The sequence below is a fragment of the Homoserinimonas sp. OAct 916 genome (assembly GCF_003260275.1).
Taxonomy (GTDB): Bacteria; Actinomycetota; Actinomycetes; order Actinomycetales; family Microbacteriaceae; genus OACT-916.
The window spans coordinates 115,344-230,686 of the sequence record NZ_QJHB01000004.1 but is presented as its reverse complement, the minus strand read 5'-3'; the positions used below and the strand labels follow the sequence as shown (position 1 = coordinate 230,686).

Annotated in this window: 103 protein-coding genes and 7 pseudogenes (2 of these 110 cut by a window edge); 84 read left to right on the top strand and 26 right to left on the bottom strand. The window is 64.0% G+C overall.

Annotated elements, in window-relative coordinates; all coding sequences use genetic code 11:
* From DL891_RS06255 to DL891_RS06190, 14 genes and pseudogenes are all read left to right on the top strand, one after another.
* A protein-coding gene (locus DL891_RS06255; protein ID WP_111719565.1) for a MaoC family dehydratase crosses the window boundary here: on the top strand, window positions 1-423 show its 3' portion. The gene continues 102 nt to the left of window position 1, outside the view; 423 of the gene's 525 nt are visible here — the last part of the coding sequence; the start codon falls outside the window, past its left edge; its stop codon occupies window positions 421-423.
* Between the two features lie 4 nt (window positions 424-427).
* The gene (locus DL891_RS06250; protein WP_111719564.1) at window positions 428-1,462 is read left to right on the top strand and encodes an LLM class flavin-dependent oxidoreductase; all 1,035 of its coding nucleotides are present in this window, start codon (window positions 428-430) and stop codon (window positions 1,460-1,462) included.
* Window positions 1,459-2,712 carry a CaiB/BaiF CoA-transferase family protein gene (locus tag DL891_RS06245; RefSeq protein ID WP_111719563.1) on the top strand — a complete coding sequence of 418 codons (1,254 nt, stop codon included), beginning with the start codon at window positions 1,459-1,461 and terminating at the stop codon, window positions 2,710-2,712. Before DL891_RS06250 ends, DL891_RS06245 begins: the two co-directional genes overlap by 4 nt.
* On the top strand, window positions 2,709-4,073 hold the full coding sequence (locus DL891_RS06240; RefSeq protein WP_111719562.1) for an MmgE/PrpD family protein: 1,365 nt from the start codon (window positions 2,709-2,711) through the stop codon (window positions 4,071-4,073). The genes DL891_RS06245 and DL891_RS06240 overlap by 4 nt, the downstream gene beginning before the upstream one ends.
* Window positions 4,074-4,084: 11 nt before the next feature.
* A complete protein-coding gene (locus DL891_RS06235; RefSeq protein WP_111719561.1) occupies window positions 4,085-5,299 on the top strand; it encodes a RidA family protein in 1,215 nt (404 codons plus the stop codon).
* On the top strand, window positions 5,296-5,796 hold the full coding sequence (locus DL891_RS06230; protein WP_111719560.1) for a MaoC family dehydratase N-terminal domain-containing protein: 501 nt from the start codon (window positions 5,296-5,298) through the stop codon (window positions 5,794-5,796). Before DL891_RS06235 ends, DL891_RS06230 begins: the two co-directional genes overlap by 4 nt.
* Before the next feature lie 20 nt (window positions 5,797-5,816).
* Window positions 5,817-6,224: a MaoC/PaaZ C-terminal domain-containing protein gene (locus DL891_RS06225; protein ID WP_111719650.1), complete on the top strand. Its 408-nt coding sequence runs from the start codon at window positions 5,817-5,819 to the stop codon at window positions 6,222-6,224.
* The gene (locus DL891_RS06220) at window positions 6,221-7,369 is read left to right on the top strand and encodes an acetyl-CoA acetyltransferase (RefSeq protein ID WP_111719559.1); all 1,149 of its coding nucleotides are present in this window, start codon (window positions 6,221-6,223) and stop codon (window positions 7,367-7,369) included. The genes DL891_RS06225 and DL891_RS06220 overlap by 4 nt, the downstream gene beginning before the upstream one ends.
* Window positions 7,366-7,752 carry a Zn-ribbon domain-containing OB-fold protein gene (locus DL891_RS06215; protein ID WP_111719558.1) on the top strand — a complete coding sequence of 129 codons (387 nt, stop codon included), beginning with the start codon at window positions 7,366-7,368 and terminating at the stop codon, window positions 7,750-7,752. The genes DL891_RS06220 and DL891_RS06215 overlap by 4 nt, the downstream gene beginning before the upstream one ends.
* A 39-nt stretch (window positions 7,753-7,791) precedes the next feature.
* Complete coding sequence (locus tag DL891_RS06210) at window positions 7,792-8,952, top strand: acyl-CoA dehydrogenase family protein (RefSeq protein ID WP_111719557.1); 1,161 nt, start codon at window positions 7,792-7,794, stop codon at window positions 8,950-8,952.
* Complete coding sequence (locus tag DL891_RS06205; protein ID WP_111719556.1) at window positions 8,949-9,812, top strand: CoA ester lyase; 864 nt, start codon at window positions 8,949-8,951, stop codon at window positions 9,810-9,812. Before DL891_RS06210 ends, DL891_RS06205 begins: the two co-directional genes overlap by 4 nt.
* Window positions 9,812-10,411 (top strand): hypothetical protein, encoded by a 600-nt coding sequence (locus DL891_RS06200; protein WP_111719555.1) that lies wholly within the window; start codon window positions 9,812-9,814, stop codon window positions 10,409-10,411. Before DL891_RS06205 ends, DL891_RS06200 begins: the two co-directional genes overlap by 1 nt.
* On the top strand, window positions 10,411-11,169 hold the full coding sequence (locus tag DL891_RS06195; protein WP_111719554.1) for an acyl-CoA thioesterase II: 759 nt from the start codon (window positions 10,411-10,413) through the stop codon (window positions 11,167-11,169). Before DL891_RS06200 ends, DL891_RS06195 begins: the two co-directional genes overlap by 1 nt.
* Window positions 11,170-11,277: 108 nt before the next feature.
* A pseudogene (locus DL891_RS06190) lies at window positions 11,278-12,251 on the top strand (IS481 family transposase).
* 29 nt (window positions 12,252-12,280) lie between these two features.
* Here the strand turns inward: DL891_RS06190 and DL891_RS06185 are convergent.
* Together DL891_RS06185 and DL891_RS06180 are read right to left on the bottom strand one after the other, a co-directional pair.
* Window positions 12,281-13,183, bottom strand: a pseudogene (locus tag DL891_RS06185) (IS982 family transposase).
* Between the two features lie 114 nt (window positions 13,184-13,297).
* Window positions 13,298-13,585: pseudogene (locus DL891_RS06180) on the bottom strand (IS1380 family transposase); the annotation flags it as partial.
* A 414-nt stretch (window positions 13,586-13,999) separates the two neighbouring features.
* Here DL891_RS06180 and DL891_RS17695 point away from each other — a divergent pair.
* The 21 genes and pseudogenes from DL891_RS17695 (at window position 14,000) to DL891_RS06070 (ending at window position 33,636) form a co-directional block, all read left to right on the top strand.
* Window positions 14,000-14,293: pseudogene (locus DL891_RS17695) on the top strand (transposase).
* 38 nt (window positions 14,294-14,331) lie between these two features.
* Window positions 14,332-14,643, top strand: a complete 312-nt coding sequence (locus DL891_RS17690; RefSeq protein ID WP_255563078.1) for a transposase — start codon at window positions 14,332-14,334, stop codon at window positions 14,641-14,643.
* A gap of 258 nt (window positions 14,644-14,901) precedes the next feature.
* Window positions 14,902-15,909, top strand: a complete 1,008-nt coding sequence (locus DL891_RS06160; RefSeq protein WP_111719550.1) for a transposase — start codon at window positions 14,902-14,904, stop codon at window positions 15,907-15,909.
* Between the two features lie 183 nt (window positions 15,910-16,092).
* A complete protein-coding gene (locus DL891_RS06155) occupies window positions 16,093-16,887 on the top strand; it encodes a FadR/GntR family transcriptional regulator (protein ID WP_198668792.1) in 795 nt (264 codons plus the stop codon).
* 78 nt (window positions 16,888-16,965) lie between these two features.
* A pseudogene (locus DL891_RS06150) lies at window positions 16,966-17,360 on the top strand (IS30 family transposase); the annotation flags it as partial.
* A gap of 20 nt (window positions 17,361-17,380) precedes the next feature.
* Window positions 17,381-17,533 (top strand): hypothetical protein, encoded by a 153-nt coding sequence (locus tag DL891_RS17065; protein ID WP_157962417.1) that lies wholly within the window; start codon window positions 17,381-17,383, stop codon window positions 17,531-17,533.
* A 426-nt stretch (window positions 17,534-17,959) separates the two neighbouring features.
* Entirely contained in the window at window positions 17,960-19,579 is a 1,620-nt protein-coding gene (locus tag DL891_RS06145) for an ABC transporter substrate-binding protein (protein ID WP_111719548.1), read from the top strand.
* Between the two features lie 6 nt (window positions 19,580-19,585).
* Entirely contained in the window at window positions 19,586-20,674 is a 1,089-nt protein-coding gene (locus DL891_RS06140) for an ABC transporter permease (RefSeq protein ID WP_255563077.1), read from the top strand.
* Entirely contained in the window at window positions 20,671-21,528 is an 858-nt protein-coding gene (locus tag DL891_RS06135) for an ABC transporter permease (RefSeq protein WP_111719546.1), read from the top strand. Before DL891_RS06140 ends, DL891_RS06135 begins: the two co-directional genes overlap by 4 nt.
* On the top strand, window positions 21,525-22,481 hold the full coding sequence (locus tag DL891_RS06130) for an ABC transporter ATP-binding protein (RefSeq protein ID WP_198668790.1): 957 nt from the start codon (window positions 21,525-21,527) through the stop codon (window positions 22,479-22,481). The genes DL891_RS06135 and DL891_RS06130 overlap by 4 nt, the downstream gene beginning before the upstream one ends.
* Before the next feature lie 65 nt (window positions 22,482-22,546).
* Window positions 22,547-23,431, top strand: a complete 885-nt coding sequence (locus DL891_RS17780; RefSeq protein WP_368665619.1) for an oligopeptide/dipeptide ABC transporter ATP-binding protein — start codon at window positions 22,547-22,549, stop codon at window positions 23,429-23,431.
* 101 nt (window positions 23,432-23,532) lie between these two features.
* Complete coding sequence (locus DL891_RS06120; protein ID WP_111719543.1) at window positions 23,533-24,993, top strand: amidase; 1,461 nt, start codon at window positions 23,533-23,535, stop codon at window positions 24,991-24,993.
* 75 nt (window positions 24,994-25,068) lie between these two features.
* Window positions 25,069-25,632 (top strand): hypothetical protein, encoded by a 564-nt coding sequence (locus DL891_RS06115; protein WP_157962415.1) that lies wholly within the window; start codon window positions 25,069-25,071, stop codon window positions 25,630-25,632.
* Between the two features lie 9 nt (window positions 25,633-25,641).
* The gene (locus DL891_RS06110; protein ID WP_157962414.1) at window positions 25,642-26,640 is read left to right on the top strand and encodes an LLM class flavin-dependent oxidoreductase; all 999 of its coding nucleotides are present in this window, start codon (window positions 25,642-25,644) and stop codon (window positions 26,638-26,640) included.
* Between the two features lie 10 nt (window positions 26,641-26,650).
* Window positions 26,651-27,835 carry a M20 family metallopeptidase gene (locus tag DL891_RS06105; protein WP_111719540.1) on the top strand — a complete coding sequence of 395 codons (1,185 nt, stop codon included), beginning with the start codon at window positions 26,651-26,653 and terminating at the stop codon, window positions 27,833-27,835.
* Window positions 27,836-28,280: 445 nt separating this feature from the next.
* Complete coding sequence (locus tag DL891_RS06095; protein ID WP_157962413.1) at window positions 28,281-29,189, top strand: DUF1028 domain-containing protein; 909 nt, start codon at window positions 28,281-28,283, stop codon at window positions 29,187-29,189.
* Between the two features lie 357 nt (window positions 29,190-29,546).
* Window positions 29,547-29,753, top strand: a pseudogene (locus DL891_RS06090) (IS21 family transposase); the annotation flags it as partial.
* Complete coding sequence (locus tag DL891_RS06085) at window positions 29,750-30,499, top strand: ATP-binding protein (protein WP_111719537.1); 750 nt, start codon at window positions 29,750-29,752, stop codon at window positions 30,497-30,499. The pseudogene DL891_RS06090 and the gene DL891_RS06085, both read left to right, overlap by 4 nt.
* Window positions 30,500-30,966: 467 nt before the next feature.
* Window positions 30,967-31,821, top strand: a complete 855-nt coding sequence (locus tag DL891_RS06080; protein ID WP_111719536.1) for an aspartate/glutamate racemase family protein — start codon at window positions 30,967-30,969, stop codon at window positions 31,819-31,821.
* The gene (locus tag DL891_RS06075; RefSeq protein ID WP_111719535.1) at window positions 31,808-32,959 is read left to right on the top strand and encodes an acyl-CoA dehydrogenase family protein; all 1,152 of its coding nucleotides are present in this window, start codon (window positions 31,808-31,810) and stop codon (window positions 32,957-32,959) included. The genes DL891_RS06080 and DL891_RS06075 overlap by 14 nt, the downstream gene beginning before the upstream one ends.
* On the top strand, window positions 32,959-33,636 hold the full coding sequence (locus DL891_RS06070; RefSeq protein ID WP_111719534.1) for an enoyl-CoA hydratase/isomerase family protein: 678 nt from the start codon (window positions 32,959-32,961) through the stop codon (window positions 33,634-33,636). Before DL891_RS06075 ends, DL891_RS06070 begins: the two co-directional genes overlap by 1 nt.
* Before the next feature lie 37 nt (window positions 33,637-33,673).
* Here DL891_RS06070 and DL891_RS06065 read toward each other — a convergent pair whose 3' ends face one another.
* The 3 genes from DL891_RS06065 to DL891_RS06055 are packed head-to-tail and all read right to left on the bottom strand — an operon-like array spanning window position 33,674 to window position 36,934.
* Complete coding sequence (locus DL891_RS06065; protein ID WP_111719533.1) at window positions 33,674-34,843, bottom strand: MFS transporter; 1,170 nt, start codon at window positions 34,841-34,843, stop codon at window positions 33,674-33,676.
* Between the two features lie 2 nt (window positions 34,844-34,845).
* Window positions 34,846-35,766: a hypothetical protein gene (locus DL891_RS06060; RefSeq protein ID WP_111719532.1), complete on the bottom strand. Its 921-nt coding sequence runs from the start codon at window positions 35,764-35,766 to the stop codon at window positions 34,846-34,848.
* Window position 35,767: 1 nt separating this feature from the next.
* Window positions 35,768-36,934 (bottom strand): acyl-CoA dehydrogenase family protein, encoded by a 1,167-nt coding sequence (locus DL891_RS06055; protein ID WP_111719531.1) that lies wholly within the window; start codon window positions 36,932-36,934, stop codon window positions 35,768-35,770.
* 261 nt (window positions 36,935-37,195) lie between these two features.
* Here DL891_RS06055 and DL891_RS06050 point away from each other — a divergent pair, with 261 nt between their 5' ends.
* The 11 genes from DL891_RS06050 (at window position 37,196) to DL891_RS06005 (ending at window position 48,468) form a co-directional block, all read left to right on the top strand.
* Entirely contained in the window at window positions 37,196-38,815 is a 1,620-nt protein-coding gene (locus tag DL891_RS06050) for an ABC transporter substrate-binding protein (protein ID WP_157962412.1), read from the top strand.
* A gap of 2 nt (window positions 38,816-38,817) precedes the next feature.
* Window positions 38,818-39,891 carry an ABC transporter permease gene (locus DL891_RS06045; protein WP_157962411.1) on the top strand — a complete coding sequence of 358 codons (1,074 nt, stop codon included), beginning with the start codon at window positions 38,818-38,820 and terminating at the stop codon, window positions 39,889-39,891.
* Window positions 39,884-40,732, top strand: a complete 849-nt coding sequence (locus DL891_RS06040) for an ABC transporter permease (RefSeq protein WP_198668788.1) — start codon at window positions 39,884-39,886, stop codon at window positions 40,730-40,732. Before DL891_RS06045 ends, DL891_RS06040 begins: the two co-directional genes overlap by 8 nt.
* The gene (locus DL891_RS06035) at window positions 40,729-41,550 is read left to right on the top strand and encodes an ABC transporter ATP-binding protein (RefSeq protein WP_111719528.1); all 822 of its coding nucleotides are present in this window, start codon (window positions 40,729-40,731) and stop codon (window positions 41,548-41,550) included. Before DL891_RS06040 ends, DL891_RS06035 begins: the two co-directional genes overlap by 4 nt.
* The gene (locus DL891_RS06030; RefSeq protein ID WP_111719527.1) at window positions 41,537-42,379 is read left to right on the top strand and encodes an ATP-binding cassette domain-containing protein; all 843 of its coding nucleotides are present in this window, start codon (window positions 41,537-41,539) and stop codon (window positions 42,377-42,379) included. Before DL891_RS06035 ends, DL891_RS06030 begins: the two co-directional genes overlap by 14 nt.
* A gap of 35 nt (window positions 42,380-42,414) precedes the next feature.
* Entirely contained in the window at window positions 42,415-43,248 is an 834-nt protein-coding gene (locus DL891_RS17060; protein ID WP_157962410.1) for a hypothetical protein, read from the top strand.
* Complete coding sequence (locus tag DL891_RS06025; protein WP_157962409.1) at window positions 43,245-44,042, top strand: alpha/beta fold hydrolase; 798 nt, start codon at window positions 43,245-43,247, stop codon at window positions 44,040-44,042. The genes DL891_RS17060 and DL891_RS06025 overlap by 4 nt, the downstream gene beginning before the upstream one ends.
* Window positions 44,043-44,135: 93 nt before the next feature.
* Window positions 44,136-44,561 (top strand): hypothetical protein, encoded by a 426-nt coding sequence (locus DL891_RS06020; RefSeq protein WP_157962408.1) that lies wholly within the window; start codon window positions 44,136-44,138, stop codon window positions 44,559-44,561.
* Complete coding sequence (locus DL891_RS06015) at window positions 44,558-46,108, top strand: class I adenylate-forming enzyme family protein (protein WP_198668787.1); 1,551 nt, start codon at window positions 44,558-44,560, stop codon at window positions 46,106-46,108. The genes DL891_RS06020 and DL891_RS06015 overlap by 4 nt, the downstream gene beginning before the upstream one ends.
* 145 nt (window positions 46,109-46,253) lie before the next feature.
* On the top strand, window positions 46,254-47,054 hold the full coding sequence (locus tag DL891_RS06010; protein WP_157962407.1) for a FadR/GntR family transcriptional regulator: 801 nt from the start codon (window positions 46,254-46,256) through the stop codon (window positions 47,052-47,054).
* A gap of 226 nt (window positions 47,055-47,280) precedes the next feature.
* Window positions 47,281-48,468 (top strand): thiolase family protein, encoded by a 1,188-nt coding sequence (locus DL891_RS06005; protein WP_111719523.1) that lies wholly within the window; start codon window positions 47,281-47,283, stop codon window positions 48,466-48,468.
* Window positions 48,469-48,506: 38 nt separating this feature from the next.
* Here DL891_RS06005 and DL891_RS06000 read toward each other — a convergent pair whose 3' ends face one another.
* Entirely contained in the window at window positions 48,507-49,619 is a 1,113-nt protein-coding gene (locus DL891_RS06000) for a PLP-dependent cysteine synthase family protein (protein WP_111719522.1), read from the bottom strand.
* A gap of 152 nt (window positions 49,620-49,771) precedes the next feature.
* Entirely contained in the window at window positions 49,772-50,704 is a 933-nt protein-coding gene (locus DL891_RS05995; protein WP_111719521.1) for a LysR family transcriptional regulator, read from the bottom strand.
* Between the two features lie 334 nt (window positions 50,705-51,038).
* Between DL891_RS05995 and DL891_RS05990 the strand changes: the two genes are divergently transcribed.
* From DL891_RS05990 to DL891_RS05985, 3 genes are read left to right on the top strand one after another with little or no spacing between them, the layout of a single operon-like run.
* Window positions 51,039-52,211 carry a CaiB/BaiF CoA-transferase family protein gene (locus tag DL891_RS05990; protein ID WP_111719520.1) on the top strand — a complete coding sequence of 391 codons (1,173 nt, stop codon included), beginning with the start codon at window positions 51,039-51,041 and terminating at the stop codon, window positions 52,209-52,211.
* A gap of 5 nt (window positions 52,212-52,216) precedes the next feature.
* A complete protein-coding gene (locus DL891_RS17055) occupies window positions 52,217-52,369 on the top strand; it encodes a hypothetical protein (protein ID WP_157962406.1) in 153 nt (50 codons plus the stop codon).
* A 5-nt stretch (window positions 52,370-52,374) separates the two neighbouring features.
* Window positions 52,375-52,557: a PLDc N-terminal domain-containing protein gene (locus tag DL891_RS05985; RefSeq protein ID WP_111719519.1), complete on the top strand. Its 183-nt coding sequence runs from the start codon at window positions 52,375-52,377 to the stop codon at window positions 52,555-52,557.
* Window positions 52,558-52,764: 207 nt separating this feature from the next.
* Here the strand turns inward: DL891_RS05985 and DL891_RS05980 are convergent, their stop codons facing one another.
* Complete coding sequence (locus tag DL891_RS05980) at window positions 52,765-53,643, bottom strand: bile acid:sodium symporter family protein (protein ID WP_111719518.1); 879 nt, start codon at window positions 53,641-53,643, stop codon at window positions 52,765-52,767.
* A gap of 48 nt (window positions 53,644-53,691) precedes the next feature.
* Between DL891_RS05980 and DL891_RS05975 the strand changes: the two genes are divergently transcribed.
* The 4 genes from DL891_RS05975 (at window position 53,692) to DL891_RS05960 (ending at window position 57,627) form a co-directional block, all read left to right on the top strand.
* Complete coding sequence (locus tag DL891_RS05975) at window positions 53,692-54,108, top strand: VOC family protein (RefSeq protein ID WP_111719517.1); 417 nt, start codon at window positions 53,692-53,694, stop codon at window positions 54,106-54,108.
* 87 nt (window positions 54,109-54,195) lie between these two features.
* Window positions 54,196-54,429: a hypothetical protein gene (locus tag DL891_RS05970; protein ID WP_157962405.1), complete on the top strand. Its 234-nt coding sequence runs from the start codon at window positions 54,196-54,198 to the stop codon at window positions 54,427-54,429.
* Between the two features lie 178 nt (window positions 54,430-54,607).
* Window positions 54,608-56,263: an amidohydrolase gene (locus DL891_RS05965; protein WP_232819029.1), complete on the top strand. Its 1,656-nt coding sequence runs from the start codon at window positions 54,608-54,610 to the stop codon at window positions 56,261-56,263.
* A complete protein-coding gene (locus DL891_RS05960) occupies window positions 56,260-57,627 on the top strand; it encodes an APC family permease (protein WP_111719515.1) in 1,368 nt (455 codons plus the stop codon). The genes DL891_RS05965 and DL891_RS05960 overlap by 4 nt, the downstream gene beginning before the upstream one ends.
* Window positions 57,628-57,839: 212 nt before the next feature.
* Here the strand turns inward: DL891_RS05960 and DL891_RS05955 are convergent, their stop codons facing one another.
* A complete protein-coding gene (locus tag DL891_RS05955) occupies window positions 57,840-58,796 on the bottom strand; it encodes a nucleoside hydrolase (protein ID WP_111719514.1) in 957 nt (318 codons plus the stop codon).
* Window positions 58,797-59,396: 600 nt separating this feature from the next.
* Between DL891_RS05955 and DL891_RS05945 the strand changes: the two genes are divergently transcribed.
* From DL891_RS05945 to DL891_RS17300, 5 genes are all read left to right on the top strand, one after another.
* Complete coding sequence (locus DL891_RS05945) at window positions 59,397-59,843, top strand: MaoC family dehydratase N-terminal domain-containing protein (protein ID WP_111719512.1); 447 nt, start codon at window positions 59,397-59,399, stop codon at window positions 59,841-59,843.
* Window positions 59,840-60,259 carry a MaoC family dehydratase gene (locus DL891_RS05940; RefSeq protein WP_111719511.1) on the top strand — a complete coding sequence of 140 codons (420 nt, stop codon included), beginning with the start codon at window positions 59,840-59,842 and terminating at the stop codon, window positions 60,257-60,259. Before DL891_RS05945 ends, DL891_RS05940 begins: the two co-directional genes overlap by 4 nt.
* A 31-nt stretch (window positions 60,260-60,290) precedes the next feature.
* A complete protein-coding gene (locus tag DL891_RS05935; protein ID WP_111719510.1) occupies window positions 60,291-61,556 on the top strand; it encodes a UDP-N-acetylmuramate dehydrogenase in 1,266 nt (421 codons plus the stop codon).
* Between the two features lie 416 nt (window positions 61,557-61,972).
* On the top strand, window positions 61,973-62,518 hold the full coding sequence (locus tag DL891_RS05930; protein WP_111719509.1) for a HEAT repeat domain-containing protein: 546 nt from the start codon (window positions 61,973-61,975) through the stop codon (window positions 62,516-62,518).
* Between the two features lie 304 nt (window positions 62,519-62,822).
* On the top strand, window positions 62,823-62,960 hold the full coding sequence (locus DL891_RS17300) for a hypothetical protein (RefSeq protein WP_198668786.1): 138 nt from the start codon (window positions 62,823-62,825) through the stop codon (window positions 62,958-62,960).
* Between the two features lie 266 nt (window positions 62,961-63,226).
* Here the strand turns inward: DL891_RS17300 and DL891_RS05925 are convergent, their stop codons facing one another.
* Both DL891_RS05925 and DL891_RS05920 read right to left on the bottom strand, forming a co-directional pair.
* Window positions 63,227-64,948: a long-chain-fatty-acid--CoA ligase gene (locus DL891_RS05925; protein ID WP_111719508.1), complete on the bottom strand. Its 1,722-nt coding sequence runs from the start codon at window positions 64,946-64,948 to the stop codon at window positions 63,227-63,229.
* Window positions 64,949-65,036: 88 nt separating this feature from the next.
* The gene (locus DL891_RS05920; protein WP_111719646.1) at window positions 65,037-65,804 is read right to left on the bottom strand and encodes a DNA-formamidopyrimidine glycosylase family protein; all 768 of its coding nucleotides are present in this window, start codon (window positions 65,802-65,804) and stop codon (window positions 65,037-65,039) included.
* A gap of 74 nt (window positions 65,805-65,878) precedes the next feature.
* On the opposite strand from DL891_RS05920, the gene DL891_RS05915 reads away from it, so the two are divergent.
* Window positions 65,879-66,433, top strand: coding sequence for a YbaK/EbsC family protein (locus DL891_RS05915; protein WP_111719507.1), 555 nt, complete (start codon window positions 65,879-65,881; stop codon window positions 66,431-66,433).
* A gap of 365 nt (window positions 66,434-66,798) precedes the next feature.
* On the opposite strand, the gene DL891_RS05910 is transcribed toward DL891_RS05915, so the two are convergent.
* The 3 genes from DL891_RS05910 to DL891_RS05900 all read right to left on the bottom strand — a co-directional run bounded on the left by DL891_RS05910 (window position 66,799) and on the right by DL891_RS05900 (window position 73,883).
* Window positions 66,799-71,832 (bottom strand): DEAD/DEAH box helicase, encoded by a 5,034-nt coding sequence (locus DL891_RS05910; RefSeq protein ID WP_111719506.1) that lies wholly within the window; start codon window positions 71,830-71,832, stop codon window positions 66,799-66,801.
* A 172-nt stretch (window positions 71,833-72,004) separates the two neighbouring features.
* Window positions 72,005-73,126, bottom strand: coding sequence for a hypothetical protein (locus DL891_RS05905; protein ID WP_111719505.1), 1,122 nt, complete (start codon window positions 73,124-73,126; stop codon window positions 72,005-72,007).
* Between the two features lie 112 nt (window positions 73,127-73,238).
* The gene (locus tag DL891_RS05900; protein ID WP_111719504.1) at window positions 73,239-73,883 is read right to left on the bottom strand and encodes an alpha/beta hydrolase; all 645 of its coding nucleotides are present in this window, start codon (window positions 73,881-73,883) and stop codon (window positions 73,239-73,241) included.
* 222 nt (window positions 73,884-74,105) lie between these two features.
* Between DL891_RS05900 and DL891_RS05895 the strand changes: the two genes are divergently transcribed.
* Entirely contained in the window at window positions 74,106-74,648 is a 543-nt protein-coding gene (locus tag DL891_RS05895) for an NUDIX hydrolase family protein (RefSeq protein WP_111719503.1), read from the top strand.
* 165 nt (window positions 74,649-74,813) lie between these two features.
* Here the strand turns inward: DL891_RS05895 and DL891_RS05890 are convergent, their stop codons facing one another.
* Entirely contained in the window at window positions 74,814-75,308 is a 495-nt protein-coding gene (locus DL891_RS05890; protein WP_111719502.1) for a GNAT family N-acetyltransferase, read from the bottom strand.
* A gap of 92 nt (window positions 75,309-75,400) precedes the next feature.
* The gene (locus DL891_RS05885) at window positions 75,401-76,921 is read right to left on the bottom strand and encodes a DEAD/DEAH box helicase (protein WP_111719501.1); all 1,521 of its coding nucleotides are present in this window, start codon (window positions 76,919-76,921) and stop codon (window positions 75,401-75,403) included.
* Window positions 76,922-77,360: 439 nt separating this feature from the next.
* On the opposite strand from DL891_RS05885, the gene DL891_RS05880 reads away from it, so the two are divergent.
* Window positions 77,361-78,113, top strand: coding sequence for an aquaporin (locus DL891_RS05880; RefSeq protein ID WP_111719500.1), 753 nt, complete (start codon window positions 77,361-77,363; stop codon window positions 78,111-78,113).
* Between the two features lie 50 nt (window positions 78,114-78,163).
* On the opposite strand, the gene DL891_RS05875 is transcribed toward DL891_RS05880, so the two are convergent.
* Window positions 78,164-78,670, bottom strand: a complete 507-nt coding sequence (locus DL891_RS05875; protein WP_111719499.1) for a hypothetical protein — start codon at window positions 78,668-78,670, stop codon at window positions 78,164-78,166.
* Between the two features lie 97 nt (window positions 78,671-78,767).
* Between DL891_RS05875 and DL891_RS05870 the strand changes: the two genes are divergently transcribed.
* The 3 genes from DL891_RS05870 (at window position 78,768) to DL891_RS05860 (ending at window position 82,416) form a co-directional block, all read left to right on the top strand.
* A complete protein-coding gene (locus DL891_RS05870) occupies window positions 78,768-79,388 on the top strand; it encodes a 2-phosphosulfolactate phosphatase (protein ID WP_111719498.1) in 621 nt (206 codons plus the stop codon).
* A 60-nt stretch (window positions 79,389-79,448) separates the two neighbouring features.
* Window positions 79,449-79,751, top strand: coding sequence for a DUF427 domain-containing protein (locus tag DL891_RS05865; protein ID WP_111719497.1), 303 nt, complete (start codon window positions 79,449-79,451; stop codon window positions 79,749-79,751).
* Window positions 79,752-80,067: 316 nt separating this feature from the next.
* Entirely contained in the window at window positions 80,068-82,416 is a 2,349-nt protein-coding gene (locus DL891_RS05860) for an FdhF/YdeP family oxidoreductase (protein ID WP_111719496.1), read from the top strand.
* Window positions 82,417-82,493: 77 nt separating this feature from the next.
* Here DL891_RS05860 and DL891_RS17775 read toward each other — a convergent pair.
* Window positions 82,494-82,643, bottom strand: a pseudogene (locus DL891_RS17775) (DUF6457 domain-containing protein); the annotation flags it as partial.
* Between the two features lie 121 nt (window positions 82,644-82,764).
* Between DL891_RS17775 and DL891_RS05855 the strand changes: the two are divergent.
* The 6 genes from DL891_RS05855 (at window position 82,765) to DL891_RS05830 (ending at window position 91,139) form a co-directional block, all read left to right on the top strand.
* Complete coding sequence (locus DL891_RS05855; RefSeq protein ID WP_111719495.1) at window positions 82,765-84,537, top strand: ABC transporter substrate-binding protein; 1,773 nt, start codon at window positions 82,765-82,767, stop codon at window positions 84,535-84,537.
* Window positions 84,538-84,623: 86 nt separating this feature from the next.
* The gene (locus DL891_RS17715; RefSeq protein ID WP_111719494.1) at window positions 84,624-86,525 is read left to right on the top strand and encodes an ABC transporter ATP-binding protein; all 1,902 of its coding nucleotides are present in this window, start codon (window positions 84,624-84,626) and stop codon (window positions 86,523-86,525) included.
* Entirely contained in the window at window positions 86,522-87,469 is a 948-nt protein-coding gene (locus DL891_RS05845; protein ID WP_111719493.1) for an ABC transporter permease, read from the top strand. The genes DL891_RS17715 and DL891_RS05845 overlap by 4 nt, the downstream gene beginning before the upstream one ends.
* A 1-nt stretch (window position 87,470) precedes the next feature.
* The gene (locus DL891_RS05840; RefSeq protein ID WP_111719492.1) at window positions 87,471-88,433 is read left to right on the top strand and encodes an ABC transporter permease; all 963 of its coding nucleotides are present in this window, start codon (window positions 87,471-87,473) and stop codon (window positions 88,431-88,433) included.
* 18 nt (window positions 88,434-88,451) lie between these two features.
* Window positions 88,452-89,684, top strand: a complete 1,233-nt coding sequence (locus DL891_RS05835; RefSeq protein WP_232819028.1) for an amidohydrolase family protein — start codon at window positions 88,452-88,454, stop codon at window positions 89,682-89,684.
* An 87-nt stretch (window positions 89,685-89,771) separates the two neighbouring features.
* Window positions 89,772-91,139 carry an alpha/beta fold hydrolase gene (locus tag DL891_RS05830; protein WP_368665618.1) on the top strand — a complete coding sequence of 456 codons (1,368 nt, stop codon included), beginning with the start codon at window positions 89,772-89,774 and terminating at the stop codon, window positions 91,137-91,139.
* A 116-nt stretch (window positions 91,140-91,255) separates the two neighbouring features.
* Here the strand turns inward: DL891_RS05830 and DL891_RS05825 are convergent, their stop codons facing one another.
* Window positions 91,256-92,797, bottom strand: coding sequence for a M17 family metallopeptidase (locus DL891_RS05825; protein ID WP_111719489.1), 1,542 nt, complete (start codon window positions 92,795-92,797; stop codon window positions 91,256-91,258).
* Window positions 92,798-93,136: 339 nt separating this feature from the next.
* Between DL891_RS05825 and DL891_RS05820 the strand changes: the two genes are divergently transcribed.
* Window positions 93,137-94,105: an FKBP-type peptidyl-prolyl cis-trans isomerase gene (locus DL891_RS05820; protein WP_111719488.1), complete on the top strand. Its 969-nt coding sequence runs from the start codon at window positions 93,137-93,139 to the stop codon at window positions 94,103-94,105.
* 145 nt (window positions 94,106-94,250) lie between these two features.
* On the opposite strand, the gene DL891_RS05815 is transcribed toward DL891_RS05820, so the two are convergent.
* The gene (locus DL891_RS05815) at window positions 94,251-94,895 is read right to left on the bottom strand and encodes a pentapeptide repeat-containing protein (protein ID WP_111719487.1); all 645 of its coding nucleotides are present in this window, start codon (window positions 94,893-94,895) and stop codon (window positions 94,251-94,253) included.
* A gap of 273 nt (window positions 94,896-95,168) precedes the next feature.
* Here DL891_RS05815 and nadE point away from each other — a divergent pair, with 273 nt between their 5' ends.
* Window positions 95,169-96,155 (top strand): ammonia-dependent NAD(+) synthetase, encoded by a 987-nt coding sequence (gene nadE, locus DL891_RS05810; RefSeq protein ID WP_111719486.1) that lies wholly within the window; start codon window positions 95,169-95,171, stop codon window positions 96,153-96,155.
* A 133-nt stretch (window positions 96,156-96,288) separates the two neighbouring features.
* Here the strand turns inward: nadE and DL891_RS05805 are convergent, their stop codons facing one another.
* The 4 genes from DL891_RS05805 to DL891_RS05790 all read right to left on the bottom strand — a co-directional run bounded on the left by DL891_RS05805 (window position 96,289) and on the right by DL891_RS05790 (window position 99,615).
* Window positions 96,289-97,254 carry an ornithine cyclodeaminase family protein gene (locus DL891_RS05805; RefSeq protein ID WP_111719485.1) on the bottom strand — a complete coding sequence of 322 codons (966 nt, stop codon included), beginning with the start codon at window positions 97,252-97,254 and terminating at the stop codon, window positions 96,289-96,291.
* On the bottom strand, window positions 97,251-98,288 hold the full coding sequence (locus DL891_RS05800; protein WP_111719484.1) for a proline racemase family protein: 1,038 nt from the start codon (window positions 98,286-98,288) through the stop codon (window positions 97,251-97,253). The genes DL891_RS05805 and DL891_RS05800 overlap by 4 nt, the downstream gene beginning before the upstream one ends.
* A 164-nt stretch (window positions 98,289-98,452) precedes the next feature.
* Window positions 98,453-98,950, bottom strand: coding sequence for a SprT-like domain-containing protein (locus tag DL891_RS05795; protein ID WP_111719645.1), 498 nt, complete (start codon window positions 98,948-98,950; stop codon window positions 98,453-98,455).
* Window positions 98,951-99,177: 227 nt separating this feature from the next.
* Entirely contained in the window at window positions 99,178-99,615 is a 438-nt protein-coding gene (locus DL891_RS05790; RefSeq protein WP_232819027.1) for a hypothetical protein, read from the bottom strand.
* A gap of 370 nt (window positions 99,616-99,985) precedes the next feature.
* Here DL891_RS05790 and DL891_RS05785 point away from each other — a divergent pair, with 370 nt between their 5' ends.
* The 12 genes from DL891_RS05785 (at window position 99,986) to DL891_RS05730 (ending at window position 113,341) form a co-directional block, all read left to right on the top strand.
* Window positions 99,986-100,657 carry a GntR family transcriptional regulator gene (locus tag DL891_RS05785; protein ID WP_111719482.1) on the top strand — a complete coding sequence of 224 codons (672 nt, stop codon included), beginning with the start codon at window positions 99,986-99,988 and terminating at the stop codon, window positions 100,655-100,657.
* 153 nt (window positions 100,658-100,810) lie between these two features.
* Window positions 100,811-102,016 (top strand): branched-chain amino acid ABC transporter substrate-binding protein, encoded by a 1,206-nt coding sequence (locus DL891_RS05780; protein ID WP_111719481.1) that lies wholly within the window; start codon window positions 100,811-100,813, stop codon window positions 102,014-102,016.
* A 67-nt stretch (window positions 102,017-102,083) separates the two neighbouring features.
* The gene (locus DL891_RS05775; protein WP_111719480.1) at window positions 102,084-102,977 is read left to right on the top strand and encodes a branched-chain amino acid ABC transporter permease; all 894 of its coding nucleotides are present in this window, start codon (window positions 102,084-102,086) and stop codon (window positions 102,975-102,977) included.
* A 5-nt stretch (window positions 102,978-102,982) separates the two neighbouring features.
* Window positions 102,983-104,140 (top strand): branched-chain amino acid ABC transporter permease, encoded by a 1,158-nt coding sequence (locus DL891_RS05770; protein WP_111719479.1) that lies wholly within the window; start codon window positions 102,983-102,985, stop codon window positions 104,138-104,140.
* Window positions 104,137-105,006, top strand: a complete 870-nt coding sequence (locus tag DL891_RS05765; RefSeq protein ID WP_111719478.1) for an ABC transporter ATP-binding protein — start codon at window positions 104,137-104,139, stop codon at window positions 105,004-105,006. The genes DL891_RS05770 and DL891_RS05765 overlap by 4 nt, the downstream gene beginning before the upstream one ends.
* Window positions 105,006-105,716 (top strand): ABC transporter ATP-binding protein, encoded by a 711-nt coding sequence (locus DL891_RS05760; RefSeq protein WP_111719477.1) that lies wholly within the window; start codon window positions 105,006-105,008, stop codon window positions 105,714-105,716. Before DL891_RS05765 ends, DL891_RS05760 begins: the two co-directional genes overlap by 1 nt.
* A 559-nt stretch (window positions 105,717-106,275) precedes the next feature.
* On the top strand, window positions 106,276-107,538 hold the full coding sequence (locus DL891_RS05755) for an FAD-binding oxidoreductase (RefSeq protein ID WP_111719476.1): 1,263 nt from the start codon (window positions 106,276-106,278) through the stop codon (window positions 107,536-107,538).
* Entirely contained in the window at window positions 107,535-107,966 is a 432-nt protein-coding gene (locus DL891_RS05750) for a (2Fe-2S)-binding protein (protein WP_111719475.1), read from the top strand. Before DL891_RS05755 ends, DL891_RS05750 begins: the two co-directional genes overlap by 4 nt.
* The gene (locus tag DL891_RS05745) at window positions 107,959-109,566 is read left to right on the top strand and encodes an FAD-dependent oxidoreductase (protein WP_111719644.1); all 1,608 of its coding nucleotides are present in this window, start codon (window positions 107,959-107,961) and stop codon (window positions 109,564-109,566) included. The genes DL891_RS05750 and DL891_RS05745 overlap by 8 nt, the downstream gene beginning before the upstream one ends.
* Window positions 109,567-109,634: 68 nt before the next feature.
* Complete coding sequence (locus DL891_RS05740) at window positions 109,635-110,567, top strand: dihydrodipicolinate synthase family protein (RefSeq protein WP_111719474.1); 933 nt, start codon at window positions 109,635-109,637, stop codon at window positions 110,565-110,567.
* Window positions 110,568-110,736: 169 nt separating this feature from the next.
* Window positions 110,737-111,738 carry a proline racemase family protein gene (locus DL891_RS05735; RefSeq protein WP_111719473.1) on the top strand — a complete coding sequence of 334 codons (1,002 nt, stop codon included), beginning with the start codon at window positions 110,737-110,739 and terminating at the stop codon, window positions 111,736-111,738.
* 85 nt (window positions 111,739-111,823) lie between these two features.
* Window positions 111,824-113,341 (top strand): aldehyde dehydrogenase (NADP(+)), encoded by a 1,518-nt coding sequence (locus DL891_RS05730; RefSeq protein ID WP_111719472.1) that lies wholly within the window; start codon window positions 111,824-111,826, stop codon window positions 113,339-113,341.
* Between the two features lie 127 nt (window positions 113,342-113,468).
* Here DL891_RS05730 and DL891_RS05725 read toward each other — a convergent pair whose 3' ends face one another.
* Together DL891_RS05725 and DL891_RS05720 are read right to left on the bottom strand one after the other, a co-directional pair.
* Window positions 113,469-114,737, bottom strand: a complete 1,269-nt coding sequence (locus DL891_RS05725; RefSeq protein ID WP_232819026.1) for a sorbosone dehydrogenase family protein — start codon at window positions 114,735-114,737, stop codon at window positions 113,469-113,471.
* Window positions 114,738-114,827: 90 nt separating this feature from the next.
* Window positions 114,828-115,343, bottom strand: the final stretch of a protein-coding gene (locus tag DL891_RS05720) for an APC family permease (protein ID WP_111719471.1). The gene runs 1,179 nt beyond the window's last position; the window shows 516 of its 1,695 coding nt (coding positions 1,180-1,695); its start codon lies beyond the right edge, outside the window; the stop codon is at window positions 114,828-114,830.

Genomic DNA, 115,343 nt, shown 5'->3' with positions numbered 1-115,343 from the left:
ACGTGGTTCTCCCTCTTGACAATGAACACCAACCAGATGCATTTCAACGCAGAATATGCCAAGAAATCCGAGTTCGGCCAGCCGCTGGTCGTCTCGACCCTGACGGTGGCAATCGCTGTGGGCCAGAGTGTCACTGACCTTACGCAGAACGCGTTCGCAAATCTGGGGTGGGACGACATCAAGATGACCCACCCGGTGTTTGCCGGGGACACCTTGTTCAGCGAGTCGATCGTGCTTGAGAAGCGTGAGTCCGGAAGTCGCCCCCACGCCGGCATCGTCACCGTCCGCACTCGCACGCTGAACCAGACCGGTGACGAGGTCTGCTCGTTCAAACGTATTTTTTACGTCTACAAGCGTGGAGCAGAACAGCTCGAAGGCATTTTTCCCGAGGGCAGGCAGCCGCTCGGCCTGGGCGGCGAGTAGCCAGATGAGGATCACCTTCCAGCCTTGGGGTGAGTCGATGGCCGAACTGCTCGACGTGAGCCGTCGGGCTGAGGCAGCGGGGGCCGAGACTCTGTGGGTCCAAGAGCTCCACCGCAGCGCGACCGTCACTGCGGCCGCTGTAGCAGGAGCGACCACGACGGCCAAGGTGGCCACGGGCATCGCGCTTGGCTTCACCCGTAGCCCCATGATCCTGGCGCTCGAGGCGCTCGACATTGACGAGATCTCGGACGGCCGTTTCATCCTTGGTGTCGGTTCGGGCGTCCGGCGCCTCAACGAACAATGGCACAACGCGAGCTGGGGGAAGCCCGTGGCCCATATGCGCGAGACCGTGCGCAACGTGCGCCATTTCTGGTCCAGGGCGGCCGATGGCAGCCCCATCGACCTCGACGGCGACTTCGAACCGATGCGCATTCGCGGCTACGAGCGCGCACTCAACCAGATCCGATCCGATATTCCGATCTACCTCGCCGCCATGGGTCCGATCATGACTCAGCTCGCCGGCGAGATCGGCGATGGCTGGATCAGTCACGAGCTCTGCTCGCCGGCATTCCTGGCGGACCGGGTCCTGCCCGAGCTCGAAGCTGGCGTCCAGAAGGTCGAAGGCAAATCACTCGCCGACGTCGACGTGGTGGTCTCCGCCTGCTGCGGAGTTCACGAGGACATCACGACCGCGCGACGCTACGTCGCGGGCACCGTGGGCTTTTATGCAAGCGTGCGCAGCTACGCCGACTTCTTCGACTTTCACGGACTGGCTGAAGAACAAGAGCGGGTCATCGATGCATTCCGGCAGGGACGCGGCGCAGACTACCTTGCGAACGAGGTATCGGACTCGATGGTCGATGTGCTCACGATGGCTGGCACTCGTGACCAGGTCGCCGAGCGCATCACCGCATACAACGGGCTGGCCGACGCGGTCAAGCTGAGCGCCCCGACACACGGCATGACCCCAGCTGAGATACGTGCTGCGCAGGATGAGCTCATTACCATGATCGCTGAAATCAGGGAGAGTATTACATGAAACCCCTCGAGGATGTACGCATCATCGCAGTAGAACAGTACGGTGCGGGGCCCTTTGGGTCGGTTCACCTCGCCGACCTCGGCGCCGAGGTCATCAAGATCGAAGATCCACGATTCGGCGGTGACGTCGGACGGTACGTTCCCCCCTATTTCGAAGGCGAGGACTCACTCTTCTTCGAGACGTTCAACCGCAACAAGAAGAGCCTCTCCCTGGATCTCTCGACCGAATCCGGCAGAGAGGTCTTTGAGGAGCTCGTCAAGACCGCCGATGTGGTCTACTCCAACCTCCGCGGTGATGTGCCGGCCAAGATGCGCATCAAATATGACGATCTGAAGCACCTCAATCCTGCGATCGTGTGTGTCTCGCTCTCCGGCTTCGGAATGACCGGTCCGCGTCAGAGCGAACCGGGCTATGACTACATCCTGCAGGGCCTCAGTGGCTGGATGGACCTCACCGGCGAGCCTGATGGCCCGCCCACCAAGTCTGGACTTTCGATGGTCGACTATTCCGGTGGGCTGGTGGCGGCGATCTCGTTGCTCAGCGGACTCCACGCCGCACGTCGTGACGGTGTGGGTATGGACTGCGACGTGAGTCTGTATGACACCGCAATCGCCATGCTGACCTACCCGGCGACCTGGCACTTGAACGCGGGATTCACCCCGGTTCGCACGAGGCACTCGGCCCATCCCTCGCTCGTGCCGTTCCAGGCCTTCATGGCAAGCGACGGCTGGATTGTGGTGGGTTGCGCGAAGGAGAAATTCTGGCAACGGCTCGCACCCTTGGTCGGCCGGCCAGAGTGGGCTCTCGAGGAGTCCCCCTACGGGAACTTCTCCGGCCGCCAGCAGAACAGCAAGGAGCTGCTCGCCGAGCTGGAAGAGATTTTCACGACCAAGACGGTCGATGAGTGGCTGAGCATACTGTACCCAGCGTCGATTCCGTGTGGCCCTATCAACGATGTGGGGGCGGCTCTGGAGGAGGACCACACCCGGGCCCGCAACCTCATTGTTGAGACTGAGCACCCTCACTTCGGTACTCTCAAGCAGGTGGCCTCACCCGTGCGCGTGGGCAATGACATTCCTGAGTACCGGCGTGCACCGAGACGAAACGAGGATTTCGACTATGTTCTCAGTGACGTCGCCGGATTCGACAGGGAAACGATCGAGAGGTTGACGGCGCAGGGAGCGTTCGGAATTCCGGTTGACAGCGAGATGCCACGTGGTGGCGCCAAGGCGGAAGCAGCGACACGATGATTGCGCGCGACCTGGCAACGTGGGGGCTCGGTGTGACCACAATGCCCGAGCCCGTGCGTGAGGCCGCCGTGCGTCACCTGCTCGACGGCATCGGCAACTCGATTGCAGGGTTCCGGTCGGGCTCGGCAGACCCGGCCATCCACGTCGCCCGCGGCCTGGGGGGTCCACCGGAGTCCACGATCCTGGGCACCTCGGCGCGAGTGTCGGCGCCGGCCGCGGCTTTGGCGAACGGAACCCTGGTGCACGCGCTTGACTTTGACGACACCCATGCGGGCGGGCTGGTTCACGCCACGGCGGTCGTGCTCCCCGCGGCCTTCGCGGTTGGGGAGCAGGTCGGTGCTTCCGGCGAGGAGATCCTCCTGGCGGCGATCGTCGGCTACGAAGCGGTGTGCCGAATCGCCGCAGCCGCCCCGCACGGCTTCCACTCTCGCGGACTTCACGCGACCATGGTCGCCGGGGTATTCTCTTCAGCTCTCATCGCCTCGCGCCTGTGCGGACTCGACGTCGAGCAGACCACGAATGCACTCGGGATTGCCGGCAGTCAGGCTGGGGGTCTCCTCGCCTTCCTGGCCACCGGCGCGTCGACCAAGCAGCTGCACCCGGGTTTCGCCTCACAGTCTGGCATCATCGCCGCCCGCCTCGCCTCAGCGGGAGCCACCGGCCCGGAGACGGTTTTTGACGGGCCTCACGGAGTTTTTGATGCTCTCGCGAGCGGGGCCACCAATCCCGAGAGCATCGTCGACGCTCTGGGAGAGCGGTGGGAAACCACACGGATCGGCATCAAACCGTACCCGGCCTGCCAGCTCTCTCACGCAACGCTTGATGCACTAAAGGCTGCCCGACGCCAGGTGAATTTTGCCCCGGAGGATGTCGAATTCGTCACCGCACGGGTACACCCGGACTCGGCGTCGGTAGTGTGTGACACCAGCCGCGATCTGACCCGTCCGGCGAGCCCGTATGCGGCGAAGTTCTCGCTTCCGTGGAGCGCGGCCGCCATCATCGTCGATCAGGATATGACGTTGGCGACATTCGAACCTGCAAGCATTTCTCGCCCGCAGGTTGCCGAAATCGCCGCGCGCATATCGATCGAGCTCGCCCCCTCTGCGAACGTCGCTGCAGACGCACGCGGCGAGGTGCTGGTGGGACTGCGCGACGGGCGGCGAATTGTGGGCTCTGTTGAACGCAGCGCCGGGGGACCAGACAACCCGTTGAGCGACGCGGAGCTCCACGCCAAGTTCACCGGCAACGTCGGCGACGACAGCGCCCGCATCATCGCCGCGATCGAGGCCCTCGAAGATCAACCCACTCTCCACAACATCATGACCGTCGTCGCCAAGACAACGGTTGAAGACAGCAAATAAAGAGGACGACTATGGCTCTGCAAGCGATCACCACACCCAAATTCACTTGGTTCCCCTACGAAGGCTTCACCTTCAGCCTGGGCCTCACGGAAGGCGAAAGCGCGTGGACCTCGGGGCACACCAGCGCTGCCTTTGATGAGACCGTCGGCAAGATGACGGTTACAGGCACGATGGAACAGCAAGCGCGCATCGCCTACACCAAGGTCCTCACAATCCTTGAAGGTGCTGGCTTCGGGCCGGAAGACGTCGTGCGCATCACCGAGAACGTCACGGTGTCAGGGATCGGGGACTATGAGGCCGCGGTCGCTGTCCGCAAGGAACTCTTCGGCGGGCATGAGCCAGTCGTGTCGACGATCATCGTCGAGCGGCTCGTGCGTCGCACGGCTTTCCTGGAGGTCGAACTCATGGCCAAGAAGGGGGGCGGCCGTGAACTGATGGTCGCAAGTGAGTCGCGGGAGGCAGGCACCTGGCAGCGCTCGGCCGTCAAGGAAGGCACCGACGGGGCGGTTTACCTCCCCACTGTGGTCCCCATCGATGCGGATGGCAACGTCGTATTCGCCGGTGATTTTGTCAGCCAGTATGCCTACTGCCTCGACAAGGCGGACGACCTCCTGCAGCGCGCCGGAATGTCGATCGATCAGGCCGTCACGACCTATGACTACTCGACCCCTGCGACGCGCGACGTCTACAAGGGCACTCACCGCGTGCGTAAAGAGCGTCTGGGCGGAGCCGGTGTGTACCCCGGGGCCGGTGGAATTCTGATGAGCCGACTCCACCACCCCGAGTCATTGATCGCCATCGACGTCACGGCGTCCCGGCACCCGCTCGAGTTGGTCAACCCGGGTTGGTCGCGCTACGACACGCTGACCTACGCGCCGGGGATCAAAGCGGGTCGCACGCTGTACATGTCTGGATTCGCCTCGCTCGACATGAAGACCCAGGAGGTGCTCTATCCGGGCGACATGGCGGCCCAGGCCGAGGTGACCTATGGGTCGATCATCGAGCTGCTCACCCACGCCGGTCTGGGCGCCGAGAACCTGCTGTGGACCACCGAGTACTGCGTGGAGTCGGCTCTCCCGGTCTACCGCGAGGTGGCGCCGGTGCGGGAACGGATGCTGAAGGCACCGTGGCCGGCCTCGACCGGCGGCATCTGCAAGGCACTGCTTCGCCCCGAGTTCATGCTCGAAGTGCTCCCGATGGCCCTCTACCCGGAGGACAAGGCATGAGCTTGATCACCGACGAGGTCCGGGCCCTTCTGGGCACTACGAAGGTGTACACCGCTCCCGAGGAGCTCGGTGGTGCCGCCGGACGCTACTTCGGTCTCGCGATCGGCGACAACAACCCGCTGTACTCCGATCCCGAGTACGCGCGTTCCCAGGGCCTGCAGGGCGTCACCGCACCCCTGACCCTCGTGTGCGAGACCAACCAGTACGCGAACCTGCCGATTGCCGCCGACGGCTACGCCGGCCACGTGTGGGAGATCGAGATCCCCGGTACCCGCAAGGTGCGGGGCGGCAACTGGTACACCTTCCACCGGCGGATCAGGCCCGAGGACGTCATAACCGCGACCTGGGAGATCACTGATCTCGCCGAGAAGAAGACCAGCACGGGCGCAGACATGCTCGTCGTCACCTCGGCCGCGACCTACACCAATCAGCATGGTGAAGAGTTGGCCGAAAACAAGGAGACCATAATTTTCGTCCAGTCGGGAGTTGCCAAGTGACCTTTCAGGTGGGAGATTCGATGCCGGTCCTTGAGCGCACCATCAACCTCGTTGACATGGTGGCGTATGCAGGAGCGACCTGGGATTGGTACAGACTCCACTACGATCCCGAGGTCGTGGCGGAGAACGGACTGCCCGGCCCGGTAGTTGACGGTCAAGTATTCGGCGCGTTGCTCGTGGAGCAGATCCAGGACTGGCTCGGTCCGCAGTCGTTCACGCACAAGCTCGACTTCACCTTCCGAAACCTGGTGTTCGCCGGTGAAACGGTACGTTGCGAAGGCACGATCACCGAGGTTGGCGACGAGTATCTGGTGCTTGAGCAGCGGGTGGTTGTTGTGGGCGAGGACGGTTCAGAAGGTCGCACCGTTGCCGCACCGGCCCATGCCACTGTGCTCCTCGGCAGCGCAGATGGCCCGGGTGCACGATGACTGCGCGCGTGGCCATCGTCGGGGCGGCCGAATCTGATCTCGGTGTGACCGGCAAGTCAATCCTCACCCTGCAGTCACAGGCGGTGACGCGAGCGCTGGCCGATGCCGGGCTCACCCTCGCTGACGTCGATGGCATCGCCACGACCGGTATCTCTCGCTTTTCGGCAACCCAGCTCGCCGACTATTTTGCGATTCAGCCGACCTGGACCGACTCGACCTTCGCGGGCGGGTCAGCCTACGAGATGATGGTCGCTCGCGCGGCCCAAGCCATTCAGGCCGGTCAAGCGACGACGATCGTCATCAGCTTCGCCTCAAACCAGCGTTCAGCGAAATCGCGCAGGCTTGGCGGCGTGCACGAGCCGCACATCCCCGAGGCCCAGTTTGAAGAGCCGTACGACATGCTCTTCCCGGTTTCGTATTATGCGATGGCTGCCCAGCAGTACCTCCACAAGTTCGGCGGAACCCGCGAACAGCTCGCGGAGATCGCTGTCGCCGCCCGCGAGTGGGCGTTGCTGAACCCGAAGGCGTTCCGCTATGGGAAGGGCCCGATCACGGCGGAGGACGTCGTGACCTCGGCAATGATCTCGAGCCCGTTGACCGTGGCCGACTGTTGTCTGGTCACCGACGGGGGCGGCGCAGTGGTGCTCACCTCGCTCGAGCGGGCGCGCGACCTCCCCCGCAAACCCGTGGAGATTCTGGGATACGGCGAGCGGACGACCAACACGTCTTTCACCGCGGTGGATGACCTCACCGCTCCGGGTGCCATCGGATCGGGTCGGGACGCTTTCGCGCGCGCGGGCATAACTCCTGCCGATGTCGACGTTCTGCAGGTCTACGACTCCTTCACCATCACCGCTGCGCTGAGCGTCGAAGCGCTGGGTTTCTGCGGTCGTGGCGAAGTTCTTGGCTTCATCGCAGATGGCCGCATCCGGCCCGGCGGAGCATTACCGCTCAACACCTCCGGTGGTGGCCTGTCCTATTGCCACCCGGGACAGTACGGCATCCTGCTGCTGGTCGAGGCGGTCCGTCAACTACGGGGCGAATCCGGAGACCGGCAGGTCGAGGGCGCCAGCACCGCTGTGGCCCACGGCACCGGTGGCATCCTGTCCACCCACGCGACAGTTGTACTAGGAGTTGACCGATGAGCCTTCCTGAAGTTCCCCCCGCTGATGACGTGACCACCGGATGGTGGGACGCCACGCGTGAACACCGGCTGATGGTGCAGGAGTGCACGCAGTGCGGGCACCTTCAGCACCCGCCCCGCGCAGTGTGCACAGCCTGCTCATCAATGGATCACCTGGAACTTCGCGAGACTGCGGGTACCGGCGAGGTCGATGCCTGCACCGTGATCCACCGGGCACCACGGCCAGACGTCGACGTCCCCTACACGGTGGCCCGCGTGCGCCTCACCGAAGGGCCGCTCATCCTCACCCGTCTTGTTGACGGCGACCAATGGGCAATTGGCGACCAGGTGAATGTCGGCTGGACCGACCTGCCCGATGGCCGTGCCCTTCCCGTTTTCCACTGAACCGACGGCCGTGACCGTCCTCTTCGAAAGGTATTACCAATGGATTTCAAGCTGAACGAGGAACAGGGCGAGTTTCGTGCACTGTTGCGACGGTTCGTCGACCGAGAGATCATCCCGGTCGCACGCGAGTGGGAACAGTCGGACCGCTACCCGACCGAGATCGTCAAGGGTATGGCCGATATGGGTCTGTTCGGTATCACCGTTCCTGAAGAATACGGCGGCCTCGACCTGGATCCGGTTGCCTTTGCGCTCGTATTCGAGGAGATCGCGCGTGGTTGGATGGGGATTGCCGGCATTCTGGGCAGCCATTCGTTGTCATGCCGACTCCTCGCCATGCACGGCACCACCGAACAGAAGGAAAAGTACCTGCCAGACCTGGCCACGGGCAAGCGGCGAACAGGCATCGGGCTGACCGAGCCCGACGCGGGCACCGATCTGCAGGGCATCCGCACGACCGCCCGTCTCGACGGTGATCACTACGTCGTCAACGGTTCCAAGATCTGGATCACCAATGCCCGGTACGCTGACCCGCTGCCGGTGCTCGTGAAAACTGACCCGAGTGCGTCGCCAGCCCACACCGGAATGAGTGTCCTTCTGATCGAAGCGGACACCCCCGGTTACGAAGTGACCAAGGACATCCCGAAGCTTGGCTACAAGGGAACCGAGTCGTCCGAGATCCAGCTCGACAACGTTCGCGTTCACAAGGATCAGCTCCTGGGCGGGGTCGAGGGCACAGGCATGAAGCAAGTGCTCTCGGCGCTCGAGTGGGGACGGGTGAACATCGCCGCGCGTTCCGTGGGCATCGCCCAGCGTGCGTACGATGAGGCCCTCTCCTATTCGCAGCAGCGCCACGCCTTTGGAAAGCCGATCTCCGACTTTCAGGCCATTCAGATGAAACTGGGTCAGCTTGCCACCCAAGTCCAGGCGGCTCGACTGATGGCGTATTGGTCAGCAGATGCCGTTCGTGACGGGCGGGCTGACGGTGCGACGGGGATGGCCAAGATCTTCTGCTCCGAGGTGGCGCTGGAGGCAGCAATCGACTCCCTCAAAGTGCACGGTGGTTACGGGTACTCGACGGAGTTCGAGGTCGAACGACTGTATCGTGACGCAATCCTCATGAGCATCGGTGAGGGGACGAACGACGTCTTGCGCACGGTCGTGGCGAAGTCACTGATCAAGGGCGAGACGGTCGTCGGATGAGCGGGGTCAGTCTGCCGCGATCGTACCTCTACGTTCCGGGCAACGCCCCTGAGAAGCTCAGCAAGGCGTTGACCCGGGGAGCGGACGCCCTGATCCTCGACCTCGAGGATGCGGTGCCGATGACGGAGAAGGACAACGCGCGCTCGACGGTGGTGCGCTGGCTGCGGGAGCAGCCCGCCGACCTGGCGACCGAGCTCTGGGTTCGCATCAACCCGGGCCCACTCCTCCTCACCGACGCCGGCGCACTGGCGAATATCCCGACGCTCACGGGCCTGGTGATCGCAAAGTGTGAGGGCCCCGGCGATGTTTCCGCGGTGGCCGACCTGCTGACAGCGCGGGGAGACATCGGCACTCTACTGATGCCGCTGATTGAGACGGCCCGCGCAGTTCTCGCAGCGCCCGCTATTGCGGAGGGCCCGCGGGTGCACCAGCTCCAGATCGGCGAGGTCGACTTGGGCGCTGACACCGGTATTGAGCCCGGCGCAGACGAGGCAGAGCTCGGCGGAATCCGCTCGATGATCGTGCTCGCGAGTGCGGCCGCGCAGATCAATCCGCCCCTTGGCCCGGTCTCGCGGCTCACTTCGGATCCTGAGTCATTGTTGGCCTCGACTGAACGCGTGCGTCGTCAGGGTTTTGTGGGCCGCGCCTGCATCCACCCGGCCCAGATCCCCGTGGTGCACGACGTGTTCACACCGACCGAGGAGGAAATCGCCGAAGCAGAGTCGGTGCTCGAGGTATTTGCCGAGGCCGAAGCCGAGGGCAGCGGGGTTGTGCTGGACTCCGCCGGACGCCTCATCGACCTCGCGGTACTGCGGGGCGCGCGCAAGACCCTCGCACTCGCGGACAGGCCCAGGCGCTGATGGCCCGGGCCAGATACGTGGACCTGTCGGTGGAGCCTGAGACGTGGCGAGACGTGCCGATGCCGGGAGCCAATCGCTCACTGTCCCTTGTGCCGCTTGCGTCTGCCGGTGCAACCTTCACAATCATGGGGCGATTCCCCCGCGGGTTCGAGAGAACCACACCTGGTGGTTATTTCGCGGCGGAGGAGTTTATCGTTCTTGACGGATACCTTGAGATCGAAGGTGTCCGCTACGTGCCCGGAGACCTCGTTTTCATTCCCGCGTACTATTTGCGGACGCAGATGCGAGCGCCGGAAGGCTGTCGTGTGCTCGCCTGGTTCGGTGGGCCGGCGATTTTCAGGACCGTGGACGAGCTCGGTGCGTGTGCGGTGTCTGAAGGGATCGTGTCCGTGCCCATCGGCGCCTCTGCGGGTCGGGACTTCCTCGTGACATCCGAAGCGCGGTGGTCGGCTCACCCCCGGGGGGACGAGGAGATTCTTGTCCAAGGCTCCGACGTGATCGGCCGCGAGTTGTCGCAGTGGCACCATATCGACGGCGAGGGGGGTGCCGCCAGGGTCTCCAGCGCGTTCGTGCACCGCGTCCCCGTGGAATCCGCCTGATGTTCCCGGCGGTGTGGCACGGATATGACGGCATCTACGGCGGATACGTTCTTGCTCGTGTGATTGAGTCGGTCCAGGTGGTCGACGGGTTCATTCCGCTCAGTGTCAGTATCCAGTTCACCGGTGCGGTGCGCGATGTCACGGGCCGGTGGCGGGTCGAGGTTCTCCATGAGGGAGTCTCCACCGCCGCGGTCAACGTGGAACTCGTGCAGGGCCACTCGCGGCTGACCGCCTTTGGAAAGCTCGGGCGCGGAATGACTGAACGGGTTCTCGATTTCCCGGTGGATATCGGGCACTTGCCTGATCCGATGTCGCTGGCACGATACAACTTCGCCTATGGCGAGATGAGATACGAGTCCTTCCTCGATCACCGCCTGATCCCGGCCGCCGACGACGTTCGTCGCCAGCGGACCGAGGCATGGATCCGTTTCGACGAGACGAGCCAGCAGGCCCCGGAGCTGGGCCAGTACGGCCTTGCCGCGATCTTTCTCGATGCACAGCCGCCCGGCATGTTCTACCGCGAGGAGCGGCCGGCGTTCGTGCCCACGATTGATTTCACGATCCATTTCGCGCCCGGTGTCCGCTTTGATCGTCACGCGTGGCACTTCGTCACCCAGAGCACGATGTGGGCAACGCGAGAGTTCTGCGTCGAGGAGTCCAGACTCTATGACCGTCACGGTGTTTTCATCGCACAGGTGCGTCAGACGCGCCGGGTTGTGTGGGCGAACAGCGATTCAGGCCAAGAAGGTGACCGCTAGGTGTTCTTCCCACGGAGGTTGTGTGCAGCGGCGTGTGATGTGACATGAGGTGAGGACCTCCGGTATCGATATGGGCTACCACACTCATCTCAATCCACGGAGGTCCTCGTGTCATACGTTACCCACGCCCGCGCCGCCCTGAATCCATCTGGTCGTTTGAAGATCGCCCAGCTGGTCCTCAACGAGGGTTGGGCGCAGGCGCGCGTCGCTGAGCGCTTCCAAGTGGCCCCGGGCACAGTCTCCAAATGGGTTGCCCGATACCGGGCCGAGGGCGAGGCGGGGCTGCAGGACCGGTCCTCGCGTCCGCGGCACTCGCCGAACCGGATGGCCCGGCGGACCGAGCGACGCATCGTCGCCCTGCGGGTGACCCGGCGGTGGGGTCCGCACCGGATCGCCTACCACCTGCACCTTCCGCAGTCGACGGTGTCGTAGGTCCTCAAACGATACGGGGTGCCGTTGTTGGGGCACATTGATTTGAACACCGGGGTGCGGATCCGCAAACCTAAACCGGTGCGTTACGAACGCTCTAACCCGGGCGATCTTGTGCATGTGGATGTGAAGAAGCTCGGCCGCATCCCCGACGGTGGTGGCCACTGCACCCTGGGGCGGGCGAAGGGACGTAAGAATCGTTCACGGGTCGGATACGCCTCCCTGCACTCGGCGATCGATGACCACTCCCGCATCGCCTACTCCGAGATCCTGGAAAACGAGAAGATAGAGACCGCCGCCGGGTTCTGGGAACGCGCCAACGCGTTCTGCGCCGACCTGGGCATCACCGTCACCCGGGTGATGACCGACAACGGGTCCTGCAACCGTTCGAAGCTGTTCAATGGCACCCTCGGCGAGCAGGTCAGCCACAAATACACCCGACACTACCGGCCGCAAACCAACGGGAAGACGAGCGCTTCCACCGCAAACTCGCGTCCGAGTAGGCCTACGCCCACCACTAGGACTCAGAGACCGTTCGCGCGGCCGCATACAAGGAATGGATCCATCACTACAATCATCACAGACCCTATACCGGCATCGGAAGCAAGTCACCCATCGAACGTGTCCATAACGTCAATGGGAAGAACACCTAGGTCCTCTTCGTGGTCTAGATGATTTATTCCTAGTGGTCGTAGGCGATGAGTGAGCGTTTGCTGGGTGCGTCGATGAGCCAGTTGTGCCAGATTCCGGCGGCGAGGGCGAGGAGTTTCGCGCCGACTCAGGCGTAAACTCCGGCTAGTGTTCTGCCGTCGTGGCGTTCGAGGCCGAGTTGTCCTTTGAGGGTGTCGAACAAGGACTCGATCCATTGGCGGATGCCGCCGAGCTTTCCGAATCTCGGTTTCTCGTCTTTGCGGTCGGGCCGGATCAAGGTGGCGCCAAGTTCCTCACTGATGAATCGCTCGAGGTCCTTCCCGGCGAAGCCCTTGTCGCCGAGGATGGCCTGCCCGTCCGGGACGAGATGGTGGCCTTGTTCGAGCATCGCTTGGGTGACTTCGCGTTCACCGATCTTCGGGTTCGCCAGCGCCCAGAGGACGGGCATGCCCTCGGGTGTGCTGATCAGGTAGAGCGGGAAACCCCAGAAAAACCGGGAGTGCGAGGCGCAATACCCGTAGCCTGCGTCGCCGGCCAGGTCGGAGCGTTTCACCGTTTCCCGTGACATTCCCGCGGGTACCGGGGTCGAGTCGACCAGGCGCAGCAGTTCATGCCAGGACGGGGTGTCTCGGGCGCGTTCGGTGATCACGGCTGAGATCAGGGTGCCTGCGGCGCGGACGCGCTTGTTGTATCCGGGCTGGTGGGGCATGCCCGGGAACATGTCCTTCAGGTGGGTGTGGGCGTAACGGACCCATCTGGTTTCCGAGTCGAACTGCAGCAGGTGCTGGGCCACGACCAGGCAGAGCAATTCTGCGTCGGTCAAGACCGGTCGGCGGCTCGGCCGGCCGGCTCGAGACAGACTGAGGCGTTGGAGGATGCGGTCGTCGAGGAAGACATAAAGTGTGGTCAGGAGGGTGTTGAGTTCATTGTTCACACCAAGGGTTTTACACCCTCCGTCAGACTTTAGAAGCCACCGCGCCCACGAAGCCAGTAGGAATTACTCATCTATGGCGTGGTCATCGATCCCTGCCACGATCGGGGTCGCCTTCGCGACATTGATCAACCATCTGGAGGCGACCGCGTCGAGTTGGCGGACGTGGCCGAAGTTGAACGCGCGCAGGAACGATCCTGGCATTGACGGTGCATACGCGCCGTCGAAGAGTTTCTTCATCCCACCGTGACGCAATAACGCCACGTCGTCGATGGATTCGGCGCCAGCGAGCACTCCCGCGACCAGCGCGGTGACTTTCAAGCCCGCGTTCGCGCCGAGGTATCCGGGCAAGGTCAGCCACCGGTTGGCGAGCTCGGCATGGCCCGTTCGAGCCGCCAACGCCATCGCCGGGACGAGCCCGGCGGCTGACACGAGATTCGTGTCATCGAAGGTTGCTGACAGTGCAGTAGATCAATGGAAAACTTGCATCTACGAGGTGCCTCTCGAGTCGGTAGAAATGAACCCTAATTAGTTTCAATTTTTCCTGATTCGGAAGGCATTCTCTGTTTACCGCGCCGTCAACTTCCGAGCCTCACCGGTGGATCGAGGAATAGAGCCTGAATCCGCAGAAGAGCCGAGAGTACGAGGCCCGTCGCCGGCCAGATCGGAGCGTTTCACGGTCTCCCGGGCCATTCCCGCGGGTACCGGGGTCGAGTCGACAAGGGGAAATAATTCAAGGTGTCTAGGATCTGCGCCGGCTTGGACTCCGGGGTCGCCCCGTTCCCGGCCCGCACCCTCGGCGTCCGCCACTAGCCGTCTGTGTTCCTCGACGTGAACTATTGCAAAGCGAGGCTCGGGCACCGTATCGTGTCCCAGGCGATCGTCGTCGCGGTCGGTGTTGCCTCCGACCGGCGCCGGGAAGTGCTTGGTTTCGATATGGGGGACAGCGAGAACGAAGGGTTCTGAACCGGCTGGCAGCGCTGCCGAGTGCCCTACATGCGAAACGACCTCGCCGTGGTCCTGAAAGTATCCCAAGACATGGTCGCCTCGATCATCCGAACGATCTTTGCCCAGCCCGATGCGGAACACCTTCAGAAACAGTTCGGTGGGTAATTACGATGCTCGGCTGTGCCTATCGGGAGGTCGCCGCAATGCTCACCGACGCCCAACCCAATCTGCTTGCATTCGCCTGTTCCCGCAGCGCTGCTGGCGACAGATCTCGACGAACCCGCTGGAACGAGGAGTTCAAACGTCGCACCGACGTCGTCGGCGCGTTCCTCAACGCCGCGGCCCTGCTGCGCCTGTCCGGGTCTGTCCTGATCGAGCAGCACGACGAGTGGGAAGCCGCTAAACGCCGCTGCTTCTCCGAAGCCTCGATGCCTGAACTGGCCACCATGAACAACCTGGCCGACGTCATTGACGAGGCGGTGATCCTTTCCGGAACTTACTGCCGCGTAGACTAGAAATACTGACCGCACGGTGTTGACCAACCCCACATAGACAATGGATATAGCCCCGAAGCGGTGTGACTCCAAACTCCACCGACACCGGTCAAACGGTTGTCTTGGAGTGGATCTGTCCACCGCTTCGGGGCCATTGTCACCCAAGGATTTGGCGGGCATGACTTGATAGGAGCTTGACCGCGACGTCTCACCTTTGTGTTGTCTTCCTGCTCGGTCCACGGTGACTTCCCGCATTTTCCGCGACGGAGGGACACAGTTATGAGATCCACGACACCTCTCCCATCAGTTGACACCGATTCGCTCCCGCCGGGAATCTACGTCGGGGTCGATACGCACAGAGACACTCATCACGTCGCCGCGGTCGGGCTGGCCACACCAAAACAGCGCGACGGCCTGGCCGAATCCATCCGCATGCTTCTCGCCGAACGCACCTCCGCCGCCAAAGCACGCACCGCCGCAATCAACCAGATCCATGCCCAGCTAGTGACCGCGCCCGAGGCAGTTCGGGCGGACTTCCGCCGCTATGAGGGTGCGAGACTCCTTGAGGTCGTGGCGCGAACACGACCGGGAAGAGGCGTGACTCCTGACCATGTCTGCCGCCTTTGCCTCAAGCGCCTCGCCCATCGCGCCCAAGAGCTCGCGCGAGAGATAGAAGACATCGACACCGACCCCAAGCACCTCACCCGCATAAGTAACCCAGCGTTGATGTCCGTGCACGGCATCGGACCAGTCGTTGCCGGCACCCTACTGGCGACTCTGGGCGATAACCCCGACCGCGTCGGCACGAAGGCACAATTTGCGGCACTCTGCGGCGTCGCTCCGATCCCGGCGTCCTCCGGAGTGCGCCCCCGCCATCGCCTCTCCCGCGGCGGCGACCGCCAGGCGAACGCTTCGCTACACCGCATCGTTCTCAGCCGCCGCCGCCACAAAGACCCCCGCACGATGGCTTACTTCGATAAGCGCCGCGCCGAGGGCCTCTCCGATCGCGACATCGTCCGCTGCCTCAAACGACATGTCACCAACGAAATCTTCACTCTGCTCACCCACCCAGAGATCAGCACTCAGCAAGGCCCCTTACTACGCCAACGAAGGCAGGCACTGCAGCTTGCGATGACCGAAGTCGCCATACAGCTGGGCGTTCCCCACCAGCGACTCCGGCGACTAGAAATGGGCGAACGCTCCGACTCGGAGCTCCAAAATGCCTACCAAATATGGCTCGACAACCACACGCAGCGAACAGCAAAACCCGCTCAAAAGGCTGCTTGACAACGATAGGAGCATCCACTCAGCGGGACGTGACCCATCGCGACAACAGCAACTCGAATCGACAAGGTGCGCCCGGGAACCGAAGACTAGGGTCATTGGTATAGCTCGGATGGTACGCTTCGAGCGGATGCGCGCAATAGTGCGCGACTCTTGCATTCAGCAACGCCACCTAGTCCAAGAAAAGTGAGACAATACGTGGTTGGAAAGACCAACGGAGGTGAAGTTGAAGGCGACGCCTTGGTCGCTCGTTCAAAGGCTCGTGAAGCCCTCTTTGGCCCGCAGGTAGGCAAGGTTAGGCCTGCCTATCAGCAGGTCGCCGATCAACTGCGTGACCTCATCCTCGACGGATCGCTCGGGTCGGGGGACCGGCTACCGGCTGAGTCTGAACTGGCCGAGATTTTCGGCGTTAGCCGGAGTACCGTTCGTGAGGCGCTGCGTGCGCTCGCATCCCGCGACCTGGTCAATACAACCCGAGGGACCACCGGTGGCACGTTCATCTCGCGGATGCGGTTCGATCAGGTAAGCGACTACCTCGAGACGAGCCTGGGACTGATGTCGGGGGCTGACGACGTTTCTTTGGCGAACCTGCTAGAGGCACGTGAGCTTCTAGAGGTCCCCGCGGCTGGTCTGGCTGCCCTTCGCCACGAACAGCACCATATCGACGAGATGCGGGTCATGGTCGAGCGAGAAAACCAGGCAAGGGGACGCGGCCGGAAATTCCGTGATCACCGCAACTTCCACGGCCTTGTGGTAGAGGCATCAAGCAACCGGCTCTTGGGCGTCATGGCCGAACCGGTTTTCCGCGTACTTCAGGCCCGAGCCGTCCCAAACGGCTTGGGTGCGACGTTCTGGACAAGCGTCACTGAGGACCATATCGAGATCCTTTTACGCATTGAGGCGGGCGACAGTGTAGGCGCTTCGTCGTCCATGAAAGAACATTTGGCCAAGCTCAGCTCCGCCTATGGTGACGGTTGCTGAGCCGAGAGTGTAGATGACAGCTTATTTTGCCGCAGAAGGCGAGACGAGCTAGGGCGAGAAGCCACCCGTGAAGAATGGCCATCGCTCGATGGCTACGGTGCCGTCGCGGTGACCGCTGGCCTGACTATGTCGATGACGAAGCTCCCCGAGCAACTCTGCAAAACTGTCACCTGGGATCGCGGAAAGGAGCTTTCCGATCGTGCGCAGTTCGCGCTCGATACCGGTACGAGAGTGTTCTTCGCCGATCCTCGCTCGCCCTGGCAGCGACTTACGAACGAGAAAGCCAACGGACTCTTACGCCAGTACTTCGCCAAAGGCACCGAATTCTCGCGCCGGTCCGCCGCGGACCTCGAAGCCGTCGCACGCGCACTTAACAACCGCTCCCGAAAGACCCCCGGTTGGAAGACCCCTGTGAAGTCTTGGAGGAGCAGAGACGCTCTCTTCAACAGCCCAGTGTTACAACGACCGGTTGAACCCGCCAGATAAACATCGATTGACTGTCACCGAGAGGCTGATCGAGAACGGAATTGACCCCTCCGTCGGGACCGTCAGCGATGGCTGCGACAACGCGCTGATCCAGTCACGGATCGGCATCTACAAGGCGGAGTTGACCAAACCCCGCGGTCCCTGGCTGTCTGTCGATTAAGTTGAAGTCACGACACTGGGCTGGGTGTGCTGGTTCAACGCCGCCCGTACGCACGTGGGAATCGATGAGTTCACCGATTGAACTTGGGCAAATCAGGAACGCTCTGGAACCAGCCCTCAAACGATCAAGCCGAGACCACCCCGTGCACCGTTGCGGTTCGCCCGAGGCTGAAATGAGGTGAACGCAGGATTGATGCTGAAGCGATGTGATTTCCGTCGTATTCAAGAATACAAACATGAGACTTCGTTTTTGGCCGAAAACCATGTATCGTTTCATTTCAAGTCATGAGTCTGACAATTCAATATGATCCCTAAGTCAGACAATTCGACTTTCAACAATCGAGCCGATCAGTAAACCTGAGGAGCGTCGACAAAATCAACCGCTTCAACTCAACAAGGAAACCACTAAAAGAGAGAAAGAGATCTCATGATACATAGTCGTATCGCGCGAGCTGCCGCGCTCGGACTGGTCGGACTGGTAGCACTCGCTGGATGTCAAGCAGAAGTGCCCGGCGAAGAAGCGGGGCAGGAGGTAGAGGTCAGTCGCACGTTCGTGATCGGCGCGGGTGAAGTTGAAGGGCTTGATCCAATTTTAACTAAGAGCTACACGGCGTTGCAAGCTACCGCCAATCTGTATGCGGGCCTCGTCGAAGAGGAATTTGAGCCCGTTGAAGGTGGATACCTGGCGACCACTGGCAAGCACATAAACGGAGTCATCGAGAGTACCGAGACGTCAGAGGATGGGAGAACTTTGACATATCGCCTTGTCGATGGGCTTACGTTCGCTGATGGAACTCCACTGACATCCGAGGACGTTGTCTACAGTATGAAACGCACCCTTTCCGAAGCGTCTTATGTGGCTGGGTCGAGCTCGATATTTATGCACATAAGCGATGCTGAGTCCCAGATTGTTGCGATAGACGAATCGACAATCGAGGTCACCCTTGATGCTCAATCACCAGCGCTAAACAAGTTCCTTGCCCAAAGCACGTTCTCGGTCGTTAGTGCGGATGCGGGGATGGCCAATCCGGGAAAGGACGGGTCGGCCACGGATTACTTTACGAACAACGCGACTCCGTCCGGTCCCTTTGCTCTTGAAGATTGGGCGGGCGCTGAAAGCATGACGCTGGTAAAGAACAGCAATTATGTGCATGCCGAGGACGTATTCGCGGAAAAGATTACGATTCTAAATATGCCGGATCTGGATCAACGCTATCTTGCGGTCAAGAATGGGGACATCGATGTCGCGCTTCAGTTAACGCCTCGCCTTGTGCAGGAGGCTGCGTCTGACGAGGCACTCAGAGTCCTTACCATGCCCAGCGGATTCTTCTATTTCCTTGGGATGAACCCAAAGGTTGCACCATTTGACAATGACGTTGTACGTCAAGCTATTGCGAAAGCCATTCCCTACGAACAGCTAATGGAAGAAGTCATGCTCGGTCAAGCAAGCCCTGCATATGGGATTGTGCCGAACAATATGGAGACGAGCATTGCGCCCGACGACAAGACTACGCAATATGAAACGAATACTGCGGCAGCAAAGAAGTTATTGGAGGATGCTGGCTTAGAAGGGCTAGCTGTTGAACTTTCGGTATCGTCTTCGGACCAAATTTCCGTAGATTCTGCTGTTTACATTCAATCTGCTTTGGCAGAAATTGGGGTGACAGTCAATATTTCGAAGATGGCAGAAGTTGACTTCATTACATCAAGCTATTCCCAAAAGCTTCCATTCTTAATTGGCAACTGGGTATCTTCTGTGCAGGATCCGTTCTTTCAAATGCGCGCAGTACTTCTGACTGACAGAGCAACAAATCAGACCGGATTCTCAAATGCAAAGTTTGACGAACTGGTGCTCACTGGTATTGACGAGGGTGATGACGCCGAGCGTGAGCGACTTTCTGCCCTAGCCCAACAGATTGTCATAGATGAGGCAGCCTTCGTCAATCTTTTTGCAATGGATACGTCTGTTGTCACCCGTGCTGATGTTTCAGGAATCGCTTTGCGCAGCGATCAGCTCTTCCAGCTCCGATACCTGACGAGGGAATAGCCTTCGGTGTCCTTGGGCCTTCGTTCTGGGCCCAAGGACACCTCTTGTTTCTCGAAAAGAAAGGAAAGCCAATTGGCAAGGTACCTATTCCAGCGCATAGGGTCGAGCGCAGTCACGATCGCCATTATGGCAATCTTGGTCTTCTTCGCCTCAAGGGTTCTCCCTGGAGACCCAGCGTTGGTCCGCGCGGGTAGCAATGCCACTCCAGAGCTTATCGCCCAGGTTCGCACACAGTTCGGACTTGATCTTCCGCTGCATCAGCAGTTCCTCCAGTACCTATACGGCCTGATTCAAGGCGACTTCGGCACGTCAATCCGCACTGGTAAATCAGTTACAACCGAACTAATGCATAGGCTTCCGGCTACCTTAGAGCTAAGCCTCGTTGGCTTCCTCATCGCCTCACTAATCGGCATTTCGATGGGAATCATCGCTGCTACGAACCCTAACCGGTGGCCAGACACTCTAGTTCGAGCGCTCACCGCGGTGGGGGGCTCTATCCCGAGTTTCTGGTTAGCACTACTAGCTATATTCTTTTTGGTGTATAACTTAGGCGTCTTTCCCAGCCCTATAGGGCGACTTCCCCTCGGAATGTCGCCACCTCCCCGAGTCACCGGTTTTTACACACTAGATGGCCTACTTGCGGGAGAAGTTAGCGTCACTCTGGCAGCACTAGGCCAACTGGCGTTGCCGGCGCTAATCCTCGGGGTGTTGGGCTCAATATCAGTCACCCGTATTACTCGCGCATCAACTATAGAGGCACTCGCTAGTGGCCATGCACGTGCTGCACGAGGATTCAATTTGAAAAGCCCCAGTATCTTTCTTCAAGAAGGGCTAAGAAATGCTCTTCCGACAGTGATCACGGCCATGGGATTGGTCGCCGGGTATTTGATCGCCGGCAACATCATTATTGAAAAAATCTTCAGCTGGCCTGGTATTGGTCAATATCTCGCCACAGCCATTTCTCAGAGTGATCTCGACGTGGTTCAAGGCTTCGTGATCATTGTCGGGATCGGATATGTGACGATCAACCTAATAGTGGATCTCTTGTACTCTGTGGCAGATCCTCGCATCGAGCTGGGAGGTAGTAAATCTTGAGTTCGATCCACCTTGCAACGCGAGCCGCGTCAAGGAAGCGCTTCCGGCTTACCGTCGTTCGTCAAAACAGTGCCCTTATTACCGGGATAGTTCTGTTGTTTGCGTTGGTGTTGCTGGGCGCCTTCGGTCCGCTCTTTCTCCCGAGCCCGAACGTGACAGCACCAGGGCAGTCGCTAATGGCCCCAGATTCTGAACACCTTTTTGGGACTGACCGGTACGGCCGTGATGTATTGGCGCGTTCAGTGGCAGCGATTCGGCTCGACTTAATGCTTGCTGTTGGGGTCGCCATTATGGCGATGGCACTGGGCTCAATTCTTGGGGCCGTCGCAGGGTATATCGGCGGTTGGGTTGATGACGTGGTGATGCGGATCACCGATGCGCTGCTGGCGTTCCCCGGGTTTGTGCTTGCTCTCATGATCGTTGCATTTCTGGGCCATGAAATTATCTTTGTCGCAATCGGAGTTACCATTGGCTCGACCCCACATTTCGTGCGGCTGGCTCGTGCGCGTGCACTTTCAGAACGAGAGCTAGATTACATTCCGGCTAGCAAGCTCGCCGGCGCGAATCGCGGCCGAGTCATATTCGGACACATTCTTCCCAACGCCATTAGTGCGCCGTTGATCCAAACAACGGTTACAGCGGGATGGGCGATCCTCGATATCGCCGGGCTCTCCTTTTTGGGAATCGGGATTCAACCCCCAACCGCTGAGTGGGGGACCATGATTGCGGAAGGATATAGCGACATCCTGACGGGCAAATGGTGGCCGGCGCTCTTCCCCGGGCTGCTGATGCTGTTAGCAGTTCTTTCATTTCAGCTGATCGGAGACGGGCTCTCGAGGAGGAATTCATTATGAGTGTTCTTGACGTAGACAGGCTCCAAGTAGAGGTTTTCGAGACCGGAATTGCGCTGCTTAGAGATATCACACTATCGATAAAGCCGGGATCGATCGTCGGGCTCGTTGGCGAGTCTGGATCTGGGAAATCGATGTTTTCTCTCGCCCTTATGGGCCTTCTGCCAAGCGGAGTCAGAGTAACAAGCGGCAAGGCGAGAGTAGCCGGCAAGTCAATTCTTAAAGGTCTGACGAATCAGTACGTCAACTCTTCTAGGGAAGATATCGCTTTGATTTCGCAGAATCCACGCGCTGCGCTCAACCCAACAATGCGAATCAACAAACAAGTGATTCGTGTACTTAGGCAACGCTGCAACATGACTTTCAAGGAAGCACGATCCGAGGTACATGAGTTATTGGCGAGAGTGGGTATTCCCGACGTCGGTAGGGTGGCAAATTCTTACCCTCATCAGCTTTCGGGTGGCATGTGCCAACGGGTGGTGATCGGGATGGCGCTCTCAACTCGCGCCCCGCTACTCATTGCCGACGAACCAACAACAGGCTTGGACGTCACGATTCAAGCGCAAATTCTCATGCTACTTCGAAAGCTAGTGGGTGAAAGCGATGAGAAGTCGGTGATGATGGTCACCCATGATCTCGCTGTCGTCAGCAGTATGTGCGACCAATTGATTGTTCTATACGGTGGCCAAGTGATGGAAGTCGGCCCTACACGCGAGGTTTTCGCGAACCCTCGTCATCCATACACGAAATTCTTGCTTGAGAGTTTGGAGAGCTATGCCGATGGTTCGGCTGACAGCACTCCAAGCGTAAGCGAGAACCCAATTGACTTTGGATTGTCGGGATGCAGATTTTCAAATCGTTGCCCGTTTAGCACACCCGTTTGCCAGACAACGCCACCGCCAGCAATAGCTGATAATACACGGATTGCATACTGTCATAACTTGGAGTCCATTTGAATAATCTCCTTAATGTTAGGGATTTGCGGCACACCTATGTCAAGGGCCGGATTCAAACTCACGCTGTGCGGGGAGTGAGCTTCGAAGTTGCTCGAGGTGAGACGATTGCGCTTGTTGGAGAGTCTGGCTGCGGGAAGTCTTCGACTGCGCGGTTAATCGCTGGTCTGGAAACAGCGACGAGCGGTAGCGTCAGTGTAGCGGGCCATGATATCGCCGATATTGCCACTGATAAGAGGCTTCGCCGGCTCGTCCAAATGGTCTTTCAACACTCCGACCAGGCTCTAGATCGGTCCTGGAATGTAGAAAGGATTGTAGCGGAGCCATTGCTCAGAATGGATGGACTTCGACTTTCTGCCGCCCGCACTCGAACCGTGGCGGCGCTAAATAGTGTCGGATTAGGTGATGACTTCCTAAGCAGACGACCACGCGAACTCTCAGGTGGTCAATCGCAACGGGTCGCGATCGCTCGCGCTCTTATAAGTCAACCTGAACTTGTGGTATTGGATGAGCCAACCGCAAGCCTTGACCAGTCGGTACGAACTCGTGTTCTAGATCTCCTGAAGCGCATCCAGGAAGAGCGAAACGTGGGTTATGTTTTTATTTCTCACGACCTCGCAAGCGTAAGACGCATAGCAGATCGAGTCGCCGTGATGTATCTCGGACGCATTGTTGAAATTGGCAGGACAGCGGAAATCTTCGCGAATCCGAGGCATCCGTACACACAAGGCCTACTTCGCTCTGAGCCACCAATCGATCCGGCAGTCAAGTGGGAGATCACGCCAATGAAGGGAGAAACTCCAAGCGCATCCGCAATTCCTGATGGATGCGCGTTTCGCGGTCGTTGCCCTATCGCCGACGAAGCTTGTGCGACGGTTGATCCTCTACTCCTTCCGGTTGGTAGCACGCGACAGTTGGCCTGTATCCATCGATCCGTGGACGGACCCATCTGAAAATCTATATTCGCTATATCCGGCGAGAGTGGCGCACCTGGTGCCACTGATGGTCAACTCTCGAATGGTTATTGCGAGCGGACGAAAGCGAACTTAACTAGATGACAAATATGAATGACTCGGAGTGCAGCATGCAGATGGATCCCTTTTCTTCCGCCGTTGAGGTTGCCAGTCGCATTCGAAAGCGTGAAGTTACCCCGCTTCAGGTCGGCGAGTTCTACTACTCACGGATGCTACGACTGAACCCACATTTGAACGCCATGGCGAGCTTGGAGGATGACTTCCTCGAACGAGCTGAGATGGCGACCGCAGAGATGGGAAGGGGAGGGGATTTGCCTCCCTTCTTCGGAGTGCCGATCGCAATAAAAGACGTCCAGAACGTGAAAGGACAACCGAATACGAAGTCCTCGTGGGCAGTCTCAGGCGCACCCCAACGCGAAAGCGATATCTTCATTGAAAGACTCCTTGAAGCTGGATTTATCCCGATCGGCCGCACTACGTCTTCTGAGCTTGCTGCGGATGGAACGGGCGAGAGCATCAAATATGGCCGGACGCTGAACCCCTGGGGCGTCGAGATAACTCCTGCGGGTTCAAGTGGGGGATCGGCCGCAGCGGTTGCTGCTGGACTAGTTCCAGCCGTCACTGCTACTGACGGCGGCGGTTCGATCAGATTGCCCGCTGCGGCCTGCGGGTTGGTAGGGCTTAAGCCATCGCGTGGTCTATTGCCGCAGCGCGTTCCTAATTGGGAAGGCTCATCGGTGGACGGGGTCTTGAGTAGGACTGTAGCCGACACCGCTGCAATTCTGGATGTGACCGCGGGGCCTGATCCATACGCATGGACTTTATCAGCTGCCTCTACCCCCCGCTTCGTGGAGTCGATTCGGAATAAGCCGCAAGCACTTCGGATCGGAATACTGACGGAGGCGCCAGGTGACATCTTCGTTCACAGCGATTGCGCAGACGCTGCGCGCGCGGTTGCTGACAGATTAGCCGGGGAAGGACACCGAATAGTTGAAGTTAATCCTTCCATCATTCAGAGCCCAGCGATCAGTCTGTTTCGAGAGTTTGTTGGCCCGGCCGGAACTCATCTGCTTGATTATGACCTAAGTCAGCCGATGAATCCGGATACGAAGAGTCGGCTTGCGTTGATTGATCAAATGTCTGTACGAGAATACGTGCGGGCGGTCGCGGAAATGAAGCGCTTGACCCGCATTCTGGTTAGACCGTGGCTTGAAGATTTTGATGTGCTCGTGACGCCGACGAGCGCAATTCTAACGCCGAACCAGGACGTTCTATCTGACGAGCTCAACCTCGCGGCCCCAGAGCGGAAGACTCTCAACGCAATGGGGGCTTTCTCCGGATGGGTGAATGTAGCTGGCCTACCTGCAATTTCAATTCCTTCCCATGTGGATGGCCGGGGGTATCCACTTGGCGTGCAGTTAATTGGCAAGCCATTTGCTGACTGTCTTCTGCTGCAACTGGCGGCCGGTCTTGAGGCACAGCTCCAGTGGGAGCGGCGCCGCCCGCAACAAATGGCTGAGGTACCGGCCAGCAACTATTGAAACGTTCAAGTGCGAAAAGATAGCCAGAATGTGACTGATCAACAACGACCGAAAGATGTTATGGAGGAAATGGGTATGGATACTACGGAACACGACAGACGGCAAATAATCGCACTACACAAAAAATGGTGGAAGGCAAACGTTGGCCTCGATATTCCGTCGATGCAAGAGTGTTTCCCATCGGGGAAAAATTTTTCAATGTTCAACCGAAATAGTTTTAGCTATTTTGGTGTCGATGAACTTAGTGACCTCTGGCAGTACCTTATTGACCAAAATCTCCACACGCGGTTGTCCCAGACAGTCGCAATAGTTCGCATCGAGGTCCGAGCGGACACAGCATGGGTGATTAGCGAGCTTGTATTTAAGCTGGATGAGCCGGTCACGGCTGATCGACAGCCCGATGACCATTCAATTTTTGGGAGCATGGCCACAGAAATTTACCACAGAGATAACGGTGACGGTGCGCCAGAGTGGAAAATGTGGCATTTTCAGTCGGCAAAACTGCAGCCGAAGACGGAGCCCCGAATCCCGTTCGGCGACACGTTTGAGGATCGCGGGCTGGGCGGTGGCCCTTATGGTGAGCCGATCACCTACACGTACACCCTGGCTGATCGCGACTCACCGAGCTTAGAAGAGTAGGGCTGAATCGTGGATGAGAACCCGGGAATGCGACTTTCTCTCATGCTCAGCAGCGCAATACCTCCAGAGCAAACTGTTGCTGTTGCTCGTTTCGCGGAGGAGTCTGCATTCTCTCGGCTGTGGATAACAGAAGACTACTTTCGAAAGGGTGCTTTTGCTACCGCGGGGGCCGTTTTGGCATCGACCCACGGGCTCGGAATTGGACTCGGTGTCGCTTCCCCATATTTGCGTAGTCTCCCGGCGCTGGCGATGGAAATTTCAACGCTTGAGTTGATGTTTCCAGGCCGCTTCGTGCCAGGAGTGGGGCTCGGGGCTAAACAAGCGCTTTCTGCGCTTGAACGCACTCCATCTAAAGCGATTGGGTCATTGCGTAGTCGGATGGACGCTACGAGAGCACTCCTGGCTGGGCGTGCGGTCACTTGGAGTGATGAGTTTGACGCACTTCATGGCGTGGAACTTGACTTTTTTCCTCCATCCCCGACGCCCATCTGGTTGGCTGCAGAAGGACCTCAGATGCTCCGACTTGCAGCGCAGAGCGCTGACGGCCTTATTCTCTCCGCATTTTCCTCGCCGCACTTTATTCGGTGGGCTCGCAATGAGATCAGTGCCAAGCTGGTTTCACGCAAGGCCGGTTTTCCAATTGTCTCGTTCGTCTATCTGAGTGTACATTCCGACCAAGCGACTGCGTACCGGAACGCCCGACACTTTGTGGCGAAGAGCCTTTCTTCAGCCCAGGGCGGATTTACGTTGCAAAAGAGCGGGCACTGGGATGAGATCGAACCATTGCTCGGCGGGCCGGCTGAAACTATCTTTGATGCTCTGCGGGAAGATGTGGTTGGGAGCTACGTGGCGTACGGGACGGTGGAATCATGTCGACAAATGTTGGAGCGGTATCGAGCTGCTGGAGTGAGCGAGATCGCGTTGGCGCCCATTCCGGTGGGGGGCAAGAAGCTAGAGCTGGCAGAAATCATGCCGCTGTTGGCACAACTGTCAGCCGATATGAAATGAGAAACCTCGAATGACGAACTTCAAAGACCTCATCGCAACCGCGGTAAATTGCGAAGCGGACAACCTGACCGGGCTCTCTCAAGAGCTCCACGCTTATCCCGAACTTGCTTTCGAAGAAGTGCGAGCTCATGATCTCTTGACAGGCGCTTTAGAGCAGGCCGGGTTCGATGTAACCCGATCGGCCTGCGGGCTCGATACTGCGTTTCGAGCGGAGATCGCGAGTGGCCCCGGCCCGACTGTAGCTATAGTTTGTGAATATGATGCATTGCCCGAGATAGGCCACGCTTGTGGCCACAACGTGATCGCAGCAGCTGGGATTGGTGCAGCAATTGCCGCAGCCCGCGCACTCTCCAGTGAATGTTCTGGAAGAATAGTGGTTCTGGGTACCCCCGCCGAAGAAGGCGGAGGAGGCAAAGTTATCATGATCGAACGCGGCGCATTTGACGGCATTGATGCAGCGATGATGGTTCATCCCGCTGGCAGCGAACTAACAGAGATGAATACGATAGCAATTCAGCGCATGCGCGTCGACTATCATGGCCTTGCCGCGCACGCGGCAGCCGCCCCGCAGCGCGGAAGGAATGCTCTGGATGCCGCCGTGCTCGGATACGTAAACGTTGCGGCGCTGCGGCAACACATTTCCGGAGACGAACGAATTCATGGCATCATTACTCAAGGCGGAACCCTCCCGAATATCGTGCCTGAACATACGCAGGCGGAGTGGTATATGCGATCGCCAACGCTTGACGATCTCAACAATCTAGTCGAGCGGGCGTGGAACTGCTTGGAAACCGGATCTCGAGCCGCGGGCTGCGACCTGACCCACGAACCGATAGGACGGGTTTACCATAATTTGGTGACCAACAATGCCCTGATGGAACTCTATGTCCAAAGCGCTAAAGAGTTTGGTCGTGACGCGAAGGTCCCAGACAAACAGTCGAATGTCATTGGTAGCACTGATATGGGAAATGTTAGTCACGTGGTACCAACTATCCACCCACTCATCAAGGTAAGCCCCAGTGATGTCGCACTGCACACCCGTGAATTCGCGGAGTATGCTGGTGGCGTTGAGGGAGATAGGGCCGTCCTCGATGGGGCGAAGGCACTAGGCCTTAGTGCCATAAGGTTCTTATCAACTGCTTCGACGCGAAGCGCTGTGGCAGGGGAGTTCCTTGCCCACCGGAAGGAGCCGTAGACTCCCATGGAGGTGCTACTGGTTACCTACTCGCCTGATCCGATAGGGCCGGAAACGAGATTGATCCAGGCGAGTCGACCGTTCTATGACCCTCTCGAAAGCGCTCGAGATGCCCTGCGATCCATTAACGGGTATGTGTTTGGGCTATTGTGCTCCAGCTTGCTCTTCTTGGAGACTCTGGAGGGCACACTCCCGCTTGGGGTTGCAAAATCGCAGAACCCACGGACTTCAGCCTGATGAGAAAGATCCTCGGCCTCATATCCATTGGAATCATCAACGAAGTCGGGTGGGTAGGGAGCTCGGAGCAAGTAGCCGATCGGCTTATTAAGTTGGTCGAGTTGGAGATTCGGCGATTCGTGGTCCTCCCACATTCAGTCGTCAGCGGCCCGTTGTCCACGATGGGGCACTTTGCCAAGCATCTCGTCCACTGAGGAGAGCAGTCGCTTTGACGTACACGGTAGTCGCATTTGACAAGGAGACAGGGGACATCGCCTTGGGCACGGTGTCCCATTCGAATTCTGTGTTAGCAAAAATTCTGACCAAAGGGAGCAACTCAAAGGAGCACGTGCTCATCGCTTCACAAGCATTTTCCAGTCCGGAGTTGGGCGGAGAGTGCGCACGGCACGCACTAGGCGGTGGAGACTTGGAATCTATTTCCAGTGTTTGCCGCCAGCATGACGGTGGGGAGTACAAGCAGGTAGTCATGGTCACTAGCAACGGTGAACTGGCAGCTTTTACTGGTGGATATTGCATTGATTTTTCCGGGCATCAGATTGATCGTGACGCGAAGGTGGCTATAGCTGGGAACATGCTGTCCGACGGTGGCGTACTTGAGGCTGCCCATTCTGCTTTCATCCTTTCATCGGGCTCAATCGACGAACGGATCCTGTACGCACTTGAGGCTGCTGGGAATGCAGGTGGTGACTTACGCGGAGACCGTTCGGCAGGTTTGGTTTTTGAATCTGATCGTATTGGCGGCAGTTTCGATATAAGAGTAGATGATCACGACACGCCACTCGCAGAGCTACGGAGGCTGCGGGACATGGCCACCCGTCGTTCCATACTTTCCACTTGTTACGAATGGATAACCCGCGGTTGTCCTGAAGCTGTTGCACAGCACCTCATTAATACTCTCCGAGAGTGCGCCGTTTCAAGTGAAGATCCGGATTTGAGGATATGGCAGTTTGTGGTTGAGCATCTTGCCGGAAGGGAACCTGGGCGCGACGCCACGCTTACGGCTGATGATGAAGTGATCGCTCGAAAGCTTATCCAGCGATTTCCTCTCGCCCACGGGCGCGAAGCGAGAGTGAGGGGGATTAGAAGTGGTTTTGATCGACACCTATCAGACCTTTAGTAATCGGGCCATTCGGGTGATGCTGAAACGGGTCTTCTCCGCGTGCATCAGTAAGAACGCTTGCCGCTAGTAGCAGATGCTTCTGGGGCCAAAAGGATGGACGCTTTTTTAGAAACGCACGTTCAGGTCCCCTTTCTCTTTCCGTAACCGCAGCGCCTCGGCCCTCACGGGCTCCGTCACCGCCGTTTCGACCGTGTCGTTACGGGCATTGAACGTGGCAACCCGACGGCACAGTGATAACTGAATATTCGCTTCTGCGGGCACCACCTGTGGTGCGGGTGAGCCCCCTCGCTCGGTAGGCCGATTGGTGTGGTTGAGCACCACCATCGGCGCGGGTGAGCACCACTTCACTAGGCTCGCCTCTCGCGCCGATTCTCCTCAGTCCGGGTGGAGGCTGCATGCGCGATGGCGTTGCGGGGGCCGACCCGCTCTCCGCGTTATGCGCACCTGCGGCCGATCCTGGACACCGGGCAGGACAAAACCGGGTACGTCCCCGATGAGCCGGAGGGCGATGATGGTGGTTACGTCCGCGGCAGCGCCTACTACGCCGGGGGCACCCGATGAGCCGGCTGGACGGGGAGACCAAACGCAAGCTCCGCGAGATGAACGCGGGCGAGTTGCTAGAGGCGATCGAGGCCCAAGACGAGACCCTGAGTATCAGCATGTCGTTCGAAGACCGGGTCCGGCTGGTCGTCGACGACGCCTACTCGTCGTTCACCCACTCGAAGGTCGCTGGCTTGATCCGGCGGGCGGGACTGCGTTACCCGAACGCTGATCTGCGCCGCGTCGATCTGCTCGACGAGCGTGGATTGAACCGGCCGTTGCTGACCCAGCTCGGCACCTGCTCGTTCGTGACCAGGCAACAGAACGTCGTTTTCCAGGGGTTCACGGGGTCGGGGAAATCGTATCTGGGTTGCGCGATCGCCAAACGCGCCTGCGAACACCGCATCCGCGCCCATTACGTCCGGATGCCCGACCTCGAAGAAGCCTGGGTCGCCGCCCAGGACGCCCCCGGCGGCGCCGGGAAGTTCCTCCGGAAGTATGCCGCCTTCACCATGCTCGTCATTGACGAGTGGCTACTCGACCGTCCGACGGAATCGATGCGCGGCATGCTGCTGGAGCTGATGGAGCGCCGTTACGGTGAAACGTCGACCGTGTTCTGCACCCAGTATCAGCAGAAAGACTGGCACCAGCGTTTGGGCTCGGGAGTTCACGCAGACGCGATCATGGACCGGATCATCCACAACACGATCTGGGTCGAGACCGGCAACTACAACATGCGGGAACAAACCGCTCTCGCCAGCACGTAATCCGTGACGGGGAGCGCCAGTGGCGCTGAGCCACATCACCACTGGTGCTCTCTCGCACGATCGGTGGTGTTGAACCGCACGATCGGGTGGTGCTCAAAGCCTCAAATACTCAATAACCAGCTTCACGGCCTCGTATTTGTGCTCAGGAGTGAACTCTCGACGGGAATTTGCCATCGCGCATACTCCTTTGAGGTGTCCACTCAGCGGGGGCAAGGCCTATGATGTGATGGCCACGACGGGGATGCGCATGAGAAACCGATGCTCACCGGCCTACGTCTGCCTGATCCGTTGGCCGAGGGGGCCGCGAGAGTGTCTTCGCGCAGCCGGACTGGCTTCGGATGAATCCCGAGCATCCTTCGGCGAGCGGCTAGCCTGAGGGCGGCCTGACGGGAAACCGATGTAGCGATTCACCCCTCTCGGCCTCATGCTTGACTTAGTGACCAGTGATACGTCAGACTTTTCAAGAGATGAGTGGAGACGATGAGGTTATGCGGATAGCGGTGATCAACTCGGATGGCAAGGATGCTCCCGTGTTGGCTGCGCCCGACGGCATCGACGTGCGGCTGCAGGAGCTGCGGGTACGAGCATTCGCGCGCACTCCTTACGACCATCTGCTGGTCGAACTGGCGCACGTCGACGCGGCCGAAACGGCGTTGGCCGATGGCTGTGACGCGCTGCTGATCGATACGTTCGGTGACTACGCCATCGAGCGCATCCGAACCGTGTCCACGGTGCCGGTGGTCGGTGCCGGTGAGGCGGGCATAGCGGAAGCCGCAGATGGTGGCCGGCGTTTCTCGATTGTCACGGTCTGGCCGGAGTCGATGGGGTGGCTCTATCGGGAGCGTCTCGCGAACTGCGCTGGCGGGGTCGCCTGTTCGGGGGTTCATCACGTCGGGGCCGAAGAGGAACTCGACCGTGTCGGTACGGCCGCCGGGGTCAAGGCGCGAATGATCCGCGGAGAGGGCGCGACCGTCGACGCCATTGTGGCAGCCTGCCATCGGGCGGTCGCTCAGGATTCCTCCGATGCAGTGCTGCTCGGGTGCACCTGCATGTCACCGATCGCCGCTGCCGTTCAATCGCGCTGCTCGTTTCCCGTCATCGACGCGAGTGAGGCCGGGCTGAGATCTGCGTATCACGTCGTGCGTTCGGGCCGCTCAGCCACGCGACCGCTGGGTACCCAGCGAGCGGGCACCATACCCTCCATCATCGACGCGTGGCTTGCCACAGGCGAGGTCCCGAATCCGGATGAGTGCGACGTCTGCGTGTTCACCGCCCCGGCTACAAAATCCAACGAAGAGAAAGGCCCCCATGCCCTCCGATAAGACCGCCGAGCTTGATGCCTACAGAGACTCGATTCGTCGCCTGATGCGTGACTTCGGCCACGACTACTTCGTGCGCACGAGCGAGGAGAAGGGAAATGCCCGTGAGCTGTGGCAGGCCCTGGGCGACGCCGGTGGACTCGGCGTGTTCATCCCCGAGGAGTTCGGTGGCGGGGGTGCGGGGATCGAGGAACTCGCGGTTCTCTCAGAGGAGACCGCGATCGCCGGCTCGCCGCTCATGCTGATCTCGTTGTCCCCCGCGGTCTGTGCCTCCATGCTCGTGCACCATGGGACCGAGGAGCAGAAATCCACCTGGCTACCGGGGCTGGCCGAAGGTTCGAAGGTGCTCGGCTTTGCGATCACCGAGCCCGATGCCGGATCCAACACCCACAAGATCACCACCCGGGCCAGGTTCGAAGACGGCCAGTGGGTTCTCAGCGGCCAGAAGTATTACGTCTCACATGTGGACAACTGCGATGCACTCATGGTTGTCGCCCAGGGCGAAGGGGGACCAGACGGCCTTGCCCCAGGGCTCAAGGTCTTTCTCGTGCCCACCGACGCGCCGGGGCTGTCTCGCACCGAAATAGCGGTCGAGGTGATCTCGCCCGAGAGGCAGTACTCCTTGTTCTTTGACGATGTGCGGGTTCCGGCGGATGCGATCGTCGGCGCCGAGGACGGCCTTGCCGTGCTGTTCACCGGGCTCAACCCCGAGCGCATCAGCAGCGCGGCTCTGCTGAACGGTATCGCCCGCTACGCGATCGACAAGGCTGCCGAGTACGCACGGACGCGCACGGTCTGGGACGTTCCCATTGGCGCGCATCAAGCCATCTCGCATCCGCTGGCACACGCCGAGACGAAGCTTGCGGGCGCGCGCCTTTTGACAGAGAAGGCCGCCCGAGATTTCGATGCGGGACAGAACGCCGGCCTGTCCGCGGCCATGGCCAAGCTGGCGGCGTCCGAGGCGGCGACCTTCGCACTGGATGCTGCGATCCAGACCCATGGCGGCAACGGCATGGCCCGCGAGTACGGGTTGTCGACTCTGTCCGGGCTGGTCCGGCTGTTTCGAATCGCACCCGTCAGCTCGGAGATGCTGCTCAACCACATCGCCCACAAAGCGCTCGCGCTTCCCCGTTCCTACTGATGAGCATTCGCTGCACCAGGGAGGGGCGGCTGCTTGACGTCGTCCTCGACCGGCCGCCGGTCAACGCGCTGAACGGTGAACTGTATGACGCGCTCGCCGAGGTTTTCGATTCGGCAACCGAAGAGGACGTGCTGCTTCTCCGGTCGGCAACACGGCATTTCTGCAGCGGCCAGGATCTCGCGGAATACACGGCAACCGACGATGGCGCAGAAGCGATCGCTCAGCTGCGGCGGGGAGCGGCGGCAATCACCGGGGCGTTGCGGTGCAGGGCCCCAATCGTGGCAGCGGTGCACGGAGCCGCGATCGGGGCTGGTGCGCTGCTGGCCTGTTCCGCTGACGTGCTGATCGCCTCAGACGACGCCTGGTTGAGCCTTCCCGAACTTCAGGTAGGCATCTCAATCGGTGGCGCGGTAGCGAGTCGAGCACTGGGCGGAGCGCTCAGCCGCCGCATGCTGCTGACCGGTGAACGCGTCGCCGCCGCCCAACTGGCGGAGGTGGGCGCGGCGCGCGTCGTCACTCGTGTCGAGCTCGACGAAAGCGCTTTCGCCGCCGCGCGGGCCGTCGCCGCGCTGGAGCCCTCGCTCGTTTCCCTTGCGCGCAGCACCTGGGGGGCGGGGGAACGCGAAGCGACCGCGCGGGCCTACGAGCATGAGATTGAGGCTTTCGTCGCACGCTGAGGCGCCTGCACGGGGGGCTGAGCCGGTCTTTCAGCGCTCAGCCGCGCCGCTGGCGCGCTACCTGTAGGAGGACCCAACTGGCGAACACGGTCGATAGGACGGCGCCGAGCGCGAGAACCAGGCCAATCGAATACTCGGTGATGATCGGTCCTGCGCCCAGCGCGACCAGGCCGAGCATCGAGAACGCGACCACCAGATACGCCGAATAGATCTCGGCGCGGCGGAGCGGGGGCGAGATGGCAGCGATGAATCCGGCAGACCCGAGGAGACACAACCCACTCGCCGTACCGACAATCAGGGAACCGGTCACCAGCAGGGGGGCAGCTTCCAGGTGGCTTCCGATGGCCGTGAGCGTCCAGCCCAGGGCAGCACCCACGACGCCGACGCTCATGGTCCTGGTGTGGGCGAAGCGGCGTCCGATGAATTGAGCCAGGGCCAGGAGGACGAGAACTGACGAGATGAACCACCCGGTGGCAGCGTGCGAGTGCCAGCCCACGGTGGCGATGATCTCTGCGCCGAAGCTGCCGAACAGGCTCATGCCCAGGTTGGCCGTTGCGATCGCGGCTGCAGCCACGGAGAAGGGGAGGAGCAAAGGTCGCGGTACGCCGATCGGCTGAATGAGCCGCACACGCCCGATAGCGGGCGACGAGCGCGGTGAGAGAAGGAGGAGGGCCAGGGGAACGACGAGGGCCGCCCCGATCACCAGGTACGGGAAGAGCAGTGGTCGGTCGGTGAGTTCGGCCAACCCGCCTGACAGGAACGGGCCGACGGCAATACCGCTGGCAATGCAAACGGTGTTCAGGAACGCTCCGGCGCTGAGACCGCCGGGATGGGCCTCCATCAGCAACGCGGCGGCGGCACCGGTGGCCAGGCCGCTGCCAAAACCGTGTACAAGGCGCCCGAGAAGCAGCAATTCGAAAGAGGGCGCAAGACTCAGGGCCACCATCGCGATTCCCAGGAGTGCCATACCGATGAACAGGGTCGTGCGCCGGCCGATCCGGTCAGAGAGTCCCCCCAGCAGCAGGAGCACCGCGAGCACGCCGGCTGGGTATGATGCGAACGCGAGGGCGATCTGCATCTCGCTGAGCTGCCAGACGTCTTGGTAGAGCGGGTACAGGGGGGTGGGTGCGAAGCTGGCCACCATGGCCAGGAAGATCAGTGCGCAGGCCCCGACCAGGAGCGCCCGAGGGTCGCCAGTCCGCGCCACCCTCAAGCGCGTTCGAAGAACTCGAAGGTGGCCCCGTACACAGTGCGGAGCCCCAGGCGGCGGGTGGTGCCGGCGGAGTCCGTCGCCTGAAGGATGCCGGTGCTCGGACCGTGCCGACCGTCGGCCACGCGCGCGGCCAAGCCGTCGAGGTCGCTTATCGGGCAGCTGGCGATCACCCGCGGGATCGGATCGGCGGCGCGGTGGCCACCGGGAATCTGTTCGGCGAACTCGAGGCGCGCGTTGCGGGACTCTGGTCCGCGGAAGAGTGCGACCGCGAAACCTTCACCCTGCTCAAGCGCCAACATCTGCGCCACGGCCGGATCGTCGAAGCGACCCTCGAAGTACTTCTGCCCGCCCAGGACTTCCGCGGCAAACGCTTTCGCCTGCTCGAATCGGTCAGTGAGGTATACGACGGCAACGACCTCGCTGGTGTCCTCGGATTCGTCGTGACCGATTACGCACCGCGTGCCCCGGGGGCGGTACTGAACGCTCGCGTGCACAAGTCCGGAGATGGGCTGTTCAAGCATGCGTTCGCGCACCGGCAGGTCAGTCCCTGGCAGTGTGTAGTGGGTTGCCGGTGAGCGGAACTCCCAGCCGCCTGACTCGATGCGGTGCTCAGCGGCCGCCGCGTCGCGCTGGTAGAAGTCCAAGGCGTAGGGGCCGGTACGATCGGGCCGGCCGGCGGGGCATGCAGGGGGAAGCCCGGGCACCTCGACTAACCGGATCCACCCGCCATTACTCGCCGGCTTGCCGAGCAGAACGGTTCGGGTCGGCCTGAGCGGCAGGTTCCACAGGGTCTGCCAGTGGGCATCGGTGACGGGTTCATCACTGATTTGGGCAAAGCCGAAAAGGTCTGTGTACAGCGACTGCAGTGCGCCGATATCGGCGGCGGGCAGGACGATGGTGTCGATGCCGTCGAACACGTCAGTAGCTCCTCGGCAGGCCAAGCGATTCGCCCAGGATGTTGCGGATCATCTCGTTGGAGACGGGGCTGAACAACTGGAGTCGAGCGTCCCGGAAGTACATCTGCATGGGCGATTCCTCGGCCAGGCCCATGGCGCCCATCGCCCGCATCCCGCGGTCAACGATTTTCGCGGTGGTCTCTGCAGCAAACAGTTTGGCCATTGCTGACATGGCCAGTGATTGCTGCCCGGACTCAATCATCCGCACCGTCGTGTTGACCAGCGCGCGCGCAGCGGTGAGTTCGGAGATCGAGTCGGCAGCCGGGTGTTGGACTGCCTGCAGCGCACCTATGGGGGCGCCAAAGGCTTCGCGTTCCCGGGCGTAGGCAATATGCAGGTCCAGAGCGCCGCGCGCAATGCCCAGGCTGATGCCGGCCGCGAGAACCCGTTCGATGTCGAGGGTCTGGCTCAGAACGGCCATCGCCCGCCCGCGCGTGCCCACGAGGTTCCCCAAAGGCGCCACAGCGTTATCGAGGAAGACCTCGCAGGTGATGGCCGCACGCATTCCCGCCAGGTGCACGCGTCGAGTTATCACGCCGGGTTGTTCGGCGGGAACCGCGATGAGACTCAGGCCGCGGCTTTTCCGACCATCCTGCAGAGCGTCAGTGCGGGCGAGGACGAAGATCACGTCGGCCTCCTGCCCGAGCGAGATCCAGGTCTTCTGTCCGTTCAGGATCCATTGGCCGTCTTCCACGCGAGCGGTGGTTCGTAGGTTGAGCAGATCTGTCCCTACTCCGGGTTCACTCAGGCCGAACGCGCAGATCTTCTCGCCGGAGGCTATTGCGCCCAAGTCAGCTGCCGCTGCGCCTGCGCCTTCTTCGGTGAGCATGCGCATTGCCATCCCGCAGGTGACGAAGCCGACTGCAAGGCTGGGCAGCGTGCGAGCGATTTCCTCGGTCGCCGCGAGCGCGTCCCCAACCGTGCCGCCCGAGCCGCCGGCGTCGTCGTCTGCGCCCAAGCCGAGCACCCCCGCCTCACCCAGCGCTCGCCAGGCGGCACGATCGAATCGCCCCTCCTGGTCGGCTTTCAAGGCCTCGGTGGCAGGGAGGTGGTGGCCCAGTATCTGGGCGATCATGGCGCGCAGTTCTCGCCGTTCGGTCGGCTCCTCGAACGGCGCGGTGGTCAGCATCGGCTATCTCTCGTGGGGCGAAGGACGCCAGCTGGCAGAAAATGTGATTTCATAGTTCAGGTCCCGAGAATTGGCACGAAATTCTAGTCGTGGTGGGCGAGGCCATATTGGTGATTAGAACATGACCGTAGTGCATGCGATCCCTGGTGGGCATGATTCCGTATTCGAGTTGCGCATGCGCCGTACAACATTATATGGTTAATGTCAGACATATACCGGCCAGCATTAGTCCCTAGTGCCTACATCAATAATGGAGTTGACATGCCCTCTTTCCCGATTCGTCGGCTCGGCGTCCTTGCGGTCGCCGCCGCGCTCGTGACACTTGCAGGGTGTAGCGCACCGACTGAGAGCGATCCAGCAGCGGAAGGCACGAAGGACACGTCGTTGACGATGGCCTGGGCGACGGTCCCCTCCCAGCTGGACCCCATGGTGTATACCGGCAACACAGTGGTCTACGCCACCGATGCCACACTCTCGGGTCTCTTGGAATACGACTACAGCAAGGCCCAAGAGGGCCGGGTCATCGCGGTTGACGAGGTCGTGCCGGGGCTCGCGGAGTCCTTCGAGTCGAACGACGATCGCACCCAGTTCACCTTCAAGCTGCGAGAGGGAGTGAAGAGCCAATACGGCAACGAGATGACCGCTGATGATGTCGTCTGGACGTTTGAGCGTTTTCTCTCGAACCCGACCAGCATCCAGGCGAACTCACTGATGGCGCCCGCCAACGTTGACGCAAAGAACCCGATCGAAAAGATCGATGAATACACAGTGCGGTACAACCTCACCGCACCGTCATCGATCAGTCTCTCGATCCTTGCCTACCCGCTCATGGGAATCCTTGACTCCACCGAGCTCAAGACGCACGCCACGGAAGCAGATCCTTATGCCGGCGAGTGGCTTGCCAGCAATTCTGCGGGATTCGGTCCCTACATGCTTGACTCGTTCAGCCCGGGTGAGGAGATCAGGCTCACGCAGAACCCGAACTACTGGGACACGAAGCCGTTTTTCGAGAACGTCTTGATCAAGGGTGTTCCAGACGGCGCCTCGCGCGCACAGCTCCTGATGGCCGGCGAAGTTGACCTCATTTCCGAGCCGCCGATCGACCAGCTCAAGAAGATCGAGGAGAGCGAAACGGCGAAGGTCAACGTGCAGCCGGATGCGAACCGCCACAACTTTAACCTGAGCATGAAGGATCCTGACCTTCAGAAGCCTGATGTTCGCCGCGCCATCAGCATGGCCATCGATCGCGAAACGCTGGCGCAGTCGATCTATCAGGGTTACGCCAAGCCGGCCTGGACTGCAGTGCCCAGCAATATGTTGGCTGACCAAGAGCCGATGATCGAGTACAACCCCGAAGAAGCCAAAAAGCTGCTCGCAACCGCGGGCTACCCGCAGGGGCTGCAGTTCGAGATCGCGATCAGCTCGGAGCGCCCCGGCCCCTACGCCGAAAACATTGCGCGACTGATCCAGAGTGACCTCAAGGAGATCGGTGTTGAGGTGACCATCCGAAACATTCCGTCGCCAGCCGACTTCGAAGCAGATGTCACCAGCCAGTCCCTTCAGGCCTACCTGTATACGGACCGTCCGTCACAGCCTGACCCCGGTTTCTCGATGTATCTGTACAACGCTTCCACGTCCACTTTGAACAAGGCCGGCTTCGCCAACGCGGAATTCGACACTCTCGTGGCACAGACGCTCAAGCTTGACAAGGGTGAAGAGCGGGATGCGATTGTCGACGAGGCACTGCAGATGCTGCGTCACTACCAGCCGATCTTGTCGCTCATCGAGATGCCCGATATCACCGGTGAAGCCTCAGATCTTCAAGGTCGGATCGGAATTCCGTCCGGCGGTTTCCCTTACGCGAATCTGAGCCGAGGCTAGTGGTGGCATCAAGCCCAACGGCTGTCATCAGTATTGGCTCGAAAGCACCGATCAAGAAGGCGTCAGGGCCGCTTCGGCTGGTGCTGACTCGGCTGGGCTTCCTGGTCTCGGCACTGTTCATCGTGGTGACGCTGTCCTTCTTCCTGGTCAGCGTCACCCCGGGAGATCCTGCCCAGCTCATCGCCGGACCGATGGCGACCGCCGAGCAGATCACCCAGATTCGTGCCGACCTGGGACTCGACGAACCGATTCTTACGCGGTACGTCGACTACCTTGGTGGGTTGGTCCAGGGGGACCTTGGCAATTCGTATTTCAGCAAGCGCCCGATCGTCGACGAGCTTGTTGAAAAGCTGCCCGCGACCCTGGAATTGGTTCTCCTTTCGGTCTTGTTCGCGACGGTCGTGGGCGTTGCGGCCGGGGCGGTTGGCGCCTACTTCAAGGGGCGACTGCCCGACAAGGTGAGCCGTTTCGTCACCGGAGTCTTCCAAGCGATCCCGGACTTCTTCCTGGGGCTCATTCTGATCTATGTCGTTTTCTTCCTACTGGGTCTCGCGCCTGCCCCGTCGGGGCGGGTCGGGCTCGTCGAGACAGGGCCGGGACGGGTGACCGGCTCCTATCTGATTGACTCGTTGTTGGCGGGCGACTTCGCGCTCTTCGTGTCGGCGGCGCACCACCTGATGTTGCCTGTTCTCACACTTGGGCTGGTCTATGCGGCGTACTTCGCCAAGACGGCGCGTTCAACGATCGGCAAGGCACTCAACTCGCAACAGGCGCAGTTTGCTCGGGCGATGGGTCTACCGGAGCGCACCGTGGTCCGCTATGCCTTCGCCGAATCCCGAACAACGATCGTGACCTACGCCGGTGTCATCTTTGCGTCACTTTTGGGCGGAGAGGCGATCGTTGAACGAGTCTTCGCGTGGAACGGTATCGGCACGTGGTCGTTGCAAGGCATCACGAAGCTTGATCTTCCCGTTGTTCAGGGCATGGTGCTGGTCGCCGGCGCGATCACGCTGATCGTGTACACCCTGCTCGATATCATCGTCGGCCTGCTGGACCCGAGGATCTCGCATGCCTGAAGTCTTCAGCACGCCCAGGAGCCACGCTTTCGTGAAGGTGATGCGCCAGCACACGGGTGCCACCGTCGGAGTGAGTTTCATCGTGCTCCTCCTGTTGGCCAGCCTGTTTGCCCCATTGCCCTATGACCCGAAAGCAACGGAGGGGGGCGCCAGCCTGCAGGCCCCCAGCGGAGCCCACTGGTTCGGCACCGACGGTGCCGGGGCGGACGTGTTCAGCCGGGTCATCGACGCGGCCCGCATCGACCTCTCTCTCGCACTGGCCGGCACCGTGCTGTCCCTGGTCCTGGGCGTCGTCTTGGGTCTGGCCGCGAGCACCAAGGGTAAAGGCAGTGAGCGCCTCGTTCGCGGCCTGGATGCGTTCCAGGCGTTCCCACTGCTGATCCTCGCACTCGCGCTGGTAACCCTGTCGGGGAACAAGCTGTACATGGTCGTCGTCGCTATCGCGCTGATCAACATTCCCCGATACATGCGACTGCTGCGAAGCGAGGTGCTCTCCCTGCGAGAATCCCGCTTCGTCGAAGCGGCGATGGCAATGGGGGCGTCACCGAGGCGCATCACCTTCCGCCATCTTCTGCCGAACGTATGGGGCGTCGTATTGGTGCAGACCTCCCTCACGATTGCCAACGCGATCGTGGTGATCGCCGCCCTGTCGTTCTTGGGCGTTGGTGTCAGCGCACCGACCCCTTCGTGGGGCGGGATGATCCGCGCGGGGGCCGGAAACATGTCTTCGGGTGAGTGGTGGATCGCATCCTTCCCCGGACTGATCGTGCTCTTGTGCGTTCTGGCGTTCAACCAGCTCGCCGACGCCATCGGCGACACGACAGCTAGGAGCCACCGATGAGCGACGAACTCGTCCTCGACGTCCGGAACCTCGCGGTCACCATCGACACACCGGACGGGGTTGTCAACCCGGTCAGAGGTATCGACCTTCAGGTTCACCGCGGTGAGATCGTGGGCATCATGGGCGAGTCAGGCTGTGGCAAGTCCACGACGGTGAAAGGCATTTTGCGCCTCTTGGGGCCGAACAGCCATGTGACCGCCGACACGATCAATCTGGTCGGCAAGGCCGACCTGGCGCACGCGAGCAAGAAGGTCATGGAGTCGATCCGGGGGCGCCACATCGGATTCGTCGCCCAGAACCCGTTCGGCTCGCTCAACCCGATCTACTCGATCGAGCGTCAGTTCTACGAGGTGCAGAAGGCCCACAAGACCGGCGCGAAAAAGGCCGAGTCCCGTGAGATTGCGCTCTCCATGCTCAAGGGAGTCGGCATCGTCGCCCCTGAACGCGTGTTGAGCGGCTATGCGCATCAGCTCTCGGGTGGAATGGCCCAGCGCGTCGTGATAGCACTGGCCACGACGTTGGGGCCGGAGCTGCTGTTCGCCGACGAGCCCACCACAGGCCTCGACGCGACGGTGCAGGCACAGATCTTGGACCTCATCTCAGGCTTGGTCCGAACCGAAAACCGGTCGATGGTGCTCGTCACCCACGACCTCGGGGTGATCGCCCAGTATTGTCAACGTGCTGTGGTGATGTATCAGGGGGAGATCGTCGAGTCCGGTGACGTCATGCAGGTGATGGTCAACCCGCAACACGAATACACGAAGAAACTCATCGGCTCGGTGCCGAAGGCAGAAGGTAGACTCAATGTCGCTCGTTGAGGTCGATTCAGCGGTCAAGACCTTCGCTTCCCGTGTGCGGGGGCGGGACCCGGTTCGCGCACTGCGCGGAATTTCGCTCCATATCGAGGAGGGTGAGACCCTCGCAGTCATCGGAGAAAGTGGTTCCGGCAAGTCGACCCTCGGTCGTGCGGTCCTGCGGCTTCTGGATCTGGATGAGGGCTCCGTTCGCTTCGATGGAACCGACCTCGGCGGGCTCAGCCCCCACGCCATGCGCGCGATGCGCGCGGACATGCAGATTGTGTTCCAGGAGCCGTACGAATCGCTGAACCCGCGGCTGACCGTCGGCGGGATTGTGTCCGAGCCGCTCGAAATCCATCAGCCACGGTTGAAGACCAAAGAGATTCGCCGCCAGGTCCTCGCGACGCTCGACCGGGTCGGGCTGCCCGGCGACGCGGCACGACGTCTACCCGGAGAGCTATCGGGAGGGCAACAGCAACGAGTGGGGATCGCGCGTGCGATCATCAGCCGCCCTCGGTTCATGGTTCTTGATGAGCCGACGTCATCGCTTGACCTATCGATCCGTGCGCAGATTCTCGCACTTCTTGCTGAGCTGCAGGAGGACTACAAAATGGCCTACCTCTTCGTCTCGCACGACATGCACACCGTCGAGTCGGTGAGTGATCGTATCGCTGTCATGTATTTGGGCGAGATCGTCGAGACCGCTCCCACCAGCCAACTCTTCGCCTCTCCCGACCATCCCTACACGCAAACGCTCCTGTCGGCACGGCTCTCGGCTGATCCGCGCGAGCGACACGCGTATCAGTCGTATGCAGGCGACCTGTCGGTCACCTCGCCGGCTTCGGCCTGACCCGCACTTCCCGCCCCTCGACCAAAGGAATTTCCTTGCCCTTGCAAACGACCGTTGTTGACGGGCCAGCTGCCCCGTGGGTCAACGGTGCTGATGTCTACGAGTCCATGGAGCCGGCCTTCCGCGACAACCTCGGAGGGACCCCCGGCAAAGTCGAAGAACTTCTCACCCGGTACTGGATGCGAACCCTGTGGATCGATCCCACGACCAGTCGCCGCATCGACCATGTGCGCACGGAACCTGGCTATATCGACCTGTGCGAGGCATACCACGACAGCGTCGAAGAGGCGTACTTTCTGAGCGGTGCTGTCCATCTCACTGCCGAGGGCAGCTTCGTCGGTGGCGACTACTTCTGGCGGCCGCCGGGGTGGGTGCACATGGCGAAGAGCGAGCAGGGCTTCGAGAGCATCCTGATGATGGAAGGGGAATCGCCCGGCGACGGCAGCGGACGAGTCTCACGCGTTGTCCGCGCTGATCACGAGGCCGGGAGCAACCCGGTGTTCGAGGGCGCGTCAGGCATCGGCCCGCGCGGCTACGTCCGTCGCGCGGAGACACGTTTCATGGTGTGGCGCCCGCATGACGACACTGTGACCGGGCTCGGCTCGACGCGACTGTCGAGCAAACTGCTCAGCAGCAATGCGGTCACCGAAGCCGCTACGGTGCTGGTCGCGTTGCCGAAAGGAACATCTACTCAGCTCGAGACGGTTCCGCGCGAGCGGTTCGTGATCTCAACAAGCGGCACCGTTACAGTCGATGGGCAAAGCCTGGGAGCGTGTTCACTCGTACACATCCCAGCCGGCGCACCAGCGCCGACGCTCAGTTGCACGGAAGACGCCGAGATCCTCGTCAAGGCCGGTGGATTCCAGTGAGCACTGCTGTGCGCGGCGGGTATGTCGACTGCGAGTGGGGTCAGGTCCACTACCGCATCGCGGGAAACTCCGGTCCGTGGATCGGGCTGCTCCACGAGTCGCCGCTCTCATCGAAGGTGTATGAACACGTCGTTGCCATCCTCGGACGAGATGCGCGGGTCGTTGCGTTCGACACTCCGGGCTATGGCGCCTCTGACCCGCCACCGGCAGATGGCTATGAGATCCCTGACTACGCGGCTGTCTTGGCCAGCGCAGCCGATTCGATCGGCATGGACCGCCCGGTCCTGGCCGGCGTGCACACGGGGGCGTCGATTGCGATTGAGATGGCGCACCGCATGCCTGTTTCAGGCGTTTCCCTCAGTGGAGTGCCGTTGTTCAGCGACCAGGAGCGTGCCGATTTCTTGGCGAATTGGAACCCGGAAATACCCATGGATGGGAAGGGCGCTCAATTCGACTGGGCGGTGGAGCGGTATCGTCGAATCTGGCCGGGACTGAGCGACGAGATGCTGCACATCGCCTGTGTCGAACTGCTGCGTGTTGCTGACCGCTATGCGTGGGGCTATCAGGCGGCTTTCCGCCACAACCCGGCTGAGCCCCTCGCGGCGCTGGACGTACCTGTTCTGCTGCTCGATGCGGAGTACGACATGCTTGCTGCCTTTGACGACACGGCCATGAAGTTGGCCAAGCAGGCCCGGTTGTCCATTATGAACGACCTCGAGGGTCAGCCCCACCTTCGTGCTCCCGAGGAATTCGCTGGTCGTCTACTCTCGTTCGCCCGGGAGCTGTCCCGATGAGCGCCATGGACCGGAGGGCCGAGAATGTGCCCGACGCCCGGGAGGGCTACCGGGCATTCGTTGACGAGCGCGAGCCGAGCGGGGGAGACACTGATGTCAGCAGCGCGTATTAGAACCGGCTCGGTTGAGATCACGGCGGAGCTTATCGAGTCGATTGTGAAGATCGGTGGGTACACGCATCCGCTGTTCAACCCCACGTTGGCGCAACAGGCCGCAGGCGAGTCGGCACCCCTGCCTGGTCAAGGTATCCTGCTCCTCATGGGTGGGCTCCTGGAGCAGTCAGGCGCTCTTGACCACGCAATCGCCCTGGTCGAGCTCAGAGAAGTTCGGTTTCTCCAGATGGTGACGGAGGGGTCGACGCTGTCCGTGGAACTGGTGCCCACCGACGCGCATGAGACGAGTGGCGGAAAACTGATCCAGAACTACAGCTGGACCGTATTCGACGGGCAGAACACGCGTGTTGCCGAGGCTCACGCGGTGATGCTGATGAACCAGAAGGAAGAGGCTGACGCCCAGTGAGAGACATCCAGTTGAACATGGCCAGCGGGATTCGCGAATTCGGTCGAAACACCCCGGATCAGACCGCAGTCATCGATGGCGAGCGCACTTTTACTTTCGCCGAAGTTGATGAGCGCTCCAATCGCTTTGCCCAGGCACTTCTGTCGCGTGGTATCAAGCAGGGCGACAGGGTCGCGCTGCTGGCGGGCAACCGTGCAGAGTACTTCGAGATCTCGGCTGGCCTGGCGAAGGCTGGAATCGTGATGGTGCCGTTGAACTCGAGGAACAACGCGGCCGAGAACAAGTACATCGTGGAACATTCGGAGGCGAGGGTGCTGGTGCTCGAGGACGAGCTGCGCGACAATGCCGGGTCACTTTTTTCCGTCGTCGACCTGGTGGTGAGTTTCGGCGGTGAGTCCGGTGAAGACTACGAGGCGTTCATCGATTCCGGTGACGTTGCAGACCCCGTGGCCGAGGTAGACGAGAGGGACGCGTTCTGCATCACCTACACGTCGGGAACGACTGGTCAGCCCAAGGGCGTCGTGTTGACTCACCGTGGACGTGTGCTCACCCTCTACTGCGCTGCACTGGAGTACGGCTATGGACCGGGACGCCACACGATCGCAGTGTCTCCGCTCTACCACGGCGCGGGATTCGCGTTCAGCTACGGCAATCTGTTCATGGGCGGTTCAGTGTCGATTCTGCGGAAGTGGAACCCTGAGGTCTTCCTACGCATGATGGTTGACGACAAGTGCAACACGGTGTTCCTGGTTCCCACCCACGCCCAGCAGATCCGTCGAGTGTGTGAGGAACCAGCAAAGAACTATGACCTTTCCGCGCTTGACACGCTGTACTTCAACGCCGCCGCACTTCCTGTCGCACTCAAGATCTGGGTTTTGGGGGCATTCCCCGGCGTAGGGGTCCATGAGGTGTATGGGTCCACGGAGTGTTCTATCGTGACCAACCTCCGACCCGAGTTTGCCCTGGAGCGGGCCGGCAGTGTGGGGAAACCCTGGCTCATGAATGAGGTAAAGCTCGTCGACGACGACGGGAATCTGGTGCCCCCTGGGGTTCCCGGCGAACTCTACGCTCGCTCGCCGCTCTTGCTCGGCGGCTACCTGAAGAACGAGGAGGCCACTCGCGCGGGTTACGACGACGAGGGGTTCTTCACCGTCGGTGATATTGCTGTGCGTGATGAAGACGGCTTCATCTCCATTGTCGACCGGAAGAAAGACATGATCATCGCCGGAGGCGTCAATATCTTCCCGCGCGAGATCGAGGAGGTCATCGTTCAGTTCGACACCATCGACGACGTGGCGGTTATCGGGGTGCCCGATGAGGTGTACGGCGAACGCATTGTCGCCTTCATGGTCAGCCGCCCAGGAGCGACCTGCGACAAGGACGAACTGATCGCATTCGTGCACGATCGCGTCGCGAAGTACAAGGTGCCACGGGAGTGGTACCTCGTGGACAGCTTGCCGCGCAACTCTGGCGGAAAGATCCTCAAGCGCACGATCCGCGATGACTACACGTCCGCGAGCGCAACCGCCGCCTATTGGCCGGCATGACGCCCGGGCGAGGACGGCATCAGTTGATCGCGCACAGTGCGCCTGGGGCAGGCGGGCGCAGTAGTGCGCTAATCTGGCCCGCAGTGCGGCGTACGAACTGTGTACGGGTTGTACGTTCCCTCGGCGAAGAAAAGTGAGACAGCACGTGGATCCCAAGACCAATGGTGACGCAATCAGGGGTCATGTTCTGACAGCCCGTTCAAACGCTCTTCAAAACCTTTACGGTTCGCAGGTCAAGAAGGTTCAGCCCGCCTACCAGCAGGTGGCCGACCAGTTGCGTGACTTGATTCTTGCGGGGTCACTCGGGTCCGGCGACCGGCTCCCCCCTGAGTTCGAGCTGGCCGAGATCTTTGGCGTGAGTCGCAGTACTGTTCGTGAGGCGCTCCGCGTCCTCGCATCCCGTGACCTGATTCAGACGACCCGCGGAACCACCGGCGGCACTTTTGTCTCGCGGATTCAGTTCGACCAAGTCAGTGACTACCTCGAAACGAGCCTGGGGCTGATGTCAGGTGCCGATGATATCTCTCTGGTGAACCTGCTCGAGGCACGAGAACTTCTCGAGGTTCCCGCTGCTGGCCTGGCTGCCCTTCGGCACGAGCAGCATCACATTGATGAGATGCGGGTCATGGTTGCTCGCGAAAAGCAGACCAGGGGCCGCGGACCGAAATTCCGCGATCACCGCAACTTCCATGGAATCGTAGTTGAAGCCGCGGACAACAGGCTTCTCGGAGTCATGACTGAACCGGTCTTTCGAGTGCTCCAAGCTCGTATATCGCCCGGCGATATGGGTGAGGCGTTCTGGAAAAGTGTCAATGAGGACCACCATGAGATCCTCTCCCGAATTGAGGCGGGAGACAGCGCAGGGGCGTCGTCGGCGATGCAATCGCACCTGGCCAAGCTCAATTCTGCCTATGGTGACGGCGACGAGAGTGCTGTCGGGGACTGATTGTCTGAACCGATGAGCCTTGAGCCGATGAGCCGTGATGCTTCGGAAGGGACCTGACCGACCGGAGCGAGCCGGGAGCGGTGAGCATCTTCCTGACCCTGCTTGGCAGAACGATGCGGACAGAAATCCGGAGCGGCAACCACCCCGATGTGGGATGAAACCAAGCAGAGCAGTCTCAAGAAATTGCCAATGTGCGCAACGTTCGCACCGACGAAGGAGAAACGTTATGAACCCCGACGACAAGATCGTGATCGTGAACGGCGCCCGCACCCCGATCGGCAGTTTCGGCGGCGTCTTCCGTGATACCCCGGCGCACGTTCTGGGCGGGCAGGCGAGCGTTGAGGCACTGAAGCGTTCAGGGGTGGGCGCCGACGACATCGACGAGGTGATCATGGGCTGCATCGGCCAGGTCGGACCGGATGCCTATAACGCCAGGCGGGTCACCCTGGAGGCGGGCCTGCCCATCCGCACGCCCGCGTACACGGTCAATCGCCTGTGCGGCAGTGGCCTGCAGGCGATCTGGTCGGGAGCGATGCAGCTGACCTGGGGAGGCACCGACATCGTGCTCGCCGGCGGCGACGAGAACATGTCGCGGATGCCGTTCTACGACTTCAACGCCCGCTTCAACGATCGGCTCGGCGACCGGGCCCTCGTCGACGGAACAGTGGCGATGCTGACCGACCCGTTCAGCAACAAGCACATGGGCGTCACCGCCGAGAACGTTGCCGCGAAGTACGGGGTGTCCCGGGCTGACCAGGATGCGTTCGCGTTGGAGAGCCAGAGGCGGGCGTCGACGGATGCAGCGCGGGCTGCGTTCGCCGAGGAGATCGTCGAGGTGACCACTGCGGGCCGGCGCCCGATCCAGGTGAACGTGGATGAGCACCCGCGACCCGACACGACGCTGGAAACTTTGGCTGGCCTGCGTGCGGTCTTCGCCGCCGACGGCACGGTGACCGCCGGAAATGCCTCCGGAATCAATGACGGTGCCGGGGCCGTCGTGCTGATGCGCGAGAGCACCGCGCGAGAGCGGGGGCTGACCGGACTGGCCACCCTCGAATACGTGACCACGGCAGCCATGGAACCCGAGCTGATGGGATACGCTCCCACGCTGGCCCTCACGAAGCTGTTCGCCGAGACCGGCCTGACCCCCGCCGACATCGGCAGCGTCGAACTGAACGAGGCATTCGCCGCCCAGGCGGTGGCGGTGATCAGGGATGCCGGCCTCGACCCGGAGCGCACGAACCCGTACGGCGGTGCGATTGCACTCGGGCATCCGGTCGGGGCGACGGGCGCGATCCTGACGCTGCGGCTCGCCCTTGATCTGCAGCGCCGCGAACTTGAATACGGCATCGTCACGATGTGCATCGGTGGAGGCCAGGCTCTTGCCGCGCTGATCAAACGTGTCGACGCGTAGTGTGACTCGTTCCCTCCGGGGGCGAACAGGGGCAGCGGTCAGTTCGCGCTGAGCGCAGGGGAGCTCAAATCGAATGAACCCGGCTCGGCCGCCGGCCACTCGCCGGTCGCCAGGAAGTGCCGCATGACCTGGTCATGGGGTTCGAGGTCGAATCCGTGCTCCTGCACCCACTCCACTGACTGGTAGGTGTCGAGGTAGCGCTCGCCGCTGTCGCAGATGACCGTGACCACGCTGCCCTGCACGCCGTCGGCGAGCATCCGCGCAACCAACTGGAACGCGCCATACAGGTTGGTGCCGGTGGACGGCCCGACGCTGAAACCCGAGGCACCCAATAGGTTCATCGCGGCGAGGGAGGCCGCATCGGGAACCTGCACCATCTCGTCGATCACGGCCGGGACGAAGGACGGTTCCACTCGGGGCCGCCCGATGCCTTCGATGCGGGAGCCACAGGCTGTCACATCGCGCCGTCCCTCGAACCACGCGCAGTAGAACGCGGAGCCCTCTGGGTCGACCACGGCGACCCGGGTGCGCACCTGGCTGTACCGGCAGTATCGTCCGATCGTTGCGCTGGTGCCGCCGGTGCCGGCGCCGACCACGATCCATTCCGCCTCGGGATAGCGCTCGCCGCTCAACTGGTCGAAGATCGCGTGGGCGATGTTTCCGGATGCCCGCCAGTCGGTGGCAACAGACGCATTGCTGAACTGATCGAGGTAGAACCAGCCTGGTTGTGCCCCGAGCCGTTCGGCTTCGGCATACAGCGCGGCCGGCTCAACCAGCTCGCACCGGCCGCCGTTCTCCTCGATCAGCGCGATCTTCTGCGGGCTCGTCGCCGCCGGCACCACCGCCACAAACGGGAGGCCCAGCAGCCGGGCGAAGTAGGCCTCCGACACCGCGGTCGATCCGCTGGATGCCTCGACCAGCGTGGTGTTCTCGTCGACGTCGCCGTTGGCGAGCGCGTAGAGCAACAATGAGTGGGCGAGTCTGTGCTTCAGAGACCCGGTCGGATGGGCCGACTCATCCTTGAGATAAAGGTCGATGCCCCAGGCCTCGGGTAGCGGAAACCTCGTCAGTGGGGTCTCGGGGCTGCAGGCCATCTCGGCCTCGAGCCGGGAGATCGCAGCACAGACCCAGTTTCGGGTGGTCGCGGGCATCGGTGGTTTCCATTCCTTCGCCGGGCATGCGCAATCATCGGCCGCGCCGTCCCGGTGCTCCTCCCACGATGACAAAGGCCGGGCATCCAGACAATAGCCAATATGTTTGACACACCATCATGGTTGCTTATGGCCTGCGGGCGTGATCGGGCTCAGGCCACGTGTACCAGGTCGAGGTCGCGGGCGACCACGCCGAGGGCATCCACCGTCTGAGCGACACCCGGCACGCGCAGGAGAGAGGCCGACGACACCGCCCGGATGGTGCGCATCGGCGCGGTGCTGATGCGTTTGAGCACGAGCCCTGGGTCGGGCCTGACGGCCGCGAGCATGAGGTCGGGCACCAGCGCCACCCCGAGTCCGGCGGCGACCAGTCCCTGGAGTGCCACGTAGTCGTCGGTATCGAAGGCGATGTTGGGGTCGAAACCGGCATGCGAGCACAACTTCACCAGGTTGCCGCGGCAGGAGGGGCAGCCAGCGATCCAGTGATCATCGCGCAGCTCGTCCAGACGCACCGTGCGCCGGATGGCCGCGGGGTGGGATGCCGGCAGCGCGACATGCACGTTCTCTTCGAGCAGCCCGGTGGTCACCTCATCGGCCGGGGTGGGGGCCGGCTCCGTGGCATCCGGGCCGTTCGTGTAGCGGTAGACCAGCGCGATGTCACAGTCGCCGTTGCGCAGAATCTGCAACGCCTGATCTGGCAGCGCCTCCAGCAGGGTGAACAGGATGCCCGGGTGCTCCCGAGTCATTGCGGCGAACGCCGGCGGAATGAGGGTCGCGGCCGCGCTCGGGAACGCGGCCACCCGCACCCGACCGGAGCGCAGCCCGGCGACGGCCTCGACCTCGGCCTGCGCGAGCGACATCGTCGACAGCACGCTGGTCGCGTGCTTGAGCAGCACGTCGCCGGCCCCGGTGAGGTGCACGCCGCGCGTGGTTCGGGTGATCAGCGGGGTCTCCAGCAGGGCCTCCAGGCGTTGCAGCTGCTGGGTGACGGCGGGCTGCGAGTAGCCGAGTGCCCGGGCGGCGGCCGACAGGCTGCCGTGTTCGGCCAGGGCGCGCACGAGCCGGAGGTGCTTGATCTCGATCATGGTCGCCAGTCTAGTTAGCCATAAGATTCATCAATACTCGTTGATCGCCCGAGACGGTTTTTGTTATGACCGTTTGAAGTCACCACGGGCCGTCGCTTCCATGCCCGTGCTTCCCCGCCTCCAGGCAGCCACTTGCCTTCTCGTGCCGCGCCCTCCGTGCCGTCGCGAACGCGGGGCCGACCTCTCATCGTGCCGTGCAGTTCAGAAGTGCGGTTCAGTCGTGCGGTTCCGCCGTCAGGACTGCCCTCCCGTTGCTGTGCCACCGCGACCATCCACTCCAACTGGTAATCTCACCAGTGACGAACCCCTTGAACTTCAGTACGGAGACACCTAGTTGGGCAAACAGCCGCTGAGCCCTGACCCGGATGCGCCCCTTTTTGGAATCCGTGTCGCCGACTTCTCCCGTGTTCTGGCCGGGCCGTACGCGTCGATGATGCTCGCCGACCTGGGCGCCGACGTGATCAAGATCGAGTCGCCGGCAGGCGACGACACCCGCTCCTGGACTCCACCGGTCGATGCCTCCGGCCGGGGCACCTATTTCGCGAGCGTCAACCGCAACAAGCGGTCGATCATCTGCAACCTGCGCGAGCCGGCCGGTGCGGCCGAGGCCCGCCGGCTCGCCCTCAGCGCCGACGTGCTGATCGAGAACTTTCGTCCGGGAACGATGGAGCGGTTCGGGCTCGGCTACGACACCCTCGCCGCGGAGAACCCGGCGCTCGTCTACTGCTCGGTGACCGGGTTCGGTGCTGGTGATGGCGCGCACCTGCCCGGCTACGACCTGCTGGTGCAGGCGGTGGGCGGCCTGATGAGCGTCACTGGCGACCCCGACTCGGAACCGACCAAGGCGGGTGTTGCACTGATCGACGTGCTCACCGGACAGAACGCGGTAGTAGGTATTCAGGCCGCACTGCGCGTGCGCGACCACACTGGGGAGGGCCAACACGTCGAGGTGAATCTGCTGTCGTCGCTCTTGTCTGCGCTGGTCAACCAGGCGTCGGCCGCGTTGAACACGGGGGTGTCCCCGACGCGGATGGGCAACGCCCACCCGAGCATTGCCCCGTACGAGACGTTCACCGCCAAGGACGGCCCGTTCGTGATCGCAGTCGGTAACGACGGCCAGTTCGGCAGGCTTGCCGAGATAATTGGGGCTCCGCAGATGAGTGCTGATCAGCGGTTTGCGAACAACGCGAGCCGGGTGGCGAACCGCGTGCAACTGCGCACCATTCTGGATGCCCGCCTGGCCACCGACTCGGTCGCACGCTGGGTCGACGCGATGACCGCAGCGGGCATCCCCGCCGGCCCGGTCAATGACATCGGCCAGGCGATCGCATTCGCCACGGAACTCGGCCTCGGTGCCGTGACCGAGATCGCCGGCGCCGGCCGCACCAGTAAGCAGATCAGCAACCCGATCACCCTGTCGCGCACCCCCGCCCGATACCGGCTGGTGCCACCAGATGTCGGCGAGCATCAGGGCGCCGACTGGTTGACAGACAGGCCGAGTGAATGATCAGCATGGTTGCGAATTCGAGATCCGTCGCCGAGACCCTGCTCGGCCCGGCCGCCTGGGCCGGCCCGTTCACGACCGCTCCGGAAAGTGGGTTCGACGGCGCCTTCAAGGGTGTCTCCTTCTGCCGGATGCCGGCCGACGAAGCCGCGGTCAGGTAGCGCTCGTGCTGTTCATCGTGCTGCTTTTTGCCGCCATTCTGGTGATGATCTACGTGGCCATCTCGCAGATCGCGCGCGCCTCGCACCTCTCCGACTCTGCACGTGCCCTGTGGGTGCTGATCGTGCTCATCGCCCCGGTGATCGGTGCGATCGCCTGGTTCTCGATCGGCTCCCAGCCCCGCAGCTGACTGGCCCGCTCCCTGCCCTCCTTGCCCTCCTTGCCCTCCCTGCCCTCCCTGCCTTCCCTGCCCCCGCCAACCGACGTCGAGGGGTCAATATCGTCACCACAATGCCCGCGAATTTCGCTGGATGGCGCCGATCGTGACCCCTCACTCGGGAACGCGAGCGCGTGAGGAGAGAAGTGGGCGTGAGTGACTGTGAGGTTGAGGCGCGAGTCAGCGGGACGCGAGCGCGGGGGTGCGTGCGAGAACGCCGCGCAACAGAAACCCGAACCCGGCGGCGATGAAGAACATGAGCACGCCGTAGATCGCGGCGGCCAGAGACATCTCCACGCGGCCCAGCACGCTCTGGGCGATCACGATGGCGAGGGTGGCGTTGTGGATGCCGATCTCGAAGCTCGACGCGATCGCCTGCTCCCGGCCGACGGTGAACAGTCGCGGAACAACGTAGCCGATCGCGAGGCTCAGCACACAGAACACGATGGTGATCGCCGCCAGCGTGGCGAAGTTCTCGGCCAGCAGTGCCCAGTTCGAGGCCACGGCGCCCACGATGACAATGACCAGGATGATGATCGACGCGATGCGTACCGGCTTGTCCATGGCATCCGCGAAGCCGGTTCGCCAGTGCCTGATGAGCATTCCGAGCAGCACCGGCAGCAGCACGATCGCGAAAACTTCGAGCACCTTGTCGAGTTGCAGACCGAGGGTCTGGTCGCCCGGCATGAAGAAGGCGATCGACAGGTTGACGATGATCGGCAGGGTGAACACGGCGAGCACCGAGTTGATGGCGGTGAGGCTGATGTTCAGCGCCACGTCTCCCCGGAACAGGTGGCTGTACAGGTTGGCGGTGGTGCCGCCGGGGCTGGCTGCGAGCAGCATCATTCCGACGGCGAGCACCGGTGGCAGCTGGAACAGCATCACGAGACCCAGGCAGAGCCCCGGCAGGAGAACAAGTTGGCAGACCAGGGCGATGAACACCGCCTTCGGGTGTTTGCCCACCCTGGCGAAGTCGCCGCGTGTCAACGAGAGGCCGAGCCCGAACATGATGATGCCGAGTGCGACCGGTAGTCCGATGGTGGTCAACGCTGATCCCATGGCCGCAACCCTAGTGGATCCGGAGAGGCCGGGGAGTACCCTGTGCGCATGGGTACCGAAACAACCACAGCGCCCGGGGCATGGATCACGATCCAGTTCGGCGACGCGGATGCCGCATTGGGCTATCTGGTCGGCGTGATCGGCTTCGTCGAACACGCTGTCTACCGCGGCGAAGACGGGGCGATCCAGCACGCAGAGCTTCTCTGGCCCACCGGCGGCGGCATGATGATGGGTGTGGATCGCGGGGAAGAAAGGTGGTCGGGCTCCGCGGGCGCCCCCGGCACCCAGTCCTCCTATCTGTGCACTCCGGACGTGGCCGGCGTCGCACGCCGAGTGGCCGATGCGGGCTGGCGGATCATCCGGCCGCTGGCCGACGCCGAGGGCTACGAGAGCCGTGAGATCGCTTTTCTCGACCCGGAGGGAAACGCCTGGAGCGTGGGCACTTATGCCGGCAAGGGCTTCTGAACCGAGGCATCGAGTGCGGGTGGATGGAGCCGGTGTGTCAGGATGAATGTTCGCACACCTGGTGCGCCTGACAGTGAATGGATGCGGATGGCGAAGAAGAGACTTCCCTGGTGGGACAGGGCATTCAACTTCTTCTACCCGTGGGGCGGACCGTGCCAGCTGGGGCCGTACGGCGAACCCGAACTGCCGCCGGCCAGCGGCAAGGCATGCCCGATGTGCGGAGCGATCATGTCGAGCCACCGGATTGAGCGGCGCGACGGGCAGTCGACCAAATTGCACTGCCCGGCCCCGTCGAGCGCTCTGCGACCCCTCAGCTCGTAGCGAGCCCGTGTGTCGAGCTCTCTCGGGGCGAAGAGATCGTCTCGAGCGGAGCTCTGCTGACAAAACGGCAAGGCGGATCCGGCCGTAGGCTACTCATAGCAATAACGTTCGTTCACCGGTTCGAGAATCAACTCTGCGCGGCGACGACGCCCACAACTGACTCATCGGAGGACATGGCGTGACAGAATCCGGTCGCCCGCAGCTTTTCACCAACGGCACCGTATGGATGGGTGCCGACAGCCCCGACCAGTGCGCGCTCCTGGTCGTCGACGGCCGGGTGGCCGCCGTCGGAGATGATGCCGAAGCGGCGGCCGGCGAGGATGCGGAGAGAATCGACCTGGCCGGCGGATTCCTGATGCCGTCGTTCGGTGAGGGACACGCGCATCCGATCTTCGGTGGCCTGGAGGACTGTGGTCCGCGCATCCGACAGTGCACGAGCGTGGACGAGATCATCGCGGAGGTGCGCCGGTATGCCAAGGAGAACCCGGAGAAGGAGTGGATCCTCGGGGCCTCCTACGACGGATCGTTCGCCGAGGGCGGGCTGTTCGACGCGCGCTGGCTGGACGACGCGGTCAGTGACCGCCCCGTCGTGTTGCGGGCGTGGGACTACCACACGGTTTGGTGCAACTCGAAGGCGCTGGAAATGGCCGGCATCGACGCCGATACTCCGGAGCCGGAGCTCGGCGAGATCCCCCGGCGCGCCGACGGGTCCCCGCTCGGGGTGCTTCGGGAGTGGGGCGCGATCGACCTGGTGAACGCGGTGAACCCGGGGCATGATTTCGAAGACAGGGTCGATGCGTTGAAGCGGGCCAGCGAGCATTTCGCGAGCCTCGGGGTGACCTGGGTACAGGATGCCTGGGTCGAATCCGACGACATCGACGTCTACCTGGCTGCCGCCAATCGGGGGCTCCTGTCCACCCGGTTCAATCTGGCCCTGCTCGCCGACCCGCGGCACTTCCCAGCGAGCCTGCCGGACATGGTCCAGGCGCGGGCGAGGGTGGAAGCCGTCGGGTCTGCGCACCTGACCGCCCACAGCGTGAAGTTCTTCGCAGACGGCGTCGTTGAGAACGAGACTGGCGCGTTGCTTGAGCCGTACTGTTCAGGAATGCACGACCACGGCATGCTCGTCTGGAGCCCGGAGCACCTCGCCGAATCAGTGCAGGCGGTGGATGCCGCAGGGTTCCAGGCACACATCCACGCGATCGGGGATGCCGCCGTGCGCACGGCGCTCGACGCCATCGAACATGCCGCCTCGGTGAACGGGCCCTCGGTGAACCGGCCCGCGATCGCCCACGTGCAGTTGGCGGCGCCCGCGGACCTGGCGCGCTTCGCCGAACTGGGTGTCGTGCCGGTCATGCAGCCGCTCTGGGCCCAGCTCGACGCCCTGATGACCGTGCTGACCGTGCCCCGGCTCGGCCCGGAACGCACGGAGCAGCAGTACCGCATGCGCACCCTCGTCGACAGCGGAGCCACCCTGTCGTTCGGCTCGGATTGGCCCTGCTCGTCCGCGGCACCGCTCGACGGCATCTCCGTCGGAGTCTCGCGCATGACAGTAGACGGCGAACCGTCCGGCGGCTGGACTGCCGATGAGCGGCTCGAGGTCGCAGCAGCCCTGACGGCATATACCGCCGGCGTCGCCACACTGGCCCTGGCCGACCGCACAAGCGAGGGTTGGGGGCAGATCACCCCGGGCGCGAGTGCCGACCTGGTCTGGCTCAGCGCCGACCCGCGCACCCGGCCGGCGCTCGACATCCCAGGCATCCGTGTTCAGGCCACGTATCTGGCCGGATCCTGCACCTACCTGGCAACCGCCCACTCCAAGGAGCACGCATGAGCACGCAACCCATCTATTCGGCGGTCAGCAACCTGAAGCCCGACACCGGCCAGCTGCGCCGTGTGCTCGGGATACCGTCGCTCGTGCTGTTCGGCATGGTCTACATGGTGCCGCTCACCGTGTTCACCACCTACGGCATCGTCACCCAGGTCACCGGTGGCCGGTTACCCCTGGCCTACATCGTCACCCTGGTCGCGATGGTGTTCACCGCCAGGTCCTACGGCCTGATGTCGCGGGCCTTCCCGTTTGCCGGTTCGGCCTACACCTACAGCCAGCGAAGTTTTGGTCCCGGGATCGGGTTCCTCACCGGTTGGGCGCTCATGCTCGACTACCTGTTCCTGCCCATGATCAATTACCTGGTGATCGGAATCTATCTGCATGAGACCTTCCAGACGATTCCCGCCTGGGTGTTCATCCTCGCCACCATCCTCGTGGTGACGATCTTGAACATCGTGGGGATCGTGTCGATCGCGCGCACCAACATGGTCCTCATCGCGGTTCAGCTCATCTTCATCGTGGTCTTCGTGGCCATGGCAATCAACCAGGTCAGCCAGAGCTCCACTGTCAACCTCCTGGCACCGTTCGCCGGCACGGGGGATCCGGGCGGATTCGGGCCAGTCATGGCCGGAGCCGCCATCCTGTGCCTGTCGTTTTTGGGCTTCGATTCCGTCTCGACGTTTGCCGAAGAGACCAAGGATCCGCGCAGGAGCCTGCCGATCGCGATCATGGCAATCACGCTGATCGCCGGAGTGCTGTTCGTGGGCCTGGCCTACGTGGGTCACCTCGTGCTGCCCGACCACTCCTTCGGCAACGCCGACTCCGCCGCCATCGACGTGATGAAGGCCGCCGGCGGCCAGTTCCTCGGTGCGTTCTTCATCGCCGCCTATGTCGCCGGTGCGGCGGGGTCTGCCCTGGTCTCCCAGGCGTCAGTCTCACGCATCCTGTTCGCAATGGGCCGGGATGGCGTACTGCCCCGTGGTTTCTTCGGGCGGCTGAACGAGCGGTTCCGCACCCCGGTGCTGTCGATCCTCGCGGTCTCGGTCGTCTCACTGTTCGCGCTCGTGATCGACCTGGGGATGTTGTCGGAGATGATCAGCTTCGGTGCGTTGATCGCGTTCTCCGCGGTCAACCTGGCGGTGATCAAGCACTATTACCTGGACGACAAGCGGCGCCACGGGATGCATGTCTTCACGTATCTCGTCGTCCCGTTGATCGGATTCGGCCTCACGATCTGGCTGTGGACGAGCCTGTCGCCTCGAACGCTCGTGATCGGGTTGATCTGGCTGGCGGTCGGGTTCATCTATCTGCTGCTCCTGACGCGCGGGTTCCGGCAGAAGACTCCGATGCTCGACCTCACGGAGTGACGCGTCGCCGAGCGCAGGCTTGACGGGGGCCAAGCGATCCGGCGAAGGATGATTGGCTCGAAACCGCCTCGCAACCCTGCGGATCGAGGGAGTCTGGGCAACAAGAAATCCTGCCAAAACCTGCGCCGTCCGGGGCTTTGAGACGGTCGCCAGCGATTCTTCGGCCAGTTGAGCGTGGTGCGGCCGCGGAGTGGCGCGGCGCGCAAACCCGCTTACGCCGTGATGGTGTCCAGAAACAGTTTCGCGTAGCGGACACCGTCGACCCCGAGGGCGACGTCGATCGGGTTGAACCCGTGATCGCCCGCACCCTCCTGCTCGTGACCGGCCGTGCGGTGGTCAACGACCGTCTGGCCGCGGGTGAGTGCGTCGCCGAGGCTGACGCGAACCGGCAGGTTCACGGTGCGCACGCCCTCGGGGTCGATCGCGGCGCACACGGCGCCCGCATCGCCGATGTCGCCGTTGCCCTCACCCGCGACACGCACCTCGCCGCCCTTCACACTGACGATGTGCTGCAGCAGGCGCCCGGCCAACTGGGCCCCCGGTTCGGCCGCCGCGACGAGCCGGGTGATGTCCTCCGCGGCAACCGTGACCGAATAGAACACGTCCAGCCCATACATGGTGATCGGCACCCCGGCACTCAACACAATCTCTGCCGCCTCCGGGTCATGCCAGGTGTTGAACTCCGCCACGGCGGTGGCATTGCCCACCGATGCGGATCCGCCCATGAAGACGATGCGCTCGACGTTTGCCAGGGCTTCGGGATACATGCGCACCAACAGGGCGATGTTCGTCATCGGCGCCAGCGGAACCAGGGTGACCGGGGTCGGGCTGGCAAGAATCTCGCGGCGCAGCAGTTCGACGGCGTGAATCGGCTCGATCTGGCGTGTTGACTCCGGAAGCCCGAGGTCGGCGAGCCCGTCGTTCCCGTGCACGTGGGCGGCATGGCGGGCCTCCGCCAGCAACGGGCGGGGGGCCCCGGCGGCGACCGGGATGTCGCCGGCCCCGGCAACGTCCAGCACTTTCAGGGTGTTGCGCACGACCTGCTCGAGGCTGGCATTTCCCGCCACACAGGTGACCGCGCGCACGTTCACGTCAGGGTGGCGCACTGCCACGAGAAGGGCGAGTGCATCGTCGATGCCGGTGTCGACATCCAGAATCATTTGTTGCATCTCGCCATGCTAACCGTCTGGGGCGTCGCGGCCGCCGCCAGCAGGGAGAAATGTCGAGCCAGAACCGTGGTCCGGTATGTAATTTGTCCTCGAAACCGTGCCGCGAACACGCGCCTCGGCGTGTCGAAAAATCTTAAATGTCGGTGGTCCCGCGTATTCTCGCGGGATAGTGAGGTAAAACCTCAAAACACTACATGTAGTGGAATGACAGGGGTGTCATTCCCGTTATATAGTGAAGAACCGCAAAGGCGCGGCAGAGACATAATCACGTTTCAGCCGAAGAACCACCAAGATACCTGAGGAGGCACCCATGGATTACGACAACAATGTTGACGGCTATTCAGTTCCCGTTGACCCGATGGACCTTCTGCAGTGTGACAGCTGCCAGTAGGCCGCGTCACTCGGCTGACACGAAGCACCAGCTCCGACCGTCAGCCACTGCAGTACCCAACTGCACCGAACCCCGTTTGCCCCTGTGGCGGCGGGGTTCTGCTGTTAACCGCGAGCCGTGACACCGCTCCGCGGCTGTGCCCGGCGGCCGCCGACAGCGCCTGAAGAGAACCGCGCCTGATCAGAACCGCGCCTGAATAGAATGGTCGGGTGTCAGTCAACCCAGATATCGCCGGCCGCACCTTCGCCCCGGTCGCCCCCTACCTTGTCGGGCGGGAGAAGATCCGCGAGTTCTCCCGCGCCGTCTTCGCCACGCATCCGATCAATCATGACCCGGAAGCCGCGCGCGCCGCGGGTTACGCCGACGTGGTTGCGCCGCCGACCTTCCCGGTGGTCGTGCAAGAGGCCACCCTGGCCCAATTGCTGGCCGAACCGGATGCCGGCATCGACTTCACCCGCGTGGTGCACGGCGACCAGCGCTTCACCTTCACTCGGCCGATCGTCGCGGGCGATGAGCTCACCGCCACCCTCACCGTTGCCAGCGTCAAGTCGCTGGGCGGGCACTCCATGGTGACCGCGGTCTCGGAGATCGTCGACCAGGCCGGCGCGCACGTGGTGACCGCGACCTCCACTCTCGTCGTCAGGGGAGACGAATGAACGCCGTGAGATCCGACCAGTTGACCGTGGGCGACATTGTCGCCGAGGGCGAGTTCACGCTCAGCCGCGACAGCCTTGTGCGTTATGCAGGCGCGTCGGGTGACTTCAACCCGATCCACTACCGTGACGACGTGGCCGTCGACGTGGGCCTTCCCGGCGTTCTTGCCCACGGCATGCTCACCATGGGTTTCGCGGTGCAGCCGGTCGTCGACTGGATCGGCGACCCCGGACGCATCGCCGACTACCAGGTGCGGTTCACCCGCCCGGTGCCAGTGGATGCGGCAGACGGTGCCCACGTGCGTGTGGTCGCGAAGGTCGGCCAGATCGAAGACTCTGCGTGCCGCATCGACCTGACGGTCACCTTCAACGACCAGACCGTGCTCGGAAAGGCGCAGGCGCGCGTCTTTCTGGCGTGACCGGCACCCAGAGATCCACGACGCGAGAATCATGACATCATCGGTGCCACCACTATCAGAGCTGACGACCATCCGCGTCGGCGGAGTGCCCGAGCAACTGGTCGCCCCGGCCACCACCGCGGAGCTGGTCGAGACCGCGATCACGGTGTGGCGAACCGGCGACGAGTGGTTGCTGCTCGGCGGCGGGTCGAACACCGTGGCATCCGATGACGGTTTCGATGGCACCGTGATCCGGCTGGTCACCCGGGGGATAGAAGAACTGCCGACCTCGGGTCAGACGCCGGATGGCCGCACGATCCACCTCAAGGTCGCGGCGGGCGAGAGGTGGGACGATCTGGTCGCGCACACGGTCGCCCACGGCTGGGCCGGGATCGAGGCGCTGTCGGGGATTCCCGGATGCGCGGGCGCCGCCCCGGTGCAGAACATCGGCGCGTACGGGCAGGAATTGTCGTCCAGCCTGGTCGCCATACATTTTCTCGACCAGGACACCGACCAGGTCACGCGGATCCCCGCCTCCGATCTCGAGCTCGGCTACCGCACCTCGAGGCTGAAGCAGAAACTGCAGATCGGCATCGTTCTGGCGATCGAGCTGCAACTGTTCGAGGGGGAGGGTTCGGCATCCGGGCGAAGCATGCCGGTCGCCTACGGGCAGTTGGCGACGGCATTGGGCGTGTCTCTCGGCGACCGGGTCGAGCTGGTCGAGGTGCGCCGAGCGGTGCTCGAGCTGCGGGCCTCGAAGGGTATGGTGCTGGATGCCGCAGACCCCGATTCGGTCAGTGCCGGGTCATTCTTCACGAACCCGATCGTGAGCGAGAACTTTGCCCGCGGGTTGCCCGCGGGTTGCCCACGCTGGCCGCTGGTCGCCGATGCCCAAGACACCATCACCCCGTTGCACGGCGCCGACGACGATGCTGATGCTCGCGGGCCCGCCGGTGAAGAAACAGCGGGGGGAGCGGGTGGCCGGGCTGCGGGGCACGGCGTATCGCACGATCACGCATCCGAGATCACCGGCGCGATGGCGAAATCTTCAGGCTCGAGCGCCGGTGCCGACGCTCGGGAAGGCGCGGTCAAGCTCAGTGCCGCCTGGCTGATAGAGAACGCCGGTATCGCGCGTGGCTTCGCTCTGCCCGGCTCGCGGGCGGCCATCTCCAGCAAGCACACGTTGGCGCTGACGAACCGTGGCGGGGCGACCGCGGCCGAGGTGGCCGAATTGGCCCGCTTCGTACAGGGGCGCGTGCTCGCCGAGTTCGGCGTGCTGCTGCAGCCCGAACCCGTGCTCGTCGGCGTTTCCCTGTAGCCCGCCGGGTACACCGCACCTCACCCAGAAAAACTCAGGACGACACCGCCGCCGACGCAGAGACAAGCTCGGCGCGGCTCTCCTCCTGCATATTTGAGCGACAGGCTGTTCGGCCTTCAAGTTCAAGACTTCAGGAGGAGACCGTCACCGCTGTCCTGATGCAGAACTGTCACCGATGTCCTGATGCAGAACTGTCACCGCTGTCCTGATGCAGAACTGTCACCGCTGTCCTGATGCAGAACCGTCACCGATGTCCTGATGCAGAACCGTCACCGCTGTCCTGAGACATAACACACTGCCCAGAGAGGGCCGGCATGCCTTTCCTCCTGGACTTCGCGGGCGTCGAGCGATTCCGAGGTACGAGGAGTCGTCTCGCACCCCCGCCGCAGGGGGCGCCCGGTAAAGTGGGCAGCGCCATGAACAAGTCCCGTGAACTGCACCCCGACATCCCGCTCGATCTCCCCACAGCCGAGAGGCTGCAGGCGGCGATAGCACACTACGGCGAGAGGGCGGTGATCGAGAACGCGGTGACCCTGTTGCGGGCGAAGAACGCCGGCAAAGATTTTCTGCTCTACGCGGGCGGTCGCCACGCCCTCGGCATCCTCGAGGGGGCTCCGGCCCTGTACTGGCCCGAACTGTGGGGAGCGCGCGTGTTCCTGCACGCCTGGGATGAGGCGCTCGCCGCACCCTACGTCGTCGTCGGCCTGACCAACCAGGCCTGGCGGGTGCGCGAGATGTGCGCACGGGTCGTGCTGATGCGCGACCTGCAGGTGGCTCCGAAGTTGGTGAAGATGCTGACCGATGACGTGCCCCGGGTGCGTGCCGGGGCCCTGCGAGCCCTGGCTGCACAGGGCACCGCGGAGCACGTCGACGCCATCGCCGCGCTCGTGCACGACCCGGACATCGAGGTTCGTCGCACCGCGCAACAGTCACGAGATGCACTCCGGGAGCGGCTGCGCTGAACAACCTACGCTGAACATCCTGCGCTGAACAACAGGCGCTGGAAAACAGGCGCTGAATGCCCCGGATGGTTGACCGGGGCCGTGCCTCGTGGTGATTCCTCGTGCCTCGGAACTCCCCGACCGACGCGGCTGGCTGGGGGTGGAGGCCGACCACGGCGGGTAGTCGTCGGAGCAACAGGTCGTGTAGCAGGCCATACACCGCGCCAAGCATCCGACTTGCTGAAAATCGGGCATGCCACGGGCCGGCGAGCGTACCCTGTGAACACGGGACTTCCGACGGCCCCGGCGCGCGAAGGAGTCCACCATGCCCGACAAATCACCCCACCAGACCAGTTCGAAAGCGCACGGAAAATCGATCAAAGAGAAACGCGCGGCCAAGCACGCCAAGGCGGATGCCAAATTGCACCCCGAGGTTGAGGATCTGACCAAGAACAAACACTGACCACGAACAAGAACTGACCACGAACAAGAACTGACCACGAAAAAACTGACCGCGAGTAGGTTCCGACAGGGGTGACTGGTCGAGCCCACCGCTGACCGTGTTGAACAGGCTGAGCCCCCTGTGGGTTAGCACCCTGTGATGGAGCACCCTCTGCGGCGCAGCACCCCGTGACGCAGCACCCCGTGATGCAGCACCCCGTGACGCAGCGCTCCGTGATGTGGCACCGTGCGACGCGCAACTCAGCGGTGCCCTGATCTAGGGACGCTTCAGGCTTGTTCTGACGTGCCCGCAGATTTCAACAATTCCTCACGCACCCTCCGCCGCAAGACCTTGCCGATCAACGACTTCGGCAGCTCTTCGACGACCGTGATGTGCTTGGGCACCTTGTACGGGGTGAGGCGCTCACGCACATACGCTCGCGCAGCAGCCTCGTCGAGCGCGGCGCCGGGGTACAGTACGACCGCAGCAACGACCTCTTCGCCGCTGTGCACGCTCGGGATGCCCACGACGGCCGCCTCGGCGATTCCTGAGACCTCGCAGAGCGTCTCCTCCACCTCGGTGGGGGCCACATTGAACCCGCCGGTGATGATCAACTCTTTGATGCGGTCGACGACCGTCACGAACCCGTCGCTGTCGACGGTGACGATGTCACCGGTGCGAAACCAGGGGGTGCCACCGTCGGGGTCGTCGACGAAGACCTCAGCCGTGGCATCCGGTTCCCGCCAGTAGCTGGAGAACACCTGGGGACCGCGCACCAGAAGCTCACCTTGATCTCCGGATTCGCGATCCGTCGCCGGGTTCTCGGGATCGACGACGCGCAACTCGGTGTTCGGCAGCGGCAGTCCGACCGTGCCGGCGCGGCGGCTGCTGGCCACCGGGTTCGCCATCAGCACCGGTGAGGTCTCGGAGAGCCCGTAGCCCTCGACGAGGTAGCCGCCGGTGAGACCCTCCCACGGTTCCACGACCGACGCGGTCAGCGGCATGGCGCCGGAGATCGCGATCTCGATCCCCGCGAGCGACACGTTCTGCTCCTTCGCCGCGTGCGTGAGCCGCTCATAGATCGGCGGCACCGCGGGCAGGAATGTGGCCGGATGCTTCTTGATCACCTTCAGCACCAGGTCGGGGTCGAACTTCGGGAACAGCACCAGACGCGCCCCCATGCTCATGGCGAAGGTGAGGCAGAGGGTGAGCCCGTAGGCGTGGAACATGGGCAGCACCGCGTAGACGACGGCGGTGCCGAGCGGGACCGTGGGCACCCAGGCGCGGGCCTGCGCCGCATTCGCGTTCAGGTTCAGGTGCGTGAGCGTGGCGCCCTTGGGCCGCCCGGTCGTGCCGCTCGTGTACTGGATCAGGGCAACGTCGTCGGCCTCCGGGCGGATGATGTGCTCACTGATCGGCGCGTTCGCAATCAGCTCGGGCCAGTCGAGGGTGCCGCGCACCCGAGTGGTCAGGGCGCTCCGTGACTCGCGCGCCTTCGTGATCGGCAGACGCAACATCGCACGCGTGGCTAACGGCATCGCGCGGGTGATGTCGATCGAGATGATCGCATCGACCGCGATATCCGCCGGGAAGGCCTGGATCGAGGCGACAACCTTGTCCCAGGCGATCACGATCTTCGCGCCGTGGTCCTCGAACTGGTGGCGCAGCTCGCGCGGGGTGTACAGCGGGTTGTGCTCGATCACGATGCCGCCGAGGCGCAGCACCGCGTAGAACGCGATGATGTGCTGCGGCGCGTTCGGCAACACGATCGCCACCGGGCTCCCCTTCTGCACGCCGAGCAGGCGCAGGCCTTCTGCGGCCCGGTCGATCTGGTCACCGAGTGCACGGTAGGTCGTCTCGCGGCCGAAGAACTCGAGCGCGATGTTGTCGGGGAATGCTCGGATCGACTCCTCGACCAGGTCGTAGAGCGAGCCGGTGGGCAACTCGATGTCGTGCGGAACGCCCGGGGCGTAACTGTTCAACCAGGGGCGCGGAGTGGTGATGGCCATAGCTCTACACTACGAGCAACCGGCGGCCGAACTGCCCGCACTGCGCTCACACCGCTCGGCTGCGCGGCGCTGCCGCCTCAGGGTCGGCTCAGCGCTGGCAGTTCGGGCACCAGTAGACCACCCGGGCCGGATCGCCGAACTCTGCCTGCCGAATGGCCGTGCCGCACCGCAGGCACGGGCGCCTGTCGCGCCCGTACACCCACAGCGTGTCTCCGCGCAGCCGGCCGGTGGTCGAACGCCGTGATCGCTCCCTGTTCGCCGCCAGCAGCTTCTGAGCGAGGGTGACCAGCCGGGGCAGATCCGGCACATCGCCGACGGGGGTTTCTGGCAGCACGCCGACCAGGAAGCACAATTCGCTGCGGTACACGTTGCCGATGCCTGCGAGCATCCTTTGGTCGAGCACGGCCTCACCGATCGTGCGGCCGGGGTTTGCGCGCAGTCGGGTGAGTGCCTCCACGGCGTCCCAGTCAGGTCCGAGCAGGTCTGGGCCCAGATGCCCCACGGCCGTGTCCTCGGCATCGCGACGCAGCACCTCGACCACGCCGAGCTGAAATCCGACGGCTGCGGATCGGGCAGTGCCGAGGATGATTCGGGCCTGCCAGGCCGGCCGTCGCCACTTCTCGCCCGGCTGGTAGATGTGCCAGATCCCCTCCATCTTCAGGTGTGTGTGGATCGAGGCGTCTCCGACGCGGATGAGCAGGTGCTTGCCGCGACTGACGACGTCGTCGACCACCTCACCGGCGAGGTCGACGGTCGCGAAGCGCGGCACCCGGATGTCGCACCGGGTGAGGCGCTCGCCGACGAGAGCGGCTCGCAGTTCACGGGCCGCACGAAATACGGTGTCACCCTCGGGCATGGTTCGACCAGCATAAAGCAACTCCACGTCGCCGTCGGTGGCGACCACCCGGACGGTACGGGCAGACTGGGCGGATGGGAACCTTCACGCTCGGCCGGTTGACGACAGTGCCGGCATCCACTCGTCTCGATCTTCTTGCTGAACCGGTCGCCGCTGCCCTCATCGCAGCGGGGGTCCTCGACAAGGTGGGGGTGGTCGAGATCGACCCGGACATCTCCGACACCGCCGCCACCCGGGCCGAGTTCGGGCTCGACGCCGATACGCTCGCCAACTGCGTGGTCGTGGCTGGCAAGCGCGAGGGTGAACAGCGCATCGCCGCCTGCGTCGTTCTGTCGAGCACCCGCGCCGACGTCAACACCGTGGTGCGCAAGCGGCTCGACGTGCGCAAGTCGTCGTTCTTGCCGATGGATCAGGCGGTCGAGATGACCGGCATGGAATATGGCGGCATCACCCCGATCGGATTGCCGGACGGATGGCCGGTGCTGGTCGACAGCCGCGTGTCCGAGGCTGATGTGGTGATCATCGGTTCGGGAGTGCGGCGGTCGAAGATCCTGTTGCCGGGAGCCCTGTTCAGCCGACTGCCCGGAGTCGAGATCATCGACGGCCTCGCCACACCGATCACCGGCTGATCGGTCGACCGCCTGGCGGGCTGACCGGTGGCGGGCTGGCCGGTGGCAGGAGCCCGGGTTGGGAAGACATCCGCGTGACCCCGCCAGCGCCGTTCGGCGAAAACTCAGGAGGAGCGGATTGCGGGTGCGCAGAGCCCGTCGGCGACCCTGTGGTCCTGAGCTTTCGAGGTAGTCGGCTCCCGAAGTACCGGTGCGCACGACGCACCGAGCCCCCGAAATGCCGAGTCCACTCGGTACTGCGGCTGGGACGTACCAAATCCACGCAGTACTGAGACTACGACGCACCGAGCCCGGGACGCACCGAGCCCGGGACGCGCCGAGCCCGGGACGCACCGAGACCACGATGCACCGCGTAGGGCGATGGCTCAGCGGCGCAGGCGCAGGCCGCGGGGGATCGCCGTGAACCCGGACGCCTGGAGCGCAGCCCCGACCGGCGTGCCGATCACGAACTCACCGTTGATCTTTTCAATGGTCAACTTGTCGACCCCGCCCCGGAGCACCAGTGCCGCCAGCGCGTCGGTGGCCAGACGAATCGCCGGTCCGGCCTGACCGCCGACCGGGTCGGGGGGCGGGCTGCTGGCGTGACCTGACGTCGCTCCGACGGCGCGCGAGGGGTTTGCCCCGGCTACCGACCCGGCTACCGATCCGGAGGTCGGCTCGGGCCCGGAAGCGGCGGGCCCGGCATCCGGAGACCCGTCCTCGAAGGCGAGCACGCTCTTGCCGCCGCGTTCGACGTAAAGCACGAGTGCCCCGTCGACCAGAACGACGAGAGCGCCTGCCTTGCGCCCGGGGCGGTGACCGGTACCGGCTGGCCACGGCAACGCGGCACCGTACGGGTTCGCGGGGTCGGTCGCGGCCAGAGCGACCACGGCCGGTCCGCCACGGGTTGTGGAGTCGCGAGTCGTGGAGCTACGGGTTGTAGAGTCACGAGCCGTGGAGTGGCGGGCGTCCCGTGAGGGGCTGGCGGCCCCCGGGTCAGACGTGACCCACGGCGACTCATCCGGTGCTCGCTGGAATGAGCGCAGCCGGTCGATGGTGCCGCCGGTGGCGAACTGGGCGGCGCCGAGGCCCTCCACGAAGTAGCCGCGGCGGCACCGGCCGGTGTCCTCGAACCCGCTGAGCACCCGGTAGACCAGGGCGAACCCACCGGCCACCTGCTCGGCGACGACCGACCCTCGGGTGACAACGCCGTAGCGCTCCAGCAGCGCTTCGGCGTTCGCCTTGGCGCGCACGGTGGGGTCGGTCTCGACTTCCGGCAACAGTGACCAGCGCCCCTGCGCGGTGGGTGGGCCGGTTCGGCTGATCTGGCCGGACCGTCCACTTCGGGCGTAGGCGCGCAGCGAGTGCATCCGGGTTCGAGGCGGCCGACGGGGTGTGCGGTGCGCGCTCTGGCCTGCCCCGGTCAGCACCCGAAGCGGAGCGAACGTGTCGTTGGTGACCAGCCCAGCCCAGGCCAGGTCCCAACAGGCCGTGACCAGCGCGTCATCGTCGGTGCTGCCGACCGCGTCGGACAGTTGTCGAAAGAAGTAGCCACCCCCACCGCTGAGTGTGTCGAGAACAGCCCGATGCAACTCGCCGAGCTCCGGCGACTGGGGCGTGGCAAGGGTGAGGGGTGCTGTCTCAGCCAGATGCAGACTCACCCAGCCATCCTTGCCCGGCAGGTTTCCGGCTCCCGCCCAGATGACCTCGCCGGCTGCGGTCAACTCGTCGAGCATGGCGGCGGAGTAATCGGCAACACGAGAAGGCAGCACCAGTGACTCCCACGCGGATGCCGGCAGCGGCACGCCCGCGAGTTGTTCGATCACCGATGCCACACCGTCCACTCCGTGCATCGCACCGCCGACGCCCTGCCACGCCGGCAGGAAGCGACCGAGTGCGTGGCGGTCCACCGGCTCGACCTCGTGCCGGAGGGCTGCCAACGAACGGTTGCGCAACCGGCGCAGCACCTGATTGTCACACCACTCTGCCCCGGCACCGTGTGGCCGGAACTCCCCCTCGACGATCTGGCCGGCGCCTGCCAAACGTCGGAGCGTGTCGTGGGCGACGGCGGCACCGAGCCCGAACCGTGTCGCGGCCTCTGTTGAGGTGAACGGTGTGTGGGTTCGGGCATAGCGGCCGAGCAGGTCGCCCAGCGGGTCGGCCACTGGTTCGATGAACGCGTCGGGAACCCCGAACGGAATCGGCACGCCGAGCGCATCGCGCAGCCGGGCGGCATCCTCGATTGCTGTCCACCACGTCTCCTGCGCGAACGTGACCTGCAGCGCGCGCTTGCTGCGCACGAGGTCGGCGAGCCAGGCTTCGGCCTGGGTGGTGTGACTCATGGCGGTCTCGTCGTGGGGGCTTCCCGGGGATGGCTGGCCCGATCCCTCAGCCGGCGAAGGATCCACCCGCGCGGCTTCGGCAGTGGGGAGGGGCTGGGTTCGCGCGGCCACCTCCGCGGTGGTCAGCGGTCCGAGCATGCGCAGCAGGTCGGCCACGCCCTCGAGACCGCGCGCCTGCCGCTCCGGTGCGAGGCGTTGCAGCTCGCGTTCGGTCTGCTCGAGAACGACGGGGTCGAGCAGTTCGCGCAACTCCGCCTGGCCGAGCAACTCGGCGAGCAGCCCCGCGTCGAGTGAGAGGGCGGCGGCCCTCCGCTCGGCCAGCGGACTGTCGCCCTCGTAGATGAACGAGGCGACATAGCCGAACAGCAGCGAGCGGGCGAATGGGCTGGCCTGCTCGGTCTGGGTCTCGACGATACGGATCGCGCGGCTCTCGATCTGCGTGGCGATCTCGGTCAGTCCGGGCAGATCGTAGACGTCTTGCAGGCACTCCCGCACGGTCTCCAGGATGATCGGAAACTGGGGGTAGTCGCGGGCCACGTCCAGCAGTTGTGATGCCTTCTGGCGTTGCTGCCAGAGCGGCGACCGCTTGCCGGGATTGTATTTGGGCAGCAGCAGGGCTCGGGCCGCACACTCCCGAAAACGCGAGGCGAACAGGGCCGAGCCGCCGACCTCTGTGGTGACGATCTGTGCCAACTCGGCCGGTTCGAAGACGAACAGTTCGGCTCCGGGCGGGTCGGACTCCGTGTCGGGAATGCGTACGATCAGCCCGTCATCGCTGGCCATGCAGGAACCGTCGATCCCGTAGCGCTCCCGCACCCGGGCGCCGACCGCCAGCGCCCACGGGGCGTGCACCTTCATGCCGAAAGAGGAATGGAGGATCAGCCGCCAGTCGCCGAGCTCGTCATAGCAGCGCTCGAGCACGAGCGTGCGGTCGGTGGGCACGTGACCGGTGGCCACACGTTGTTCGGCGATGAAGGCAAGCAGGTTGTTCACGGCGCGCGCATCGAGGCCAACCGCCTGACAGCGGGCACGGGAATCCTCCTCGTCGCCGGTGGCGATCTCGCGCAGGAACGCGCCAACCGCCCGGCCCAACTCGAGGGGACGTCCCAGCCCGTCGCCCTTCCAGAACGGCAGTCGGCCGGGTTCACCGAACGCGGGGGTGACCAGAACCCGGTCGTGGGTGATTTCGTGGATGCGCCAACTGGTCGAACCGAGGGCGAACACGTCGCCGACCCGCGACTCGTACACCATCTCCTCGTCGAGCTCGCCCACGCGGGTGCCGCCGGTGGTGGCCGAGCCGGTGGCGCCGCTGGCAAGGAAGACGCCGAACAGCCCGCGGTCGGGGATCGTGCCCCCAGAAGTCACCGCCAGCCGTTGCGCGCCCGGCCGCCCGGTGAGCGTGCCCGAGTCGCGGTCCCAGACGATGCGCGGGCGCAGTTCGGCGAAGCGGTCGGACGGGTAGCGGCCGGCGAGCAGGTCGAGGGTGGCCTCGAACACGCCGCGGCCGAGCCCCCCGAAGCTGGCGCTGCGGCGCACAATGTCGAACCAGTCGTCGGCGTTGATCGGCTCCAGGGCGACGGCGGCGACGGTCTGCTGGGCAAGCACGTCGAGCGGGTTGGCCGGCACGGCCAACGACTCGATCAGGCCCGCCTCCATCCGTTCCGCGGTGACGGTCGAATGAATGAGGTCGGCCCGATGCTTCGGAAACAGTACGCCGCGCGACACCTCGCCGACCTGGTGACCGGCACGGCCGACCCGTTGCAGGCCGCTGGCGACCGACGGCGGAGACTCGACCTGCACTACCAGGTCGACCTCGCCCATGTCGATGCCGAGCTCCAGGCTGCTGGTCGCGACCACGCAGCGCAGCCGGCCCGACTTCAGGTCGTCTTCGATCAGCGCTCGTTGCTCTTTGCTGACCGAGCCGTGGTGGGCCCGGGCCAGTTGCGGGTCGGCGCCCGCGGTGGCCCCGGCCTGCCCCATCAGCGTGGCCGGCGACGACGTGGGCTGCGCATCGGCCGGAGTGAACCGGTCCGGCGCCAACTCGTCTGGAACACGTGCTGGATCGCCCTCGGGCGGGTCTGCCATCCGTTCGGCATAGATTTCGTTGAACCGGGCCGTCAACCGTTCGGCCAGGCGCCTCGAGTTGGCGAAGACGATCGACGAGCGGTGCTCGAGGATCAGGTCGACGATGCGTTCTTCAACATGGGGCCAGATCGATCCCGATCGCGCCTGACCGGGCTCGTTGGCATCAGCGTCGCCACCCGTGGCCACTGTGGAACCCAACTCGCTCATGTCGTCGACCGGAACGACCACCCGAAGGTCGAACTTCTTGGTTGACGCGGGCGCCACGATCTGCACCGGGGCCCGGCCGGAAAGGAATCGAGCCACCTCTTCGTGCGGGCGCACAGTGGCCGACAGGCCGATGCGCTGTGCGGGCCGCGCGAGCATCGCATCGAGCCGCTCGAGCGAGAGCGCCAGGTGGGCGCCACGCTTGGTCGCGGCCACCGCGTGCACCTCGTCGATGATGACCGTGTCGACCTGAGCCAGAGTTTCGCGAGCGGCAGAGGTGAGCATCAGAAACAACGACTCCGGCGTCGTGATCAGGATATCTGGCGGATTCTTCACCAACAGCCGCCGGTCGGCGGGCACGGTGTCGCCGCTTCGCACCCCGACACTCACGTGGGGCGGCTCGAAGCCCAGCCGTCGTGCGGTCTGGGTGATGCCGACCAACGGGGAGCGGAGGTTGCGCTCGACGTCGACGCCGAGGGCCTTCAGCGGTGAGATGTAAAGCACGCGGGTCGAGCGTTCCGCGGGCGCACCCCCGGCCGCGTCCGCGGATGGACTCGCGGCGGTCGCGCTCGTGCCCGAAGCGCCGCCGTCTGCTCGAGAGGCCAACGAGTCGATCGCCCAGAGAAAGGCGGCCAGGGTCTTGCCGCTGCCGGTCGGGGCGACCACCAACGTGTGGGAGCCGCGCGAGATCGCATCCCACGCGCCGATCTGCGCCGGGGTGGGCGCGGGGAACGCCCCGCTGAACCACTCACGGGTGGCGGGGGAGAACCGGTCGAGCACGTCGCTCATCCCATCATCTTCGCGTATGGGTGCGACATCCGGCTGCGTTCACCCCGGTCGGACGCCCACGAACGATGATGGTACGCACGATCGTCACTCGCGCGGCCATCGCTCGCCGGGAGGCAGCCGCGCACGACGCTCGGTGCCTCCGGCCACGATGACCCCGGATTGCTCGATGTTCCTAGGCAGATGCCAGCGGATAACGCAGGATCGCCGCCAGCGGTGATTCGTGGGGGATGTCCTCGGTGCGCACGGCGAGAACGGTACCGCTCGAGTGCAGCACGCGGGCGGCGATCTCACCGAGGATGTCGTAGCTGTCGGGCCCCGGCGCGTCGGCGAATGTCACCGAACCGTCGTCGCCGATGACCCCGTCAACGGTCGCGGTGATGTCGATCATGATGGAGTGAATTGCTCCATACGTGGCCGCGCGGGCGACACTGGCGACGTCCAACAGCGCCCGGCCCTCATCCCGACGCTCCTCGAACAGGGAGCGCCACTCGTCCAACTGCTCCTCGTAGCCGGCGTCGAAGACCGAGCGCGCACGCTGAGCCAACTCCGCGTCGCTCGGCCCGGAGTTCGTCTCGATCGTCGTGGCCGACAACCGCGGGTACGTATTGATGGTGCGGTAGATCGACGCCATCGGCTCGCTCGCGGCGAGCACCAGCGGAAGCCCACTGCCGCGCAGGTGGGCGCGTACGGTCGAGTTCACGGCGCGGGCGAATTGGCGCTCCGCGCTGGTGTCTCCGAGGGTGCCCTGTGCCGGCTTGCGGGGAAAACGGTCGGCGAGCGGCTGGGCGATGAACGGTTCGGAGCTGGTGGGCATGTCTGGCAGCACCGCCTCGCTGGCCGGCTGATCGGGGAAGACCTCGATCAGCCGCGATTCTCCCTCGGTGAGCAACAGCACATACCCGGCGTTCGGGAACGTCACCGCCCGCATCACCTGCGCGAGCTGGAACCTGTCGGAGACATTCACCTGCTCCTCCATCGTGGTGGGCAGCCGGTAGCTCTGGATGTGATTCGGGGTGACGAAGACGGCCAGGCTGTTTGCCTGGTAGCGCCAGAATTCACTGTCGTCGACGAGGCCCCGAATGAGTTGCTCGATCGCCGCGATCTCTTCGGAGGCCGCTCCTCGTTGCTCCAGTTGTTGCACAGCTTCCCTGACCATGTTCTTCAAGGTGATGCGAGGCACGTCCGCCTTGTGAGTGAGCGGAGTGCTCGGCAGGTAAAGAGTCACCGAAGCGGCATTACGGCTGGACGCCAGCGCGAGCAGGTCAGAGGAAGTTGGGATCTCAACATAAAGCATGGGGCATACTCCTTGTGATCGAGGCTTCTTCTCAGGCTACACAAACGGCGGCCCCCAGTGCTCAGAAATCCCCGATGTCCAGACGTTTGGGACACCCGGCGGATGACCCGGCTCAAACGGGCAGGTTCGCCGAGATGAAGGCGGCCACATCCTTCAACTCCTGCTCCGAGATGCCGTGCCCGACACCCTCGTAGATGCGGGCGGCCAGCGTGGAATGGTTGGGCAGCCAGACGTTGGTGTAGGTGACGGCGTGGCCCGGAATCACCTCGTCGGAAGTGCCGCGGCCCCAGAAGACCGGGGGCTTCAACCGGGCGAGGTGCTCGTCGCCGGGCAGCGTTCCCGGGGAGACATATCCCGACAGTTGTACGACGTACGCGAAGCGTTCCGGTGCGTGCCGCATCAGCTGTACAGCCATCGCACCGCCCTGTGAGAAACCGAGCAGGCCCACCTGGGGCGCGGCCTCTTCGTCGAGGGTGCCCAGCCAGGCGAGCACGGCGCGGGCGGCGGCATCCACCCCTTCGGCCGACGGGTCGCCGGGTGCGTCGAGCGGATACCAGGCGAAGCCCTGGCCCATGTCGATCGGCGCCCTGAGCGAGGCGATCACCGGGCCGAGGGGAAGATGCGGTGCCAACTGGAACAGGTCGCCCTCATGCGAGAGATACCCGTGCATCAGCACGAGCAGTGGTCGGCCTCGCCGGTCGGCCTCACCCGCCGACCAGAGCACGGCGTTGGGGTCGATCGATACGGCTTGGGGCATGGTTCCTCCGGAGGTGGGCGCCCCCCATGGTACTGAGAGTGGCTGGATGGCTGAATGGCTGAATGGCTGAATGGCTGGATGGCTGGATGGCGGGGGCGGCGGCGCTTTGCTGACCGGGAAGTCGTGGCCGTGGTGCCGTGCCCGGAACCTCGACGGTTGCGTTCTCCCATCGCCACGAGCAGCTGGGTGGCCACTCGGCATCCCCGTGCGCAAGAATGGAGCATGAGTTCCACTGGCACCCCCGACCCGAATCCCGGCTGGCTTTCCGACGAAGAGTTGGAACATGTGCGTCGACGCCTGCCGTTGTTATATGTCGAGGCGGTGCCGGTGCGGGTCGACGGCTTGGGCCAGGTCACCGAGGTGGGTGTGTTGCTGCGCGCGACCGCAGCCGGTGAGATGACTCGCACGATCGTGTCTGGCCGGGTGATGTACGGCGAGACGCTGCGCGAGGCCCTGTTCCGGCACCTGGAGAAAGATCTCGGGCCGATGGCTTTCCCACAACTGCAACCGGGTGCGATCCCGTTCCAGGTGGCCGAGTATTTTCCGATGCCGGGTATCAGTCGGTACACGGATGAGCGCCAGCACGCTGTCTCGCTGGCGTTCGTGGTTCCGGTCACCGGCACCTGTGAGCCCCGCCAGGATGCGTTGGAGCTCACCTGGATGACACCCGACGAGGCGTCCAGCGACCAGCTCTCGGCCGAGATGGAGGGCGGCCGCGGCGCCCTGCTGCGCGCGGCCCTGGCCTCGGTCGGCCGGCTCGGCTGACCGAAGCGTCACAGCTGACCGAAGGGTCGCAGCAGAGGTAAGCGGAGCGGCGGGGCGGCAGATCGAGAACCCGGTGATCACCTCACGAGGGCAGCGCGCCAACGATCAGCGCACCAACGATCAGCGCACCAACGATCAGCGCACCAACGATCAGCGCCGCCACGATCAGCGCCGCATCCGAATTTCTGAGAAGCTCGCTGTTCCGATGAAGTCCTCGATACGACGCGCCCCGTCGGCCGTGAAGCCATTGCGTTCGTAGAAGGTCTGCGATCGCGCGTTGTCCTCAGCCACCCACAGGTAGGCGGGTTCATCGCCGACGGCGGCGTCGAGCAACTTTTGGCCGAGGCCCGAACCGTAGTGTTTCGACAACAGGTAGATCGAGTAGAGCTCCAGATCTCTCGGGCCCTCGTCGTCGCGCCCCGGGCCGGATGAGGAGAAGCCCACGATCTCACCCTCGACCTCGGCCACGAATTTGTTGTTGCCTTCGTACGCGATGATCTGGGTCCACGAGTCGGTCAGTTCCTGCGGGTCGAGGCTTCTCACAAAGCCTTGCGGGGTGACATCGCGGTAGACCTCGCGAAAACAGGTCGAATGAACATAGCCCAGCCGGGGTGCGTCTTCGAGGACGGGCGTGCGGATGTTCGTGGACGGCGCTGTCATGATTCCTAGGTTACCCAATCCTTGAACGAGTGCGGCCCCCGAGTGAGTAATCACTTCGGGGGCCGGACAAGGGTTTTGATCAGCGCTGCGGATCAGCCCTGGGCGCGCCTGGAGCCCTGCTGGCTGCGGGCCGGAGCCTGCGTGCGCGAACCGTACGAGCCACCGGAGCCGGTCGAGGTGCTGTACGTGGCGGTGGATGCCCCGGCCGACGCGCGACGCGTCCTGCCGGAAGCGGCACCCTGCCCGGTGCGTGCTGCACCCTCGGACGAGCGCGTGGAGGCACCGGCGCCGGGGCGACCGGAACGGTCACGGCGCGGAGCTCCCGATGCGGGGCCGCGGGCGGCGCGCTTGCGCTGCGCGTTGGCGCCCTGCGAGTGTCCTCCGCCTGTATGGGCCTGCACTCGCGGGGCGGGCTTGACGAACGCGGCGATCTCACCGACCAGGTCGTTCACCACGTCCGAGTCTGCGGTCACCCGCTGCGGCTGGGCCGTGATCTCGGCCTTGCGCAGCAGGAAGGCGACATCCTTCTTCTGCGCGGTGAGCATCACCGTCACCACATCGCCGGCGCTGCCCGCGCGTGCGGTGCGTCCGGAGCGGTGCAGGTACGCCTTGTGCTCGGCCGGCGGGTCGACGTGGATGACGAGTTCGACGTGGTCGACGTGCACGCCGCGAGCGGCGACATCCGTTGCCACCAGAACCCGAGCCGAACCGTCGGAGAACGCCGCCAGGTTGCGGTCACGGGCGGCCTGCGAGAGGTTGCCGTGCAGGTCGACCGAGGGGATCCCCGCGTCGGTCAGCTGCTTGGCGAGCTTCTTGGCGTGGTGCTTGGTGCGCATGAAGAGAATACGGCGGCCGGTGCCGGAGGCGAGCTTCTGCACCAGCAGGCGCTTGGCCTCGACCCCGTCGACCTCGAACACGTGGTGGGTCATCGCCTCGACGTGCGAATTGACGTCGTCAACCGAATGGGTGATCTCATTCTGCAGGAAGCGCTTCACGAGCTTGTCCACCCCGTTGTCCAGGGTGGCCGAGAACAACAGTCGCTGTCCGCCGGAGGGCGTCTTGTTCAGGATGCGCGTCACCGACGGCAGAAAGCCGAGATCGGCCATGTGGTCGGCCTCGTCGAGCACGGTGACCTCCACGGCATCGAGCGAGATGAATCCCTGCTGCATGAGGTCTTCCAGACGGCCGGGGCAGGCAACGACGATATCGACGCCGGCCTTCAGCGCGGTGACCTGGCGGCCCTGCGAGACGCCACCGAAGATCGTGGTGGTCTTCAGGTTGTACACCTCGGCCAGCGGGGTGAGCGCGGCCGAGATCTGGGTGGCCAGTTCCCGGGTCGGCGCCAGAATCAGACCGACCGGACGGCCGGGGCGGCGTTTGCCGCCGGCCAACGGGCCGCCGAGGCGCGCCACCATCGGAATGGAAAACGCCAGGGTCTTTCCGCTGCCGGTCTTTCCGCGGCCGAGCACATCGCGTCCAGCGAGGGTGTCGGGCAGCGAGTCGACCTGAATCGGGAAGGGGGCGGAGATGCCGCTGCGGCTGAGAGCAGCAACCAGCGGTGTGGGCACGCCAAGCGCGCCAAAGGATATTTCGTTAGTGGGCACAGAAGTCATTGTGTGGTGCCTTTCAGGCATCAGGTTCCGAAGAACCAGGCACAGGTCGTCCCCGTGGTCAGGTTTCGGAATGGGTGGCGAGGTTGCCGATCGGCAACATCAGTTCGCCGCAAGAAATGCTTGTGCTCACGCACAAATCAACAGAACCCGGTATGAGCCGAGGAGAAGAGTAGCGTTCTACGACGCAGGGGGCGCGCAATTGCGCCCACAAGTCCTTCAACCGTAGTGCAGGTTGCTGATCCGTCGCAACTGCTGCTGCCGTAAGCGACACGGCGCTCATCACCGCGCGGCGCTGAAGCACCGATTCGGGCCCCTCAACGCGCCGGAGGTGGGCGAAAAAAGTGCGGCGCGCGGGTAGGAAGGCGAGAAGGCTGGGAGTATCATCAGAAAAATCAGACCGGTGCTGACCAGCTGACCAGAAAGTCTTCAGGAGGATCTCATGAACCTGCGCAAATTCATCGCCGAGGCTCTCGGCACCGCCCTGTTGGTCTTCTTCGGCGTCGGGGTCGCAACGCTGTCATTCGGATTCGCCATGACCGGGCAGAGCACATCCGCCGGGGTCGTGGCCACCGCACTCGCGTTCGGACTGATCATGCTGGTGCTCGCCTACGGGATCGGGCCGATCACCGGTGCCCACGTCAACCCGGCCGTGACGATGGGCTTCTGGGTCGGCGGCCGGATCGGCATCGTGGAGGCGGTCGGCTATTGGGCCGCCCAGATCCTCGGCGGAATCGTCGGTGCCGGCGTCCTGTTCTGGATGTTCAACGGCGCCGAGGGCTACTCCACGTCAAAGCAGGGTCTCGGCACGGACGGGTTCGGCGCGAATTCGATGATCGGCCTCAACGCGGGCGGCGCGTTTCTCGCCGAGACGGTGCTCACGTTCCTGTTCGTGATGATCGTGCTGCTGGTGACCCGTAAGGCCGCGTGGCCGCAACTCGGCGGGGTCGCCATCGGTTTCGCGCTCGCCACCGTTCACTTGATCGGTGTACCTCTGACCGGAACCTCGGTGAACCCGGCCCGCAGCATCGGCCCGGCGCTGTTCGTCGGCGGCGATGCGCTCAGTCAGCTATGGCTGTTCATCGTGGCTCCACTGGTGGGCGCGGTGCTCGCCGCTCTCGTCAGTCGTTATCTTTTCCCCACGGACGCGCCCGCACCGGAGGTCACCGCGAACGAGGAGATTCCCTCCCACTGAGCGGTACGACTCGGGCAAGTGGGCGTGAGCAGTGGGGCGGAGGGCGCGTCTCAGAGCGGCTTGTCCGCGCCCAGGTCGAGGCTCCAGGTCGGGGCGAGGCGCTTCAACTGCCGGCCGCGCCACTGCCACATCATCCAGAGGGTCGGCCAGAGGAGCGGCGTGGCCACGCCCGCCGAGAAGGTGAGCTGGTCTCGATACAGGCAGGTGCCGGGGCCATCCATGCCGTCGGAGATCGCGATCTTGTGATCCCACTCGGTTATCAGGCTGAGGATCCCGGAGGTCGGCTGCCCCGAGTCGCGCAGCATGCGCACCCGCGGAAAGTCGGGCACCCGGCGAAAGCCGATGTCGATCGTCTGGGTTCCCATGGGTAACATGCCGAACCCGTAGAGGTACACCGGATGCTCGCCCTCCGACCAGATCGTCGGAAAACCGCCGCGTTGCAGGGAGTCGAGCTCCATCAGCGGTGACGAGACCTCGGCGAGCACTGCGGGGCTTCGAATCGCCCGCCATGCGGCGTCCGGCGAGCAGTTCAGCGTTAGTTTCAGGAGTACTCTCATGGTTCCCAGTCTGGTCTTCGGGTGACGCTTTGTCGATGGAGCGGGCAGTGAACACGGGGCGGCCGCCCGAGCAGGGAGGGTGTAATACGCTGGCCGGGTGATCACTACAGCCTCACCGCATCCGAACTCGCCGCATCCGAATCCGCCCGACCCGCGCGCGCAGGAGGAGTACCAGGTGCGCTTTGATTGGGGGCTGGACGGGCTGCATTCGATCGCTCCGGGCGCCGACGTGGTCGTGATCGTCGATGTGCTGCCGGGTTCGACGCCCGGAGCCGACCGCCTGGTCGCCCGGGTGCCGAAGGAAACGCAGGCGGTTCTCGGAGCGGGGCTGACGAATCGCCGTGCGGTGGCCGGGTGGATCCGTGCCCGCCAGGCCGAGACGCAGGGCCGGTTCACGGTTTCGATCGTGGCAGTGGGTGAGCCTGTCGCGGCAGGGCCCGATGCCGCAGGTGTTCGCTTCTCGGTGGAGGATCACTTCGCGGCCGGAGCCCTGGTCGACGCTCTCGCCGACACGGGCATCGACTACCACTCGCCGGAAGCGGCCGCAGCGTGTGCGAGTTTCACGGCGCTCCGTGGCGGGCTGCGGCAGCTCATCCGCGCCTCCGGCGCCGGCCGCGCGCTCATCGCCCAAGGCGGTGTCGACCTCCTTGAACAAGCCACCCGGCTGGATGAATCGCAGGATGTCCCGATACTCGCGGAATGGGACGACAGGTTCTGACGTTGATCCTGGTGTGAACGGGCGGTTCCGATCCCGTTTCCGGATCAGAGGGAGAACGTGATGAAGGCAGTTCTGAACAACACGGTGGTCGCCGAGGCACCAGAAGAAGAACTGGTCAAGATCGAGGGCAATTGGTATTTCCCGCCCGCCCGCGTGAACACGGCGCTGCTCGAGGACAGCGACACCCCCTATCGGTGCCCCTGGAAGGGCGACTGCCAGTACTTCAATGTTCGCGACGGCGACCGTCTGCGGGCCGATCTGGCCTGGAGCTACCCCAACCCCATCCCAGCGTCATTCGACCGCGTGGGACGCGACTACTCCGGTTATGTCGCCTTCTCGAATGAGGTTCAGATCTCCCAATGATCGATGGAGGGCCGCCGGCGCGGGCCGTCAGCGCGACCGCCCGATCACGCTCCTGCACCTGGGTCACGGACTCGAGAATGATGGCGATACCGTTGGCGCCCGAAAGGTTCGCGAATACGTTTTCGTCATCGGGTAGGCGGTTCCTCGGGGGCACAAAAAGATGTCCTCGCTGTCGAAGTGCCGTCGGATATCCGGGTTGGCGGTCAAAGTGGTCATGACCTTGGTGGGCTACCTGCGCGGGCGTACCATGGTGATCCACTCGGGTGTCCAGCGAGTGGATCACGGTGCACGACAAGGTGAAAGTAGGTAGTTTCTCATGACTGGAAAAGCGCCGGTCGAGGATGTCAACGAAGACGCCACCGAGATGGTTGTTGGAGAGCCCAAGACGTGGGCCGCCGGAGTTCCGGGGGTCACCCATTCCATGGGCCCGGCACTCTCAGATATGGGCGTCGGCCGCACTGTGAAGCTGATGACTCAGATGAACCAGAGGGGCGGCTTCGACTGCATGAGCTGCGCCTGGCCGGATCCCGACCATCGCAAGACGCTCGAGTTCTGCGAGAACGGGGCGAAGGCCGTCACCTGGGAGGCAACACCGGTCACGATTCCCACGTCGTTCTGGGCGGAGAACTCCATCACCAGCCTGTGGGAGAAGTCGGAATACTGGCTGGGAATGCAGGGGCGGCTGATTGAACCCCTCTACAAGCCCAAGGGCAAGGACAACTACGAGCCGATCAGCTGGGAGAACGCCTTCACGATCATCGGCGACCGGCTGAAGGCACTGGACGACCCGAACGAGGCGACGTTCTACACGAGTGGTCGCACCGCGAACGAAACGGCGTTCGTCTACCAGCTTCTCGCGCGTTCGTTCGGCACGAACAACCTGCCGGACTGCTCGAACATGTGCCACGAGTCAACGGGCAAGGCCATGGGCGAGGCAATTGGCATCGGCAAGAACACGATCGCCTACAAAGACTTCGAGAAGGCCGACCTGATCATCATCATGGGGCAGAACCCCGGCACGAACCATCCGCGAATGTTGACCGCGCTGGAGGACGCCCGGAATGCCGGAGCAACGATCGTCGCGATCAATCCGCTTCTGGAGGCGGGCTTGATCCGCTACAAGAACCCGCAGAAAGTCAAAGGCATCATCGGCCATGGAGTCGGGCTGGCCAGCCAGTACCTGCAGATCCGCGCCGGAGGAGACGGCTGGTTGATGCAGGCAGTCTCCAAGCGTGTTTTCGAGGCCGAGGCCGCGAACCCCGGCACGGTGCTCGACCATGATTTCCTCGACGAGCACTGCTCGGGGCTCGAGGAGTTCAAGGCACATGTCGCAAAACTCGATGATCAGGCCGTGCTCGAGGCAACGGGCCTCACCACGGCCGAAATCGACGAGCTTGCCGCACGATACCTCAAAGCAGACAAGGTCATCATCACGTGGGCGATGGGACTGACCCAGCACAAGGATGCGGTCTCCATCATCAAAGAGGTCATGAACCTCCTCTTGCTTCGAGGCAATATCGGCAGACCCGGTGCGGGTGCGTCTCCGATCCGCGGCCACAGCAACGTGCAGGGCGACCGCACGATGGGAATCTGGGAGCAGATGCCGCCGGCGTTCCTGGATGCACTCCAGAAGGAGTTCAATTTCGACCCGCCGCGAGAGAACGGCGTCGACTCCGTGCAGGCCATCGAGTCCATGCTGTCCGGCAAGACCAAGGTGTGGATCGGCCTGGGCGGAAATCTGGTGTCAGCGGTCTCTGACACCCGGGCTGCGGAAGCGGGCTTCCGCAAGCTTGGTCTCAACGTGCAGATCTCGACGAAGCTCAACCGAAACCATCTCACCGGGGGGGATGAGGCACTGATCCTGCCGTGCCTCGGACGCACGGATATCGATATGCAGGCGACCGGCCCACAGATGCTCTCGATTGAAGATTCTGTTTGTGCGATCCGTTCGACCAGCGGCAAAGTTCCGCCGATGTCGAACAAATTGCTCTCTGAAGTGTCGATCGTCACCCGAATCGCGCGCCAGCTGTTCGGCGACGACGGGCCCATCGACTGGGCCGGATTCGAAAGGAACTATGACACCATTCGCGATCACATAGAACACGTGGTCACCGGTTTCGACAGGTTCAATGAGCGCCTCCACCGGGACAAGGAATTCATCCTCCCGCACGGACCGCGCGATTCGCGCACGTTCAACACGCCAACGGGCAAGGCCATGATCACGGTCAACGAACTCGAATACATCGAGTGCCCGCCCGGTCGCTTGTTGTTGCAGTCGATGCGCGCGCATGACCAGTTCAATACGACGATCTACAGCCTCGATGACCGTTACCGCGGCATCAAGAAGAGCCGCAAGGTGATTTTCGTCCACCCGGACGATCTGGCTCTGCTCGGGGTCAAAGATGGCGAGCTCGTAGATGTGCACAGCGAGTTCACCGACAATGTCGACCGGGTGGTGCATGATTTCAAGGCTGTCGCGTACCCGACGGCACGCGGGTGTGCGGCGACGTACTTCCCCGAGGGGAACCCGCTCGTCCCGCTGGGCTTCACGGCCCACGGCAGCAACACACCGGCCTCGAAATCAGTGGTCGTGCGATTGGAGCCGATCGAGGCGCGTGGTCGGGCACGGCATAGCGCGCCAGAAGGCGCTCTGGCAGGAGTGTAGCCAGGGCGAAAGAACTGATCACTGGTCTCGCAGTTGCCTCTGAGGTCGTCGGTGCGGATCTCGCAGCCACCCCAGCCATAGCCCGCAACGAACCTCGAGAGGGGTGCGTCGGTGCGGAACACCGCCTGGGCCGTTCTGCCCGCCAACCCCAGCGCACTCGTGATGTCGACATCGAGACCGGCGACCTCCAGTGCCGCGACGAGCGTGCGGCACCATTCGCGCCCGATCTCGTCCTCCTTGATCGCGATCGCTGTACAGGACGCTTTCTTTCACTGTAATATGTCACCCACTACTGGTGCTCGATGATGGCTCCGGTATCCGCATCGACGAAAACAATTTGGGTGACACATGAAAACGAACCGACCTGCAGTCAAGGCGCTCGCCGTCCTGGCGGCTGCCGTCCTGTTGGGAACCACCGCATGCAGCGCAGGGGGTGACTCCACTACCGGCTCCTCCGACGCCCCTGCGGCGACCGGCGGCACCCTCAAGGTGCTCGGTGCCGGTGATGTTGATCACCTCGACCCCGCGCTCGCCGCCTATGTGCCGACGACCAGCGTGATGCGGGCCATCACCCGCCAGTTGATCAGCTACAAGACTGTGGACGACCCGGTTCAGCGCATCGCCCCCGAGGGTGACCTGGCAACCGAGGTGCCCGAGCCGACCAATGACGGCCTCACCTACACCTTCACCATCCGCGACGGTGCCAAGTGGAACGCTCCCGACGGTGCCCGCGAGATCGTCGCCGGCGACTTCGCCCGCGGCCTCAAGCGACTCTGCAACCCCTCCCAGTCCAGCGCCATGCTGACGTATTTCTACGAACTGATCGACGGAATGGCCGAGTTCTGCGACGGCTTCGCCACCGTCGCCACCGATGCTCCAGCGATGAAGGAGTACATCGAGGGCAACGAGATCTCCGGTGTGAAGTCGATCGACGACAAGACGCTGGAGATCGACCTCGTCAACCCCGCCGGTGACTTTGTCTACATGTTGTCGCTGAACAACGCCTCACCGGCTCCGGTCGAGGTGCTCGAATACGAGCCGGACTCGCCCGACTACCGCTCGAACTTCATTTCCTCCGGGCCGTACACGGTTGCAAGCTACACCGCCGACAAGGAACTGAAACTGGTTCGCAACCCCGCGTGGAACGCCGACTCCGACCCGCTGCGTGCAGCGAACGTGGACGGCATCGACCTGACCATGGGGCTGACCGCCGATGCGATCACCCAGCAACTGCAGGCCGGATCCGCTGACATGTCATTCGACATCAACCTGTCGCCGGCGCTCATCCAGCAGCTGAAGACGGCGAACGACGAGAAGCTGGTCACGATCGCCAGTGGTGCGGTCAACCCATTCATCTGGGTGAACACCAAGACCAGCAACAACGACGGTGCCCTGCAGAAGCTCGAAGTGCGTCAGGCGTTGCAGTACGCGGTCGACAAGGCCGCTGTCGTTCAGACCCTCGGCGGCGAAGAGGTTGCCACGGTGCAGAACGGCATCTTCGGCCCCGGCGTGCTCGGCCAGAAAGACTTCGACCTGTACCCGAGTGAAGGCTCCAAGGGCGACCCGGCCAAGGCAAAAGAACTGCTGACCGCCGCCGGCTACCCCAACGGTCTCACCGTGAAGATGCCCTACCGCACCAAAGACCAGGAGCCTCAGATCGCACAGACGATTCAGGCGAGCCTCGAGAAGGCGGGCTTCACCATCGAGCTGATCCCGGTCAACCCGACCGACTACTACTCGAAGTTCCTGACCAACAGGGACAGCACTGCCGCCGGTGACTGGGACATCGCCCCGGTCGGGTGGACTCCTGACTGGCAGGGTGGAGCAGCGCGTTCGGTCTACCAGCCGCAGTTCACCTTCACCGGAACGCCGCAGTCGTACAACTACGTCGACTACAACAACGACACGGCGAACGCGCTGGCGGCCAAGGCCATCCAGGCGACCGACCCGGCCGAGGCTGCCGACCTGTGGAACCAGGTCGACAAGACCGTGATGGGCGACGCCATCGTCATCCCGATCGCGTCGCCGAAGGCCGTTCTCTACCACGGTGACCGAGTTCAGAACTTCATCCCGTACGCGCTCAGCGTGCAGGGAGACTGGACAAACGTCTCGCTGAAGTAGAAATTTCCTGAACGGTGGCCGGTGCCTGAACGCACCGGCCACCGTTCGCCCGCACGACCAGATCGACGAGAACAAAGGAGGTGCCCATGTCCGTTTTGGATGTTCGCCACTTGAACGTGCGCATTCCCACCGAGGACGGCGTGATCCACGCGGTGCGTGACGTATCGTTCTCCGTTGATTCCGGCGACTTCTTCGGTATCGTCGGCGAGTCCGGTTCCGGCAAGTCGGTGCTGGTGCAGGCCATCATGGGACTCATCCCGGGGGCGCGGATCACGGGCGAGGTCTGGTTCGACGGCCACGACCTGCTCACCATGAAACCGGATGCCCTCCGCAAGATCCGAGGCCGTGCCATCAGCATGATCTTCCAGGACCCGTTGAGCAGCCTGCACCCGCAGTTCACCATCGGCTGGCAGATCGTCGAGCAGATCCGCACCCACCGCAAAGTCAGCCGCGCCGAGGCGAGACGGATGACCGTGGAGATCCTGGGCAAAGTGGGCATTCCTGACCCGGATACCCGGTTCAGCGCCTACCCCCACCAATTCTCTGGCGGCATGCGCCAGCGCGTCATGATCGCGATGGCACTGGTGTTGAACCCCGCCCTGATCATCGCCGACGAACCGACGACGGCGCTCGACTCCACCGTGCAGGCCCAGATCCTCGACCTCTTGCATGAGATGCGGGAAGAGTTCGACGCCACCATCCTGATGATCACCCACGACCTGACCGTGTTGGCACGCGTCGCGGACAACATGATGGTCATGTACGCGGGCCACAAACTCGAGGCGGGCCCGGCACGCGAACTCTTCGCACGCCCCGCGCACCCGTACACCTCCGGCCTGCTGCGCTCGTCGCCCGGCAACTATGAGCCGGGCACGCCACTGGTGCCGATCCCGGGCAAGCCGCCGAGCCTGCTGAACCCGGTGACCGGTTGCGTGTTCGCCCCCCGGTGTCCCGACGCGATGTCGAAGTGCTGGAGCGAGACTCCACCGCTTCGCACCTACTCCAACGGGCTCGAGACCAGTTGCTGGTTGACTGAGGCGCCTTCGGAGCCCGAAGCCTCCGAGGAGATGCAGGACGTCTCCACCCTGCCGATCACCGTACTCAACCCGAACACCACCGAATTGGCCACCCCGATCGTTCAGATCAACGACCTCGAACTCTCGTTTCGCAGCAAACGCGGGCGCACCAGCGTCGACGTTCTGCGCGGCATCGACTTGGCCATATTCCGCGGCGAGACGCTCGGGCTGGTCGGGGAGAGCGGGTGCGGAAAGTCGACGCTGGCCCGGGTCATCGCCGGGTTGATCCCCGCCACTGGCGGAAAGGTGCACCTGGCCGGCCACGACCTGTCTACGGTCAACCACGAACAGTGGCGATCACTGCGACGCGAGGTGCAGTTGGTGTTCCAGGACCCCTATGGGTCGCTGAACCCCCGGCGGCGGGTCGGCTCGATCATCGGCGATCCGTTCCGCATCCACCGCATCTCGTCGGGCGAGAAGCGCAAGAAGAGTGTGCAGCAGCTGATGGAACTGGTGGGCCTCAACCCGGAACACTACAACCGGTTCCCCTCCCAGTTCTCCGGCGGGCAGCGCCAGCGCATCGGGATCGCCCGAGCGCTCGCCCTCAACCCGTCGATCATCATCTATGACGAACCCGTGTCGGCACTGGACGTGTCGATCCAGGCCCAGGTGCTGAACCTGATGAGTTCGCTGCAGAAGGAGTTCAACCTCACCTACCTGTTCATCTCCCACGACCTCGCGGTGGTGCGGCATGTCTGCGACCGGATCGCGGTGATGGACAAGGGGAAGATCGTCGAACTCGCGGCGACCGAACAGCTGTACGCCGACCCCCAGCACGACTTCACCAAGGTGTTGCTCGAGGCATCGGCGCCCGAGGAGAAGCCGCAATCGAGGGCGTTCCCCGAGCTGCTCTCGACCGTTCACGCCGGAGATCTCACTGCCGGAGATCTCATTGCCGGGGGTGTGCGATGAGCGTACTCAAGACGCCGAACCAGGCGGCCGCCGCGGCCGACGTCGACCAGGTGCACGTCGTACAGCGCAGTTCTCTGGCGCTCACTATGCGCCGCCTCAGCCGTGACCCGGCGAGCGTGATCGCGGCGGTGTTCATCATCGTGCTGGTGCTGTTCGCCGTCTTTGCACCGACGATCGCCGCGTGGACCGGCCACGGCCCCGACGAGCAGTTCCGTGAGACCGGGCTCAGCCCGTCCGGAATTCCGGTGGGGCCGGGCGCAGAGTTCCTCTTCGGAACCGACCAACTGGGCCGGGATGTGCTCGTGCGCCTCGCGTACGGGGCACGGATCTCTCTGCTCGTCGGAGTGGTCGCCTCCATCGTTGCGGCCACAATCGGTGTGACCGTCGGCATGCTGGCCGGCTACTTCGGTGGGCGCGTCGACACCCTGCTCTCGCGCATCATGGACCTGGTGATGAGCGTGCCGTTCCTGCTGGCCGCGATCGCTCTGGTCTCGGTGCTGGGGCCGAGCCTGCAGCTGAGCATCGCCGTGATCATCTTCTTCACCTGGACCCCCATCGGCCGCGTCATCCGTGGCCAGGTGCTGGCTCTGAAGCAGCGGGAGTTCGTCGAAGCGGCACGCTCATTGGGCGCCGGGCACCTCGGCATCATGTTCCGCGACATCCTGCCCAACCTGATGGTGCCGATCATCATCTATTCGACCCTGATGATTCCGAGCGCGATCGTGTTCGAGGCGACGCTCTCATTTCTGGGTATGGGTATCGTGCCGCCCACGGCGAGCTGGGGTGGAATGCTCTCGGAGGCCGCAGGTAACTCGATCTACCTGGCGGCACCGTGGCTCGTGATCATCCCGGGCACGGCGTTGCTGTTCACCACGCTCGCATTCAACCTGCTCGGTGACGGATTGCGCGACGCGCTCGATCCGCGTGCGGCAAGGAAGGCCTGACATGGCTCGATTCCTCCTCTCCCGCGTCGGCTTCGGCCTTCTGGTGCTGTTTCTGCTCAGCCTGTTCGTCTTCCTGCTGTTCTTCATCGCCCCCGGTGACCCGGCACGCGTGATCGCCGGCGACAAGGCCACCGTCGAAGTGCTCGCCCAGATTCGCGCCAAACTCGGCCTGGACGAACCGATCTACGTTCAGTACTGGTTGTTCATCAGCAACGTGTTCCAGGGCGACCTCGGATTCTCGTATCGCAACCAACTGCCGGTCATCGACATCGTTGTCGACCGCATCCCCGTCACCGTTTCGCTCGTCTTTGGCGGGGTCATCCTCTGGTTGGGCATCGGTATTCCGATCGGCGTGATGTCGGCTCGCAAGCCGGGCAGTGTGCGTGACCGCCTCGGCCAGTCGTTCGCGGTCGTCGGCATCAGCTTCCCCAGCTTCGTGCTCGGCATGATGGCTCTGTATGTGCTGTACTTCCTGCCGGCGAAGGCGGGTTGGAAACTGTTCCCCCCGAGCGGCTACATTCCCTTGACCGTGGATCCGTTGCAGTGGGCGTGGCACCTGGTGCTGCCCTGGTGCACGCTCGCGCTGGTCTCGGCGGCGATCTATGCCCGCCTGATGCGCGGCCAGATGCTCGAGGTGCTCGGCGAGGACTACATCCGCACCGCCCGGGCGAAGGGCCTGACCGAGCGCCGGGTGGTCTATCGCCACGCCATGCGCAGCGCCATGCCACCGCTGGTCACCCAGCTGGGCACCGATATCGGGCTGATGCTCGGAGGCGTGATCGTGATCGAGCAGGTCTTCGGTCTGCTGGGAGTCGGCAACCTGGCCGTCAGCGCGGTCAACAACCAGGATCGCCCCGTGGTCATCGGCGTCGTGCTCCTCGGTGGCCTGTTCGTCGTGGTGATGAATATCATCGTCGACACGCTGTACGCGTTCCTCGATTCGCGCATCCGCACGGCGGCGTAGAGAGTAAAGGTGCGCCCGGTGAACCGTGCACACAAGAAAGGAAGCATCATGGGCAGCGGATCCAACGTGACCACGATCACGAACGCACTGGTCTTCGACGGCAGTTCCGCCGAGTTGTTTGAAGGCTCCATCGTCATGGCGGACGGGGTCATCAAAGAGGTCGGGGATGTCGCCGCATCGGGGAGAACCATCGATGCCGGCGGACGGGTTGTCGTACCCGGTCTGATCGACGCGCATTTCCACGCGTACGGGATCAGCTTGGATGGCTTCAGCAACGAACGACCTCCGCTCAGCTATTCCGCCCTGGTCGGTGCCACGCGGCTGGGCGCGGCACTGCGGCGCGGGTTCACCACCGTGCGGGATGTCGCCGGCGGTGACATCGGCCTCGCCAACGCGATCGACCGGGGGGTTCTCACCTCACCGCGCTACTACTTCACCGGCCCGGCACTCAGCCAGACCGGAGGGCACGGCGACCCGCGGGCCGCCGACGTCGACCTCTGTTTCGACCACGGTCACATGTGCGAGATCGCCGACGGAGTGGACGAGTTGCGCCGGGCCGTGCGCGAGCGCTTTCGCACGGGCAGCCACGCGATCAAGATCATGACCTCGGGCGGTGTCGTTTCGCTGACCGACCCGATCCGTATCCCGCAGTACTCCGCAGAGGAGATCACGGTGGTGACCGAGGAGGCGACCCGCCGCGGCAGCTATGTGGCAGCGCACGCGTATTCGCCGGAGGCGATCCGCCACTCGGTGTTGAACGGGGTGCGCTCCATCGAGCACGGCAACCTGCTCGATGACCAGACCGCCCGCCTGATGGCCGAGCACGGCAGCTATCTGGTGCCCACCCTGGCCGCCTACGACGCCATGGACCGGCGAGGCGAACAATTGGGCCTCAACCCGATCTCGCAGCAGAAGAACGCCGAGGTGCTCGCGGCCGGAAAGATCGCCATTGAACGGGCTCGCGCCGCCGGCGTGTCGATCGGCTTCGGCTCCGACCTGATGGGTGACCTCGAAGACGACCAACTGGTCGGCGTTCGCCTGCAGGTGGAGGTGCTCGGCGTGCTCGACACCCTCAGGTCGATGACCACCGTCAACGCCGAACTGCTCAAGAACCCCGACCTCGGACGGCTGGCACCCGGCGGTCTCGCCGACGCCGTGATCCTCGACGGCAACCCGTTCGATGACGCCGCGGCGCTCTGGGACGAGAGCCGCGAACGCACGGTCATCACGAACGGCCGCGTCGTTCGCTGAGACACCCACGCCGGCTCACGCGGGGGCACCCCGGCTGCCGCGCGTGACACCAACACCGCACCATCGTGACACCAACACCGCACCACCGTGACACCAAAGCCGCACCACCGTGACACCAAGACGAAAGACAGGTCCACCATGCTGACCGCCGAGTACACCATCCCGGGAATGCACATCCGCGATCACATGGTCGAAGTGCCTGTCGATTGGACAAACTCCGACGGCCGCACCATCCAGGTGTTCGCCCGTGAAGTGGTCGACCCCGCCAAAATGGGTCACGACCTGCCGCTGCTGGTCTTCCTGCAGGGCGGCCCGGGCGGCAAGTCGCCGCGGCCGATGCCCGGCGAGGGCTGGCTCGCCCACGCGCTCGACACCCACCGGGTCGTGCTCGTCGACCAGCGCGGCACCGGTCGTTCGACCAGGATCGAGCGGGCCACCCTCGACCAGTTCGACACCGTGGCGGGGGCCAAAGACTACTTTCTGTGCTTTCGCGCCGACTCGATCGTCGCCGACCTCGAACATATCCGCAAAACGGTATATGGCGGGGTGAAGTGGCAGAGCCTCGGCCAGAGCTACGGCGGATTTCTCACCCTCACGTATTTGTCGACTGCTCCGGAGGCACTCAGCGCCTGCTACGTCACCGGCGGGCTGACCACGCCGACGCCTTCCGCCGACGAGGTCTACCGCCGCACGTATCCGCGCGTGGAGGCGAAGACTGCCGAGTTCTACCGTCGCTACCCGCTCGAGGTGCACCGTGTCGGGCAGGTCGCCGACCACCTCGCCGCCAACGACGTGCGCCTGCCCGACGGCGACACGCTCTCGGTGCGGCGGCTGCAGATGCTCGGCATCGACTTCGGCATGGCGCCCGGTTTCGACCGGGTGCATTGGCTGTTCGACGAGGCCTGGGCGGCGGAACCCGATCGCACCGGTTCCCTGTCCGACCAGTTTCTGGCCGAAGTCGCCCAGCGAACCAGCTTCGATGACAACCCCCTGTTCGCGGTGATGCAGGAGAGCATCTACGGCAACGGCGCATCGGCTGCAGGCGGCACCGGCGCGACCGACTGGGCGGCCGAGAGAGTGCGGGCCGATCACCCGCAGTTCTCGCCCGATGAGCGGCCGATGCTGTTCACCGGCGAGATGATGTACCCGTGGATGTTCGACGAGATCCGCAGTCTGCGCCCGTTCAAGGCGGTGGCCGAGGCGCTCGCCCAGCACGAGGAGTACACCGAACTGTATGACGCCCGGCGGTTGGCCTCCAACGAGGTGCCGATCGCGGCCGCCGTCTACTACGACGACATGTACGTCGACCGGGGCTTCTCCGAAGACTCCAACCGAGACGTCGGTGGCGTACAGCTGTGGATGACCAACGAGTACGAGCACGACGGTCTGCGCCAGGACCCCCGCGTGCTGAGGAGGCTGATGACGATGGTCGCGGAGTCGGGAACCGCCCGCTGACGCCTCGCCGAGTGTCCCTGGTCGGTCCTCCTCGCGTCGAGCAGTGCCCGCGCGTGGCGCGCCTGTGCGAGCGCGCCGCGTTGACCGGCAGACACCGCTGAAGCGGTGGCTCCGCGCTAGCTCTTCGTCGTGGCCGGTGGCACGAAGTTCAGCGCCAGGTCGGTGAGCAGGCGAGCGCCGAATCCGGTGGCACCCTGGCTGCGCCAGAGGTCATCGGCGTCGACCTGCATGGTGCCGGCGATGTCCAGGTGCGCCCACGGCACGCCGTCAACGAACTCGTTGAGGAAGAGTGCCGCGGTCGTCGCACCGGCGAACTTGCCGCCCAGGTTGGAGATGTCGGCCACTTCGGTGTCGAGTTGTTTGCGGTAGCGGTGCTCCAACGGAAGTTGCCAGATGGACTCGTCGGTGGCGGCCGATGAGGCCTTGGTCTGGTCGACCAACTCCTGGTTGTTGCCCAGCACCGGAGCGGTGTGGGTGCCGAGTGCGGCCAGGGCGGCACCGGTCAGGGTGGCGATGTCGACGATCGCGTCCGGCTTCTCCTCGGCGGCGAGCACCAGGGCGTCGCTCATCACCAGGCGGCCCTCTGCGTCGGTGTTCTGAATCTCCACCGTCATGCCATTGCGCACGGTGAACACATCGCCGAGCTTCGAGGCCGAGCCCGACGGCATGTTGTCGGTGCACATCAGAAAAGCGGTGACGCGGGTGGTGCAGCCGAGTTCCTTGAGCGCTGTCATCGCGGCGAAGGCTGCGGCGGCTCCCGCCATGTCCATCTTCATCAGCAGGTGCATCGGGTCGGAAGGCTTCAGTGAGATGCCGCCGGAGTCGTACATGATGCCCTTGCCGACCAGGGCGAGGTGGCCGGTCGCGTCATCGGGGGTGTAGCGCACCTGGATCATGCGCGGCTCTTCAACACTGCCGGCATTCACGGCGAGAAGGCCGCCCAGCCGTTCGGCGATGATCTGTTCCTTGTCGAACACGTGGACGCTCAGGCCGTGCTGGGGGCCGAGCTTCTCCGCGATGTTGCCGAAGTCGGTGGCGGTGAGGTAGCCGGGAGGGGTGTTGGCCAGGTCACGGGCCAGGCAGGTGGCACGTGCGGTGACACAACCGGTTCTCACCCCTGCCGATACCCGCTCGACTTCGTCTGCCGGCACCAGAATCTCCAGCGCAGTAAGCGGCACGTGCTTCGACGACGGCTTGAGCTCGTTGAATCGATAACGGGCCAGCAGCACACCCTCGGTCAGCAGGCGGCCGCTGTCCTCGGAATCGAGGGTGGTCGCGCCGACCACGTCGAGGCCGATCCGGCTGGAACGGTGGGCGGCCCGGGCGAATGCGGCCCCGATGTCGCGCATGTTTGCCGCGGTGAGAGAGCCGGCAACCCCGCCCACGTCTCCCACGCCGACCGCGATGAGGGTGGTGCCGCTTCGCTGCGGAACAATCAGCGTCTGCCCCACTTTCGCTTCGAAGCCCTGGGCCTCGAGGGCTTCCCGGGCGAGGCCCAAGGCACTCGGAACCTCACCGCTGACACTCACGCCGATTCCGATGGCCCCCAGTTCGGTGGAAAGCGTGGTGACCGCAGTGACCGAGCTGTCGGCCAGGGTTTTGAGGGAGGGAACCGGGTCGAAATCGGCGGGAATCAGTTTGTAGGCGTTGTCGGGCATGGGTGGTTCTTCCAATCTCGCGGAGGGGTCGAGTGGCACTTCTTTTTGCGGAAACGAGCGGCACCACTGCGGTGTGCGGTGGTAGTGGTGAGGCTCCGGGCAGAAACAGCCATCCGATGCCGTGTCTCAACCCTACTGTGCCGGGATTGACGTGCTGCGGAGAATGCCGACCGTGGAAAACAGCTCAGGCTCAGGGCGGGAACTCTGACGGTGCTGCAACCCGGACACCTCTCCGGCTCGCGGCTCGCATTCAGGTAGCGCGAGCCCGGAGGTGACAGAGTGGTCACGGCCGTGCGCGGCCCACCAGCTGTCCCCGATGTGAAACGAGAACCCCCCGGTATGAAACTCTCCCTTGCTCCGCGCCGCGTCGTGCCCGCAGCCGTACTCTCGGTCATCGCCGCGTCTGCATTGTTGTTGACCGGGTGCACGGGCGTTTCCGCACCGGCGGCTTCCGACGTCAGCGCCAGCCCGGCCGCAGCAGAGTGCACCGACTACCCCTCGGGTGCCGACAGCGAGGGTGTGACCGTGGCCGGGAGTTTCGGCGAAGCCATCACCGCGGAGTTCAGCACACCCCTGGCCGGCACCGCACTGCAGCGCACCATCGTCACCGAGGGAGACGGAGAACTGACCAAGTCGGGAGATCTGGTCGAGCTGCGTATCACGGTGTTCAAGGGCAGCACCGGCGAGTCGGTCATCTCGGAGAAAACCTCGTTCCCGCTGGGAGACGCGCAACTCATGCCCGCTTTCGTGGCAGGCATCGAATGTATGCCAATCGGCTCCCGCGTGGTCACTGCGGTGCCCGCCGCCGACCTGTACGGTGATCAAGGAAACCCATCCCTCGGCATCGAACCGGGTGAGTCTGCCGTGATCGTCAGCGATGTGCTCGGGGTTGAACAGCCGATCGTTCCGGCCGCGTGGACCCAGAACCCGCCCACGGTCGCCTTCAACGGCGAAGAGGCACCAGTGCTCACGCTGCCCGCCGGCGACCCGAGCCCCGACCTGAAGCTCGCCGTGATCACTCCCGGTGATGGGGCCACCGTCGCCTCGGGCGACACCGTCACCCTCAACTACCAGGGAACCAACTGGAACACCGGTGAGATCTTCGACCAGAGCTACGGCAAGCAGCCGCTGGTGATCGCCACCAACCAGGTCGTCAAGGGATTCGGCGCCGCTCTGGTGGGGCAGAAGGTCGGCTCCCAGCTGGTCGTGACGATGCCGCCCGCGCTTGGCTACGGCGAGGCGGGCAGCGGGCACGAGCTCGCCGGCCAGACCCTGGTCTTCGTGATCGAGATCATCGGCGTCGAGTAGCGGTTCGGCTGGGCGTCCATCCTCGAGGTGGATGGCCGGCCGCACAGTTCGCGGTGCGCTGCCGGGCAACGTGTCAGCAGCACGATGAGCGGCCGGCCCCGAAGGGCGGTCAACCGGACGCTGACCCGCTCAAGAATGCGGGCGACTAACCGAGCAGCAGCCCTGCCTGCTCGGCCAGCACCGGGGCCAGCGCTGCCAGCTGCACATCGTCGATAGTGGCCCCGCGCAACCCCGGCACGCCGTTGATCGCCTGAAACTCGCTGCCGCGCAGATCCACGTCGCTCAGCTGTGCTCCGGTCACGTCGAGCGTGCCGATGCGGCAGTCACGAATGGTCACCCGGGCGGCTTTCGTCTGCCCCAGGTCGAGCTCGTCGATGGTGCACTCGGAGAGAAGCACATCCCGCAGGGTGGCGCCGCGAAAGTTGAGGTAGCCGAGTTTGCAGCCCTCGATCAGCACACCACTGAGATCGGCGTCGTAGAACTCGCCCGCGCCGACGCGGGACTGCGTGATCGTCACGTCTCGCCATTCAGAATGTGGGGCGTTCAGTACTGGTGCGTTGAGGTTCGTCATCTCGACGGTGACGAAGCGGATGCCGCGCATCTGGGTGTCGTCCAGGGTGACACCAGAGAACCGGCACTCGTGAAAGGCGGCGTCGGTCAGGTCGCGGTCGGTCAACCGGAGCACCGCGTATCGTTCGCCCTCGTACTGCTCGGATGCCACAAGCAACGCCCCGTCACTGTCCTGGAGTTGCCCGAACCGGGGCTCGGTGATGCGCGGTGCCTTGACCATCGTGTGTGCCTCCTGGCGTCACGTCCATTGTTCCGCATGCGCTCCTCGGCCCCCTATCCGTGTGGTGCACGTCGCGAGCTCGCCCGTGTGGCGGAACCGGCGGGTGGAACGGGCGAGCGGAACGGGCGAGCGGAACGGGCGAGCGAAACCCGTGGGGTCGAATCATGGTCGCGCGCGTATCTCGACCTCATGGCTATCGCTCAGCAGGCAGGCTCGCTCAGCAGGCAGGCTCGCCCGAATGGCCAGAGCAACGTACGGCGATAGTGTGAAGGTATGCGTGAGATGCAGGAACGAATCATCCGGGAGTTGGGCGCTCGGCCCGAGATCAACCCGGCTGCAGAGGTCGACGCCCGCGTGCAGTTTCTGGTCGACTACGTGAAAGTGACCGGAGCCCGCGGCCTCGTGCTGGGGATCAGCGGCGGCCAGGACTCGACCCTGGCCGGCCGGTTGTGTCAGTTGGCGGTTGAGCGCATTGCCGGCGGACCGAGTGCCGCTGACGTGCGTGCCGTTGACCCGAGTGTCGATGACGTGCGTGCCGCTGATGTGCGTGCCGCCGGAAGCAGTACTGATGGGGGCAGCGCCGATGGAGGCAGCGCCGGTGACGGTAGCGGCGACGGCAGCAGCGGCGACGGCGGCAGCGATGCCGGTGTGGCTCCGGTCGAGTTCATCGCGGTGCGGTTGCCGTACGCGGTGCAGCATGACGAAGACGACGCGCAGTTGGCGCTCGATTTCATTCGGCCCCAGCGCGTCGTGTACTTCAACATCCAGGCGGCGGTCGATGGTTTTGCGACCGAGTACGGTGAGGTGCTGGGCGACCCGCTGGCTGATTTCACCAAGGGCAACGTGAAGGCGCGGGCGCGCATGATGGCCCAGTACGCAATAGCCGGGCAGCGCGGATTGCTTGTAGTCGGCTCCGACCACGCCGCCGAGGCGGTCACCGGCTTCTTCACGAAGTTCGGTGACGGCGCCAGCGATCTCGTTCCGCTGGCCGGATTGACCAAGAGGCAGGGGCGTCAGATGCTTGAGGCGCTCGACGCACCGGAGCGGTTGTATCTCAAACCGCCCACCGCCGATCTGCTCGATGACCTTCCCGGCCAGACCGACGAAGCCAGCCTGGGTCTCAGCTACGCCGAGATCGACGACTATCTCGAGGGGCGCGAGGTCTCAGATGCCGTAGCCCGGGCCATCGAGTCACGCTACGTCGCAAGCAGGCACAAGCGCCGCATGCCGGCGTCGCCCGCCGACACCTGGTGGCGCTAGCCGGGCCTCGTTGCGTACGCCGCCATATCCGCGGTGTTCGCGCTTCGCGCCAGTTGGCACCCATCGCGCCGGTTCGAACCGGCGCGGAGCGTGCCAACTGGCGCGTGCCGCTGCGACGGATGACTCGGTGGGACTATTTCCCCGCGGCGTACGCCACCGAGGCGACCACGAGGTCTTCCCACGGCATGCCAGAGCTCTTGAAGACGCGCGGCCTGGAGTGGTCCACCTCGACGGCACCGGTGACGATGTCTTTCACCGGGATGAGGTGGTCTTCAGTGATGACACCCTCCTGGAGCGGAATGTAGACGTCTCCGCCTTCACGCATCGCGGCGCCGAACTCCTCGATCACCACCTGCGAGCGGGCGATCAGGGCGCTGTCGAGTTCGCGCGCATCCAGTTCATGGCTGCCGACTGCCATCACGCAGGCGTTGTCCTGAATGAGCGAGCCGTCGAATAGCGGTTCGCGGGCGGTGGTCGCGCAGGCGATCAGCTGGGCATCCGCGACATCCTCGGCAACGCCGACCCGGGCGGGGATGCCCGAGGCGGTGACCTGGTCGGCCAGCGCCTGTGCGCGCTCCTGGTTGCGGGCGACGATCGTCACACGCTCAATAGTGCGAACCGCGCGCAGCGCCTCGACGTGGCCCCAGGCCTGCGGGCCCGAGCCGAACACCAACAGGTGGGGTGTCTCAGCCGGCGCCAGAATGTCGGCGGCCGCCGCCGACAGCGCGGGCGTGCGCAGTGTGGTCAGCGCCACCCCGTCCATCAGGGCGACCGGGGTGAGGGTGGCCGAGTCGAACAGCAGGTAGTGGCCCTGGATGCGCTCCAGCCCCTTGTCGGGGTTTGCGGGTGCGACCGTCACGACCTTGACGCCGAGCAGCTCCGAGCTCTCGGTCGGCATCATCAGCACCTGGCCATGGGCCAGGTCGACGATGGTCTTCGCGTGGTCATTCGCGGGGTCGAGGCCGGCCCTCAGGTCGCGATGGAACGCGGCCACGGCATCGGCGAAGCTCACCCGCGAGTAGACCTCGTCGGCGGTGATGAAGGGCAGGGTGCTGGCGGGCGCCGTGCTGGTAGAAAGAGTGCTGGCGGGGTTGGTCATCTGAGTACGAATCCTGTTCCCACGTCGTCAAACGTGTTCAATGTGAAGCGGTGCTCGCCTGTCTGGTAGGCCATGCCCTGCACCTCGGGAACGACCATGGGGTGTCCGTCGGGGCTGGTGGTGCCTGCCGGGGCGTCGAACACGCGGGCGAGAAAGCGCGTGTCGACGATCGAATCGTGGGTGAAGACCTGGCCGGGCTTCAGGCGACCGGATGCCGCCAGCAACGCCACTCGGGCGCCGGTGCCCGATCCGCAGGGGGAGCGGTCGACCTCGCCGTCGGCAAAGACGGTCGCGTTGCGCTGGTGTGGGCCGGCCTCGGTGTCATCGAAGTCGTCGTAGACAATGGTGCCGTACACCCCGGAGAGCCGCGGGTCGGTCGGGTGCTGGGCCAATACGTGGTCGTTGAGCTTCCACTTGATCTCCCGGCCGATGGCGATGATGTCGGTGTAGTGCCGGGGGGTGACCTCGAGGCCGGCATCCGCGGCGTTGAGGGAGGCGTAGATGGCTCCGCTGTAGCTGAGGTCGACGTGGAATGTGCCCCGGCTGGTCTCGACAGGCACCGCGGTGGCAATGGCCCACGACTCGACGTTGCGGAAGGTCACCGAGGTGATGCGCCCGGCGGTCTGCAGCACGCGCGCCTCGACCCGGCCGCTTGGCACGTCGATGGTGACGATGGTCTCACCGTCGGGATCGCTGGCGACCCGGCCCGTCTCGACGGCCCAGACGCCGAGCGCGATGGTGCCGTGCCCGCAGGCGGTGGAGAAGCCGTCTTTGTGCCAGAACAGCACGCCGAAGTCGGCGCCGTCGTCATTGGCCGGAGTGAGGAATCCGCCGTACATGTCGGCATGCCCGCGCGGTTCGTGGCAGAGCAGCCGTCGGAGACGATCGATCTCTTCCGACTCCTGCGCGAACACGCGGCGCTCGCCGACCGTGGAGCCGGGGATCTCGGGCACCCCGTCGAGCACGATTCGGAACGGCTCACCAGCCGTGTGGTAGTCGACGGTGGTAATCGCCTGTACGGGGGAGGAGCTCATGGTTCAAGGGTAGCCGAGAACGCCAATGAATATGTGACATATTACAAACGTATGTGGATGCCGGGTGCCCCGTCGGGCGAGAGTGCAGTTGTTGCCGCTTTCGTCGTCGTATTCCGCCAACTGCTCACCTCTCGAAGGAGGTTCGAGGCGGTCGCGACGACTCGTCAGGCGCGGGGAATCGAGGCGGCCTGACGCCGGGTGGCCGCCGAGATCTCACGCTTGTGCCAGGCGATCAGGTGCTGGTGGTTGAAGCCGCGTGAGCACCTGCCGCAGGAGAGCGTGCGCGTGGGTTTGCGATACCGGTAGAACGTGTGTCCGTTGGCGCACTGGCCGACCCACGGCGCCAGTTCGTCGGCGATGGCGCCGTCATGCAGGCGTTTGCCCTCGTAGCCGAGCTCGGTGGCGACCTTGCTCCATTTGGGCCCGTGCCCCGCGCGGGAACCGGCAATCGCGTGTGCCACCTCGTGCAGCAGCACCTGGTGGATCTCGTCGTCTTCGTAGCGCAGCGCGAGGTAGCGGGAGACCGTGATCGTCTTGGTCGTGTAATTGCACAGACCGGCCCTGGTCTTGGCGTTGTCGAAGCCGAAACTCCACACGTTCGCATCAAGGTGCAACGCGATCAGGGCCTGGGCCCAGGTACGCACACGATGCAATTCAGCCATGCGTTGAGGATAGCCGCGGCATCCGACAATCGGATGCGAAGCTGCCCGGGTGCCGTGTGCCCGGCCACCGTCCAGAATCGGGCTTCGCGCCGTGCCGAACGCATCGCGCCCGGTGGAACCGGCGCGATGCGTTCCAACTGGCGCGCGCATCGTTCGTCGCGCCGGCGCGAGCACGGCCCGCAGAATACTGGGTCACTCGCGCCGTGAGGTCGGACGGGATTTCGCCGCTACTCGCCGCGCCGGCGCTCGTCCAGGAAGGATTCGGTGACTGCCACCGCGATCAGCGACGATTCGAGCTCGTCGTCGGTGCTGTCAGCGACCTCGGTCGAGGTACGGCGCTCGAGCAGCTCTTCGCGAAGTGTGGCCGCGGCCCGAAAATCGGCCAGGGCCTCATCGAGCAGATCTTGGTCGAAGTAGACCTTTCCCCGATGCTGCAGAGCGAACGCCTGCAACCGAAACCAGTCATGCACAGCGGCCTCGTCCACACAGGTGGTCAGCTCGGTGAGCGCCTCATCGAAGCGCCCCATGAACTGCATCACCTGGGCGCGTCGGATGCGCGCGGCCAGCAGATCCTCGCGCGACCCGGTGAAGCGGGCCTGCCTGGCCGCTTCGTTGGCCACGTCCCACGCCTCATCGAGACGGCCGACCAGGCGCAGAAGCGACACTTTTTCGTTCAGGGCCGCCAGGCTGCGCAACTCACCGAGCTCACTGAGCCGAACCCCAGCCGCGTGCAGATCAACCTTTTCGCGCAGGGTCTTGGGATCGTAGCCGGTGACGATGGTGGACAGGATGGCTCCCGGGTTTCAGTGGCGGACGAAGGTCATTTCTCGTGAAGCGGTTCGTCGTTCCAGAGTAACCGACGGCCGGCGACTTGGTCGGTGCGCCTCGCCCTTTCTCGTGAGGCGGGAGCGCCCGCCCGTTCGGAGCACCCACCCGGAGCGCCCGCCCTTTCTGGGGAGTCGCTGACTGATAGCGCGTCACATATTATGGACGCACCGCACTCAACGCCCCGTGACCGGAGAAGATGTGACATCGATGGCCGCTGAAAAAACAGCGATCCGCCAGCTGGAACCGACCCTCAGCCTGCGCGACACCGTGGAGAAGTCACTGTCTGCCGCGATAATTTCTGGTGAACTCGCCCCCGGTTCGCTGGTCTCGGTGCCCACCCTCGCCGGTCGTTTCGGGGTCTCGGCCACGCCGGTGCGCGAGGCGATGCTCAACCTCGAGAAGCGCGGATTCGTCGAGCCGGTCAAGAACAAGGGATTCCGGGTCACCTCGGTCAGTGAAGCGGACTTGCGTGAGATCGTGCAGGTGCGCAGCTGGCTCGAGACCGCGGCCATGCAACCGGTCTCCGATCGGCTCAAGACCGAGCCCGTCGACACGTACCGCGCCCTCGCCGATGGCATCGTGCGAGCCGCCGAGAACAACGATTTCGCATCCTTCCTCGCCGCCGACATCGCCTTCCACCTGGCCCTGCTCGGCCTCACCGGCAACCGCCGGCTGGTCGACATGGTGTCGGAGCTGCGCGGTCAGACCCGCATGGTTCGCCTGGCCTCGATGGCGAACACGACCGAGCTCAAGCAGTCGGCCGATGAGCACCACCAGCTGCTCGACCTGCTTGTCGCCGGTGATGTCGCCGAGGCAGAGGTGCTGATGCACCGCCACGTCGGCCACGTAATCGAATGGTGGTCGGCTTCCGGCCAGTGAGACTGGATCGTTACCTGCTCGGGTAGCCGTCGGGAAGTAATATATGACACTCTGGACGTGCGGCACGGTTCCCGCTGAGCACGACTCGGCGTCACCACTTCGAAGTCCGTCAGATCCAACGTTGTGTCCCACACGGAAGGCAGTTCACTGACCATGAGTAATGGAATTCCCCGCTCGAAATCTCGGGCCCGATCCCTGTTCTCCACCGCAGCCCTCGTCGCGTCCGTCGCGCTGGTGCTCACGGGCTGCTCCGGCGGCCTCGGTGGCAGCACCGATGGCGGCGCGTCTGCCGGTGCTGACGGCGAACCGATCAAGCTCGGCATGATCGCCCCATTCTCCGGCTCGGAGTCGGCGTTCGGCGACTACATGAAGAACGGCGCACAGTTGGCCGTCGATGAGATCAACAAGGCCGGCGGCGTCAACGGGAGCCAGCTCGAGCTGCTCACCGAAGACGGCGCCTGCGACCCGACCACCGCGGTGTCTGCCGCGAACAAGCTGGTCACGGCCGGCGTGAAGGGTTCGGTCGGCGGCTACTGCTCCGGCGCCACCCTGCCGACACTTCCGGTGTTCAATGACGCCGGCGTGGTCATGATCATCCCCGCGGCCAACTCCAACCAGCTTCCCGCGCAGGGCCTCGACAACGTCTTCCTGATCAACGGAACCGGCACCCAGCAGGCCGCCGCCGCAGTCAAGTACGCGCAGAAGATGGGCGCGACCAAGCTCGCCGTGGTCGACGACAACACCGACTACTCCAAAGACCTCGCCGTCTCCTTCACCCAGCAGTCGAAGGATGCCGGACTCGACGTCGTGCTCACCGAGAGCGTGAACGCGGGCGAGAAGGACTACAGCGCCAACGTGAACAACGTCGTCAAGGCAATGCCAGACTTCGTCTACTGGACCGGCTACTACCAGGAGGGTGGACTGATCACTCGCCAGCTGCGTGATGCTGGCTACGCCGGCACCATTCTGGTCGGCGACGGCTCTGTCGACAAGAAGTTCGCTGAGATCGCGGGCGCGGGCTACACCGACAACGTGTTCGCCACGTTCACCCAGACGCCCGACATGCTGAAGGGCGCCGAAGCCTGGGTGGCCTCGTACAAGGACCAGTTCGGCGACGAGCCCGGCCCCTACTCGACCCAGTCATATGACGCTGTGCGCGTGATGGCCGAAGGCTTCAAGCAGGCCGGATCCACCGACACCAAGGCTGTCATCGACGCGCTCATGGCGATCGACGGCTTCCAGCTGTTCTCCGGGCCGCTGAAGTTCACCCCGGAGCACACGCTGTCCTCCGGCGGGTTCGCCATCCTGAGCATCTCTGAGGACGGCACGTTCAAGCTCGAGGACGACCTGCAGGGTTAGTTCGAACGGAGGGGTGCGGCTCGCCGCGCCCCTCCGTTCTGACCGTGTTCCCTCGAGAGGACCCCACGTGACCCAACTGATCTGGAACGGCCTGTTCGTCGGCTCGTTCTACGCCCTGGTGGCCATCGGCTACAGCATGGTCTACGGCATCATCAAGCTGTTGAACTTCGCCCACGGCGACGTCTACATGCTCGGCTCGTTCACCGGCTTTCTGCTGCTCGGCAGCGTTTCCGGGTTGCTCGGAACGTGGTCTCTGCCGGTGCTGCTGCTCGTGCTGCTGCTCTCGATGCTGTTCACCGGCACCATCGGTGTGATCATCGAGAAGGTGGCCTACCGGCCCCTCCGATCCAGCCCACGATTAGCGGTGTTGATCACCGCCGTCGGCATGTCGTTCGTGCTCGAGTACGGCATCCGACAGATCTTCGGCCCGTCGCCCAGGGTCTTCCCGGTGCGGTTGGCCGGCGACCCGATCTTCTTCCTCGACGCCCGCATCACGCTCCCGCAGATCGTGCTCATGGTGATCGCCGCGGCGCTGATGTACTTCCTGCAGCGCTACGTGATGAAGTCGCGTGAGGGCCGGGCGATGCGCTCGATCGCCCTCGACACCCAGGCCTCCCTGTTGATGGGGGTCAACGTCAACAAGGTGATCAGCCGAACCTTCTTCATCGGGTCGGCACTCGCCGGCGCCGCCGGGGTCATGGCCGGCGCCTATTACGGCTCGATCGACTTCCTGATGGGGTTCATCATCGGGCTGAAGGCGTTCACCGCTGCGGTGATCGGCGGCATCGGCAACCTGTACGGCGCCATGCTCGGCGGCCTGGTCCTGGGGCTCTTGGAGTCCTTCGGCACCAACTGGCTGGGCGGCCAGTGGCGCGACGTGTTCGCCTTCGCCTGTCTGATCGCCTTCCTCTCGTTCAAACCCACCGGCCTGCTCGGTGAGCGCGTCTCCGAGAGGATGTGACGGGCATGGCATCCCTCTTCGGCAGCCGCGACCGCATCGACGACCTGCTGACCGCCCCGGCACCGTTCGTGAAACGCCCCGAGCAGAACAAGGGCCTGCTGCACCCGCAGCGCTTCATGAACATGTTCGGCCTGATCGTGTTCATTGCCGCGATGGTCCTGCCGTTCATCAGCGCCACGCCCTACATCATCTCGATCCTCACGTCGGCGCTCATCTACGTGATGCTGGCGATGGGGCTGAACGTGGTGGTCGGCTATGCCGGGCTGCTCGACCTCGGCTACGTCGCCTTCTTCGCCGTGGGCGCCTACACCTCGGGCATCCTGTCGACCCGGCTCGGCTGGTCGGTGTTCGAGACCATCCCGGTCGTGCTGCTGGCCTGCGTGGCCGCGGGCATCATCATTGGCGGCCCCACCCTGCGCCTGAGAACCGACTACCTGGCCATTGTCACACTCGGTTTCGGCGAGATTGTGCGCCTGACCGCGAACAACCTGGCCATCACGGGCGGCCCGAGCGGCATCCACGGCATCCGCACCTTCAGTTTCTTCGGCTGGTCGTTCGCCGATGGGGCAACCCTGTTCGGCATCGACTTCAACTCGAAGGTGCTGTTCTATTACTTTGTCCTGATCGTGGCCGGAGGGCTGGCCGTGATCGGCGCTGCACGCCTCGGCAAGGGCAAACTCGGCCGCGCCTGGAAGTCTGTACGTGACGACGAGGATGCCGCCGAGGCGATGGGCATCAACACCTATCGGGTGAAGCTCTCCGCCTATATCATCGGCGCCATCTGGGGCGGCCTCGCCGGCGTTCTCATGGGCAGCCACCTCACGGCGGTGTCGCCGACCAGCTTCGAGTTTCTCTATTCGGCACTCGTGCTGATGGCGGTCGTGCTCGGAGGGATGGGGTCGACCCCGGGAGTGATCATCGGGGCCCTGTTCATCTCGCTCGCCCCTGAATTGTTGCGCGACTTCGCCGATTGGCGGTACCTGATCTTCGGTGTGCTGATGGTGATCACGATGATCTTCAGGCCGAAGGGCGTGTGGCCGGCCAACGCGATGTTGCCGTGGCTGCACCGACGCTCCCCGATGCGGTCGGCCGCCGAACGCGACGAATCTGATGAGGCGGTCGTGGTGACGGTTCCCGAACCGCCCGAGGAGAGGCGACCATGAGCGAGAAGACCGAGGAGAGCGAGAAGACCGAGGGCCGGCAAGTCGCGCTCCCAGGCTCCACCGACGCGCCCACCGCCGTGCCGCTCCCCCCCAAGGGAGATCTGTTGCTGTCGGTCAAAGACATGCACGTGCAGTTCGGAGGCGTCAAAGCTGTTGACGGGCTCTCGTTCGACGTGCACGAGGGCGAGATCATCTCGGTGATCGGCCCGAACGGTGCCGGCAAGACCAGTGCATTCAACTGCATCACCGGCTTCTACCGGCCTTCCAAGGGCAGCGTGTTGTTCGCCGGGCGAAACCTGACTCGCATGCGGCCGTCGAACATCACCAAACTGGGCATGGCGCGCACCTTCCAGAACGTGCGCCTGTTCAAAGACATGTCGGTGCTCGAGAATGTGAAGACCGCCATGCACTCCCGGCTGAAGGAGAACGTGCTCGACACTCTCCTACACACCCCGCGCTACCATCGCGCCGAACGTCAGTGCACGCTGGATGCGCAGGGCTGGCTCGACTTCGTCGGCTTCGGCGGTGACGAGGAACACCTGGTCACCCAGCTCCCATATGGCGAACAGCGCCGGGTGGAGATCGCTCGGGCTCTCGCCACCAAGCCCAGACTGTTGCTGCTGGATGAACCGGGAGCCGGGCTCAACCACTCGGAGAAGCAGGCCCTGATCGCCCTGATCCGTAAGATTCGGGAGCTCGGCGTGGGCATCGTCCTGATTGAGCACGACATGGGTCTCGTGATGGAAGTGTCTGAGCGCATTGTGGTTCTCAACTACGGCAAAGAGATCGCCGATGGCACACCGCACCAGATCAAGAACGACCCGAAGGTGATCGAGGCGTACCTCGGAGCGGAGGATGACGACTGATGGCCAAGCTCGTGATCGACAACGTCGACCTCTTCTACCATCGTGTGCAGGCGTTGCGCGGCCTGACCCTCGAGGTCAACGAGGGCGAGATTGTGGCCCTGCTCGGCAACAACGGTGCGGGAAAGACCTCCACCCTATCCATGCTCTCCGGCCTGTACCGGCCGAAGTCGGGCACCGTGACCTGGGGCGACCGCGACCTCACCACGATGCAGCCGTGGGACATCGTCGAGGCGAAACTCTTGCACGTGCCCGAGGGCCGACGCATCTTCTCCACCATGACGGTGCACGAGAACCTGCAACTGGGCGGCTACCTGGTCGATGACCAGAAGCTGGTGGATGAACGCATCGAGCGCGCCTACGAGTTGATGCCGAGGCTCAGGGAGCGTCGCAACCAGGAGGGCGGCACCCTCTCGGGCGGCGAACAGCAGATGGCCGCGATCGGGCGGGCGCTGGTCGGCGGCCCGAAGCTGTTGCTGCTGGATGAGCCGTCGATGGGCCTGGCGCCACTGATCGTGAAGCAGGTGATGGAGATCATCAAGGAGGTGCAGGCGCAGGGCACCACCGTGCTGCTGGTCGAGCAGAACGCGCGGGCGGCACTGCGCATCGCCGACCGCGGCTACGTGATCGAGTCGGGCACCGTCACGATGGAGGGCGCTGCCAGCGACCTCCGCACGAACTCGAAGGTGATCGACGCCTACCTCGGCGCCTGACCACCCCGCGCGCCACCCCGCGCGCACCTCCCCCCACGAATACCGCGCCCCCACCTCTACTACTTCCAGCGCCCCCACCTCCACTACTTCCAGCGCCCCCACCCCCAGTACTCCCCACGGGCCCATTCCCGCGAGGGGTCCAAATCGGCGTCTGGGCGGGAGGTTTTGGTCGGTTCTGGCGCCGATCCTGACCCCTCAGGTGAGAATTGCCTCTTTTGGATGAGCGGGGGATGCGTTAGGATAGTGTGTGACATATTACTGAGGTGTGATCATTGCTGGTTTTTGGGTTTTCTGATTCGTGGTCATTGCTGAAGTGATCAATGCTGACGTGATCAATGCTGAGGCGGATCATTGCTGACGTGGATCATTTCTGGTGTTGATTATTGCTGACGTGTGATTATTGCTGGTGTTGACTGACATGTGATCATGCTTGACCTGTGACCTGTGACCTGTGACCTGTGACCTGTGACCTGTGACCTGTGACCTGTGACCTGTGACCTGTGACCTGTGACCTGTGACCTGTGACCTGTGAATTGAGACTCTGTGAGAGGAGCCGACCGTGATCGATGACGTTCTCGTTATCGGCGCCGGCATCGTCGGTGCTGCGTGTGCGCGCACGTTCGCAGCCGCCGGGCTCCAGGTCACGGTGGTCGAGCGGGGTGCCGCGGCTGGGGGAACCTCCGCTGCGGGGGAGGGCAACCTTCTTCTCTCAGACAAGCAGCCCGGTGCAGAACTGGTGCTCGCACAGTACTCGGCCACGCTCTGGCCCGACACGGTCGCCGACCTCACCGCCGAACTCCCGGGCACATTCCCGTCGGTCGAGTTCGAGCAGAAGGGTGGCCTGGTCGTGGCCACCACCGAACCCGGGGCGCAGCCGCTGCTCGACTTCGCCGCGCGCCAGAGCGACTCCGGAGTGGATGCCCGCCCCATCAGCACCGCAGAAGCTCTGGTGTTGGAACCCGATCTCAACCCGGCCATCACCGCCGCCGTGCACTACCCCGAAGACAGCCAGGTGCAGCCGACCATCGCCGCAGAGGCGCTGCTCGCCTCGGCGCGGGTGCGCGGGGTGCGCGTCATCACGAACACCCGCGTGACCGGGCCGATCCTGTCGGCATCGGGCGACCTTGTGGGAGTGCAGACCTCGAAGGGCGACCTGCACGCCGGCCACGTGGTGATCGCCGCCGGGCCCTGGTCGGGCGAAGTGGCAGCAGCACTCGGCGTCAACCTGCCGGTCAAACCCCGCCGCGGCATGGTGCTGGTCACCACGCGCATGCCGCACCGCGTGTTCCACAAGGTGTACGACGCCGACTACGTCGGGGCCACACTGTCGAGCGACGCCGCACTGCAGACCTCCAGTGTGGTGGAATCGACGGCATCCGGAACCGTGCTGATCGGATCCTCCCGCCAGCAGGTCGGCTTCGACAACCGGTTCGACGTGCACGTGCTCGCCGAGATCGCCGCCAAGGCGCTGCGACTGTTCCCGTTTCTCGCGGGCATGTCGGTGATGCGGGCCTACGGCGGATTTCGGCCGTTCATGCCCGACCACATGCCGCTGATCGGCGCCGACCCTCGGCTGCCTGGCCTCTGGCACGCCACCGGGCACGAGGGTGCGGGCATCGGGCTGGCTCTCGGCACGGCCGACATCATCACTGCCCTCATGACCGGCGACCAGCCGCCGATCGACCCGACCCCCTATTCGCCCGCCAGGGACAGTCTGGCCCCGTTCCTTGATTCCGATGATGCAGCCCGCCTCTCTGATGCGTCTGCTGCCACCGCCGATGACACCGCCGATCAAGCAGCCGTCTCGGGAGGCGCCGCATGACCGCCCGCCTGCTCCCAGCCAGCGAAGATCCGATCGCTCCGGACGCGCCCACACCACTCACGATCACCGTCGACGGCGTTCTGGCAACGGGCGTGGCCGGACAGACACTCGCCGGTGTCATCCTTGCGTCCGGGTCGCTGGCTTGGCGACGCACCTCCGCATCGGGAAAGCCGCGCGGAGTCTTCTGCGGAATCGGCGTCTGCTTCGACTGCGTCGTCGAGGTGAACGGTCACCGGGATGTACGTGCGTGCCTGCGCCGGGCGACCGACGGCGACGTGGTGGTCAGCCAGCACGACCTTCTGCCGAAACCATACGAGCAGAGCGAGCAGTCTGAGCAGGCCCGTCAACCTCTGCGGACCGAGCAGGCCCCACAGCACGAGCAGAGTGACGAGCAGACCCAATCGGATGCGCGAGGCGACAATGACTGACGTGGTGATCATCGGCGCCGGCCCGGCCGGGCTCGCCGCGGCGACCAGCGCGCGGGCGCTCGGGGCTCACGTCGTGCTGCTTGACTCTGCAGATCAACTCGGCGGCCAGTACTGGCGGCACCTGCCCACCCAGCGCCCGTCGAAACACGAGGCCGGGTTGCACCACGGCTGGGCGAAGTTCCAGAAGCTGTGCGCCGACCTGGTTGCCGACCCCGACTGCCGCATCCTCACCCAGGCGCAGGTCTGGGCGATCACGGCCGCCGAAAGCTCCGCCGGCACAGGTCCAGCCAGCACAGGTTCAGCCACCACCGGTTCAGCCTGCACAGGCTCGGCGGGCACGGACCCAGCCACCACAGGCGCTTCCGCCAGAAACTCCGCCGGCTCCGCCGCATCCACCACTTCTGCAGTACCCACCGTGCATGTGCTCGTCGGTGAACCCGATGGGGTGGGCCGGGAGCGGCTCAGCTTCAGCCCAGACGCGATCGTGCTCGCCAACGGAGCCCACGACCGCGCCCTGCCGTTCCCCGGTTGGGACCTGCCCGGTGTCTTCACTGCCGGTGCCGCCCAGGCGTTGGCGAAGAGCGAGCGCATCGCGGTCGGCGATCGTGTGCTGGTGGCCGGAGCCGGCCCGTTCCTGCTGCCGGTCGCCGCATCACTCGCGCAGGTCGGCGCGACGGTGCTCGGCGTGCTCGAGGCCAACCACATGCAGCGCATCATCAGCGGCTGGGGAAAGAAGCCGTGGCAGTTGATCGGTGCCGCCTCAAAGGGCGCCGAGCTGGCCGGATACGCGCGCAACCACATTGCGAATCGCATCCCGTACCTGACCGGGCGCGGCGTGGTGGCCGCCCACGGCACCGAACGGGTGACGCACGTCACCACCGCCAAGCTCGACACCGGGTGGGCCCCGATTGCCGGCACCGAGAAGACGGTCGCCGTCGACGCGGTCTGCATCGGTCACGGCTTCACCCCCCGACTCGAACTCGCCATCGCCGCCGGCTGCGCCCTCACCGCCGAGCGGTTCGTCAGGGTCGACGCCCACCAGCGCACGACCGTGCCCGGCGTCTACGCGGCCGGCGAACTCACCGCCATCGGCGGCGTCGATGCGGCACTGGTTGAGGGAACCATTGCCGGACATGCGGCGGCCGGCGGGCATTTGTCCGACCCGGCGATGAAATCGCAGGTGGCGAAACGGATCACCTTCAGCGGATTCGCTCGGCGCATCGAGAAGGCGCACGGAATCCGCGCGATGTGGCCCGGCTGGCTCACCGATGACACCATCATCTGCCGCTGCGAAGAGGTCAACTACGGCGCAATGTGCCAGACGGCCCAGGCCACCGAATCAACCGGGCTGCGCTCGCTCAAGCTCTCCACCCGCGCGGGGCTCGGCCTCTGCCAGGGCCGCGTCTGCGGCCGCACCGTCGAGGAACTACTGGCCTGCCAGACCCCCGGTGGGCTCAGCGATGGAGTGATGACCGACCGTCGGCCGATCGCCGCCCCCGTTCGCATCGCCGACCTCGCGGCAGCCGCCCTGCCCGCGAGCCCGGGCCGGAATTCACCGCAGACCGCTTCCCCATCCAAACCATCCAGACCAACCACGTAACACCCCCTGTCGGCACCTGAACCGGTGCCACGACAAACGAACACGATAGAGAAAAGGAAACACTGATAATGGCTGAAAAGAACTTTGACCTCGGAGGGGTCGTCGTCGCGACCACCCTCGCCTTCAAAGAGGACTCATCCGCGCCGTCGGGCCTGGCTGTCGACTTCGACAAGTTCGGCGAGCACTGCGACTTCTTGATGAACTCGGGCTGCCGCGGCGTGGGCCCCAACGGCTCGCTCGGCGAGTACGAGGCGCTCACCGACGAGGAGCGCCGCAAGGTGATCCAGGTCGCCGTTGACGCCGTCGACGGACGCGGTGTCGTCGTAGCCGGTGCCGCCGGTGTCGGCTGGCACCAGGCCCAGCGCTGGGCCGACTACGCGAAGGAAGACGGTGCCGACGGCATCCTGCTGCTGCCGCCGACCATGTACAAGTCGAACGACGACGAGATCTTCACGCACTACCAGAAGGTCGCCGAGGTGGGCCTGCCCATCATGGCCTACAACAACCCCTTCTCGATGAAGGTCGACCTGTCGCCGAAGCTGATCGCGCGCCTGGGCGAGATCCCCGAGGTCGTCGCGATCAAGGAGTTCTCCGGCGATGTGCGCCGCATCCTCGAGATTCGCGAGCTCACCGACATCGACATCATCTGCGGAACTGACGACCTGCTCTTCGAGTCGCTCGTCGTGGGTGCCGATGGCTGGTTCGCCGGCTACCCGAACGCGTTCCCGAAGGAAGCCGTCGAGATCTACGACCAGGTCAGGGCCGGCAACATCGCCGAGGCGTTCGAGCTCTACAAGCACCTGATCACCGTGTTCCGCTGGGACACCAAGATCGAGTTCGTACAGGCGATCAAGCTGTCGATCGACATCGCCGGCCAGAGCTACGGTGGCGTCACCCGTCCGCCGCGCGGCCCGCTCAGCCCCGAGCAGCACAAGCAGGTCACGATTGACACTCAGAAGGCGCTCGACTACATCGCGAGCCGCGAGAAGGCGGTCGCGTAACCGAAGTCTGGGTTCTACCCAGCGATGGTCATGAGGCCGAAAGGTACCCGTGCGCGGGTATCTTTCGGCCGCGTGGCCATCCGCAACCACGCACCACCTCCACCCCCGGACAGCCACGCCCGACATCCGCGCCCTGCACCGTCACAGCAGCAAGTGAAAGAATGACCCCATGCGTTCGAAACGACTCTTCACCGCGGTTGACTCCCACACCGAAGGAATGCCCACCCGCGTGGTCACCGGCGGTGTCGGCAACATTCCCGGCGCGACGATGAACGAGAAGCGCCTGTATTTCATGGAGCATCTCGACGACATCCGGTTGCTGCTCATGAACGAGCCGCGCGGGCACGCTGCGATGAGCGGTGCCATCCTGCAGACTCCCACCCGGCCCGACGCCGACTGGGGGGTGGTCTACATCGAGGTCTCCGGATGCCTGCCCATGTGCGGCCACGGCACCATCGGCGTCGCGACCGTGCTGGTCGAGACCGGCATGGTCGAGGTCACCGAACCGGTCACCACCATTCGCCTCGACACCCCGGCCGGGCTCGTGATCGCCCAGGTGCAGGTCACAGACGGCCACGCCGAATCGGTGACCATCGAGAATGTTCCGTCGTTCACCCTGCGACTGGATGACACGGTCGAGGTACCCGGCTACGGCAGCGTCCGCTACAGCCTGGCCTTCGGCGGCAACTTCTACGCCATGGTCGACCTCGACGACGTGAACCTGCCGTTCGACCGCGACCACCAGCAGGAGATCCTCACCGCGGGGCTCGCCATCATGGATGCCATCAACAGCACCAATCCGCCGCACCACCCCGAGATCGAGGGCATCGACCACTGCCACCACGTGGAGTTCATCGCCCCCGGATCCACGGCCGAGCATTCCCGACACGCGATGGCGATCCACCCGGGCTGGTTCGACCGGTCTCCGTGCGGCACCGGAACCAGCGCCCGCATGGCCGAACTGTTCAGCCGCGGCGAGCTCGACCTCGACACCGACTTCGTCAACGAGTCGTTCATCGGCAGCATGTTCACCGGCCGTCTGGTCGGCACGACCACCGTTGCGGGCATTGATGCCGTGCTGCCGACGGTCACCGGGCGCGCCTGGGTCACCGGAATCGGGCAGTACATGCTCGACCCCTCCGACCCGTTCCCGACTGGTTTCACGCTCTGATCGCCCGGCTGCCCAGACTCGGCCGCCCCAACCCCGTTCCCCACACCACTTCGTTCCACCTGTCTCACGACTGAAATGAGTACCCATGACTGACACCACTGTTCCCCCCACCGATCTCACTGACATCGACCAGATCGCCCAGAACGCGGCGGCCGCCGCCGACGGCTGGGCCGGACTCGAGCCCACCGAGCGTGCAGCCGCGATGGTCGCGGTCGCCGACGCCCTCGAAGCCGCAGGGCCCGAGCTGGTCGCGATCGGCATGGAGGAGACCGGGCTCAGCGAGGCCCGCCTCACCGGTGAGCTGAAGCGTACCGCCGTGCAGATGCGCCTGTTCGCAGACACCGTGGTCGACGGCGGCTACCTCGACGTGCGCATCGACGACGCCGATCAGGCCTTCGCCCTGGGCGTGCGCCCAGACCTGCGTCGCTACCGCATCCCGGTCGGCCCCGTGCTCAACTTCGCGGCCAGCAACTTTCCGTTCGCATTCTCGGTTGCCGGAGGCGACAGCGCTGCGGCGCTGGCTGCCGGCTGCCCGGTGGTCGTAAAGGCCCACTCCGGGCATCCGAGACTCTCGGTCGCCACCGCCGACGTTGTGATCACGGCGCTGGAAGCCAACGGCGCTCCGGCCGGAACATTCCAGCTGATCAGCGGCCAGCAGGCCGGGGTCGAACTGCTCAAGCACCCACTGATCGCCGCCGGTTCGTTCACCGGATCGATCCGTGTGGGAAGGCTGCTCGCCGACATCGCCGCCGCCCGACCCACGCCGATCCCGTTCTACGGCGAGCTCGGCAGCGTCAACCCGGTGTTCGTCACGACCGGCGCGCTCGACGAGAACCCCGAGGCAATCGCCGACGGCTACCTGACGAGCGTGTCCGGTTCGGCCGGCCAGCTGTGCACCAAGCCCGGGTTCCTGTTCGTTCCGGCCGGAAACACCCTGGGTGACATTCTCGCCGAGAAGGCGGCCGGGATCGGCGAGCACCGGTTGCTGAACCCGGGCATCGCCACGAGCTACGCCGCGCGCAGGGCTGCGATCCTGGCGGCACCAGGGGTCACCGCGGTGGCCGAGGGTGCGTTGCGCATCGATGAAGACGGCCAGGGCTGGGCCACCCCGACCATCGTCAGCGTCGGTATCGACGACGTGGTGGCGCAGCGTGAGGTGCTCGCCGACGAGGCGTTCGGTCCGCTGTCCATCATGGTCGAGTACGACGAGAGCTCCGACCTCGTGGCCGCGGCCGACGCACTGTTCGAAGGAAACCTGACCGGCACGGTGCACGCGGCCGACGGTGAGGACTCACCGCGCCTGCGTGCGTTGATCCAGTGGCTGAGCGAACACACCGGCCGGGTACTGTTCGGCGGCTGGCCGACTGGCGTGGCGGTCACGCCCGCGATGACCCACGGTGGGCCGTGGCCGGCAACGACCAACGACTCGAGCACCTCGGTGGGAACCTCTGCGATCACCCGGTTCACCCGGCCGGTCACCTACCAGAGCGCACCGCAGGCACTGCTGCCCAAGCCGTTGCGCGATGACAACCCGTGGAGCGTGCCGCAGCTGCGCACCCCCGCCGGCGAGTCGACCAACTGGGGATCGGCCGCGAAGCGGTAGTCAGCAGTATTCGGCTGAGGCAGGTCACCGCCCCCGCACCCTCTGGGCGTGGGGGCGGTGACCTGTCCAGGCGCGCGGTTCTGTGCCGTGGCAGCGCCCGTCGTCAGGGTCACCGTGCCGCGCGCCTTCAGGGCGTGGGGGCCGCGCTCGGCGCGGGCGCGGTGCTCGGCGCGGTGCTGGGTGCCGGGCTCGGTGCCGGGCTCGGGGCGGGCACCGGGTCCAACTGAACCTGGTAGATCCTGTCGTCGCCCTTCGAGGGATTGCCGCGTCCGTCGGTGTTGTTCGTCATGAACCACAGGGTGCCGTGGGGGCCGGGCACAACGTCGCGGATCCGCCCGAACTGGCTGGTGAAGTAGGCCATGGCGCTCGCCGCCGTGGTGGCGGGCGATGCCTGCCCCTCGGCGGTGACGCCACCGTCGGGATAGAGCGCCCACACTCGCTGCCCACGCAGCGCCGCCATGAACAGGGTGTCTCCCACCGCCGTGAGCCCGCTCGGGCTTGCGTCGCTGGTCGGCCACTCAAGCACCGGGTTGGCGAAACCCGATTGCGTGGTCCTGCCCTCGACCAGCGGCCAGCCGTAGTTGGTGCCGGCCACGATCTGGTTCAGCTCGTCCCACGTGTTCTGCCCGAACTCGCTCGCCCACAGGGTTCCCTTGCTGTCCCAGGTGAGCCCCTGCGGGTTGCGGTGCCCATAGGAGTAGACGTAGGAGCCAGGGAACGGGTTGTCGGTCGGTGCCCGCCCGTCGGCCTGCACCCGCAGAATCTTGCCGCCCAGCGAGTTGAGATCTTGGGCGTTGTCGGGGTTTCCGGCGTCGCCGGTGGTGACATAGAGCATTCCGTCGGGGCCGAATGCTATTCGGCCGCCGTTGTGATTCGACGATTTCGGGATACCGCGCAGAATGACTTGCTGCTCACCCAGGTCATAGCTGCCAGGGCTTCCGGTCAGCGGCATCCGCACCACCCGGTTGTCCTCGTCCGAGGTGTAGTAGGCATACAGCCAGGGAGGGTTGCCCGGACGCACGGCGAGCCCGAGAAGCCCCCCTTCGCCGTCAGGATCGACCCCGTCCACGGTGCCGACCGAGCGCAGACTGCCGTTGCCGTCCAGCTCCATCACCTGGGCGGTGTCCCGTTCACTGATCAGTGCTGAGCCGTTGGTCAACCGCACGATTGACCAGGGCGCGGCCAAGCCGGCCGCGACGACGGTTGGTGTGCCGGTGGGCCTGACCGGAACATCCACCGCAGACGGGGTGGCCGTGGCCACCGGCGGGCTGATGCTCGACGGCGACGGCAACAGCCCGGGCGTGCCCGGAGTCGCGCAGGCGGCGAGGGCGAGGGCGGCGACAACCATCAGCGATGCGGATGCTACCGACCGCGTGCCGCGTCGCCTGCTCGTCACGCGCCCTCCAGTGTTCAGCCCCAGCGTCCAACCTCCAGTGTGCCCCGGGGATCTGCGCGCAGCCTGAATCCGGCGCCTCGCCGGCGAGGGTCAGATGATGGCGTCGCCGGCGAGGTGGCTCTGTTCCAGGGCGTCGTCTTCAGATTCGCCCTCGGAATCGGCCATGTAAGCCTCCATCTGGGCCTTGGGCAGGTGCACCCGCACCGCGAGGATGAAGATCCCGCCGGTGATCACGATGTTTACCAGGAACGCCCAGCCGAACAGGGCGGGGTGCGTGTTCGGGTCCATCAGCCAGCTGAACAGCGTCATCGCGACGAGGTAGGGAATCACCCAGGCCGCACCGACTTTGAAGTCGAGTGCCGGCTTGCGCAGCTTTCCGGTGAGCTCGAAGATCACGAGGGCGACATAGCCGATCAGGATGGTGATGAACAGCTTGTAGTTGGTGTCCCAGCCGGCCCAGAATATGATCATGTTCGCGCTGTAGAACGCCAGCCACGGGATGAGGTCTCCGCCGGGCAGTTTGAACGGGCGGTGCCGGTTCGGGAACTGCCGGCGCATCAGCGCCACAACGATCGGGCCGGAGCCGAACGAGAGCACGGTCGCGCT

Excerpts from the sequence above, each read along its gene's own strand:
- DL891_RS05750 (WP_111719475.1), top strand. The coding sequence starts at position 107,535 with ATGACCGCCCGCCTGCTCCCAGCCAGCGAAGATCCGATCGCTCCGGAC.
- DL891_RS05890 (WP_111719502.1), bottom strand. The coding sequence starts at position 75,308 with ATGACAGCGCCGTCCACGAACATCCGCACGCCCGTCCTCGAAGACGCA.
- DL891_RS06040 (WP_198668788.1), top strand. The coding sequence starts at position 39,884 with ATGCCTGAAGTCTTCAGCACGCCCAGGAGCCACGCTTTCGTGAAGGTG.
- DL891_RS05995 (WP_111719521.1), bottom strand. The coding sequence starts at position 50,704 with ATGATCGAGATCAAGCACCTCCGGCTCGTGCGCGCCCTGGCCGAACAC.
- DL891_RS05765 (WP_111719478.1), top strand. The coding sequence starts at position 104,137 with ATGAGCGAGAAGACCGAGGAGAGCGAGAAGACCGAGGGCCGGCAAGTC.
- DL891_RS05885 (WP_111719501.1), bottom strand. The coding sequence starts at position 76,921 with ATGACTTCTGTGCCCACTAACGAAATATCCTTTGGCGCGCTTGGCGTG.
- DL891_RS06075 (WP_111719535.1), top strand. The coding sequence starts at position 31,808 with ATGCCCTCCGATAAGACCGCCGAGCTTGATGCCTACAGAGACTCGATT.
- DL891_RS06160 (WP_111719550.1), top strand. The coding sequence starts at position 14,902 with ATGAGATCCACGACACCTCTCCCATCAGTTGACACCGATTCGCTCCCG.
- DL891_RS06085 (WP_111719537.1), top strand. The coding sequence starts at position 29,750 with ATGAGCCGGCTGGACGGGGAGACCAAACGCAAGCTCCGCGAGATGAAC.
- DL891_RS06070 (WP_111719534.1), top strand. The coding sequence starts at position 32,959 with ATGAGCATTCGCTGCACCAGGGAGGGGCGGCTGCTTGACGTCGTCCTC.
- DL891_RS06115 (WP_157962415.1), top strand. The coding sequence starts at position 25,069 with ATGGATACTACGGAACACGACAGACGGCAAATAATCGCACTACACAAA.
- DL891_RS05815 (WP_111719487.1), bottom strand. The coding sequence starts at position 94,895 with ATGGTCAAGGCACCGCGCATCACCGAGCCCCGGTTCGGGCAACTCCAG.
- DL891_RS05745 (WP_111719644.1), top strand. The coding sequence starts at position 107,959 with ATGACTGACGTGGTGATCATCGGCGCCGGCCCGGCCGGGCTCGCCGCG.
- DL891_RS06055 (WP_111719531.1), bottom strand. The coding sequence starts at position 36,934 with ATGCTGACCACCGCGCCGTTCGAGGAGCCGACCGAACGGCGAGAACTG.
- DL891_RS06195 (WP_111719554.1), top strand. The coding sequence starts at position 10,411 with ATGTTCCCGGCGGTGTGGCACGGATATGACGGCATCTACGGCGGATAC.
- DL891_RS05920 (WP_111719646.1), bottom strand. The coding sequence starts at position 65,804 with ATGCCCGAGGGTGACACCGTATTTCGTGCGGCCCGTGAACTGCGAGCC.
- DL891_RS05865 (WP_111719497.1), top strand. The coding sequence starts at position 79,449 with ATGAAGGCAGTTCTGAACAACACGGTGGTCGCCGAGGCACCAGAAGAA.
- DL891_RS05855 (WP_111719495.1), top strand. The coding sequence starts at position 82,765 with ATGAAAACGAACCGACCTGCAGTCAAGGCGCTCGCCGTCCTGGCGGCT.
- DL891_RS05935 (WP_111719510.1), top strand. The coding sequence starts at position 60,291 with ATGACATCATCGGTGCCACCACTATCAGAGCTGACGACCATCCGCGTC.
- DL891_RS05825 (WP_111719489.1), bottom strand. The coding sequence starts at position 92,797 with ATGCCCGACAACGCCTACAAACTGATTCCCGCCGATTTCGACCCGGTT.
- DL891_RS05760 (WP_111719477.1), top strand. The coding sequence starts at position 105,006 with ATGGCCAAGCTCGTGATCGACAACGTCGACCTCTTCTACCATCGTGTG.
- DL891_RS06080 (WP_111719536.1), top strand. The coding sequence starts at position 30,967 with ATGAGTGGAGACGATGAGGTTATGCGGATAGCGGTGATCAACTCGGAT.
- DL891_RS17690 (WP_255563078.1), top strand. The coding sequence starts at position 14,332 with ATGCTCACCGACGCCCAACCCAATCTGCTTGCATTCGCCTGTTCCCGC.
- DL891_RS05905 (WP_111719505.1), bottom strand. The coding sequence starts at position 73,126 with ATGCTTTATGTTGAGATCCCAACTTCCTCTGACCTGCTCGCGCTGGCG.
- DL891_RS06030 (WP_111719527.1), top strand. The coding sequence starts at position 41,537 with ATGTCGCTCGTTGAGGTCGATTCAGCGGTCAAGACCTTCGCTTCCCGT.
- DL891_RS05925 (WP_111719508.1), bottom strand. The coding sequence starts at position 64,948 with ATGGCCATCACCACTCCGCGCCCCTGGTTGAACAGTTACGCCCCGGGC.
- DL891_RS05980 (WP_111719518.1), bottom strand. The coding sequence starts at position 53,643 with ATGGGATCAGCGTTGACCACCATCGGACTACCGGTCGCACTCGGCATC.
- DL891_RS06000 (WP_111719522.1), bottom strand. The coding sequence starts at position 49,619 with ATGCCCGCGACCACCCGAAACTGGGTCTGTGCTGCGATCTCCCGGCTC.
- DL891_RS05820 (WP_111719488.1), top strand. The coding sequence starts at position 93,137 with ATGAAACTCTCCCTTGCTCCGCGCCGCGTCGTGCCCGCAGCCGTACTC.
- DL891_RS06020 (WP_157962408.1), top strand. The coding sequence starts at position 44,136 with ATGTCAGCAGCGCGTATTAGAACCGGCTCGGTTGAGATCACGGCGGAG.
- DL891_RS05940 (WP_111719511.1), top strand. The coding sequence starts at position 59,840 with ATGAACGCCGTGAGATCCGACCAGTTGACCGTGGGCGACATTGTCGCC.
- DL891_RS17055 (WP_157962406.1), top strand. The coding sequence starts at position 52,217 with ATGGTTGCGAATTCGAGATCCGTCGCCGAGACCCTGCTCGGCCCGGCC.
- DL891_RS06210 (WP_111719557.1), top strand. The coding sequence starts at position 7,792 with ATGGATTTCAAGCTGAACGAGGAACAGGGCGAGTTTCGTGCACTGTTG.
- DL891_RS05780 (WP_111719481.1), top strand. The coding sequence starts at position 100,811 with ATGAGTAATGGAATTCCCCGCTCGAAATCTCGGGCCCGATCCCTGTTC.
- DL891_RS17300 (WP_198668786.1), top strand. The coding sequence starts at position 62,823 with ATGCCCGACAAATCACCCCACCAGACCAGTTCGAAAGCGCACGGAAAA.
- DL891_RS05845 (WP_111719493.1), top strand. The coding sequence starts at position 86,522 with ATGAGCGTACTCAAGACGCCGAACCAGGCGGCCGCCGCGGCCGACGTC.
- DL891_RS06120 (WP_111719543.1), top strand. The coding sequence starts at position 23,533 with ATGACAAATATGAATGACTCGGAGTGCAGCATGCAGATGGATCCCTTT.
- DL891_RS06200 (WP_111719555.1), top strand. The coding sequence starts at position 9,812 with ATGGCCCGGGCCAGATACGTGGACCTGTCGGTGGAGCCTGAGACGTGG.
- DL891_RS05875 (WP_111719499.1), bottom strand. The coding sequence starts at position 78,670 with ATGAGAGTACTCCTGAAACTAACGCTGAACTGCTCGCCGGACGCCGCA.
- DL891_RS06215 (WP_111719558.1), top strand. The coding sequence starts at position 7,366 with ATGAGCCTTCCTGAAGTTCCCCCCGCTGATGACGTGACCACCGGATGG.
- DL891_RS06240 (WP_111719562.1), top strand. The coding sequence starts at position 2,709 with ATGATTGCGCGCGACCTGGCAACGTGGGGGCTCGGTGTGACCACAATG.
- DL891_RS05735 (WP_111719473.1), top strand. The coding sequence starts at position 110,737 with ATGCGTTCGAAACGACTCTTCACCGCGGTTGACTCCCACACCGAAGGA.
- DL891_RS06145 (WP_111719548.1), top strand. The coding sequence starts at position 17,960 with ATGATACATAGTCGTATCGCGCGAGCTGCCGCGCTCGGACTGGTCGGA.
- DL891_RS05975 (WP_111719517.1), top strand. The coding sequence starts at position 53,692 with ATGGGTACCGAAACAACCACAGCGCCCGGGGCATGGATCACGATCCAG.
- DL891_RS06105 (WP_111719540.1), top strand. The coding sequence starts at position 26,651 with ATGACGAACTTCAAAGACCTCATCGCAACCGCGGTAAATTGCGAAGCG.
- DL891_RS05895 (WP_111719503.1), top strand. The coding sequence starts at position 74,106 with ATGAGTTCCACTGGCACCCCCGACCCGAATCCCGGCTGGCTTTCCGAC.
- DL891_RS05930 (WP_111719509.1), top strand. The coding sequence starts at position 61,973 with ATGAACAAGTCCCGTGAACTGCACCCCGACATCCCGCTCGATCTCCCC.
- DL891_RS05970 (WP_157962405.1), top strand. The coding sequence starts at position 54,196 with ATGGCGAAGAAGAGACTTCCCTGGTGGGACAGGGCATTCAACTTCTTC.
- DL891_RS06235 (WP_111719561.1), top strand. The coding sequence starts at position 4,085 with ATGGCTCTGCAAGCGATCACCACACCCAAATTCACTTGGTTCCCCTAC.
- DL891_RS06225 (WP_111719650.1), top strand. The coding sequence starts at position 5,817 with ATGCCGGTCCTTGAGCGCACCATCAACCTCGTTGACATGGTGGCGTAT.
- DL891_RS06220 (WP_111719559.1), top strand. The coding sequence starts at position 6,221 with ATGACTGCGCGCGTGGCCATCGTCGGGGCGGCCGAATCTGATCTCGGT.
- DL891_RS05900 (WP_111719504.1), bottom strand. The coding sequence starts at position 73,883 with ATGCCCCAAGCCGTATCGATCGACCCCAACGCCGTGCTCTGGTCGGCG.
- DL891_RS06205 (WP_111719556.1), top strand. The coding sequence starts at position 8,949 with ATGAGCGGGGTCAGTCTGCCGCGATCGTACCTCTACGTTCCGGGCAAC.
- DL891_RS05955 (WP_111719514.1), bottom strand. The coding sequence starts at position 58,796 with ATGCAACAAATGATTCTGGATGTCGACACCGGCATCGACGATGCACTC.
- DL891_RS06130 (WP_198668790.1), top strand. The coding sequence starts at position 21,525 with ATGAGTGTTCTTGACGTAGACAGGCTCCAAGTAGAGGTTTTCGAGACC.
- DL891_RS05800 (WP_111719484.1), bottom strand. The coding sequence starts at position 98,288 with ATGAGCTCCTCCCCCGTACAGGCGATTACCACCGTCGACTACCACACG.
- DL891_RS06050 (WP_157962412.1), top strand. The coding sequence starts at position 37,196 with ATGCCCTCTTTCCCGATTCGTCGGCTCGGCGTCCTTGCGGTCGCCGCC.
- DL891_RS06035 (WP_111719528.1), top strand. The coding sequence starts at position 40,729 with ATGAGCGACGAACTCGTCCTCGACGTCCGGAACCTCGCGGTCACCATC.
- DL891_RS06245 (WP_111719563.1), top strand. The coding sequence starts at position 1,459 with ATGAAACCCCTCGAGGATGTACGCATCATCGCAGTAGAACAGTACGGT.
- DL891_RS06230 (WP_111719560.1), top strand. The coding sequence starts at position 5,296 with ATGAGCTTGATCACCGACGAGGTCCGGGCCCTTCTGGGCACTACGAAG.
- DL891_RS05730 (WP_111719472.1), top strand. The coding sequence starts at position 111,824 with ATGACTGACACCACTGTTCCCCCCACCGATCTCACTGACATCGACCAG.
- DL891_RS05910 (WP_111719506.1), bottom strand. The coding sequence starts at position 71,832 with ATGAGCGACGTGCTCGACCGGTTCTCCCCCGCCACCCGTGAGTGGTTC.
- DL891_RS05915 (WP_111719507.1), top strand. The coding sequence starts at position 65,879 with ATGGGAACCTTCACGCTCGGCCGGTTGACGACAGTGCCGGCATCCACT.
- DL891_RS05805 (WP_111719485.1), bottom strand. The coding sequence starts at position 97,254 with ATGACCAACCCCGCCAGCACTCTTTCTACCAGCACGGCGCCCGCCAGC.
- DL891_RS05795 (WP_111719645.1), bottom strand. The coding sequence starts at position 98,950 with ATGGCTGAATTGCATCGTGTGCGTACCTGGGCCCAGGCCCTGATCGCG.
- DL891_RS06250 (WP_111719564.1), top strand. The coding sequence starts at position 428 with ATGAGGATCACCTTCCAGCCTTGGGGTGAGTCGATGGCCGAACTGCTC.
- DL891_RS05785 (WP_111719482.1), top strand. The coding sequence starts at position 99,986 with ATGGCCGCTGAAAAAACAGCGATCCGCCAGCTGGAACCGACCCTCAGC.
- DL891_RS05740 (WP_111719474.1), top strand. The coding sequence starts at position 109,635 with ATGGCTGAAAAGAACTTTGACCTCGGAGGGGTCGTCGTCGCGACCACC.
- DL891_RS05770 (WP_111719479.1), top strand. The coding sequence starts at position 102,983 with ATGGCATCCCTCTTCGGCAGCCGCGACCGCATCGACGACCTGCTGACC.
- DL891_RS05880 (WP_111719500.1), top strand. The coding sequence starts at position 77,361 with ATGAACCTGCGCAAATTCATCGCCGAGGCTCTCGGCACCGCCCTGTTG.
- DL891_RS06005 (WP_111719523.1), top strand. The coding sequence starts at position 47,281 with ATGAACCCCGACGACAAGATCGTGATCGTGAACGGCGCCCGCACCCCG.
- nadE (WP_111719486.1), top strand. The coding sequence starts at position 95,169 with ATGCGTGAGATGCAGGAACGAATCATCCGGGAGTTGGGCGCTCGGCCC.
- DL891_RS05860 (WP_111719496.1), top strand. The coding sequence starts at position 80,068 with ATGACTGGAAAAGCGCCGGTCGAGGATGTCAACGAAGACGCCACCGAG.
- DL891_RS05960 (WP_111719515.1), top strand. The coding sequence starts at position 56,260 with ATGAGCACGCAACCCATCTATTCGGCGGTCAGCAACCTGAAGCCCGAC.
- DL891_RS17715 (WP_111719494.1), top strand. The coding sequence starts at position 84,624 with ATGTCCGTTTTGGATGTTCGCCACTTGAACGTGCGCATTCCCACCGAG.
- DL891_RS05840 (WP_111719492.1), top strand. The coding sequence starts at position 87,471 with ATGGCTCGATTCCTCCTCTCCCGCGTCGGCTTCGGCCTTCTGGTGCTG.